We start from the raw sequence: 115343 nt of genomic DNA on the forward strand, positions 1-115343 counted from the left end.
GCCCGTGTTGGTGACGGTGATGTCGGCGGTGAGGCCGCCCTGCCACTCGTTCTTGGTGTACGTGACCTTGCAGGCGCCCGAGCCGGTCCCGCCGGTCGTCCCGCCGGTCGTGGTCCCGCCTGTCGTCGTACCGCCGGTCGTGGTGCCGCCTGTGGTCGTTCCGCCGGTGGTGGTTCCGCCGGTGGTGGTCCCGCCCGTGGTGGTGCCGCCGGTTGTGGTGCCACCCGTGGTCGTTCCGCCCGTGGTGGTCCCGCCGGTTGTCGTCCCGCTGCCCGCGTGCAGTTGCACGACCACGACGGAGTAGGCCGGCACGGTCTGGCTGGTCGAGCTGCCGGTCGTGGCCGAGGTGATCGAGGTGGCGTTCTTGGCGTAGGTGTAGACGGTCGGGGCGGCGGAGGACGGGGTGAAGTTGCTGTAGTTCAGCGAGACGGTGGCCGCGTTGTTGGGATCCTTGTTGATGAGCATGACGTCGACGTCGCCGTTGGCCTTCTTGACCGCGTGCGCGCTGAGCAGGGAGGTGGAGCTGCTCGCCTTGACCAGGCTGTCACCGGCGGCGCCGAGCTTGCTGACCATCTCGGTGCCGTAGTACGGGGCGAAGGGCGTGTTGAGCGCCGGTTCGCAGGAGGCCCCGCTGGACAGGACGCCGTAGTCGTTGTAGTCGCTGGCGCCGTCGACCGTGGTGACCTTGCTGCAGTCGGTGCCGTTGTGCAGGGCCCACCAGTTGATGGAGAACGCGCCGTTCTCCATCCAGGTCAGGTACTCGTCCGGCGCGAACAGGCCGCTGGGCGCGGTGTCGTAGTAGGAGTTGCCGTTGGCCTCGGTGACCGCGATGCCCACGTTCGCCGCGTTGCTGCCGGCGTACTGCTTGATCAGCGAGTGCAGCGTGTTCGCCATGCCGGGGATCTCGGCCTGCGGCTTGCCCAGCATGTCGGCTTCGCCGTTGTTGTTCGGGTAGTGGTGCACGATCACGAAGTCGATCTTCGAGCCGGCGATGGACAGCACGGTGTGGTTCCAGTCGGCCGTGTCACCGGACCCGGTGAGGCCGTCGGGCCAGTTGCCCGGGGTGGTCAGAACGGCGCCGACCTTGATGGTGGGGTCGACGGCCTTCATCGCCGAGATGTACTGCACCAGGTTGTTGGCGTAGGTCGTGGCGCTGTGGCTGGAGTGGTGGTCGGTCTCCCAGGAGGAGCCGTACTCGCCGTTGCCGTAGACCTCGTTGCCGACCTCCCAGTACTTGACGCCGTAGCCCTTGGTCACGTTGGCGTACTTGACCCAGTCCGCGGCTTCCTGCGCCGTGCCGGTGCCGTAGTTGGCGGTGATGATCGGCTGCGCGTGCGCGGCCTTCACCGTGGCCATGTAGGTGTCGAAGTCGGTGTTGGGCGCGACGTAGCCGCCCTCGGTGGTGTTGGTCTGCCAGTGGTAGATGTCGGAGTACGAACCCCCGGGGTAGCGGACCGAGCCGAACCCGGCGGTGCTGATCAGACCGGGCATGGCCGAGCCGTTCATGTTCCCGTCGTACACGGCGACGTTCGTGCCGACGCCTGTGGCCGGGATCGTCGCCAGCTTCTGGCCTGCGTCGACCGAGACGCTCGCGCTGGTCGCGGCCGAGGCGCCCGACATGGCGGCCGTGCTCGCGCCGACGACGGCGAGGAGCACCGCCGCGGCGCAGGCGAGCGGACGATGCCGAAGGAAGTGAGCTGATCTGCGCATGGGGCCCTTCCGGGAGCTGTCATGTGGGTGTGCGGGAGTCCGCCGTACGGCTGACTCCCGGGGAACTGGGTCGGGCGACGGGTCGCGGGTCGCGGGCGGCGGCGCGTCCGTACCGGCGCCCGCCGATCGGCGGGCGCGTGCGTACGGCAGCGGTGACGGACCCGAGCCGGGGCAGGGGTGCCGGGACCGGGACTGCGCGCGCTCGCACCCGGCGACGGACGCGTGGCAGGGGTGTTCGGGGCTGGGTGCCGCGAGCCGGGCCGCCGGGGCGCCGCCGTCCGGAAGCGGGCGTGGCGCCGCCCGGCTCACCGCGCCGGCGCGCGCCTCAACGGCGTACGCGGGCCACGGTCGGGGCCTGTTTTTCGAAGCGCTTCAACAGCTGCGAGATTGGGGCGTTCACGCAGTCTCCTTGCGGGTGTGGGGGGGTGACGAGCAAGGGTGGTGCGAGGGTGATGAGCGCAGGCAGCCCGAACGCGCAGATGCCGGTCTGCGGTTGCGGGCGGCTCGGTTCCGACTGCCGCAGGCTGCACCACCGTTCGGCCCCTGTCAACCCTCGGCGTCAATGGTGTCAGGTGAATCGCTTCCGTGCCCTCGCGGGCATGCTGTCGGTGATCGCCCGTCAACACGGTCGTTGACGCGGGTCGGGGCAGTCTGCTTGTCTCGATCCTCGCGCCGTTCAGCTTCCCGACTGCCGGATCGGGCGCCGCGCCGGAGCCCCGGCCGCACCGGCCGGACAGGGGCGGTGGCGCACCTCGTCACGGATCGCCTGTCGCGTACGGGACGACCGCCGCCGTCCCGCTCGCCCGCCTTCCCTCACCCGTTCCACCGGACGGCGACGGCGCCCCGGGGGCATGACGGCGATCCCCGGGGGCCGGGCGCTCGTCGTCCGTCGGTACGGACGACCGGGTCTCCCCGGGGACCCTGCGCCGCCGCTCTCGTGTTCCTCCGGCACGCGACCCCGCGGCGGCATGAGCCGCCGCCGCGGGGTCAGGGAAGTGGCGCCGGGTCGGTGAGGAGAGCGGCGGCGCGGGCCGGAGCCCGGGCCACGGAGGCCGCGTCGATGCCGAGGACGACGCACCCCAGCAGGATCACCCGCTCGTGTCGTGGGTGACCCGCTGGTGCACGCCGTCGCGGTGGTCGAGGAGCGACAGGACCCGCACGTCGTCGGCCAGGACGAGCCTGCCGGGATCCAGCCGCACGGACTCGTCCGCCCCCAGGGCGAGGAATTCCTCGCCTCCCTGGCTGGAGGTCAGCCGCACCTGCCCGGTCACCCGGTCCGCGTCGAACACGCCGAGCGCCGCCAGGTCGGCGACGGCGACGGCGTTGACCGCGTCCACCACCGGGTTGACGTGCGGCCAGGCGCCGGCTGGCTTGTTTGAGCAGCCCCCGGTCGATCAGCGCCTGGACCGACGGCGGGAAGCGGTCGGGGTCCACGCCGATCTCCTTGGAGAAGGCGCGGTACGCGGCCACCCGCGGATGGTCACGGATCTGTGCCCGGCTCCGGCCGTGCCACAGCTCGTGCTGAACGAGCCAGAGCCGGTCGGCGGCCTGCGCCGGCCGGCGCCGACCTCGACGGTGACGGTCGGCACCTCCACCCCCGGCAGGGCCGCCGACCCTGCCACGGGGACGGGCCGCGGCCGGGGCTCGGGCCTGTCCGTCATCTCACCGGCTCCCTGAACACGACGTGGTCCCCGATCCGCAGGTCCGCGGTCTCGGCCGTGACCAGCCGCTGCGTCTCGATGAGGATGTTGTAGTGGTTCGGGGCGTGGCACTCGTCGAATCCGGCCACCACGCCGAGCAGCTTGCCGCCGAACCACACCTCGTCGCCGCGCTCGACGACCGCGGCGGCCTGGAAGCTCACGAAGCCGAGGAAGCCGACGGCGTCGATCCGCTGCCCGGGCACGGACGGACGCTCGGTGGTGCTGACCAGTCCGTGCACCTCGCCCGCCCGCACACAGCGCGAGGACCACGGGGACAGTGTCATGCCCCGGTCGTCCGAGCCGTTCGGCCTCGCGGGTCAGCTCCGTCAGCCGGCGCAGCGACCCCGCGGCCCAGGCCCGCTCCGGCCGGCCGTCGCCCGGGTAGGACATCACCCGCAGCCCCCGCGCGCCCAGGGCGTGCGCGGCGGCGGCCGAGCCGGCCAGGACGGCGAGTTCGGCGTCGAAGTCCTCGGCGACCGTACGCGACCAGTCGCCGATCGGGGTGTCCACGACGGGTGCGGTGAGCCCCGCTTCGGCCAGCGGCCCGGGCCCGCCGCATTTCCCGCGCCCGCGGGAATTCGGCCGGACACGATTGTGTCGCCCGCGAAGTTGCCGCCGGAGTTCCTCTTCTGCCGCCGGAGCGGCGCACCGGTATTGCCGGTGCCGGGCGCGGTGACCCGGCCGGTGGCCGGGGAAATCGCCTGCCCCCGAAATGCCGGGCCGGCGCCGAGGTCAGTGCGCGCGGGCGGGGCCGGTACGCCCCTTGGCGCGGGCGACGAAGTCGGCGATCAGCCGGTGGTCCTTCACCCCGCGCTCCGCCTCGACGCCGCTGGAGACGTCCACTCCCCACGGCCGGGCCGCCGCGATCGCGTGGGCCACGTTGTGCGGCGTGAGCCCGCCGGCCAGCATCCAGCGGCCGGCCGGCGGCGCCTCCCGCAGCGCCGACCAGTCCCAGCTCGCGCCCGACCCCGGCTCGGGCGAGTCGAGGATCAGCAGGTCCTCGCCGTGGCTCCCGCAGGAGATGGAGCCGCCGGGCGCGGTGACGGACACGGCGGCGGCGGAGGCAGCGTCAGAAGCGGCAGCATCGGCAGCGGAGGCGGAGGCGGCGGAGAACGCGGAGGCGGAGGCGGAGGCGGCGGCGGACGCGGCGGAGGTGGCCCGTACCAGGACCAGCCCGCCGTCGCCGGCCGCTGCCTCCCGCAGTTCGGCGAACGCCCGCGGCGCGTGGTCGCCGTGCAACTGCACCGCCGCCACCCCCGCCGCCCGGACCTGCCGCAGCACGAGGTCCAGCGGCTCGTCACGGAAGACGGCAACGGTCAGCACGCCCTCGGGCACGAGCGCGACAAGGCCGCGCACCTGCTCCGGGGCGACCCGGCGGGGGCTGGCGGTGAGCACGAACCCCACCGCGTCGGCGCCCGCCTCCACCGCGGCCGCCACGTCGGCGGGCGTGCGCAGGCCGCAGATCTTCACGTACACGAGGGATACCTCCAAGGAACACGTCGCCCGTCGCGGGCAACGGTACGGGTGCGGGCGCCGTCCGTGCGGGCGGGGCGGCGCCCCGCCGGGTCACGCGCGGCCGTCGGCCGCCGCCGCGGGGACCGCCACGGCGGGCGGGCGCGGTCCGGCCGGCGGCGCGGGCGCGACCTCGGCCCGCCGTACCGCCCGGGAGAACAGGAACAGCGCGGCGCCGGTCGGCAGGCCGGCGGCGGTCACCGCCAGGGCCGCCCGCGGACCCAGCCCCCCGGCCGCGACCCCCGGCCGACCGGCGACCGTGTAAATCGCTGTCCGGTCACCGGAGCACGGTGATAGACACCCGGCGTGGAAAAGAATCTCGAGTTCCCCGACCTGCTACGACTGATCGATGAACGGTCGGCCGCGTTCCGTGCCGCGGTCGCCGCCGCGCCCAGTCTCGACGCACAGGTGCCGACCTGCCCCGACTGGACGCTGTTCGATCTGGTGAAGCACCTGGGTGGGGGAGACCGTTTCTGGGCCGCCATCGTCGCCGCGGGACCCGCCGACGCTCCTGCGGCCGAGGCCGGCGCCGCCCGCGCCGCTCTGGAAGTGCCGCGCGAGCGTGAGGCTTTGCTGCCCTGGCTGGCCGCGTCGACGCAGCTTCTGCTCAGCGCCTTGCGCGAGGCAGGACCGGAGAGCGGTTGCTGGACGTGGTGGCCCGCGTCGCAGTCACCGCGGACCTCCGGCGGTGTCGCCCGGCACCGGGCCCAGGAGAGCGCGGTGCACGCGTACGACGCCCAGCTCACGGGGGGTGCCCCGCAGCCGCTGCCGGTCGAGGTGGCACTCGACGGTGTGGAGGAGTTCCTGTTCACCGTCTGCGGAACGCCGAGTGCCTGGCCGCACAAGCCCACGGCCTTCGACTTCCACGCCGTCGAGGGCCGCTCCTGGCGCCTCACGGTCGACGGCGACGGCGCACGCTCCGCCCGCATCCCCGCGCCCACTGCCGCGACCGGACAGGACTCGGACGCGGCCGGCGCCTCCGTCCATGGCACGGCCGGTGAGTTGGTCCTCTACCTGTACGACCGTATTCCGGCCGACTCCCTGCGCGTTGACGGAGACGCGGGGCTGCTCGACCTGCTCCGCGCCTGGGAGCCGGAGGAGAAGTAGGACGCGACGGGGGCGGCCCGGCGGCCGCGCTTCGTGCACGGCTTCCACACCGTCGTCCTGGGCTCGGCCCCTGAGCCCGGACCGCTCGGTCGAAGGCCGGCCGCCGCAGCAGCGCCGGCGGCAGCATCGCCCGGTCCCCGCGCCGCCGCTCGACCGGAACCAGCGCGGCGAGCGCCGCCACGGCCACGACCGCGACCGCGACCGCGGCCGCGACGACCGGCGCCGACCCCGCGCCCGAACGCCCGCCCTGGATGAACGCGTACGTCAGCGCTGGCAGCACGCCGGGCAGGTCGCGGCCCGCGTCCCGGGGCGACCTGCTCTCCCGGACGACCGCCCCGGCCCAGGCCAGGGCGAGCAGCACGATCGGCACGTTGAGCAGGAAGACCGCCCGCCCGCCCGCCGAGGCCGTCGGCCGGCGCCCCGCCCCAGCAGCGGCCCCGCGGGCAGGGCCGGACCGCCGATCCCGGCCCACACGCCGATGGCCTTCGCCCGCGCGGCCGCGTCGGGGAAGGCGCGGCCGACGATCGCCGGCGGCCCGCGCAATCCCGCGGCCGGACGACGAGGGACGCGGGCTACCGCCGGACGCGGTTCCCGGTGCGGCGCGCGACCGCCGGGATGACGGTCACGATGTCGGGCGACGGCAGGATGCGCTGGCGGTGGTGCTCCTCGGTCAGGTCGTGCAGGCGCGCGTGGAGCAGGTCGGGCAGGGTGATCAGGCCGACCACGCGCCGCTCGTCGTCCAGGACCGGGGCACTGCTGAGCCGGTGTTCGGCGAACAGGTAGGCGACCTCGCGCAGCGTCTGGTGGGGACGCACGGCGGCCACGAGCGGGCGGGCGGCGTGCGCCGCGCGCAGCGGCCGTACGACCGAGGCGGTGTGCTCGCGCAGCCTGCGCAGCGAGGTGACGCCGACCGGTCCGCCGCGGCCGATCACCGGGTAGTGGGCCTGGCGGCGGCCGGCCGGGTCGCGTTCGAGCCGGGCCAGGAGTTCCTCGTCCACCTCGTCGTCCGCGGCCAGTGTCACCGGCGCGGGCCGCATGACCTCGTGCACGAAGAAGGTCTCCAGCGGGTCGGTGGAGTACTCGCGGGTCAGGTGCAGGCCGCGGCGGGCGATCTTCTCGGTGAGCACCGAGCGCCTGAGGACCAGCGCGGACAGCGCGTAGGCGGCCGTGGAGGAGATCAGCAGCGGCAGCAGCGCGCCCCAGGCGTGGGTGAGTTCCAGGGTGAACACCACTCCGGTGAGCGGGGAGCGCATCACCCCGCCGACGACGGCCGCCAGCCCGCACATCGCCCAGAAACCGGGGACGACCCGGGGGAAGAGCATGCCCTCCCAGGCGCCGAGCGCGCCGCCGATCATGAACACCGGGGCGAGGACGCCGCCGGAGGTGCCCGAGCCGAGCGACAGGGCCCAGATCAGCGTCTTCACCACGAGGATGCCGACGATCAGCGAGAGCGTGGCGCGGCCGGTGAGCAGTTGGCCGATCACGTCGTAGCCGACGCCCAGGGCGCGGGGCTCGGCCAGGCCGCCCAGACCGATCACGGCCCCGCCGATGGCCGGCCACCACATCCAGTGGACCGGGAGCTTCGAGAAGCCGTCCTCGGCGCGGTAGACCAGCCAGGTCGCACCGACGGCGAGGGCCCCGCCGGTCAGCCCGGTGACGGTGGCCAGCGCCTCGGCCGCCGCGCCCACGTGCAGACCGGTGACGGGGACGGGGAAGACGGGGGCCGTGCCCAGCAGGAACCCGCGGCACACGGTGGCCACCGCGACGGACGCGGCCACGGGCACGAAGCTGCGCGGCCGCCATTCGAACAGCAGGAGCTCGACCGCCAGCAGCACCGCCGCCAGCGGGGAGTCGAACGTCGCCGCCATGCCCGCGGCGGCGCCGGCCACCAGCAGCGTCTTGCGTTCGTCGGCGGTCAGGCGCAGGAACTGCGCGAGCATCGAACCTATCGCGCCGCCGGTCATGATGATCGGGCCCTCGGCGCCGAACGGGCCGCCGGTGCCTATGCTGACCGCGGCCGAGACCGGCTTGAGCAGCGCCACCTTCGGGGACACCTTGCTGCCGCCGGTCAGGATCGCCTCGATCGCCTCGGGCATGCCGTGCCCGCGGATCTTCTCCGAGCCGTACCGGGCCATCAGCCCGACCACCAGTCCGCCGGCGACGGGCGCGCCGAGCACCAGCCACCACGGGTGGTGGACCCCGCCGGGAGCGGTGAGCGAGGCGTTCCAGCGCTGGTAGAACACCAGGTTGGTGACCAGCCCGATCAGCCGCAGCAGCGCCAGCGCGGCCACGGCGCCCGCGCCGCCCACCGGCAGCGACCACAGGGTGACCTTGAGCATGCGCGGGCGGACGGTGAAGTCGCCCAGGTGAGCGGCCCCGTGCGCCGCCTTCCCGGTCACAGCGGCACCGGCCCGGGCAGTTCGGCCGCGTACGCCTCTCCGACCACCTCGTGGAACCGCGCGAGCGCCCGCACGCCCTGCGCGCGCAAGACGGGGTCGATGCGCGACAGGATGCGGCCGAACTCCTCGCGCCGCCAGGCCAGGACGCGTTCCACCAGCGCGGCTCCCCGCGCGCTCAGCTCCAGGGTGACCACGCTGCGGTGGTGCGGGTCGCCGCCGCGCGTCACATGTCCCGAGGCGGCCAGCCGGTCGGCCAGCCGGGTGACCGAGGAGGCGCCCATGCCGAGGGTGTGCGCGACCTTGGAGGACGGGCAGCGCCCCAGGTCGCGCAACGCCAGGAGCACCCGCATCTGCGGGAGCGAGACACCTTCGCCTGCCGCGTCCAAGCTGTGCAGCGCCACACCGACCAGGTCCCGTGCGGCGCGCTGGAACGCCTGGATCTCCTCGTCCGTGGGGGCCCGGCCCCCGCTCGCGTTATTCACCATGGCCGAAGTATTGCAGAAGGCAACACTTGTCGAAGGGTAGTGTTTGGGGCGCAAAGAAGCGCTGGGGGCTCGGCGCGCCGCGTGAGGGGCCCCGTCCGGTCCGGCGCTGTGGGATGGTGGTTGCGTGACTTTGGAGGACCTCGTCCGGCTGCGCCGGGCCCGTGACCTGATGGACCGCGACTACGCCCAGCCGCTGGACGTCCCCGCGCTGGCGCGCGTCGCCGTGATGTCGTCGGGCCACTTCTCCCGCAGCTTCCGCGCCGCCTTCGGGGAGACGCCCTACAGCTACCTCATGACCCGCCGGATCGAGCGGGCCAAGGCGCTGCTGCGGCGCGGCGACCTGACGGTCACCGAGGTGTGCTTCGCGGTCGGCTGCACCTCGCTGGGATCCTTCAGCTCCCGGTTCACCGAGCTGGTCGGTGAGAGCCCGAGCGCCTACCGGGCCCGCCGCCATGACGCGGGCGCCGCGATCCCGGCCTGCGTCGCCAAGATCCACACCCGTCCGTCGCGCAACGGCCGGGCGGAATCCGCTTCCCGCCCGTAGCGTGGCAGGCATGGAGATCAGGCTTCAGCAGTGCTTCATCGCCGTCGACGACCACGACAAGGCGCTCGCGTTCTACCGGGACGTGCTCGGCATGGAAGTGCGCAACGACGTGCAGTTCGAGGGGATGCGCTGGGTGACGGTGAGCTCGCCGTCCCAGCCCGACGTGGAGATCGTCCTCGAACCGCCCCTCGCGGACCCGAACGCCTCGCCCGCCGACCGGCAGGCCATGGCGGAGCTCCTCGCCAAGGGCATGCTGCGCGGTGTCATCTTCAGGACCGACGACTGCGACGCCACCTTCGAGCGCATCCGCGCCGCGGGCGGCGAGGTGCTCCAGGAGCCGATCGACCAGCCGTACGGCGTGCGCGACTGCGCCTTCCGCGACCCCGCCGGGAACCTCCTGCGCTTCAACCAGTCCCGCACCCGCTGACGCCGCCTCCCCTTTCCTGTTTCGGGTTTCCCGCCCGCCGGCGGTTCGCCGTCCGCCCGCCGATGCTCCGCCGTCCGCCCGCCGGCGGTCCGCCTCCCCGTTCCCGCCCGGGTCTGAAGGAAAACTGCGGCCCCGCTTAAGAAATGCTCGATGGACCGGGGGCGGCATCCTGCGGCAGATTGCTGGCGTCGGCAGCCGGGAACGTACCGGCCGCGGCCGGGTGACCGCCGCGAGGCGCGCTTCGGCCCGCCCTGCCGCGGTGGCGCGGACGACAGGAGCCGGGACGTTGCAGGCGTTGGTCAAGGACAAGGCGGAGCCGGGACTCGCGCTCGCCGAGGTGCCCGAGCCGGTCATCGGCCCCGGCGACGTACTCATCAAAGTGCTGCGCACCGGCATCTGCGGCACCGACCTGCACATACGCGCCTGGGACGGATGGGCGCGGCAGGCGGTGCGGACGCCCCTGGTGGTCGGGCACGAGTTCGTCGGCGAGGTCGTCGACACCGGCCGGGACGTCACCGACATCAAGCCCGGCGACCGGGTCAGCGGCGAAGGCCACCTGGTCTGCGGCAAGTGCCGCAACTGCCTGGCCGGGCGCCGCCACCTGTGCCGCGCGACGGTCGGCCTCGGCGTCGGCCGCGACGGTGCCTTCGCCGAGTACGTGGCCCTGCCCGCCTCGAACGTGTGGGTGCACCGGGTGCCGGTCGACCTGGACGTGGCCGCCATCTTCGACCCGTTCGGCAACGCCGTGCACACAGCCCTGGCCTTCCCCCTGGTCGGCGAGGACGTCCTGATCACCGGCGCCGGCCCGATCGGCCTGATGGCCGCCGCGGTGGCCCGCCACGCCGGCGCCCGCAACGTCGTGATCACCGACATCAGCGAGCAGCGGCTGGAACTGGCCCGCAAGGTCGGCGTCAGCCTGGCACTGAACGTGACCGGCGCGACGATCGCCGACGGCCAGCGCGAACTGGGCCTGCGCGAGGGCTTCGACATCGGCCTGGAGATGTCCGGCCACCCCGACGCACTGCGCGACATGGTCGCCAACATGACGCACGGCGGCCGGATCGCCATGCTCGGCCTGCCCACCCAGGAGTTCCCGGTCGACTGGGCACGGATCGTCACATCGATGATCACCATCAAGGGGATCTACGGCCGCGAGATGTTCGAGACCTGGTACGCCATGTCGGTGCTGCTGGAGGGCGGCCTCGACCTCGCGCCCGTGATCACGGGCCGCTACGGCTTCCGCGACTACGAGGCCGCCTTCGACGACGCCGCGAGCGGCCAGGGCGGCAAGATCGTCCTCGACTGGACCGCCTGACCGCCGCCCCGTCCGCAAGAACCCACGCAAGAACCCACGCAAGCACCCCACGCAAGCAACTGGCGCGAGCGACCCACGCCTCGAAAGGCAGGACCGACATGTTCGACTCCGTACGCGACGACCTGCGGGCCGGCCTGGAGGACATCCGCGCGGCCGGGCTGTACAAGCCCGAGCGCGTGATCGGCACCCCGCAGTCCGCGACGGTGGCCGTGACCGCCGGCGGCCGCCCCGGCGAGGTCCTCAACTTCTGTGCGAACAACTACCTGGGCCTGGCCGACCACCCCGAGGTGGTCGCCGCCGCCCACGCCGGCCTGGAGCGCTGGGGCTACGGCATGGCGTCGGTGCGCTTCATCTGCGGCACCCAGGAGGTCCACAAGGAACTGGAGTCCCGCCTGTCGGCGTTCCTCGGTCAGGAGGACACGATCCTGTACTCCTCCTGCTTCGACGCCAACGGCGGGGTCTTCGAGACACTGCTCGACGAGCGGGACGCGGTCGTCTCCGACGCGCTCAACCACGCGTCGATCATCGACGGCATCCGCCTGTCCAAGGCACGCCGCCTGCGCTACGCCAACCGCGACATGGCCGAGCTGGAGACCAGGCTCAAGGAGTGCCAGGACGCCCGGCGCCGCCTGATCGTAACCGACGGCGTGTTCTCCATGGACGGCTACGTGGCGCCGCTGCGCGAGATCTGCGACCTCGCCGACCGCTACGACGCCATGGTCATGGTCGACGACTCGCACGCGGTCGGCTTCGTCGGACCCACCGGCCGCGGCACCCCGGAGCTGCACGGCGTCATGGACCGCGTCGACATCGTCACCGGCACCCTGGGCAAGGCCCTCGGCGGCGCCTCCGGCGGCTACGTGGCCGCCCGCGCCGAGATCGTCGCCCTGCTGCGGCAGCGCTCGCGCCCGTACCTGTTCTCCAACACGCTCGCTCCCGTCATCGCCGCCGCCTCGCTGAAGGTCCTCGACCTGCTGGAGTCCGCGGGCGACCTGCGCGAGAAACTCGCCGCGAACACCGCGCTGTTCCGCCGAAGGATGGCCGCGGAGGGCTTCGACGTCCTGCCCGGCGACCACCCCATCGCGCCGGTCATGATCGGCGACGCCGCCGAGGCCGGCCGCATGGCGGAGCTGCTGCTCGACCAGGGGGTGTACGTGATCGGCTTCTCGTACCCGGTCGTGCCGCACGGCAAGGCCCGCATCCGCGTCCAGCTGTCGGCCGCCCACTCCACGGACGACGTCAACCGGGCGGTGGACGCCTTCGTCGCCGCACGGGCCCGCCTGGCGAACTGACGGCGGCGGGGGATCGGCGGGGGACCGGCGGCGGGGCGGGCGGCGGGGCGGGCGACCGGGCCGCCGTACCCGTCTGGGACAATCGTCCGCATGATCGACGCACGGCGGCTGCACATCCTGCGTGCGGTGGCCGACCACCGCACCGTGACGGCCGCGGCCGCGGCGCTCTACCTCACCCCCTCCGCGGTCTCCCAGCAGCTCACCGCGCTGGAACAGGAGACCGGCCACCGGCTGGTCGAGCGCGGCGCGCGCGGGGTGCGGCTCACGGCGGCCGGCGAGATCCTGCTCGACCACACGCACGCGGTGCTCGCCCAACTGGAACGCGCGGAGGCCGAACTCGCCGCCTACGGCACGGGCGAGGCCGGCACGGTCACGGTCGCGTCGTTCGCCACCGGCATCGGCCTGGTTCTCGCCCCCGCCCTCGCCCGCCTCGCGCGGACCGCGCCCGGCATCCGGCTGAAGGTCCGCGATGCCGAGGGCGACGCCAGCCTGCCGATGGTGCTGGGCCGCCAGGTCGACATCGCGGTCGCGGTCGAGTACCGCGGCGCGCCCGGCGCCGGCGACCCGCGCCTGACGCATGTCCCGCTGTACGCCGAGCCCTTCGACGCGGTGCTGCCGGTCGCGCACGGGCTCGCGGGCCAGTCACGGGTGGCCCTGTCGGGACTCGCCGAGGACGAGTGGATCGGCCCGTACCCCGGCAACCCGTGTCACGACGTCGTCGTGCTGGCCTGCGAGCACGCCGGGTTCCAGCCGCGTGTCGAGCACTCCTCCGACGACTTCCGTGCCGTCGTCGCCCTCGCCTCGGCGGGCGCGGGCGTGGCCCTGGTGCCGCGCTCGGCCCTGGCCGGCGTGGACCTGGCCGACGTGGTCGTCCGCCCCGTCGACGGCGTCGCCCCCACCCGCCGTGTCTTCGCGGCCGTCCGCCGCGGGGCCGAGGAACACCCGCTGATCCGCCCGGTGCTCGACGCTCTGCGAGAGGCGGCCCCGGTACGCACGGCCGTGTCCGGAACGGGCGTCCCGGGAGCCGGCGTCTCGGGAGCAAGCCTGCCGGAAGCGGGCGTGCCCGGTGATGTGCTGTCCGAAGCAGGCGTGCCCGGTGATGTCCTGTCCGGCGACGGCGGTCCCGCCGTGGTCGCTCCCGCCGGGGGCCCGCCCGCGGGCCGGCACTCCTGACCCGGGCCAGGAGCGACGGGACGGGGTGCCGCTCGGCCGGTGGCGCCTCGCCGCGCGGCCGGCGACCGAGCGTCCCCGCCGGCCGGGAGGCGGAGCGTCGGGCACGGCGGGGCGCGGTGCCCGACGGTAGGGTTCGTGGCATGCCGGAAGCCCCGCTCCGCCCCGTGCCGTTCGCCGCGCGGACCGGTCCCGCCGCCCTGGAGGACCTGCGGGCGCGGCTGCGCGCGACCCGCTGGCCGGACGCGCCCGAGGACGCCGGGTGGTCCCTCGGGACGGACCTCGCGTACCTGCGTGAGCTCGTCGCCTACTGGGCCGACGGGTTCGACTGGCCTGCGCAGGAGGAGACGCTCGGACGGCTCCCGCGCTTCCGGGTCCGGCTCGGCGGGCTGGGGATCCACTTCGCGCACGTCCGGGCGGCCGGTCCCGCCGGAGTCGCCATGCCGCTGGTCCTCAGCCACGGCTGGCCCGACTCGTTCTGGCGGTACGCGAAGGTCGTCCCGCTGCTCACCGACCCCGGCGCGCACGGCGCCGACCCCGCCGACGCGTTCGACGTGGTCGTTCCCGACATGCCGGGCTACGGGTACTCCGACCGCCCTACCGGGCGGCCGCTGGACTCCATCGCCGTCGCCGGGCTGTGGGCCGAACTCATGAGCGTCCTCGGCTACGAGCGGTTCGGCGCGGCGGGCGGCGACATCGGCAGCCACGTCAGCCGCTACCTCGCGCTCGACCACCCCGACCGGGTCGTGGCCGTCCACCGCACCGACGCGGGCGTACCCGTCTTCACCGGTGACCCGGCCGACCTCGCGCCCGAGGAGAGGGCCCTGCTGGACGACGTCGCGGCCTGGGGCGCCGCGGAGGGCGCGTACGCGGCCGTGCACCGCACCAAGCCGCAGACCGCCGCCGTCGGCCTCACCGACTCCCCGGCCGGGCTCGCCGCGTGGATCGTGGAGAAGCTCCGCGCGTGGAGCGACTGCGGCGGCGACATCGAACGCAGCTTCACCAAGGACGAGATCCTCACCAACGTCACGATCTACTGGCTCACCGGCACCATCGCCTCCTCCATGCGGATGTACGGCGCGAACGGCGCGATCGCACCCGCGCAGCTCGCCCGCAGGGTCGAGGTGCCGTCCGGGTTCTCGCTCTTCCCCGGCGACCTCGTCCGCCCGCCCCGGGCCTGGCTGGAACGCACCACGAACCTCGTGCGGCTGACCGAACCGCCGCGCGGCGGCCACTTCGCGCCCTTCGAGGAGCCCGAGCTCTACGCACAGGAGTTGCGCGACTTCTTCCGCCCCTTCCGCACCGCCTGGGCACAGGCGCGGGCAGAGGCACCGGCGTAGGCCCCGGCGGGCCGGCCGAACGCGGGCGGCGGACCGCCGCCGGTCAGGACGCGACCGGGGTCCTGCCGCGGAACGTCTCCGCCGCGGCCGTGTTGGCCACCACGACGACCGCCATGGCGACGGCGGCGGCGGGATGCCCCACCCCGTACAGCGCCGCCGCACCGCCGCCCAGCACCACCGCCTTGACGAGGAGCACCAGCGGCAGCCCCGGCCGCAGCCGGGCCCTGGGCGCGGCGAACAACGCCCACAGCACGATGGCCGCCAGCGGCGCTCCCAGGCCGAGCAGGACCCGCGCGAGCAGCCCGTGGCCGGTGGCGAATCCCCACCATCCCAAGGCCGCCAGCGCGGCCAGTTCGAGGAGGAACGCCAGGAACTCGTTGGCGGCGAACCACGGCCGGCCGTCGATCACGACCGGGGTTCGCGGGTCTGTCGGCATGGCGCTCGTCCCGGTCCTCTCCGCAGGATGGTGCGTGGGTACGGCGTGCGGCCGAGCCGCACGCGTCGCATGATCGCGACGGGCCCCTGTATACCGCATCCTTGCCCCGGGCGTCCGCCCGGCGGGAAAGACGTGAGAGGGCGGCCGCCGGGCCGCCCTCCTTGCCTGCGCGCAGGTCAGTGCGCGGCGAGCAGTTCCAGCGTGTCGACGACGCGGTTCGAGAAGCCCCACTCGTTGTCGTACCAGGCGACGACCTTGACGTGGCGCCCGTCGACGCGGGTCAGCGCCGAGTCGAAGATCGACGAGGCCGGGTTGCCGGTGATGTCGGACGACACCAGGGCGTCCTGCGAGTACTCCAGGATCCCGGCCAGCGGTCCCTGCGCGGCCGCGCGGTAGGCCTCCAGCACCTCGTCGCGCGTCACGTCCCGGGCGACGGTGGTGTTGAGCTCGACGATCGAGCCCACCGGCACCGGCACGCGGATCGAGTCGCCCGACAGCTTGCCGTCGAGGTTCGGCAGCACGAGGCCGATCGCCTTGGCGGCGCCCGTCGTGGTCGGCACGATGTTGACGGCGGCGGCGCGGGCGCGGCGGGCGTCGCGGTGCGGGCCGTCCTGCAGGTTCTGCTCCTGCGTGTAGGCGTGCACGGTCGTCATGAAGCCGTGCTCGATCCCGGCCAGTTCGTCGAGCACGAAGGCCAGCGGCGCGAGCGCGTTGGTCGTGCAGGACGCGTTGGACACGACGGTGTGCCGGGCCGGGTCGTACGCGTCGGTGTTGACGCCGAGGGCGAGCGTGACGTCGGCCCCGTCCGACGGCGCGCTGACCAGCACCTTCCGCGCACCCGCGGCCAGGTGGGCGCGGGCGGCCTTGGCCGAGGTGAAGCGGCCGGTCGACTCCAGCGCGATGTCCACGCCCAGGTCGGCCCACGGCAGCCGGCCCGGCTCGCGCTCGGCGAGCACCTTGATGCGCCGGCCGTCCACCACCAGGGTGTCCCCCTCGGCGCTCACCGGGCGGCCGAGCCGGCCGGCGGTGGTGTCGAAGGCGAGCAGCCGCGCGAGGGCGGCCGGCTCGGTGAGGTCGTTGACGGCCACGACCTCCAGGTCGCTGCCGCGTTCCAGCATGGCGCGCAGGACATTGCGTCCGATGCGGCCGAATCCGTTGATGGCGATGCGAGTCATGAGTTGTGTCCCTTCGTTCGCCACCAGGTTCGCCCGAGGCGGCGGCGCGCGGCCCCGGCGAGAGCGCCATGGTTCGCAAGGATCGCGCCACGCCCGGCGGGCCGCTACTCGCCCTTGGTGAAGGTCCGCCGGTACTCGCTGGGCGTGGTGCCCAGCAGGCGCTGGAAGTGCAGCCGCAGATTCGTGCCCGTGCCCAGACCGACGTCGGCGGCGATCCGCTCGACGCTGCGCCCGGAGCGCTCCAGCAGCTCACGCGCCAGGTCGACCCGGGCACGCATCACCCACTGCATCGGGGTGTACCCGGTGTCCTCCACGAAGCGCCGGGAGAACGTGCGCGGCGACACCGCCGCGTGCCTGGCCAGCAGTTGCAGCGTCAGGGGCTCCCCGAGCCGGTGCAGCGCCCACTCCCGGGTGGCGGCGAACCGCTCGCCGAGCGGTTCCGGCACGCTGCGCGGCACGTACTGGGCCTGGCCGCCGCTGCGGTACGGGGCCGCGACCAGGCGCCGGGCCGCGTGGTTCGACGCGGCCACCCCGAGGTCGGCGCGCAGGATGTGCAGGCACAGGTCGATTCCCGAGGCCGCCCCCGCCGACGAGAGCACACCGCCCTCGTCCACGAACAGGACGTTCTCGTCGACGCGTACCAGCGGGTGCTTCGCCGCGAGCGCCCGCGTGTAGTGCCAGTGCGTCGTCGCCCGCCTGCCGTCCAGCAGTCCGGTGGCGGCGAGCGCGAACGCCCCGGTGGAGATGGCCGCCAGCCGCGCGCCCCGCGCGTGCGCGGCGACCAGCGCGTCCACCACGGCGGGCGGCGGATCCTCGCGGTCGGGGAACCGGTAGCCGGGGATGAAGACGAGTTCGGCCCAGGCCAGCGCGTCCAGGCCGTGGGCGACGTGGTACGACAGCCCGTCGCCGCCGGTCACGAGCCCGGCGGCCGCACCGCACACCCGCACCTCGTACGGCATGCTCGCGCGCGTGCTGAAGACCTGCGCGGGGATGCCGACGTCGAGGGGCTTGGCTCCTTCGAGGACGAGGACGGCGACGCGATGCAGACGGGAGGCGGCCACGGGACCACGGTACGTGCGGTCGGGGGCGCGTTGCCGGGCCGGGCGGGCCGAAGCCGCACCCGAGGCCGACGGCGGTCCGCCGGCCCCGGCACACCGACGGGACGAGGAGCACCGACGGAGCGAGCAGCACCGGACGACCGGCGAACCCGGCCGGCCGGAGTGCCTCGCGTTCGGGCCGGAATGTCACTCGATCGCGCCGGGGAAACGGCGCTGCATGTGATCGGCCCGACACGGCGTGGTAGATGTCGGAATACCGACGCGCGCCTTTTTCCGGCGCCACGGTCCCGCATGTTCCTGCGCAAGGGAGAAACCGCATGCCCGAGACACAGCCAGCCGCGGACGGAACGGTTGTGGCCGGGCGGACCGGCGAACTCGGCCTTCCCCGCGACGAGCCTTCCGTGCCCGACCTCCGCCGTATCGGGATCGACCCGGATTTCTGGTATCCCGTCGCCCTGTCCGGGGACGTGAAGGCGAACAAGACGCGCGCCACCGCGTTCGCGGGCGAGCGGATCGTTCTGTACCGCGGCGCGAGCGGCAGCGTGCAGGCCCTGGAGGACCGGTGCGCCCACCGCCAGGTGCCGCTGAGCAAAGGCGTCGTGGAGGGCGACACGCTCCGCTGCTGCTACCACGCCTGGGCCTACCGCGGGAACGGCCGGATCTCGCAGATCCCCTATCTGCCCAAAGGCGTCGACCGGCCGCCGCGCGGGGTGCGCGCCTACCCCGTCCGCGAGGAATACGGCCTGGTCTTCGTCTTTCCCGGTGACCCGGGGAAGGCGGAAACGACTCCGCTGCCCGCGCTGCCGCTGTACGCCTCCCGCGCACACCGGACGATGACCTTCTCGCGGATCGTGCGGTGCCACTACTCGTTCATGCACGAAAATCTGCTCGACATGAACCACCAGTTCCTGCACCGCGGCATTCTCGGTACCATCCAGCCCGAACTGCTCGGGTACGACGCGGGTCCGAATTCCGTGGAGGCCCGCTACCTCTTCAGCCATGCCGGGGGGAAGAAGGACCGCGGCGCCGGCCTGCTCGCCGCCGAGAAAATGGGCGGTGGCGATTCCCCCGACGCCGTGACCATCCGCACCGAATACCCCTACCAGGTGCTCCAGTTGGTCCGTGAGGAGGGCGAAGCCCCCACCTTCTCCCTGTGGGCCGCCTACGTGCCGGCGGACGCCGAGCAGCGCACCTGCCACGTCTACGGCCTCCTGATGATCCGCAAGCCGCCGGTCCCGGGGGCGCTCGGCCTCGCCTGGCCGTTCATCCGCCGCTTCACCGAGCGGGTGTTCGCCGAGGACCGGATGGTGGTCGAGGCCGAGCAGCGCGCCTGGGACGAGCAGGGCGAGGACTGGAACAACGAGGTCTTCCCGCTCATCCTCGACGTCCGGAAAATGCTGCGCGCCAACGGCGTCCCCCTGGCGCCGCAATCCGTGCTGTGCCGGTTCGGGACGGCCGCCACCCACTGAGCGGCGCCGGGCGGCGGGCGCGCCGGGCGCGTGAAGCCGAACCGGACCCCCTCCCGGTGACTCCTTCTTTTCTTGCGCGACGAAAAGAAGTATGGGATGGTCTGTGGTGCGGCACCAACTCAGGTGCGGGCCAGGGGGTTTCGGGCCCATGCCCGGGCTCGAAGGGGGGAGGGGTCAATGGCGGTGAACCGGAGGTTCGTCCTGCCGGGAGAGGCGGGCGCCGGCGGACAGGGCGGCCGGGCCGGCACCGACAGCACCCGTACGAGCGTTTTCGCGGCCATCCTGGCCGAAGGGAGCCTGTCGCGGGGCGATGTCGCCGACCTGCTCGGGGTCGCCCCCTCCACGGTCACCAAGGCGGTCACGCCACTGCTGGCCGACGGCTACCTGGAGGAGACCGACGCCGCCCGGACACCGGCGCCGAGCCTGGGCCGGCCCAGCAAGCGCCTGCGGGTCAACAAGGCGCGGCACGCCGCCATCGGCGTCAAGATCTGCCAGGACCGGCTGATAGGTGTGCTGACCAACCTGCGCACCGAGATCATGGACCACCGTCTCGTGCGACTCCCCGAGCACTCGCCCGGCGCCGTGCTGGACGCCGTATGCGAACTGGCCGCGACGCTGGCCGCCTCCGCCCCGGCCGACCCCGATCACGTGCTGGGCATCGGCGTCGGCCTCAGCGGCCACGTCGACGCCGAACAGCGCACCAGCCGCCATTCGGCGCTGCTGGGCTGGAACGACGTCGACGTCGCAGGCGAGGTCGGCCGCCGCACCGGCCTGCCCACCGTCGTCGGCAACGACGTCAACGCGCTCGTGGTCGGACAGCGGTGGTTCGGCCCGGCGCGGGACTGCGCCTCGTTCGCCGTGGTCACGGTCGGCGCCGGCATCGGGTGCGGGCTGTTCCTCAACGGCGGCCTCTACACCGGCACGTCCGGCATGGCGGGCGAGATCGGCCACGTCCCCGTACAGCCCGACGGGCCGGTCTGCAACTGCGGCAGGCGCGGCTGCCTCGAAGCCGTCGCCTCCTACGACGCGGTGCTGCGCGCGATCGAGGCGCGCGGCGGACCCCGCTGCCACGACATCGACGAGGCCATCGACCTGGCGCGCCGCGGGACCGGTCCGGACGCGGCAGCCGCAGCGGCGGCGTTCGCCGAGGCCGGCGGCGCGCTCGGCCGGGCCCTGGCGTGGCTCTACAACATGCTCAACCCCGAGAAACTGATCATCGCGGGCGAAGGGGTCAAGGCCCAGGCGCTGTTCCGGCCGAGCATGACCGAGGCCGTGCGCGCCCACACCTTCTCCACCGCTGCCCGCGACTGCGACGAGACCACCATCCTCATCGACGACACCGACTGGGCCCGCGGCGCGGCCTGCCTGGTCATCGACGCCGCGATCGGCGCACTGGAACTGGGCCCCCGGACACCGGGGGCACCGGCGGCCCGGCCATGAGGCCGCACGACAGGACGAAGGAGCCAACGTTGACGGTCCACCGGTCCCACCGGTCCCACCGGTCCTACGACGCCACCACCGCCGGCCTCGTCCGGCACAGCCTCGCCGTACTCCGCGACGGCCGGCACCCCTCCGGCGCCTACGTCGCCTGCCCGAACTACCCGACGTACCAGTACGCGTGGCTGCGCGACGGCTCCTTCTGCGCCTATGCCGCGGACCTTTGGGGCGAGCGCGAGGAAGCGGCCGCCTTCCACCGGTTCGTCGCCCGTACGGTGCTGCGCCATCTCGGCCGGGAGGCGGACTCCGGGCGGGCGGAGGCGGACCTGCGGCTGCCCACCCGCTACACCCTGACCGGGGAGTTCGAGCCGGCCGGCGCGCAGGCGTGGCCCAACTTCCAGCTCGACGGCTACGGGACCTGGCTGTGGGCCCTGCGCGACCACCGGGCGCGCGGCGGGGTGCTGGACGACGAGATCCTGCGGGCCGCCGGCCGCACCGCCGACTACCTCGACGCCACCTGCGCCCTGCCCTGCTACGACTGCTGGGAGGAGTACGGCGACCGGCGGCACACCTCCACGCTCGCCACGCTCGTCGCCGGGCTGGAAGCCGCCGCCGAACTGCTCGGCCGGCCCGCCCTGTCCGACCGGGCCGCGGGGCTGCGCGCGGAACTCGACTCCGCCGCACACCTGGGCGACGCCGGCTACATCAAACACGACGCGAGCGGCGGGGTCGACGCCAGCCTCCTGTGGCTGGCCCTTCCCTTCGGCGTGGTCGCCCCCGACGACCCGCGCATGACGGCGACGGCCGAGCGCATCGGCGCCGAACTGACGGGCCCCGGCGGGGGAATCCGGCGCTACCTCGGTGACGAGTTCTACGGCGGCGGGGAGTGGATCCTGCTCACCGCCTGGTGGGGCTGGTACCGCGCCGCCCTCGGCGACCGGGAGGGCGCGCTGCGAGCCGCGCGGTGGATCGAGGCCGCCGCCACGGAATCCGGTGACCTGCCGGAACAGCTGACCGCCACCCCGCAGTTCGCCGACCGGGTGGAACCCTGGACCCGCAGATGGGGGCCCGTGGCGACGCCCCTGCTGTGGTCCCACGCGATGTACCTGGTCCTGGCCGACGCCCTCGCGCGGCTCTGACCGGCCGCGAGCGGCCTGCGACCGGTCACAGGCCACCGGTCGCCGACCGGACGTATCCGATATTCCACGACTGTCCGACGGGAAGCCACAAGTGGGCGGCAACGACTCACGGCGATCCCCGGGTCCGCTTCCGGGGGCGCGCACCTTACTGATACTGCTCCTCTCCGTCCTCACCGGGATCACCGCGGGGGTGCTGGCCTGTCTGGGCGGCCAGCCCTGGTCGCTGTCGGTCCTGGCCGGCGGCGGCGCCTCGGCGGCCGCCGTCACCTTCTTCGACCGGTTCATCCCGACCGGCCGCTGAGGCCGGGCGCCGAACCGGGGGCCCGCGAGCCGCGCCGTGACCACGGGCCGGCCGCCGCTGCGCACCCACGTACCGGCGCGGGCCGGCCGCCGCGGTCACCGTCCCCGCGCGCCCTGCGGCCCTCCGGCATACTGAAGGCGCGGACACAAGGGATGAATCGAGCGCTGGACGGTCGCCGATGCCGGGCCACACAGCCGGGGGAACAGCCACGACCGGGGCCCGGCGGGTGCTCGACGGACTACTGCTCGAAACCATGCGGGGACTCGGCGCGCACGGCGCGGCCCTGTACCGGATGAAGCGGGACGAACGGCTGCTCGTCCTCGACACGGGGGCCGGTGTGCCGCCCCGGCTGGCCGCGCCCCTGGCCCGCCTGAGGGTACCGCCCGGGACCGGCCCGGACTCCTGCGGCGACCCGGTGGTCGACGCGGTGCGGAAACGGCGGCTGGTGTGGGTCGGCCCCGACCCGGAACTCGCCCGGCGCTACCCGAAGGCCGCGCTGGTCCTCCCGCACCGCTTCGCCCTGGCCGTCCAGCCCCTCCTCGCCGACGACACCGCGTGGGGCGCCCTGCTGCTCGTGTGGCCCGCCCGGCGCCCCTCACGGCTGAGCCCGGACGAGCGGGCCCGGATCGAGGCCGCGGGCGAGAGCCTGCTGTGGGTACTGCGGCAGGCGGACGCGAGCGGGGAGCCGCTGCCCCTGCCGGAACGGGCACACCTGCTGCTCACGCCCCCGAGCCCCGACCGGCCCCCTTCCGGCGGGCCGACGGCCACGGACGTGTGCGACCGCCTACCCCAGGCCACCTTCGCGCTGGACCCCGACGGGCGGATCACCTTCCTCGACCGGTCGGCCGCCGACATCATGGCCGGGAGTCCCGCGACCCTGCTGGGCCGCCGCCCCTGGGAAGCCGTGCCCTGGCTCGACGACCCGCTCCACGAGAACCGCTACCGCGAAGCCGTCTTCAGCCAGCAGCCGACATCCTTCACCGCCGTACGCCCCCGGGCCGGCGGCGAGGACACCCTGGTCTTCGAGCTGTTCCCCGACCCCTCCGGCATCACCGTCCGCGTCACGCCCCGCGGCGACGGGCCCGCCCGCGCGGCCGCCGGACCGCCCCGGGAGGCCACCCGCCCCGCCCCGCTCCGCCTGGAGACGCTCCACCACCTGCTGTACCTGGCCGGCAGCCTCAGCGAGGCCGTGGGCGTGCGGGACGTGATCGACCTGGTGACGGACCGCCTCCTGCCGGCCTTCGGGGCACAGGCCCTCGCCCTGTACGTACCCGAGGCGGGCCGGGTACGGGTGCTGAGCAACCGCGGCTTCCGCCAGGAACTCGTCGACCGGATCAACGGCTCCCCCCTCGACTGGCCCGCGCCCGGCGTCCTGGGGCTGACCACCGGCGAACCGTCCTTCTTCTCCTCCCGCGAGGAACTGGCCCGCTCCTACCCCGCCCGCGCCGCCGTCCGCGACGGCATGGCGGCATGGGCCTTCCTGCCGCTGATCGTGGCCGGCCGCCCGGTCGGCACCTGCGTACTCGGGTACGACGGCCCCCGCCCGTTCAGCGGCGAGGAGCGCGTGGTGCTCACCTCCTTCAGCGGCCTCGTGGCCCAGGTCCTGGACCGGGCACGGCTGTACGACGCGCGGCACCAGCTCGCGCACGCCCTCCAGGAGGGCCTCCTGCCCCACCGACTCCCCGCCGTGCCGGGCCTCCGGGCCGCCGCCCGCTACCTGCCCGCCGGCCACGGCATGGACATCGGCGGCGACTTCTACGACCTCATCCGCATCGGGAGCACCGACGTCGCCGCCGTCATCGGCGACGTCCAGGGCCACAACGTGACGGCCGCCGCCCACATGGGGCGGGTCCGGACCACCGTCCAGGCATACGCGGCCGCCGGCGCGCCGCCCGGCGAGGTCCTCACCCGTACCAACCGCCTTGTCACCGGCCTCGACACGGACCTCCTCACCAGTTGCCTGTACGTGCACCTCGACCTGGCCGGGCAGCGCGCCCACCTGGCCAGCGCCGGTCATCTGCCGCCCCTGCTGTGCCGCCCCGGGCGGTCCGCCGAGGTCATGGACATCACCCCGGGTCTGCTGCTCGGGGTGGATCCCGCGGCCACCTATCCGACCACCACGATCGCCCTGCCTCCGGGGGCGGTGCTCACCCTGTACACCGACGGGCTCATCGAGACGCCGGGCGCCGACATCGACGCGGCGACCACGGCGCTCGCCGCGGTCCTCGCCCGGCACGTCGGCGGCCGGGCACCGGACCTGGACCGCCTCGCCGACGAACTGATCTCCCACGCCCGCTCCTCGGGCACCCGCACGGACGACACCGCGCTGCTCCTGGTGCGCGCGGACGGGACGCGCGGACAGTGACGGCGAACCGGCGCGGGCAAGGAGTGCCCGCCGGCCCGCCGGTCCGCTCAGCCGGACAGGAACGACGAAGCGTCTCCGCGACCGGCACGGATGCCGGAACGCCGGAAGTTACGCCCCGACGCGGGCCGTGTGCTCCGCGACACCTCGTGCGCACCGCGACGCCGCGGGGTACGGCTGCCGCGGTCGGCTCACCGGCGTGCGGGTGCCGCTCCGGGCGCGACCCCGCACGCCGCCCCGGCCAGGGCGAGTGCCACGGCGTCCTCGGCCAGCGCGGCGGGCCAGTCGGGGCGGCCGTCGCGGGCGGCCAGGGCGCGCCAGCGGGCGCCGGCGAACGCAGCGCCGAGGGCCGCCACGGCGCCGACCGCGGCCGTCGCGGCGAGTGTCAGGGCCGGCGTGTTCCGGTCCGGCCGCCGTCCGTCGTGCGCGGCGCCGCGCGAGGCGAGCACGGTGGCCGCGAAACCGCCGGCGGCCATCCGCAGCCCCAGAGGCCCGGCACCCAGCCGGCTGGGGACGACGGGCCATTTGTCCGCCGCCAGTTCGGCCGCGGACAGCACCGCCGTGCCGACGGTGACCCGTGTCCCGCCCAGTGCCGCGGCGGGCCGCGACGTCTCGGCCGGGCCGACGGTCAGTGCCGCCGCGGCCACGCCCAGTTGGCTGCGGAGCCCCGACACCGCGCCGATCAGCGCGGCCGCGCTCAGCGCACGGGCGGTCACAGGGCATCCCTCCCCGGGTTCGCGACGGCGCCCCGGGCGATCAGCTCGTAGACGAAACGCCGGACCCCGGCCCAGCGGCCGGACCATGCGGCGGCCCGGACACGCGCCCGGTCCCACTCGGGCGGCGCCGAGGCCGCGGCGCAGCCGGCCGACGGCGCGGGCCACGCCCCGGCCGGCTCCACGCCGCCGCAATCGCCGTCCCGGCCGCGAACGCCGACACCGCCGTCTCGCGCCACGGCGTCCGCCAAGTGCTCCAGGGTTGCGAACGGCCGCCCGTCCGCCACCACGTCCGCGTACCCCGTCGCCGTCGAGGCGGTCGTGCCGCCCGCTCCGGCCGGCTTCCCGCTGGTCATCGTTCGCCTCATGCCCGGCGCATGCCCACCGCGGCGGACCCGACACCTGGCACCGACGGCGGCCCGGCCACGGGCCCCGACGGCGCCGTACGGACGCCTCCCGCCGACGGTGGCGTGGCGCTGTACGGACGCCTCCAAGGAGGGCGGGACCGGCGACGGTGAGGCGCGGCGGGGCCTGAGCCGCGGCGCTCCACCGGGGTGGGGCGCTCTGCCGAGCAGCGGACCGCGGGCGTCGCGCTCCACGACCCCGACGGCCGGATCCGGGCCGGCGCCTCGCGAGGCGCCCCGGCCCCGCACGGTCCGCGCCCTACCCGGTCCGCGCCCCCGTACCCGCGGACGTCACGGGTGCCTCAGGCCGCGGTGGACAGCGTCGGCCAGGTGTCCCGGTCGAGCCGCCGGGTGGCGATGTGCACCCCGTCCACCAGCCGGCCGTCGCAGGTCGCGACGACGGCGAGGCAGAACCGCACCCACATGTTGAGCTGGATCTCCTTGGCCAGGCGCAGGCGCGAGTAGAGCAGGTCCACCAGGCGACTGCCCGCGCGCGCCCACAGCTCGATCTCGAACACGAGCAGGCCGCCGTCCCGGCGGGCACGGAAATGCACCTGACCGGCCTCCATGTGGCCGCGCAGGGTCGCCAGGTGCAGCGAGGTGGCGTCGCGGTGGACGACCCTGACCGGCCCGTTCCACGGTCCCGGCACCTCCACCAGGAATTCGTCCCCCACCTCCACGCCCGCGGCGCCGAGCTCGCCGGTACGGATGTCGACCACCTCCAGGGGCACGAAATGCCGGAAGTCACGGCAGACCCGGTCGATGAGCCGGACGGGGTCGAGGCCCGACGCGGCGACACGTACCCGGAAGCGGCGGTGGAACAAGGGCCCGTAGCCGTCGTCCGGCAGCTGCAGCCGCTCGTCCGCCGTGCCGGGGGGCAGCCGCGGCGGCAGGTCCGCCTCGTCACCCGGGCGCTCACCGCCGCGGTGCAGGGGAGTGGTCTCCCACAGGTACCGCCAGGAGACCAGCACGCTGCCCAGCAGCCACCGCGCCACCACCGCGAGCGCCCGCGGCCGATGCGATCGCGACACGTCCATATGCCTTCACATGAGTAGATCGACATAAAAGGGTATGAATCTGTGTATATCAGTTCATGATGCTGTTGACGCGGAACGACGATCAGGGAGGCACCGTGGTGGTCCGGCTGCTGCGGCTCGCGGGTGTGCGGGGCGCTTACCTGCACCTCGGCTCGCTCGGCGCGATCGCCCTGTGCCTGACGCTGTGGGTGCGCGCCAAGACCGTCGACCAGGAGCAGCGGGGCAACGCCGAGCGGCGCGCGCTGTTCGTCGGCCTGTGGCCCCCCACGATGTGGCTCATCGGCGACTCGATCGAGAAGCGCGGGTGAAGCGCGGGTGAGCCACGGGGCCTTCGGGCGGCTCGACGCCGTACGCCTCTGGAGGGACCTCGCCGACGCGCCCGTCAACTACAGCGTCGGCGAGGTGCGCCGCCCGGCCTGGACCATCGACACCCACCGCGCCGCACTGCCGGCCGAGCGCCCCGGCCCGCCGCAGCCGGGAGGATGCTGGGAACGCGCCTGCTCGCTCGTCCGCGACTACGAGTTCTCGCCACCGGAGATCGTCCGCGCGCTGTACGACCCGGCCGCCCCGCTCCTCGGCCGCGACATGCTGCTGCAGGGCCGCTTCCACGGCATGCACTTCTACTGCGGGGTGCGCGTCACCGAGGTCGTCGACGAGGTGCGGGACAACGGGGACCGCGTGTGGGGATGGGCCTACCAGACCCTGCAGGGCCATCTGGAGCGCGGCAAGGTCACCTACGAAGTGGTCAAACGCCAGAGCACCGGCGAGGTCGCGTTCGTCGTCTCCAGCCACGCGCAGGGCGCCCCCACCCTGGACCGCTTCACCTTCCTCGGCTGGCGCCTGTTCGGCCGCCGCACACAACTGCGGTTCTACCGCCGCTGCCGGCAGCGCCTGCGCGACTTCGTCGAGGCCGCGCTGCGCGGCGACCCCCGCCCGCCGGGCCCCGCCGAGCGGCTCGGCCCGCTGGTGTGGGCGCCCTCGGACGCCAGGACCCACCGCCGGGACGCCCTCGCGATCCGCCGGATCGCCCCCGGCTGATTCCCCGGCTGATCCCCCGTACGATCCGGCCCCCGCAGTGTGACGGGGCGTGAGTCGCCGGTGAAAACCTCGTGGCAGCGGTGTCGGTGGTACGGCATATCCTGCACCCGACGATCACGCGGTACCAGGGGAGGGGCGTCATGCTCGGCAGGCTGTTCGGCAGGGACGGCGGGAGGAGACCGGAGGCGGATCCGCACGCCCTTCCGGTCCCGCGCAGGCAGAAGAACGGGATGTACACGCTGCGCGCGCTGGGGGACACGCGGGTGCTCGCGCTGACCGACGCGGTGCGTGCGAACGACTGGGCGGCTTTCAAGGCGGCGCTGGCGCCCTTCGACCTCGGCCGCGACCACCACGTCCTCAGCGAACTGGCGGACCTGGGCGGCGTGCAGAACTGGATCGTCGACGCCGCCAAGGACGACGAGGAGCACCGGGCCACGGCCCTGCTGGTGTCCGGCGCGCGCTACATCGAGTGGGGATGGGAGGCGCGCACCGGCGCGTACGCCAAGAACGTCACGCGGGAGCAGTGGCGGCTCTTCCACGAGCGGCTGGACATCGCCGAGGAGCAGTTGCTCGAAGCCGCCGAGCTGCGGCCGCGGTGGGTCACACCATGGCGCCGCCTGCTCACCTCCGGCCGCGGCATGTCCCTGGGACCGGTCGTCAACGAGACGCGGCGCGACGCCGCCCTGCGCCGGGACCCACTGGACCTGGCGACCCACGTGGAGTGGGTGTCGTACCTCCAGCCGCGGTGGAGCGGAAAGCCCGGCCAGGCCCTGGCCTTCGCCCGCGACGCCTTCGCCCGCGCCCCGCAGGGCCACGGCCTCGGCTGCGTCATCGCCGCCGCCCACATCGAGGAGTGGGTCGAGTCCGACCGGGGGGACAGCCTGAAGAACCCGCGCGTACAGGCCGAGTTGCGGGAGGCGGCCGAACACAGCATCCTCCACCCGGACTACGTGCGCGCCCCGGGCTGGCAGCGCGACTTCAACCTGTTCGCCATGGCCCTGTCGCTCGCGGGAGAGCGCAGGACGGCCCGGCGCGTCTTCCAGGCACTGGACGGTGCCTTCACCAGAGGGCCCTGGCGCTACTTCGCCCAGCCGGAAGAACAGTTCCTCCGCTTCCAAGCCCGCGCCTGAGCGCGCGCCCGTCCCGGCCCGCCGGCTGTCGCCAGCCGCCCTTCCCAACCCCGGACTGCCCGATGACTTCGCACGACAACGCCGCCGACCTCCCCGGCGCCGCCGACCGCACCTTCCAGGTGGACCTGCGCGGCCTGGTCGACCTGCTGTCCCACCACCTCTACTCCAGCCCCCGCGTCTACCTGCGCGAACTCCTGCAGAACGCCGTGGACGCGCTCACTGCCCGGCACGCCCTCGAACCGGCCGCCGCCACCGCCGCCTTCGGCATCCGCCTGTACGCCGACGGCTCGGTCGTACGCGTCGAGGACGACGGCATCGGCCTGACCGAGGCCGACGTGCACACCTTCCTCGCCACCATCGGCCGCAGCAGCAAGCGCGCCGAGCGGATCGCCGAGCAACGCGCGGACTTCATCGGCCAGTTCGGCATCGGCCTGCTGTCCTGCTTCCTGGTCGCCGACGAGATCCACGTCCTCAGCCGCAGCGCCCGCACTCCCGACGCGCCCGCGGTGGAATGGCGCGGACGCGGCGACGGCAGCTACACCGTCCGCACCCTGCCCGCCTCCGCCCACCCCCGGGCCGGCACCACGGTCAGCCTGACACCGCGCGCCGACGCCGGCGAGTGGACCCGGCCGGCCCAGGTCCACGCGCTGGCCCGGCACTTCGGCTCCCTGCTGCGCCACCCGGTGACGTTCGACGACGGTACGCGCGGCCCGGCCGCCCGCGTCAACCCCGAGCCCGCGCCCTGGGCCGTCGGCCACCCCACGCCGGGCGCCCGCTCCCGCGCGCTGGCCGCCTACGGCGAGGAGGTCTTCGGCTTCACGCCTCTGGACACCATCGAGCTCGACCTGCCGGCCGTGGGCCTGCGAGGCATCGCCTGCGTCCTGCCCGACACGGTTCCCCCCGGACGCCGCCACGGCCACCGCGTGCACGTCAAAGGCATGCTGCTGTCCGAACAGGCCGAGGAGATCCTCCCGGACTGGGCGTTCTTCGTCCGCTGCGTCGTCGACGCCGAGAGCCTCCGTCCGACCGCCTCGCGCGAGGCGCTGTACGAGGACGACACCCTCGCCGCCGTCCGCGACGCCCTCGCCGAGCGTCTGCGCGGCTGGATGTCCCGCGCCGCCGCCAGCGACCCGGACCTGCTGGCCCGCTTCCTGCAGGCCCACCACCTGGCGGTGAAGTCGCTCGCGGTGCACGACGACGAGATCCTGCGGATGCTGCTGCCGTGGCTGCCCTTCGAGACCACCGACGGGCACACCACCCTTGACGAGTTCGCGCGCACCCACCGCACCGTGCTGGTGACGTCGAGCGTGGAGGAGTTCCGGCAGGTCGCCGCGATCGCCTCGGCCGCAGGACTCGGCGTCGTCAACGGCGGCTACACCTACGACCGGCAACTCGTCCACCGGCTGCCCGAGGTCAGGCCGCAGACCACCGTCGCCGACCTCGACCCCGCGACCCTCACCGCCCACCTCGACCCCGTCGACCGGGAGACGGAACTGGCCGCGGCCGCCTACCTGGCCATGGCCCGCGACGCCCTCGCCGTCTTCGACTGCGACGTCGCCCTGCGCACGTTCCAGCCCGCCTCCGCCCCGGCGCTGCTCGTCGACAGCCGGGAGGCCCGCCACGAGCGCACCCGCTCCCAGCTCGCCCGCGAGCAGGAGGGCGGCCTGTGGGGCGACATCCTCGGCGCGCTGCGCCAGGAGGCGCCACGCGCCCAGCTGATCCTCAACCAGCTCAACCCGCTGGTCCGCACCGCCGTCGCCATCGACGAGCCCGAGCTGGCCCGTACCAGCGCCGAAGCCCTCTACGGGCAGGCCGCGATGCTGTCCCGGCGCCCGCTGCGGCCCGCCGAGTCGAGCCTGATCAACCGCTCCTTCCTCGACCTTCTCGCCCACGCCCTGCGCAAGGACCGCTGACGATGCCGACCGCACTCCAGACCACAGACGAGCTGTACCAGGCGCTGAGCGACAACGACCAGCGCCCCTTCGGCCGTGCCCGCACCGTCGCCGCGGAGGAACTCCTGGAGGCCGCCGAGCAGTTCGACGAGCCGGCCGCGCTGGTCCGGGCCCTCCTCGAACTGCAGAAGGCCTATACCTACGGGTCCGAGCCCCGCAAATCGCCCGTCGTGTTCGCCCGCCTGCTGAGCCTCTTCGACGAGCGGCCCGACGTCTTCGACGAGAGCCTGCGGCACCAGGTGTTCTGGCGCTTCAAGTGGGTCGCCAACGCCCTGCGCCAGCTGCCCGAGATGCCGCTGGAGAACATCCAGCGGTGGCTGACGCAGATGCGCGAGCGCTACGAGGAGGCCGGCCTGGGCCTGCAGCCCTACTACGGGCAGGCCTACCAGCTCGCCGCCCACGTCGGCGACGACTGCGCCCTGGCCTACGAGTTGTGGGCGGCCCGCAGCCGCACCCCGCTCAGCGACTGCGAGGCCTGCGAGATCTGCGAGCGCGCCCTGTACCACCTCACCGCCGGCGACGACGAGCGGGCGCTGGAGAGCTGGGAGCCGGTCCTGGCGGGGAAGGCGTCGTGCCGGGAGGAGCCGGCCCGTTCCATCTCCCACGCCCTGCTGCCCCTCCTCCGCACCGGCAGCGCCGACCGGGCCCGCGAACTGCACCTGACCGGATACCGCGGCTGCCGCCGCGACCCCTCGATGTCCGGGGAGGTGGGCCGGCACCTGGAGTTCTGCGCGCTGACCGGCAACGAGGCCCGCGGGCTGGAACTGCTCGCCGAGAACCGCGGCCTTTTCGACGAGGTCGAGTCCCCGCTGGACATGTTCGACTTCCTGACCGGCGTCGAGGTCCTGCTCCAGCGCGTCGAGGCGCTCGGCCACGGCGACCTGCCCGCCGCCGGATACGCCGGCCGCGCCTGGTCGGTCGCCGGCCTGCGCGCCGAGGTGCGGCGCAACGCCGACGACCTGGCCGCCCGCTTCGACGCCCGCAACAAGACCACGGCCCACACCGACCGGCGCAGGGCCCGACTGGAGCGCGCCCCGCTGCTGGAGGCGCTGGAGCTCACCCTGCGCACCCGTACCCTGCAGGACGTGGTCCCCGCCGCCCCGGCGGTCCCGGCCGCCGGTTCCGCCCCGCGTGAGGCCGCCGCGGTCCCCGAGGCCCTGCCCGAACTCATCCTGCGGGCACGCGCCCTGGAAGAACAGGCGCACCCGGACGCCGACGCGTACTGGGCCCGGCTGCGCGCCCTGCTCGCCGCCCCGGACTACGCCCACCCCGACGACCCGGCCGTGGGCCCGCTCGCACGGCTGCGCGCGGACCTGCTGGCCGACGAGGCGAGCCGGGCGCACACGAAGGAGGAGTACGCCGCCGCGGCCGCCCTCTACACGCAGGCCGCGTACCTGTACGACGAGGCGGCAGAGCGGGGAGCAGCCGCGCTCGCCCGCGGCTGCGCGCTGCTGGCCGAGGCGGAGAAGCCCGCGGAGCGGGACGGCGGGGCCGAGGGAGAGCGACGGGCACCGGCCGCCGGGGCGGAAGCTCCCGAGGGCCGGGTCCCCGAGGCGCAGGTCCCCGCGGACCGGGCCCCGGAGGCGCAGTCCCCCGAAGCGCAGTCCCCCGAAGCGCAGGCCGCGGGAGCGGGGGCCGCCGACGCCCAGGCGGCACAAGCGCAGGCCGCGCAAGCCAGGGCCGCCGCGCTGACTGGCGCCCACGCCGCGGTGGTCCGCCTGCAGCAGGACACGCCGGACCTCGCCCCGTACCAGGAGGCCCGCCTGCTGCGGCTGCGGGCGACGGCGCTCGGCCTGCGGCTCCAGACGGTCCGCAGCGAGGAACACGCCGCCCCGGCGTTCGCCGAGGTGGACCTGCTGGAGGAGTTCGCCACCCGGCACGGCGTCGTCAGCCAGATCTCCGGCGCCCGGCTGCTGCGGGCCACGACGTACGCCGTCGTCGGCGACCTGCCCGCCGCGCGGACCGAGATCGACGGCCTCCTCGGCAGGCTCAAGGAACACGGCCCCGCCTGGCACCTGCCCCGCGCGCTCGGACTGCGCGGCCGGCTCCAGCTCGGCCTGGGCGACGCGCCGGCCGGGCACGCCGATCTGACCGAGGCCCTGCGGCTGGCCGCCGACTGGCCCTCCGAGACGTCGTATACCTCCCGCCTCCACGCCGACCTGGCGGAGGCGTGCATGCGTCTGGGCCGTCCCGAGGAGGCGCTGCGGCACCTGACGCGCTCGGCGGAGCTCGACTTCCGCGAGGGCAGCCGCGTCGAGGCGTTCTGCACCTACAGCAACGCCGCCCAGCTCAGCCTCGACCTGGGCCGCGTCGAGGACAGCATCGCCCTGCTGGACTCCCTGCTGGCCGAACCGGACGCGGCCGCAGGGGACGTGGACGACCGGCTTGTGGCCCAGCTGCGCCTGACCCGCGCCCGAGCGCTGCACGCGGGGGAGGACCTCAAGGCCGCCACGGCGGAGTTCGTCGCGCTCGCCGCCGAGTCGGCGGGCTGGGACGACGACCCGGGCAGCCACGCCATGATCGCCGCCGAGACGGCGGTGCTCCTGGGCGAGGCCGGCGAGTTCGGCCGGGCCCGCGAGGCCGTGGACCAGGCCCTGGCCGCGCACACGCGGGCTCCCCGCTACGAGCAGATCAGCAACTGCCTGCGCGAACTCGCCCGCCTCCAGGCCGAGCATGAGGGTTCCGACGGCCTCGCCGGGGCCCTCACCTTCCTCGACGACGCCGGCCGGGTCGCCGACGAGGCCCGCGCGGCCGGCGTCGAGGCGCGCGGCCGGTCCCTGGACACCGCTTTGGCGTACGAGCACGGCCGGGTCAACGCGTACGCCGGTGCCTACGAGGACGCCCTGGCCGCGCTGGACAAGGCCCTCGGCCTGCTCGGCGAGCCGGGGCCGCAGGACGAGCGCGTCACCGAGTGGGCCGAGTGCGTCCGCCTGGCCGGCGTCGTGGAGGGCCTCTACCTCAAGCGCGCCGCGCCCGCCCTTTCCCGGCTCGACGCGGCGGTCACCCGCCTGGCCGCCATGGGCCGCACCGAGGAGGCCAAGCCGCTCACCTCGGTGGCGAGCCGGCTGCGCGACCAGAAGTAGCGGCGCGCCCCACCGCTCCGGGGCGGCCCCCTACCCGGGGCCGCCCCTCGCGCGTCCGGCCCGCCTACTCGTCCACCGCCCGCGCGTCCGGCCCCGTAACCGGCCCGACCTGGTCCCGGCCGGCAGGGCCTTGGCCGTCAGCGCCAGGGTTCGCCGGAAGCGAGGCGGGTCAGCCATTCCATGAGAAGCAGGTGCTCGCCCGGGGTGAGGGCGAGCCTGTCCCCGGCCTCGTCCAGCAGTGCCTTCAAGGCCACGGCGTGCCGGGCACCGCGGGCGGCCCGGGAGTCCTCGGCCCGCCCGCCGGGCTCCGCCGGCGTGACCAGGGCGGCCAGCACGGCTTCTCGGGTGTTCCGCGACAGATCCTCGTATTCGGCGAGTCGGCCGGCCTCCTGGGCCCCGATCAGCGTGACGGTCACGCCGATGCCGGTGGCGTGGATCATCTCCGCCGCCGCGGCCACGCCCATGCGCAGCCGGCCTGCCTCGGCGACCCGGGTCACCAGCCGCAGCAGGACTTCGTAGGCCTCGCTCATCGCAGCGGCGTTCCCGCCGGGGCGATGCTCGGTGTACAGGAGCCGGTACACGGCCGGGTTGGCGAGGCCGAAGGCCACGTGCAGGTCCCAGCCCCGGCGCAGTTGCTCCAGCGGGTCATCGCCGGCCAGGTTGGCATGCTTCTCGGCGAGATAGGCGGTGAGGCCGTGCCGGGCCACCTCGTCGAGCAGGCCCTGCATGTCGCCGAACTGCCGGTAGATCGTCTGTGCCTGGACTCCTGCGGCAGCGCTGACGGAGCGGGTGGAGACCGCCTCCCGTCCACCCTCGGCCAGCAGGTCGGCCGCTGCCCGCAGGATGCGGTCGCGCGGCTGCGGGGTCGTGTCGGTCACTGTCATGCAATCAATGCTAACGCTTAGATGTGATCGGCATAGTGTTATCGATGATGCCTAAAATATGTGAGCGATGATCCGGTCTCGGCGGGGTGACGCGTCATCACGGTCAAGAGAAACGAGAGCTGGTCGTCGGCCGCCGGGAGGCCGCCTCAGGCGGCATCGAGCCAGCTCTGGGTGCCCGCCGCGGCGGGAACGCCACCCGGCGGGAACGCCCAGGATCGCGAGCCGTCGAGCCGGACGCGGTGGCCCCGGGTCGCCGCCGCCGCGGCGTGTGCCCTCGTCATCGCCGACCTGGCTCACGTCCCCACCGGTCGGTCACATGGCGTACGGGAAGCCCGTAAAGCGGCCGGTCGGGGTCAGGGCGGACCTCGAAAGCGGTGCGGGGCAGGAGCTCGTTGTGCGGAGGGTCACCGGCCCTCACTCCCCGCCCGCTCGACGTTGTTATCAACGCTCACGTCAATCTGTTGTCGACGATCGCATGCCGTGTTATCGTCGATAACGTCAAAGCGTCAACAGTGATGACGGCCCGCCGCTAGCGGGCGGCGCCGTCACATCGAATGAAGGACTGGTCACCATGACGGACACCAACACCCGCGTCGCGCTGGTCACCGGCGGCACCGGCGGCATCGGCCTCGCCGTCACCCACCGCCTGGCCAAGGACGGCTACGCCGTCGCCGTGCACTACGCGGGCAACAAGGCCAAGGCGGACGAAGCGGTGGCGGCCATCACGGCCCAGGGCGGCAAGGCCATCGCCGTTCGCGGCGACGTGGCCGACGAGGAGGCCATGGCCGCGGCCTTCGACGCCACCGAGTCGGAGTTCGGCGGCATCGACGTCGTGGTCAACACGGCGGGCATCATGCTCCTGTCGCCCATCGCCACGCTCGATCTGGACGACCTGGACCGCATGCACCGCACCAACATCCGCGGCACCTTCGTCGTCTCCCAGCAGGCGGCCCGGCGGCTGCGTCGCGGCGGCGCCCTGATCAACCTGTCCTCGTCGCTCACCCGGCTCCAGTTCCCCACCTACGGGGCCTACGCCGCGAGCAAGGGCGCCGTCGAGGCGATGACCCTGGTGCTCGCCCGCGAGATGCGCGGCAAAGACATCACCGTCAACGCGGTCGCGCCCGGCCCCACCGCCACCCCGCTGTTCCTCGAGGGCAAGGACCAGGCCGCGCTCGACAACCTCGCGAAGGCGGCCCCGCTGGAGCGCATCGGCACACCTGAGGACATCACCGAGACCATCGCCTTCCTGGCCGGCCCGGCGCGGTGGATCAACGGCCAGACCGTCTACGCCAACGGCGGCATCGTCTGACCTCCGTCCCACGCCCGACGGGCGGCATACGCGGCCGGCCCCCGGCCCCCGGCCCGAGCGGTCCCACCCCTCATCCGCAGTCATCCCCCCAGCAACCTGCCTTCGCGAACCAGGAGTTACCCCATGAGCAACATCGTCGTCATCACTGGCGCATCCAGCGGCTTCGGCGCCCTGACCGCCCGCGCCCTCGCGGACACCGGCAACACCGTCTACGCCGGCATGCGCGAGACCTCCGGCCGCAACGCGCCGCAGGTACAGGCCGCCGCCGACTACGCCAAGGAGCACGGAGTCGACCTGCGCTCCATCGAACTGGACGTCAACTCCGACGACTCCGTCGACTCGGCGATCAAGCAGGTGATCGAGGAGCACGGCCGTATCGACGTCGTGATCCACAACGCCGGTCACATGGTCACCGGGCCCGCCGAGGCCTTCACCCCCGAGCAGTTCGCCGAGCTCTACGACATCAACGTGCTCTCCACGCAGCGGGTCAACCGCGTCGTGCTTCCGCATCTGCGCGAGGCCGGCCGCGGCCTGGTCGTCTGGGTCTCCAGCTCCAGTGTCAAGGGCGGCACCCCGCCGTACCTGGCCCCGTACTTCGCGGCCAAGGCCGCGATGGACTCCCTCGCGGTCAGCTACGCCGGTGAGCTGGCCCGCTGGGGTGTGGAGACCTCGATCGTGGTGCCCGGCTCCTTCACCAGCGGCACCAACCACTTCGCCCACTCCGGTCACCCGGCCGACGGCGCCGTCGAGGCGGAGTACGAGACCAAGTACCCGGGCCTGCTCCAGCAGGTCTCCCAGAAGCTCGCCGCGCTCGCCCCGCAGGGCGCGGAGGCCTCGCTGGTCTCCGACGAGATCGCCCGCATCGTGGCTCTGCCCGAGGGCGAGCGCCCCTACCGCGTGCACATCGACCCGGCGAACGACGGCTCCGAGGAGGTCTCGAAGGTCGCCGACCGGATCCGCCGCGAGTTCCTCACCCGCATCGACCTGGCGGACCTACTGACCGCGCACCCGGCAGGCAAGTGACGGGGCGCGCCATCGGGCGAGGGGCCGACCCGCCGGTCGGCCCCTCGCCCGTTCGCCGGCACGGCCTGAGCCTCGCTGCCGATGTCACGTCCCGGCCGCGGTCCGCTCACCGGTGCCGGCGTGTCAGGTCCGCGGCTCCTGGGCCCCCGCGCCGGGCCCGGTGGCATGCGGCACGGGCCGGCAGGACCAGGGTGTCCCACGGGGGCGAGCCGGCCGCCCCGCGCGTGAAGGTGGTCCGGAAGGCGGTTCTGCGACACGGGCAGAGGCCGCGCACCGGACGGCAGGAGTGGTCGGACATGGCGAGGATCCTTTTCGTGGTGTCGGGAGCGACGTACTGGGTGCTCAAGGACGGCACCAGGTACGCGACGGGTTACTGGGCCGAGGAGTTCGCGGCCCCGTACAAGGCCCTGACGGAGGCGGGACACGAGGTCGTGGTCGCCACACCGGGCGGTGTGACGCCGAACGTGGACATGATGAGCCTGCGCCCCTCGATGGCCGGCGGTGAGCAGGGAGCGCTGGAGCTGGAGGCCATCATCCGCTCCGCCGAGGTCATGCGCAGACCGCTGCAGCTGTCGGACGTGCGGCTGGAGGACTACGACGCGGTGTACCTGCCCGGTGGGCACGGTCCCATGTCGGACCTGTGGCTGGACGCCGACGCGGGCCGCATCCTGACGGCGCAGCTGGCCTCGGGCAAGCCGCTGGCGATCGTGTGCCACGCTCCGGCGGCGATTCTGGCCACCCGGATCCACGGCCGGTCGCCCTTCCAGGGGTACCGGATCACCTGCTTCACCGACGAGGAGGAAGAGGCGGTGGGGCTGGCCTCCAAGGCGCCGTGGCTCCTGGAGACGGAGCTGAAGGAGAAGATCGGCGTCGAGTTCAGCCGCGGCGAGATCTGGAAGCCGTACATGGTGGAGGACCGCAACCTGATCACCGGGCAGAACCCGGCATCCGCCGCGATCGTCGCGGAGCGGCTGCTGAAGCTGCTGGCGTAGCACCGCCGCACCGCCGCACCGCCGCCACCGCCGCCACCGCGGCAAGCCTGCAGAACGGGTGGGGCCAGGCCTCGGCCTACGGACTGAACGTCACGAACAATCCGGCCACTCCGGGCATCACCACGACCGGTGGCGTGACCTGGAACAGCTGGTCCGACGTCGCCGCCAGAATCGCCCTCCTGCTGTACAGGACCGCGAGCGTCCCCAACGGTGGCAGCAGTTCGAACTGGTCCCACGACGAACTCTGAACCCCGGAACTCCGAACTCCGGAACTCCGAATCCCGGAACTCCGAACAACGCCCGGGGTTCACCGGCCTTCGCCCCGACGGACGCCCCCGCAGGGCGCTCCGCCGAGGCGAAGGCCGCGTTCGCGCAACGGCCGCACCTGCGAGTGCGCCGGCCGTGCTACCGGCCGTTCAGCCGCTCGTTCAGCGTGTCAAGTGTCGGCCACGGAGGACCATCGCGCAGCGCGAGCAGGAGTGCCTCTCCGAACCGCCTCCCGTTCGGGAACCGGTCGCCGCGGTCCCAGCGCCACGCGGCGACCATCGCGAGGACGAGTTCCCGGCACTCGTCCAGCAGCCCTTGGTCGAGGCCCGGGTAGCGCTCACGGACCGCCTCGGGGACATGGGCGAGATCGAACTCGACCGGTCCGCGGCAGCACGTCTCGAAGTCGATGAACAACGGCCCGTTGTCCGTGCTGAGCACATTGCCCGGATGCGGCTCGCCGTGCAGCAGTTGCTCCGCGGCGCCGCGGTCCTCGATCGCCCGTCGCAGGCCCGCCAGTCTGCCGCCGAGGAAGACGCGGTCCGCGTCGGCGAGTTCCGGCGAGCGTTCCGGGTCGGCGACGATGCCCTCCGCGTACGCGATCCGGTCGGTGAACCGCGGGCCCGCCACATCGACCTCGCGCATGCCGGCGTGCAGCCGCTCAAGCGCCTTGGCGTAATCGGCCGGTGGGACATGACGTGCCGCGGGCTCGTAGTAGGTCCACAGCGTCACGGCGAAGCCGTCGCGCACGTACACGCGTGGGTCCGCCCGCGGCTCCAAAGGACACACCGGCCACCCGCCCTCGGCGAGCCGCCCGGCGAGCTCGACCTCGAACCGCGCGACCTCTTGCCCCGCGTGGGCGATCCGGGCGAAGACGTCGCACGGCGTCAACCGCACGGCCAGCTTGTTGGAGTTGTGGAGCACGACCGCGTCGCCGACCGGCAGGCCGAGTGATGCGGCGACCGACATCGCGGCCGCCACCGCACGAGCGGCATCGGACATCTCCATTCCCCGCACCTTGCCACACCGGCCACCGTCGGTCGCCCCCCATGTGCGCGTCGGGCACGGGTCGCCGGGAGCTCGCACGGCACCGCCGCCGTACCGCCCCGCGGACGGAGGAGCGCGTTCGGCCCTGGGAGGCGGTGTCCGGGCCGCGGATGGACGGGGACCGGCCCGGGACAACGTGGCCGCGGGCGCGCTGTCGGTGCGCCGCGCCGCGGACCCGCCGCCCGCCCGCCCGGCCCCCCGTATCGAACCGTTGAGGAATCGGAGCCCGGCCCGGGTCATGGCGTACGGGCGTCCGCGGCGGGCTTGAGCACCTCCCTGCACCAGGTCCTGAAGTCCGTCGGTGTCGGGTCGGCGCTCGCCCAGTCCTCGTCGTAGATGCCGTGGTCCTGCGCGGCGAACGCCTCGGTCAGGTCCTGGATCGCCTGGTCGCCGGCGCCCTGGGAGCGCAGGAGCGACACGTAGCCGTCCATGCCCATGCGGCGGTAGGCGACCGGACGGCCGAGTTCCTGGCCGATCACCTCGGCCATGCCGTCGGGCGTCAGCCGGTCGGGGCCGAACACCGGTGTGTTCTCCTGCCCGGTCCAGGACAGGTCGGTGAGGAGGCCGGCGGCCACGCCGGCGATGTCCTTGGTCGCGATCGTCGCCAGCGGCAGGTCGCCCGCCCAGGTCAGGTAGAACGCGCCCTGCTCGCATATGGTGTCGAGCTGCCGCAGGAGGTTCTCCATGTAGTACGGCATGGACAAGGCCCGGTAGGCCGCACCCGACCGGCTCAGTACGGCGTCCATCGCGAAGGCCGCCGAGAGAACTCCTGCCGGGTCGGGCCAGCCGTGTCCGGCGCTGGAGACCCCGACGACGTGCCCGATGTCGTGGCGGGCGACGGCTGCTGCTGCTGCCCGGGCGAATCGCAGATAGTGCGCCTGCGCGCTCGGTGCCCGCGGGTTCGGCGGGACGAGCCAGAACAGCGCCTCGGCGCCGGGCAGCGCCTCGTCGAGCACGGCCGGGTCGTCGTGCGGGCCGACGACGGTCTCGACCCGCTCGCGGACCGAGTCGTCCAGGCGCGAGGCGTCCCGGGCGATGACCCGGACCTTCCGGCCCTGGTCGAGCAACCGGCGGATCAGCTGACCGCCGATCTGTCCCGTCGGCGTGGTTACCACGATCATCGAAGCCTCCATAACATGAACCTGAACTCCGGTTCCGAAAATGTAGACGTGGCCTCCCCGCGTCGTCAACTACAGTCAGTGGTCATGACCGCTCCCGAACGCCCGCTGCGCGCCGACGCCCGGCGCAACCGCGAAGCCGTCCTCGACGCCGCCGGCGAGCTTTTCGCCCAGCGGGGCGACGCCGTGCAGATGGACGAGATCGCCGAGCGCGCCGGTCTGGGCGTCGGCACCCTCTACCGCCACTTCGCCGACAAGCAGGCACTCCTGGCGGCGATCATCGGCCGCCGGTTCGAGGCGATGACGGCACTCGCCCGCGCCGCCGACGAGGCGGACGACCCCTGGACGGCCTTCGAGACACTGCTCTACGGCTACCTGGAATCCGCCGAGGCCGACGCCGCGTTCCGCTTCGCCCTCCTCGGCCCCGGGGAACCGCGCTGGACCGACATTGCCGCGGAGAAGACGGACCTCTCGGCGATCACCGAACGCGTCGTGCGCCGCGCCGTCGACGCCGGCCGCCTGCGTGCGGACTTCCACGGCGACGATTTCGTCCTCATCACCCGCGGCGCCATGGCGAACATGACCTGCACCGGCGACTGGCGCAGGCACGTCACGCTGCTGCTGGAGGGCATCCGCCGCGAACGCTGACCGGGCGAACGCGGCGCACGCCCTCGGCGTCCGCCGCCGCCGTCCCCGTTCCCCTGTCCCCGTCCCCCTCCACCGGTCAGGTGAGTTGTTCGGCCAGGGCGAGGACGATGCCGCCGGGGCCGCGCAGGTAGGCGAGCCGGTGGCTGTTCTCGTAACTCACGATGTCGCCGAGGAGTTCGGCGCCGTGCGGTTCGAGGCGGCCCACGACGTCCTGGATGTCGGTGACGGCGAACATGACGCGGTGGGCGCCGAGCGCGTAGACCGGGACGAGTTGGTCGCCGCTCGGGCTCGCCGGCCTGTGGTACTTGGTCAGTTCGATCCGCCCGGAGCCGTCCGGGGTGCGCATCATGGCGATGTCCGTCAGCACGGCGTCGAGCCCGATGAGGCGGTCCACCACGCTGCCCTCCAGCGTTGCCTCCCCCTCCAGCTCCATCCCGAGTTCGGTGAAGAACGCTTTGGCCGCGTCGAGGTCGTCGACGACGACGGCGACGTTGTCCATCCGCTGGAGCGTGCCGCGCTGCCCGGTGCCGGTCATGATGATCTCCTGTGAGCGACTCGTGGTCCTGGTCGTGTCCGCGTCGCGCCGCGGTGCGAGTGCTCCGCGACCGGGGCGGGTCCGTCATCCGGCCGCGGCGGGGTGGGTGCGCTGGTAGTGGCGTCTGGCCTTCATCCTGTTTCCGCACACCGCCATGGAGCACCAACGGGCCTTGTTGGTCTTGCTGCGGTCGAGGAGGAACAGCCGGCACTCCGGGTTGGCGCAGGGCCGCAGCCGCCCCGGCACGGTCGCCTGCAGCGCGCTCCACGCCATGACCGCCTCCACCGCCATCCGTCGCGGCGCGGGTGCCCGCAGTTCCCAGTCGACCCCGGCGGGGGAGACGCGGGGGCGGGAGACGACGTCGTCGAGCAGGGGCGTCAGGGACGTGGCCGGCTGACTGCCGCGTACGACGCCCTGCAGGATGTCGCGCGCCCGCAGCAGGTGGCGCCGCTCCTCCGCGCCGCCGGTGCCGCCGTGCGCCTTCTGCCAGGCCCTGGCCGCCTCGGGGTCCGCCAGCAGGTCCTGGACCAGCCCGTTGACCACCGGAGTGCTGTTCAGCAGCTCCAGCAGCGCGTCCTGCCGCTCTCGGTCGTCCACCCCGCGCGCCTCCTAACCAGGTCAATTCCTTTCACAGGTTACAGCAGCCTGGTTTTGCGCCACCGGGTAGTGGCCGGGCCCGTGCGGCGGCACGACTCCTCGCTGTCGGCGATCCACGTACCGGCGAACCGGACCGGCATGCGTCGGCGCAGCGGTTCGGCGAACGGCATCCGCTCGGGCAGCGGGCCGGAGGCAGGACCCCGGCCGGGGAGGGACAGGTGGGGTGAGGCCGGCTCAGGTCATGTCAGGTTTCGGGCCGGCCGCCGCCGATGTGCGGCCCTCGGGGCGGCCGGGTGCGCTCGGTCGGCCCACGGACCTTTCGAGGAAGCGGCGGATGACGGCGACGGCGTCGTCCAAGTGGCTTTCGAGCAGGAAGTGCCCGCCGTCGAGCAGGCAGATCTCGGCGCCCGGGGCGTCCTGGGCGAAGGCCAGCGCTCCCTCGGGACCGAAGATCTCGTCGTTGCGGCCCCAGACGGCCAGCAGCGGGACCCGGCTGTCGCGCAGATAGGCGTGCAGCTTCGGGTACAGGGGGAGATTGCCGGCGTAGTCGGCGAACAGCGCGAGCTGCACCAGGTCGTTGCCCGGGCGTGACAGCAGCGCGAAATCGTGGTGCCAGGTGTCGGGGCTGACCAGGCTCTCGTCCGGCACGCCGTGCAGGTACTGCCAGCGGGTGACCTCCAGGGTCAGCGCCTGGCGCACCCCCGCCTCGGTCCGGGCGTTCGGCTCCTGCCAGTAGGCGCGCACCGGCTTCCAGAACTCCTCGGTGAGACCCGCCTCGTAGCCGTTGCCGTTCTGGGTGATGATCGCCGTGATGGCGGCCGGGTCCGCCAGGGCCAGGCGCCAGCCGACGGGGGCCCCGTAGTCCTGCACGTACATCGCGTACCGGGTCACCCCGAGCTGATCCAGCAGCCCCGCGGTCAGGTCCGCCAGGGCGTCGAAGGTGTAGTCGAACTCGTCCGCCGGCGGTGCGTCGGACAGGCCGAAGCCCAGGTGATCGGGGGCGATCACGTGGTACCGGTCGGCCAGCGACGGGATGAGGTTCCGGAACATGAACGAGCTCGTGGGGAAGCCGTGCAGCAGCACGACGGTGGGTGCGTCCTTCGGCCCGGCCTCCCGGTAGAACAGCCGCTGCCCGCGGACGGTCGCGTAACGGTGGTGGATGGTCGTCATCTCGTTCTCCGCTCGGTGTCAGGTCGGCCGGCGCCGACATCTAACCGGTATGGCTTCGTTCAGTGGTTACGTGAAAAAGTCAACACGGATCTCTCTAACCTGTCAACCGGTCTATGGCGGTTAGATTGCCTGTGAGGGAAAACGCGAAGGCTTTCCGGCGCCGATGCGGTGTCCCGGCCGGTTGGCACGGCCGGTTCGCACGGCCGGTTCGCACGGCCGGTTCGCACGGCCGGTTCCGGTTCACGGCCGGTTTCGCGGCAGCACCGGCATCTGAGGGCCGAGGAGGTCGAACGGCCGACCGGGACACCGATCACGGATCACCGATCACGGATCATCCGGCGGGGCCTGCCCGGGGGCCGACTCCCGGCACCTGGGCGCCGGACGCGGCTGAGGTGCGCGCGGGGGCGGTCTCAGGCGGAGGGCGCGGTCAAGGCGGTGCTGAGCCAGGTGTGGGCGGCGCCGGGGGTGGCGGGGGATCCGGAGAGCTCAGCGGTCAGGGCCCAGTAGCGGTCGACGCGGGGCTCCGAGGTGAGCAGGACGGCGAGGCGTCGGCGGAAGGCGGGGGTGTCCCGGGGAGTGTCGGGGTGGGCGCGGGCGTGGGCGGCGACGAAGCAGTCGAGCGCGTCGCCGGGGCCGGGCGGGCGGCCGGTGCGTACATGGGGCGCGGCCAGGGCGAACGCCTCCATCAGGCCCGGATAGAGGACCTCGGGCCGCCAGCCGCTGCCGGGGCGGTGGGCGACGGGCTGGCTCTTGTCCGCCTCCGGGCGGATCTCGGCGACCAGCGCGTGCAGCCGCGCGAAGGCCAGCACGTGCGCCGGGGCAGGGTCGGCCGGAAGCTGCGGCACGGCCCGGTCGACGATCCGGTCGGTCAGCGCGGCCGGCAGCCGCGCCGGACGCAGCCACTGCCGCCAGAAGCGGGCCAGCGGGGCCGTGGTCGGCGCCGCCGCCACCGAGGCGACCAGCCCGAGCCGCTGGGCGAGTTCACCCGGCGTCGCGGGCTCGTGCAGCAGACGCAGGGCCGCCTCCTGCCAGCGCAGCACGGCCAGCCGGGAGCCGACCTCGCGCAGTCGGCGGGCGAGGGCGTCTTCCAGGACGGAGGTCTGTGCCCGCGCGGGTACGGCCGGGGGTACGCCGGTGTGTGCGGCCGCGCGGACGCTCCCGTCCGGGCCCCCGGCCGCGTCCCGCGCCGTTTCCTGCGCCTCGTCCTGCGCCGCCAGGACGCGCTCTATCTGCGGCAGTGGCAGGTCCAGGGCGCGCAGGGAGCGGATCAGGCGCAGACGGTCGAGCGCGCCGGGGCCGTAGAGGCGGTGGCCACCGTGGGTGCGGGCCGTCTCGGGCAGGAGGCCGCGGTCGGAGTAGAAGCGGACCGTCTTGACGGTGACACCGGCCAGGGCGGCGAGTTCGCCGATGCTGCACAACCCGTCGCGGGCCACGCTTGAACCTCCCTCCGGGGGAGTTCCTAGCGTACCGGTGAGCAGGTCCCAACGAGGTTCACCGCAGGGTGAGGAGGGGTGTTCATGACATCCACGACGGCGTTCGTACTGGTCCCGGGCGCGCATACGGGCGGCTGGGTGTGGGAGGCGGTGGCCGGGGCGCTGCGGGCGCAGGGCGCGCACGCGTACCCGGTGACGTTGACGGGGATGGGCGAGGGCCACGTGCCCGGCGGTCCGGGGCCCGCGGCCACCACGGGCCCGGGGCCGGACCTGGAGACGCACATCCAGGACATCGTGCGGCTGGTCGACTCGATCACGGCCTCCCGGGTCGTGCTCGTCGGTCACTGCTACGGCGTCCACCCCATGCTCGCCGCCGCCGGGCGGCGCCCGGGGCGGGTCGACCGCCTCGTCTTTGTCGACACCGCCGTACCGGCGGACGGCGCCTTGCCGCTGGAGCTGCTGCCCGACCGGGCGCTGCGGCAGCGGCCGGCCGCCGAGACGGCGGGCGGCGCGACGGTGGAGGCGGCGTCGGCGCAGGACGGTGCCGCGCTGCCCTCCAGGACCCCGGCCGGCGCCGCCGCGCCCCCCGCCGACTGGGCCCGCTGGGGCAGCACCGCCGGTGTCCCCGAGGAAGCCCTGGCCGAACTGGCCCACCGCGCCGTGCCCCAGCCCGCCCGTACTTTCACCCAGCCGCTGCGCACCGGCGAGGCCGCCCGCGGCGTGCCGACCACGGGCGTGCTGTGCACCGCCAACGGGTCGAGCATCGCCCTCGTGCAGTCCCTGGTCCGGCTCGGTGACCCGCGACTGCGGGAACTGGCCGACCCGCGGGTGGGCTTCTTCGAACTGGACACCGGGCACTGGCCGATGCTGTCCGCCCCCGCCGAACTGGCCCGGGTGCTGCGCCGGGCGGCCGCCGGCGAGGGACACCGCCTGACGCCCGCGGGCGAGGAACCGCCCGGGCACCTGCGGCCGTTCCTGCTCGACGTACCCCAAGCGGCCGGCGCCCCCGCCGTCACCCGGGAGCGCGTCGGCAACGTCGACCTGTACATGTCCGGGGACGGCGATCCGCGACCCGCGGTCGTGTTCGTGCACGGCGGCCCCGTTCCGGCGGGCGCCCGGCCGACTCCGCGGGACTGGCCGGTGTTCACGGGGTACGGCCGGCACGTCGCCGCGAGCGGGGGAATCGGGGTCACGTTCGACCACACGCTGCACGACCTGGGGGACTACGAACGGGCGGCCGGCGACGTGGCGGCGGCGGTGGACCTGGTGCGGGTCCACCCGCGGGTGGACCCGGAGCGGGTCGCGCTGTGGTTCATGTCCGCGGGGGGCCTGCTCGCGGCGGACTGGCTGGCCGGACCCCCGCCGTGGCTGCGCTGCGTGGCCGCCTCCTACCCCGTGCTCGCCCCCCTCCCGGGCTGGGGCCTGGCGGACACCCGCTTCCGGCCCGCGGTCGCCGTCCGGAAGGCGGGCCGACTGCCCGTCGTGCTCACCCGGGTCGAACTGGAGCGCCCCGAAATCGCCGCCACCGTAGCGGAGTTCCTCGCCGCGGCCACCGACTGCGGCGCCGATGTCGACGTCATCGACGTGCCGGGGGCCCGCCACGGCTTCGAGTCCTTGGACCACACGGAACCGGCCCGCCGGGCGGTCGAGCGGGGGGTGCGCACGGTCCTGGCGCATCTGCGGTCCTCGTAGGGCCCGACCCGGAGCGCACGACATCGACCCCGGCGGGGAACGGGGTCGTGCGACCGTGCCCGACCCCGGCGGGTGCGGTCAGCGCGCTCCGAGGCCGTTCAGGAAGGTGTCGACGACGAGGTCGGCGGCTTGCGCGGGGCTCAGGTGCGGCATCTGCCGCGCGACGAGGTGCATGAGCTGCGGCAGCAGCGCGGCGGCCCAGCCCTCCGGTGACGCGGGGCGCAGCACGCCCTCGTCGGTGGCCCGTTGGAGGAAGCGGTCGACCTCGCGCCGCGACACCTCACGCCGCTCCCGGACGGCGTCGTCGGCGAGCATGCGGGTGAGGTCGACGGGCCACATGCGGTTGACCGCGATGATGTTCTCCACGTAGCGGTGCAGGGCGACGGCGACGGGCGCCTCGCGCAGCCGCGCGTCCTCGATGGCCCGCTCGATGGCCTCCAGCCGCGACACGTAGATCGCGGCGAGCAGGTCCTCGCGGGAGGCGAACCGCCGGTACACCGTACGCCGGTCCACGCCGGCCTCGGCGGCGATGCTCGCGATGCTCGCGCCCGGATCGGAGGCGAGCATGCGCGCCCCGGTGGTCAGGACCGCTTCCAGGTTGCGCGCCGCGTCAGCTCTCACGCGGCTCAGTGTAGTCGGCGTGAAACATCAGGCGTCTACTGTCCCGCCGATGTGGCGCGGTGGACGGCACGCACCCGAAGGACCGCGCCCCCCAGGCACCGGCGGGCGTGTTCTTCTTGCGGGCGCGGTAGGCGGCGGCTTTGATCTTGTTTCCGCAGGATTCCATGCCGCACCATTGGCGGCGCATGCCGCGGGAGCGGTCGATGTAGACGCGGGTGCATTCGGGGTTGCTGCATTCCTTGAGGAGGGGTACGTCGGGTCCGCTGAGGAGTTCGACGGCCTGGCGGGCGACGGTGGCCAGTGCTTCTTCCGGTGTGGCCGAGGTGCGGCGGCCGTTCGGGGTGAGCTGCGGTACGGCGGCGGGTTTGCGGGCCGCGGCGTTGAGCACGTCCAGGGCCCGCGGCTGGTAGTCCTCGCCGAGTCGGCGGGCGGTGACCAGGCTGTAGATGGCTTCTCGTACGGTCACTGCCTGGTCGACGTCCGCCTGGCGGCTGGGGGCGAGTGCGTCGACGATTCCGGCTTCCAGGTACCAGGCGTCCAGCCGGTCCGGTGCCGCGAACATCTCGAAGCGCGTCGATCGCCTGGCCCGCAGGGTCGCGGCGAAGTCCAGCGCCGGGTGGTCGCAGACGAAGACATGGGTGAGATTCATGTCACCATTTTGACAGGTGATGGTAGGGGCGGCAACGGGCCGCTGCTGACGGGAAGCACGGAATCACCGGCGCGCGGCCCTGGGCTCGGGCCGGCCCGAGGCGCGGCCCTGGGCGGTCCCGCCCTCGTCGGGCCCTTCTGACCCGCCGGGCTCGCCTGGCTCGTCCGCAGCGTCGAGCGTGTCGTCGAGCTCGTCGAACTCGTCGAGCCACTGGGGGTGGTGGCGCCGCGCCCACGCGCGGCTGACGAAGCCGGTGCGCATGCCCGGCGCCGTCTCCGGGTCCGCGTAGGCCTTCCGGACGTGGCCGGCCAGGACGATCACGATCGCCCAGGCGAGGAAGTCGTGGATGAAGATCGCGCTGGTGCGGGAGACGGAAGGCAGCAGGCCCATGAACCACATGAGCAGGCCGGTGGCCATCATCACCAGCACCGCGCCGGCGATCCAGCCCGCGTAGAGCTTCTGGCCGGCGTTGAACTTGCCCGCCGGACGCACCCGCGGCGAGCGCGTACGCCTCAGGGCGGCTCGCAGCCACTGCCGGTCGTACGGCGCGAAGCGGTTCAGCCGCCGCAGGTCCGCCCGGAAGGCGGGGGAGAGCAGGCCGAGGAGGGCCGGCAGCGGCAGCGCGATGCCCGACCACTCGTGCACGGTGACCATCAGGGTCCGCCGCCCGACGAGCTGGGCGAGCGGCCCCAGGTACAGGCAGGCCGCGGTGACCAGGCACAGCAGCATCAGCAGGCCGGTGCTCCGGTGCACCATGCGCTCGGCCCGGCTGAACCGCCGGATCCGGCCCGCGTGTTCAGCCCTGGACGCCGCCGTCGTTCTTGTCCGCTCCGTCGAGCCAGCCGTCGATGTCATAACCACGCTCCTCCCAGTACCCGGGGACGACCGTGTCGGTGACCGAGATGCCGGACAGCCACTTGGCCGACTTGTAGAAGTACATCGGGGCCGCGTACAACCGCACCGGACCGCCGTGCGCATGGCTGATCGGCTTGTCCTGCATCTGCAGGGCCACCAGCATGTCCGGCCGGCGGGCCTGGTCCAGGGTGAGGTTCTCGGAGTAGGCCCCGTCGAAACAGGTGAAGCGCAGCGCCCTGCCCCGCGGGCGCACACCCACCGCGTCCAGCAGGTCCGACAGCCTCACCCCGGTGAAGGGCGTGTTCGGTACCCGCCACCCGTCCGTGCACTGCACGTCGTGCACCACCCGCGTCTGCGGCATCGCCCGCAGGTCGGCCAGCCGCAGCGTCATCGGCCTGTCGACCAGTCCGGAGATCCGCAGCGTGTAGTCCGTCTCGTCCTTGTGCGGTACGGACCCGACGACGCTGTAGTAGCGGAAGCCGCCCGGATTCGGCAGCAGGCCGCTGAGACCCGTCGGGTCGGCCTGCGAGGCCTTGGCCAAGAACGCGTCCCAGCCGCGCTGCAGGGGCGGCGCGGCGGCGAGCCCCGCCACCCCGAGCCCCAGCATGCCCAGCATCGCCCGCCGCCCTACCGGCGGCCCCTCGGCTCCTGCCTTCGGCCGGTCTGCCATCGTCCGCGCTCCTTCCCGGGCCCTGGTGAGCCACATGTGCTCAACGGGCGGACATTCCTCGTGAGCGCCCGTGCCGCACCGCGCGACACCATGACAGTCACTTATTGAACTGGTGACGAGTATTGGCTCTCGCGGGCCGGGCGTCAAGGCGGGTCCGCACCCGCTCCACCTCCCGAGCAGCCGAAACGCCCGTCGGCGGGCCGACGGGCGCCTGCCGGCGGCAGCCGCACGGCACCGCGGTCACCGAACGGGCACACCCGAGGGGGTCGGGCCGGGGGAGGACCGCGCGGACGCCGCGACGTGTCGTGCGCGATGCAGTCGAATGGCTTAGGCGTGCGACGCCGGGCGCGGGTCCGTGGCGCGCCCCACAGCGCCGAATCGGTTCCTGACCAGCCACTTCCCGCGGCAAAGGCCGCAATGCGCCCGGCCGTTCGCCCTCGGTCGCCGGGCTGCGCGGCAGACCGCCGGCGGACCGTCATGTGACGGATGCCACCGGCCCGGCCCGTGGGCGAGGGTGTGGCCATGGCCGCCCACGCGGCCCGTACGACACGTCAAGCACATGACGCATATGAAGCCGTGAAGCATGTGAACACATGTCTTCGGCAACGGCAGTTCCGTCCCAGGAAGGGGTTTTTCGTGGTCAGCATCAAGGGTGTCAAGCGCAAGCGGCTGGTGACGAGCGCGTTCGTGACCGCCGCGGCCGGGGCCGCCGCCTTCGGCACCTTCGCCGTGAGCGCGAACGCGAACGCCGCTGTCCCGGCGCACCCGGTCCACCGGCCGACCATCGTCCTCGAACACGGCGCCTTCGCCGACGCCTCCAGCTGGAACGGCGTGATCGAGAAGCTGCGGGCGGACGGCTACCCGGTCGTCGCCGCCGCCGACCCGCTGCGCGGCCCCGGCGCCGACGCCGCCTCCCTGCGCAGCCTCCTCCACCACATCCAGGGCCCCAAGATCCTCGTGGGGCACTCCTACGGCGGCTCGGTGATCAGCGAGGCCGGGGCGAACGACCCCGAGGTCAAGGCGCTGGTCTACGTCGCCGCCTTCCTCCCGGCCCCGGGCGAGACGGCACTGGGCCTGACGAACAAGTACCCCGGCTCCACCCTCCCCGACGCCCTGGACCCGGTCCCGTTCACGACCCCCGACGGCGCCACCGGCACCGACCTCTACATCCAGCAGGACAAGTTCCACCACCAGTTCGCCGCCGACGTGCCCGCCGACCAGGCGGCCCTCATGGCGGCCGAGCAGCGGCCCATCGCCCAGTCCGCACTGGAGGAGCCGGCCACGGCCGCCGCCTGGCAGAGCAAGCCCAGCTGGGACGTCATCACCACCGAGGACCTCAACATCCCGCCCGCCGTGCAGCGGTTCATGGCCGAACGCGCCCACGCCCACACCACCGAGGTGGCCGCCTCGCACTCCGTCGCGGTCTCCCACCCCGGTCTCGTCGCCCGCGTGATCGAGGAGGCCGCGCGCGCCACCCGGTGATCCGGACCCGGCCTGCCGCATGTCAGCCGCGGCACGCCGGGCCCCGCGACGGCTCGCCCCCCTCGCCGCCCACGAGGCCGAGGGGGGCGAGCCGTCCCCGTACGCTCGACGTCCCCGCCGCCGGCCCCGTCCCGGCCGCACCGGCAGCCCCCCGGCACACACCTACCGGTGGGTGAGCCCGCGTCATACGCCGGCGGGGCCCGCATACCGACGGCGGACGTGCGCCTGGACGGCTGCGGCGCACACACACGCGCGCCCCTGGCAAGCTGAACCCATGGCTGCTTCAACGACACACAGGTCCATGGCCGCTCGCGTCGAGGAACTCCTGGCGCCCGGAGGTGCGCTGCCCATCGTCGCCGCCGGCGATCCGGTGCTGCGGGGCGCCGCCGAGCCGTACGACGGCCAGTTCGACGACGCGCTGCTCGACCGGTTCGTGGCCGCGCTGCGCGAGACGATGCACGCGGCCCCCGGGGTGGGCCTGGCGGCGCCCCAGGTCGGCATCCCGCTGAGCATCGCGGTGATGGAGGACCCGGCCCCCGGATCCCCGGAGGTGCTCGCGGCGCGGGAACGCGCCCCCCTGCCGTTCCGGGTGCTGGTCAACCCCTCGTACCAGGCCGAGGGGGACGCCAAGGCGGCGTTCTTCGAGGGGTGCCTGAGCGTGCCCGGCTGGCAGGCGGTCGTCGCCCGGCACGCCCGGATACGGCTGCGGGGGCAGGACGAGCGCGGCCGCGCGATCGACGAGGTCCTCACCGGCTGGCCGGCGCGCATCGTCCAGCACGAGACCGACCACCTGCGCGGCACCCTCTACCTGGACCTGGCCCTCACCCGGTCGCTGTCCAGCAACGAGGCGGTGGCGGAGCACTGGTCGCAGCCCACCCCCGAGACGGCCGCCCGTGCCCTGGGCTTCGACCTGCCCTGACCGCTCCCGCCGTCCGCGTCGCGCCCGGCCCGGCGCCGCCTGGCAGCCGGCGCCGGGCGGGCGTCGTGTCCGGCGTCCCGGGAGCCGCCGCCGCACGGGGCTCGCCTGACGCCGCGGCAGGGCGCGGCGGGGCGGGGCGCGCACGCGGCAGGCGCGGCCCGCGCGTCATCCGGCCGCGCCGCCGGAGCGCGGGTCGGCCGGCGGCGCGGACTCGTGGAACCAGCCGCGCTGCGCGGCCAGCGCCGCCGCCTGGAAACGGGTGGCCGCGCCCAGGTCGGTCAGCAGCCGGTGGATGCGACGCTGCGTGGTGCGCTGACTCCAGCCCTGGGCACGGGCGATGGCCGTGTCCGTACAGCCGGAACCGAGCAGCGTCAGCAGCGCGCGCGTCTCGGCGTCGGGCCGGCCCGGGCGCTCGTCCGCCGGGCCCGCGCCGGTCAGCGGCGCCGCCCGCTCCCACTCGGCCTCGAACAGCGCCTCCAGCGCCGCCAGCATCGGCGAACGGTGGATCAGGTAGGCCGCCGCATGCCCGCCGGGCGCCAGACTGAACGGGATCACCGCGGCCTGGTCGTCCCCGATCACCAGCTTCAGCGGCAACTGCGCGCGCACCCTGGCCTGTTCGCCGGTCCGTACGCTGGGCAGGATGTCGGTCTCCAGCCGCCCCGGCCAGGCCACCGCCGCCCGGTCGTAGATCACCCGGTGGACGACGCCGACCCGCTGCCGCCGTACCTGCGTGTGCAGGTTGCTGCCGGGACGGTCGACGTACGGGGGCCGGTCGAACGCGCGGACCTGGCGGCGCGAACCGTCGGTGAGCCGGTGCACCGCCGCGCTGATGTCCTCGCGGTCGGTGAGCAGTTCCACCGCGATGTCGGGATCGCTGATGCGCAGCGCCTCGCGGTGGGACTCGGCGAGCCGCCGCACCAGGGAGCGTGCCGCGTCCAGCCGGTGCTCGCGCTCCTGGATGAGCGCGGTGAGCGCGACATCCGGCGCCGCCGCGCTGAAACGCGGCGGGCGGCCCGCGGCCCGCGTCGCGAGCCCGTCCCTGACCATCGCGGACAGCAGCCGCCCCGTCGCGTTCACGGACAGGCCGCACGCGGCGGCAAGTTGCGCGGCGGTGCCGCGCGGCAGACCCACCAAGGCGGTGTACACCCTTTGTGTTTCCGCGGTGAGTCCGACGACCTCGAATTCCATGCGTACTCCGGTCTTTCCTGGCCACCGGCCGCCACCTGGCGGAAGCCGGCCACGCCGCAATCTTGCGCCCCCTGCGCGCCGGTTGGCATCTTCCCCCTGAGACAAGGGGCGTTGTCCTGCGCGGATGCACGCGGGCCCACGTCCCTGTCGCATATGCGCACCTGTTCGCCACCGGAAGGCCTTCCATGCCGCGTGCCCTTGCCAGGGGACCCCGCCCGCCCGCCCGCCCGGCCCGTCTCGCCGCCGTGCTGCTGCTCACCGTGGCCTGCGCCGCGGCCGCCGTGCCCGCCACGGCGGCGCCGCCGCCCGTACGGACCCCGCTCGACACCGCCCCCGCCGGGCAGGCGCCCGCACCGCCCCGGCAGCGCCAAGGCGTGGTGCCCGGACAGGTGCTGGTCACCCTCGACGCGGACACCGCCGTCACCGGTGCGCCGCTGCCCGGCACACGCCTTTCCGCCCGCACCCCGCACACCAGCAGCCCCGCCCTGGACGCGGCGCTGCGCGCGGTCGGCGCCACCTCGCTGCGGCCGCTGGTCGCGCGCACCGACCCGGCGGTCTCCCGCAGCTACGTGGTGCAGACCCGCGAGCACGACTCGGCGTCCGCCGCGCTCGCCCTGCAGCGCGCGCCCGGTGTCGCGTACGCCGAGCCCGACCGCTACGTGAACACCATGAACACCGGGGCCCGGCCGCTGCCGCGCGCCGCGCTCGCGGCGTACCCGCGCACCGCCCCCCGTACGGCCGCCGCGGACGACGGCGCCGACAACGGCGCCGGCGACGGCGCGATACCCGGCAACGCCGCCCTCACCACCTCCTCGCAGGCGCTGCTCAACGCCGGCGGCGTGGACGCGGTCGGCGCCTTCTCCCTGCTGCAGGGCCGCTACGGCCAGCAGCCCGGCACCGGCGAGACCATCACCAACGTCTCCATCGGCGACCTCACCGACCAGTCGATGGCCGACGCGGGCGACGCCTACGTCCAATCGAACGGACCGACGACGGTCCTGAAGGACGGTCAGCGCTACCTCGACCTGCCGTCGATGCCGCTGATCCCGACGTACGTCGCCGAGGACACCGGCGGCCTGGACGGCGCCGCGGCCACCGAGAACCAGGACCCCGCGCTCGACGAGGTGCTGCTCGACTTCGGTGTCATGGCACCGCTGGCCCACGACCGGCAGCGCCCGCAGGCCACCGGCAGCGGCTGGACCGACCTGCTGGGCATCGCCCCCGGCGCCGACTACCGGCTGGTCGTGCCGCAGCAGCCCACCACCGACCGGATCGCCGGCGCCCTGCTGGCCGCCGCCCACCAGTCGCCGCGCCCGGACGTCATCACCGCCAGCCTCGGCTTCGGCACCGACGCGCAGGGCTTTCCCGGCCGCTACCTGGAGGACGACCCGGTGATCCGCGCGGTCGTCGCGTCCATCGTGCGCGAGGGCGTGGTCGTGTCCATCTCCTCCAACGACGGCACCCGGCTGTACACCCCGGCCCCGGTCGGCCCCGACGGCGGCAGCACGCCGACCGACCTGGCCACCGACCCGCGGCGCACCACCACCATCGACGACGACGCGCTGTCCACGACGCCGTCCCTGGTGCCCGACAGCGGCGCGATCGCCGCCGGCGGCAGCACCCTGGACGACACGCTGGCCGCGGGCCCGGGCGGCGACGCCACCACCGCCGAAACCAGGATCAGCGGCTTCGGCTCGTTCTCCTCCGGCTTCGGCAGTCGCGTGGACCTGTCCGCGCCCAGCGACAACGTCCTCGCGTTCTCGCACTCCGCCGGCGGCGGCCCGCAGGACGTGGACGTCTCCCTCAACGGCGGCACGTCCGCCTCCGCCCCGGAGATCGCCGCAGCGGCGGCCGTGGTGCTCCAGTCCGGCCGCCTCGGCGGACACCCGCTCACCCCGGCCCAGGTGCGGCAGATCCTCGTGCGCACCGGCCGCGCCGTCCCCACCCCGCCGCAGATCGACCGCGAACTGCACGTGGGCCCGCAGATCGACGTGGCCGCGGCCGCCCGGCGCGCCCTCGGCGACGCGCCCGGCACCGGCGGCGCGCCCGCGATCGTACGGCTCGCGGTCGCCCACCGCGTCACCATCGGCGGGCTCGGCGGCTCCTTCCTGGAGGCCGGCGACCCGAACCGGATCGACCTCGGCGACCGGGCCTCCGGCGGCACCGGCGAGGGACTGGTCGGGCCGGTCACCTTCGCCGCCGACGTCACCGGACTGACCGGCCCCGCCCGCTACACCCTCACCGTGGGCTCCACCGTCTTCCGCTCCGACTCGCCCGCGATCCGCGTCACCCCCACCCAGCTCCTGACCGCCGCCGGGCTGCCGGTCGCCGCGACCGCCGACCGCCAGGTCACCGTCACCTACCGGGTGCTGACCGACGGCCGCACCCGCGCGGCCACCACCCGTACCCTCACCGTCGGCCCCAGCGACGGCACGTACGCAGAGGCGACCGCGCCGCGCGCCCCGGCCACCGTCGCCGCCGGCCGGCCGGTCACCGTCTCCTACGACCTGACCGGCGTCGCCGGCACGTCCTCGCCGCAGCTCGTGGTGTCCACCGCCGGCCACTGGAACCCCACGCTGGCGCCGCTGTTCACCGCCGCCTGGCACCAGGAACTGACCGCCGCCAAGGGCACGGTGACCATCCCGGCCGACGCCTTCACCGGCGGCGGGCTCTACGGCATCGGCATCGCCCAGTCCGGCTTCGGCGGCAACCCCAAGAACGTCGTGTACGGCGAGTTCGCGCCGGTCCGCGTGGTCGGCGGCGCTGCCTCGGACCGGCCGGCCGCGCCGCTGCTCACCGGCGTGGACCCCGTACCCGGCCACACCGCGGAAGCCACCCGCGCCGCATCCGGGTTCACGCTGCGCTACGACGTACGGCAGGTGCCGGGGGCGCGCGGCGCGGAGGTGGAGTTCTCCTCCCCGGCGCCCACCCGGTTCGGCTCGCTGAACACCTTCACCAACGCCAACGGCACCCGCCTCGACGACGACGGCGTCGACAGCCCCTCGGTGCTCCACCGGGTGCTCGCCGGCACCTCCGGCTCGGTGCGCATGGACGCGGCCGCACTCGGCCTGACCGGCTCGGACCTGTACGGGGTGCGCCTGCTCGCCCTCGACCGGGACGGCCGGATCACCGGGCAGGCGTCCCCGGTCTCCTCGCTGGCCTTCGACGACGGCCTCGCCCCCGGCAACGCCACCGTGAGCGGCTTCGCCGCGGCCGGCGACCACTCGGTCGCGGCCCTGGCCCTGCCCTCGGGCGGCTCGCAGGTCCGGCACTACGCGACCGCGACCGGCGGCTACGGCGCCGTCATCACCTCCGACCCGGTCCCCGGCTCGGACTACGAGGTGGTGGGCGCCACCGCGGACCGGGTGCTGCTCGCCCACCGCACCGCGCCCGGCGGCGACGTGCGGTTCGAGACGTGGGACACCGCCACCGACACGCTCGTCGGCACCGCCGCGCCGGCCGCGGGGGACACCTACGTCACCGGCCGGGTGGACACCGTCCACCGCCGGGGCGACCTGCTCCTGCGGGACGCCGGCAAGGCCGACCAGGTGCTCACGGTCGACCTGGCCACCGGAACCGCGGGCGAGCCGATACCCGCCGATCCCGCACAGACGCCGGCCGGCACGTACGGCCTGCTGGCCGTCGACTCCTCCACCGGGCAGGTCTTCCTGGCCAAGCAGGCGGGACCGTTCAACTGCCTCGGCTCGGTCACCGTGGCCCGGGTCGACCCGGTCGCGCGGACCGTGGCGCCCGCCGGCACGGCCTCCGGCTGCGGCCACGGCCTCGCCTCGGACGGCTCGGGGTCGCTGTACGACCTGTCGGCCACCGAGATCAGCGTGAACATCGTCCCGACCGGGGTGCTCGGCGTGCTGGACGAACCGACGGGCACCGCCACCGGCTCGGTCACCGTCCGGCTGGGCAAGCCGTCCGGGCTCGCCGTGGACGGCCCGCACCACATCGCCGTCGTCTCGTACCCGACCCCGGTCGGCACCCCCTACTTCGGGGCTGGCATGTACGTCCCGGACAACAACGCCACCGGCCGGCTCGTGGTCGTGGACCTCACCACCGGCACCGTGATCCGCACCCTGCCCGGCTTCTCGGTGGGCACCCACGGCGGAGCGGAGAACGCGATCCAGCTCGACCCGGCGACGCGGACCGGCTGGACCTTCGGCCCGGACGACGCGCAGATCCAGCAGTTCTCCTATTAGTCCGGATACGGGGTCAGCCCGGATACGGGGTCAGCCCGGATACGGGGACGCGCGGGCCGGGACGGGAGACCGTCCCGGCCCGCGCACGGCTCGTGCGAGGGCGCGGCCGGCAGCGGGCCCTGACCGGTCTCGTGCACCTTCGCCCTCGGACTCCTCGCGCCTGCCCTCAAGGGGCGTCGTCGTCCGCGTCGAAGGCGGCGAGCGCGTCGCGCAGGGCCGCCAGCAGCAGGAGTTCCCGGCTCGCGGCCGGCAGACTGGTGACACGCGTGGCGAACAGCCCCTGCAGCCGGTCGGTGAGGGGCAGGACGGCGGGCATCGCCGCCGGCGTCGTGCGCTGTTCGCGGGTCAGCGCCGCGGGCAACTCCACCAGCGCGAGGGGGTTCCCGCGCGCCTCGGCAGCGATCCGGCGCCGCACGGACGGGGGGACATCCGGGTGCGCGCGGCTCAGCAACGTGGCGGACGCGGCCTCGTCCAGCGGTCGCAGGCGGTGCTCGGTGAGGCCGCCGGCCTCGAAGAAGCTGTCCGAGCCGCTGCGGCAGGCGGCGAGCAGGCCGATGTCGCTGCCGACCAGCCGCCGCGCCACGAAACCCAGTACCGAGGTGGTCGCCCGGTCCAGCCACGGCACGTCGTCGACCAGGAGCAGCAGCGGCGACCGCGCGGCGACCGCCCGCAGCAGGAGCAGGACGGCGGTGGAGGTCAGCAGGCGGTCGGGCGCCGGCCCGCTGCCGACGCCGACCGCGACGCGCAGCGCGTCACGGTGCAAGGGGTCGAGGACGTCGAAGGAGTCGAAGAGCGGGACGAGCAGCTGGTTGAGACCGGCGAAGGCGATGTCCGCCTCGAACTGGACGCCCGCCGCCCTCAGTACGCAGACCCCGCGCTCGGCCGCGTCCGCCGCCACCGCGTCGAGCAGCGCGGTCTTGCCCACCCCCGCCTCGCCCGTCAGCAGCAGGGCCGCGCCCCGGACCGCCGAGTCGTCGAAGAACGAGCGGACGAACTCCAGGTCCGCCTCCCTGCCGATCGGCGGCGTGGCGGCGGGACGCAGCGGGAGGTGCCTATAGTCCACCGGACTGCCTCCCACGGCGCAGGCGCGAGGAGAGCGCGATACCGCCTCCCGGCCCTCGGTGCACTGACGTTCGACTCCTCGTGTCATGCGACCACCCGCCCGCAAGGAATGTCCGGATTTCCGCGGTCACGCGGGCCGCGGGCGCGGTGTCCCGCGGCCGGACGGTCGACGCGGCCGCCGTTCCCCCGCTCCGCGCGGCGCTTCGTCCGGGCGCGGGCGCCCGCCGGGCACCGTCGAATGACCGATGCGGTACGCGGCCGCGCGCGGCAGCATGGTGGTGCCCACCCCGGGCAGTCAGGTGTGACCCCACCGGACACGTGCCGGACACGTGCCGGGCGGGAACGGCCGGGCAGGGTGTCCGCCACGTGTGTCCCCTGTGCGTCCTGTGCATGTGCATCGTGTGTGCTCCGTGTGTGCGCCGTGGGTGTCCTGGGTGCCGGGTCGGGCACGCCGGCCGCCACCCGGCGGTCGGCGGTGGCATGGGGTGGGCGGCGGGCGTCCGACGAGAGGAGATCCGACGTGATGGGTGTCGAGCAGCGTGCGCTGGGAAGCAGCAATCCGGTGCTGGCCCGGCACGGGCACAAGCGCGGGAGCGGGCGGAAGACCGCCGCGTGGGATCCGCCGGCCGAGGTCCGCGTGGGAGCCCGCCGGATCGGAGCGGACGAGGCCGCGCGCCATGGCGCGGACCATGGCGCGGACCAGGTCCACCGGCCTTCGGCCGGCCCGTCGCCGAACCGGGTCGGCGACCTGATGACCATGGACGCCGTCACCGTCCGCACGGCCCCGGCACTGGCCACGGCCCTGCTCGCTGCGGTCCTGACCTGGATCGTTCCGCCGGTCGACCCGCAACGCTCCGGTCTGTCGTACGCTGTCGCCTGCGTCGCCGGTCTGCCGGCCGCGCTCCTGGTGGTCCTCCAGTGCCGCGGGCTGCGGCCGTCGCCCGCGCTGGTGTTCCCCTTCGCCGCGTCCGAGGGCGCCTTCCTCGGCCTGCTCGCGAACACCGCCTCGGCGCAGGTCGCACCGGGTGTCTTCGACCACCTCGTCCTCGGCACCATGGCGGGCTGCGCGGGCGTGGTGGCCGCCTACCGCCTGCACCTGATCCGGGTGGCCCGCCGCCCCCGCGGCTACGTACTGGCCGGGCAGATGGGCATGGTGTTCCTGATGGCGGCCGACACGCTGTTCTCCGTCCTGACGCGGACGGACGGTCTCGGCTTCCGCGGCGGCGCCCTCGGCGTCCTCACCGGGCCGGCGGGCCTCGTCCTCGGCACGTCCTTCGCCGTACTCCACTTCCGGCAGGTCGAGGAAGGCATCAACCACGGCACGGCCCGCCGGAACACCTGGGGCGTGGTGTTCGGACTCGCCTTGACCCCGGCCTGGCTGTACGTGGAGACCTTGCGCCTGTTCACGCTCGTGGAACCGGAGGACCTGTACTGAACGGGAGCCCGGACGCGGCCACCGGGAAGCGGCCGCCGAATCCCTGCGTACGCGCGTGCGAGCACGCGGCCACCCGGCCGGGGCCGGTGTACCGTGTGGAAAGGCGCACGTCGCAGCAGGGAAGGAAGCCCGATGAACGCCGTGGACCGCCCGGTCCGCACCGTCCCGGAGCGGTTGATCGGCAGAGACGGGGACCTGGAGTTCATCAGATCCCACTTCAACGGCTCGCCGGTCCACGGTGCGGCGCTGCTGCTGTCGGGCGAGGCCGGCATCGGCAAGACCGCTCTGCTCAACGCTGTGGCCGCCGAGGCGGCGCAGGCAGGCGACCGGGTGCTGCGGGCGAGCGGTGTGGAGTTCGAGGCGGACATCGCGTACGCGGGCCTCAACCAGCTCCTCGTCCCGCTCTTCGACTCCTTCGACCGGCTCGAACCCGCCCACCGGGACGCGCTGCGCGTCGCGGTGGGCATCGGCGGCGGCCCGCCTCCCGGCCGTCTCCTGGTCTCCACCGCGACCCTGCTGCTGTTGCGTCTGATGGCCGAGGACAACGCGCTGCTCGTCGTGGTCGACGACCTGCCGTGGATGGACCGGGCCACCCTCTCGGTTCTCGGCTTCGTCGCCCGGCGGCTCGTCGGCAGCCGCGTCGGCTTCCTCGCGGCCTCCCGGCTCGCCTCGGACAGCTTCTTCGAGTCGAGCGGTCTGACCGAGTACCGCCTGGGTCCGCTGGACGACGCGTCGTCGGCCGAGCTGCTCGTCCGCACGTATCCCGGAATGTCGCCGGCGGTCCGCCGCCGCCTCGCGTCGGAGGCACGGGGCAATCCGCTCGCCCTCGCGGAGCTGCCCGCCGCTCTCGACGGCGACCAGCTCGCGGCCCGGGTGGGCCTGCCGTCCGTACTGCCGCTGGGCGAGCGCCTCCAGGCGCTGTTCGCGTCCCGGGTGGCGGAACTGCCCGAGGCGACCCGGGACATGCTGCTCGTCGCCGCGCTCGACGGGACCGGCGACCTCAGCACGATCGAGGCCGCCGTGGCGGGCCGGGCCGGCGTGCGGGACCTCGGTCCCGCCGAGCACGACCGGCTGGTCACCGTCTCCGGCGAGCCGCGGCGGCTGTCGTTCCAGCACCCGCTGATCGGCTCCGCGGTGGTGGCACAGGCGGGCGCGGCGGACCGCCGATGGGCGCACCAGGCGCTCGCCGACGTCACGCACGACCGGCCCGAACGCCGCGCCTGGCACCTCGGCGAAGCGACGTTCGCGCCGGACGAGAACGTCGCGGCCCAACTGGAACAGGCCGCGCGGCTGTGTCTGCGGCGCGGCGACGCGATCGGCGCGATGACGGCGCTCACCCGTGCCGCCGGGCTCAGTCCCGCCGCGGCCGACCAGGGGCGGCGGCTGGCGGAGGCCGCCTACATCGGCGTCGACGCGGGCGGTGAACTGGCGGGCGCGTCCCGGCTGCTGGCCGGCTCCCGACGGGCCGATCCCACCGGCCGCGGGTCCCTGTACGCGGCGGCGGCCGCTTCCTTCCTGCTCATCAACGAAGAGGGCGACATCGACACCGCCCACAGGCTGCTGGACGGCGCGATCGAGGCCGGCGACCACGGCTACGACGCCCGCGACCCGGCTCTCGTCGAGGCTCTGTTCACCCTGTCCATGCTCTGCTTCTACAGCGGTGAGCCGGGCAAGTGGCAGTCCGTGCTCCGGGTCCTGGACCGGCTCAGCCCCGCGCCGCCCGAGCTGCTGTGGGCGTGCATGCAGACCTACGGCGACCCGGCCCGCACCGGCGCCGCGGGAGTGCGGGTCCTCGACAGGCTGCTGACCGACCTCGGCAGCGACCCGAACCTCCTCCTGCGCATCGGCACCACCTCCGCCTTCGTGGACCGGCTGGCCGCGTTCCGGGAGGCGAACGAGCGCCTGGCCGAACGCGGCCGGTCCGGCGCCACCCCGGTCCGCTGGCATCTGGCGGCGCTGATGCACCTGTGCCTGGACTACTACGCGGCGGGCCGCTGGGCCGAGGCAACGAGCCTGGCGGACGAGGGCCTCGTCCTGGTGCAGGAGCACGGCTACCGCTTCTTCGCCTGCTGCTTGCAATGGGTACAGGCCCTCGTGGCGGCGGCCCGGGGCGACATCGCGGTGAACGCCGCGCTGGCCCAGGAGATCGTCACGTGGGCGTCCCCCCGCGGAGCCCACGGCGTGGCGCGCTTCGCCGACCACGCGAGGGCGCTGGCGGCGGTGGGCAGTGGCGACTTCGAGACGGCGTACCGGTACGGTGCGGCGCTGAGTGCGCCGGGGACGATCGCGCCGTACGTTCCGCACGCGCTGTGGGGCACGATGGATCTGGTGGAGGCGGCCGTGCGCACCGGCCGGGACGCGGAGGCCGCCGCGCACGTGGCGGCGATGCGGGAGTCCGCGATGGGCGCGCTCTCCCCCCGCCTGAACATTCTGCTGCTGGCGTCCGAGGCCCTCACCACCCCCGGCGACGAGGCGTTCGCGCTGTTCGACCAGGCGCTGGCCCAGCCCGGGCATTGGCCCTTCGAAACCGCGCGCGTCCACCTCTTCTACGGCGAACGCCTGCGCCGCCGGCGCGTGACGAGGCGGGCTCGTGAGCACCTGTCCGCGGCGCTGGAGGCGTTCGAACGCCTCGGTGCGGCCCCCTGGGCGTCCCGTGCGGCGGCCGAGCTGCGCGCCGCGGGCCACACCACGCCGACCGCCCCGGCACCCGGGCGCGTGTCGCTGACGGCTCAGGAACGGGAGATCGCGACACTGGCCGCCACCGGGCTGACCAACAAGCAGATCGCCGAGCGGCTGTTCCTGTCCCACCGGACCGTCGGCACCCACCTGTACCAGATCTATCCCAAACTCGGCATCACCTCCCGGGCCGCGCTGCGGGACGCGCTGACCGCCCTCGACCCGCCACAGGACGACGGCTGACACCCGGCGCCCGTGCGCTCGCCCGGTACGCACCGCAGGCGGCGGCCGGTCAGCGCAGCTTGCGGAAACTGGCACGCAGGTCATGGATCCACGCCTCGGGGTTCTCGTACGGACCGAAGTGACCGCCCTTCTCGTGGACGTTCACGTCGCGGACGTCCGCGTAGAAGCGGCCGCCGCCGTTCTCGAAGATCTCGATCCGCTCCTCGGGCGTCCGCGCGCCGGGGGAGGGGTCTCCCAGCAGGAAGGTGAAGCCGGCCGGCGCCCGCACGTACGGCGTCTTGTCGTCGACCGGCACCGCCGGGTACAGGCCGGCGTTCTTGTAGGCGCGGATCGAGGAGCCGATGGCCTCGTTGACCCGGAAGAGGGTGGCGAAGGTGAGGATGTCGTCGGCGGGCCGGCCGGCGTCGAAGTCGGCGTTGCGGTCGCTCCAGGTCCGGTAGCGCTTCAGGATCCAGGCGAGCATGCCGGCCGGGGAGTCGTTCAGGCCGTGGGTGAGCGTCTGGCCGTCGAGCAGGTGGGCCGCCACGTGCGAGACGTAGATGTTGTTGCGCCGGACGAGCCGGGCGCGCTCGGCGGGGGGAAGGTCCTCGGTTTGCTGACCGCCCGTCAGATCCCAGGCCCGGTCGCCCTGGAACATCGCGGGCGGCATCTCGTTGCCCAGGTGGACGCCGTAGAGGGAATCGGCGTACTTGTGGCCCATCCGCGCGCCCACCAGGGCCCCGTAGTCCGCCGCGCCGATCCCGTACCTCCCGTACCCGAGCACCTCGGTCATCAGGCTGTGGAACCGGTCCGCCATGGTCACGTAGTTCTCCCTCGGGTTCGTCAGCGGCGTGGAGAAGCCGAAGCCGGGCAGCGAGGGAACGACGACGTCGAAGGCGTCGGCGGGGTAGCCGCCGAAGGCCGCCGGGTCGGTGAGGGGCCCGATGACCTTGTGCCAGTGCTGGGGGCCCCAGGGCCATCCGTGTCCCAGCAGCAGGGGGATAGGGGCGGGCCCCTTGCCCCGTTCGTGGATGAAGTGCACCGGGGTGCCGCCGACGTCCACCCGGTGCCGGGCGAAGCCGTTCAGCGGCGTCTCGGCGGCGCGCCAGTCGAAGCCGTCGGCCTGTGGTGCGGGGTGGACGTGCGCCGGCTCAGGATTGGACGACATGGTCCAATTCTGACGCCTCAAAATCGGACCGTCAAGTCCAATCCTGCTCGGTGGGTTACGCGGCGCCCGTGGTGACGGGCCGCAGCGGGGCGATCGCCGCCGTGAGGGAGGCCTTCAGGTATTCCGTGCGTCCGGTGGTCTGGAGCAGGACGACGCCGCCCTGGACCGCGGCCAAAATGCTCCGGGCCCGCTCGCGCGACTCCTCCTCGTCCTCCTCGGCCTGGGACGCCATGGCCCGCACGCCTCGCAGCAGGGCCCGCTCCCACTCGTCGAACAGGGCCAGCACGACCGCGCCGGCCTGGGCCGACGACTTTCCCAGCTCGGTGGTGAGGCTGCCGAGGGGGCAGCGCCGTCCCAGTTCCGTGTAGTGGTCCAGCACCGCCTGCCGCCAGTCCTGCCAGGACTGCCACGTGGAGAGATCGTCCAGGTACGGCCGCTGAGCCTGGAGAACCTGTCCGGCCTCGTACTCCGCGACGGCCGCCAGGATGTCCGACCTGCCCTCGGGGAAGTAGTGGAAGAGCTGGCTCTTGCTCGTCGCCGTGGCCGCCCGCACGTCGTCGAGTGTCGTCTCGGCGGCCCCCTTCTCCCTCGCGAGGAGCGCCGTGGCCATGACGATGCGCTCGCGGGTCGCCCTGCCCTTGGCGGTCAGTCCCTTGTTCATCCCCTTATCATCCCACAGGTTTGGACTGGGTGGTCCACCAGCTCCCGCCGGCCCCCCGCCCGCTTCTGCCGGCCCCCTCGGCCCCCGTCCGGCCCGCTCAAGCGTGCCGGACGGGGGCCGGCTCCCCCGCGGGCTCGGCGGCCTCCGCCGGGCCGGGGCGGGGGAGGCTGCGCGGTCACGCCGGGTGGCCGCGGGTCACAGGAGGGTCTGGGCGTACTGGGGGTTGGTGTAGTCCCGCCACTCGACGATCTGACCCGCCGCGAGGCGGTAGACGGCCATGTTCTTGATCCTGGCGAGCGGGCGGCCCGGCAGGGCGAGGCCGTGGACCTGTTCGGCCAGGACGATCTCGCCGTCGACCGCCTGGTGGATGGTGAGGAACTCGACCTCGCCCATCTGCCGGAAGACACCGTTCCAGAGGGCCAGCACGTTGTCGCGCCCCTTGACCGGGGTGTCGCCGTAGGCCTCGAACTCGATGTCGGGATGCAGGTAGGGAGCGAGCTGCGCGGTGTCCTTCTTGGCGAACAGGGAGACGAACTCGTCGACGATGTCGCCGTTGTCCTTGGCCATAACGGATCTCACTTCTGTCTGGTCGGCTTGACGGGGTCGGCGTGTCGCCGGTGGGCGAACCGGCCGCGATCGCTCCGGCGGATCGAGCCGGATCCGGGCCGGGCGGGCACGCCCGCGGCGCTGCGCACGGGGTGCGGTCGCCTGGGGAAAACGCGCGGGCGAGTGGGGTCCGCTCTGCGACCGTAACACCTGCCCGAGTGGAACGTGTGAGTCGGGCGTGCACATGTGTGTGAGCATGTGTGTGAGACGGCCACGTCCCGGGCATGTGCTGCGGCGGCGAACCGGTCCAGGGTTTTCCTCCGGTCCGGTAAGGCTTTCGCACGCTGCGATGCCGCGTCCGTCCGGTCTGCCGCGGAACTCCCGCACCGGCCGGCGGTGCTCGACGGCCGCGCGGTCGGGCCGCGACCGACCCCCGCGGCCGGACCCGCAGTGGTTTCCGGCCCGGACGCCCCGGTGGGCCCCGGGTCGGTTCAGGTCAGGTCGGCGATGATGCCGGCCAGGCGGTCCGGCGCCGACAGGAACGGGGAGTGCGCGGCCTCCATGGTGACCACGTGCGTCCTGTTGTGCGGGAAGGCGCTGTCGGCCTGGGAGACGAACAGGCGCTGGAGGGCAAGGGGAATGGTGTTGTCCTGGGTGCACAGGACATAGGTGCGTTCGATCGATCCCCAGCCCTGCGGGGTCAGAGTCGTCGGTTGCGTGGCCATGGCGGTCGGGGCGTCGCTACCCAGCAGGGCGATCGCGGCGTCGGCGGTGGCCTGGTCGACATCGCCGTAGAACGCGCTGCGGATCGCGGGCCGCAGGTCGTCGGCCGCGGTGTCGACGCGCAGCGCGCCGATCTCCAGGGGATCCGCTGTGAGCAACGCCAGGGACTGCCCTCCCTCCGCCTGCGGCAGCGACGGGTAGGCGAGGCAGGGGACGCCCGAGGCAGGCATGTACGCGGTGACGTAGATCAGTCGCCGGAACAGTTCCGGGTGGTCCTCCGCGGCGCGGGTCAGGGCCGCACCGCCCATGCTGTGGGCGACCGCGACGACAGGTTCCCCGCGGCCCGCCCTGCGCGCCTGCTCGGCGAGCAGGGCCGCCGCCGCGTCGAGGTCCAGGTGTGCGATCGGGGATTTCTCGGAGGCGAAGTCGGAGGAAGCGTGGGGCCGCCGTGTGCTCGCCGCCGGGCGCGCGGCCCGCAGGCCGTGACCCGGCATGTCCACGGCCACCGAGGCCACCCCTCGCGCGGCGAGTTCCAGCGTCACGTCACCCCAGCACCATGCGCCGTGGAAGAACCCGTGCACCAGCAGGACAGGACCCCTCAGTGCGGCCATGGTGTCTCCTTCTCGAAGCGCGCGTGGCGCGCGGGGTGTGACAAGTGCGCATGGCGTGCGGGGTGTGTTCCGTGCGCATCGTGCGCGGGGTGTGATGCCCCCGACCTCGATCGTGGCCGGTGGGGCGGCGGCGTTCCGGTCGCGGGCCGTGAGCCAGGCTACTGGCGCCGTCCGCGTCGCGCCACCTCCCCGCCGAAGGTTCGTGATCCGCGGGAGGTGTTCCGGGCGTTCCATGTGTGTGCGACACATGGAACCCTGCTATGTGTCCACCTTGACAGGTGACGAGGACGGAGTGGATGATTCCATCACCTGTTCAACCAGTGATAGCAAGTGTGGGAGAGTCCCCGATGGCCGTTGTACGTTTCCACCTCGTCTCCTCGCTCGGGCCGGCGGAGGTACGGGAGGTGCTGACCGACTTCGGCCCTTCCCGTCCCGAGGTCTGGCCCTCGATCGACGCCGAGCATTTCGAGGTGCACGCTCTCGCCGACACCTGGGCCGAGGTCACCGAGGGCACCGCCGCCGCCTGGGAGCGGGCGCGCTACGACTGGGAGCCCGACGGCGACACGGTCACCGTCACGACCCTCGACTCCAAGCTCTTCGGGGCCGGCGGCGGCTGGGTCTTCACGATGACCCCGGAAGGCGACGGCACCCGGATCGACGTGGAGCTGACGCGGCAGCCGAGCACGCTCAAGGGCAAAATGCTCGCCTCCCTGCTGCCCCTGGCCGCCCCCTCGTCCCTGCGCAAGTCCTTCGCGGGGCCCCTGCGGGCCAAGTGACCCGCGCCCGGTGGCTGCGCGAGGAGCCCACCGGTAGCGTGGCCGAAGAGGCCGACGCCGACGCCGTGCGACTCACCCGTCGACGCGAGATCCGGCCGCCCGCTCCCCGCGGCAGGGGCGGGAGGGCGGGCAGGGAACACCACACAGGCGCGCGAGGTGCACCGAGTCGCGCCGAGGCGACACAGCCACACAGCGACACAGCGACACAGCGACACATCAGGGTGGCAGGAACGATCATCGTGGGCGGCAGCGAACCGGCCGCGGCCGGCGGCACCGGGAGTGATCCCGCCGCGGTTCTGGACGACGAACTGGCGACGGTGCTCCACTGTGCCGTGCACCAGGCCGCCCGCCGCCTGCGCGGCGTGGCGGCGGCCGTGTACCTGCTGACCGCCGACGGCCGCGAGCTGCGCCCGGCGATGATCGGCGGCAGCCCGCCGTCCGTGTTCACCCTGCCCGGCCGGATGTCCCTGGACTCCCCGTACGCCTCGGCCCGCGCCCTGGCCGAGGGAGGCGTGGCGCTGCTGGCGGATCCGGACCCCCTGACCGAGCCGGAGTACGGGGCCCTGGCCTACCCCTACACCGTCGCCTCGGTCCCGCTGGAGACCGGCGGCCGCCGCTTCGGCTCCCTCACGGTGCTGCGCGGCGAGGACCGCGGCGCGTACGACGAGGCGGACCGCCGGCGCCTGAGCCGGATCGGCGAACGGCTCGTCGTCCTCCTGTCCGACCTGCTCGCCCGCGGCGCCGTCATCGTCCCCGGGCCGCTGCCCGTGCTGGTCCCGGTCCTCGGCACCGAGCCGCCGGCCGGGCCCGAGGACGAGTTCACCCGGGGCGTCCCGGGCGTGGCCGGCTCGGCGGGCCTGACCCTGCTGTACGCCCTGCAGCGGCTGGCCGACATGCTCAACCGGGCCACCACCATGCAGGACGTCACCGGTGCGGCGGAGTTCTGCGTCCGCGCGCCGCTGGGGGCCCGCGCGCTGGCACTGGCCTGCGCGGACGCGGGCCGGCTGTGGGTCCTGGGCCACAGCGGGGACTCCGCGGGCCTGGTCGGGGAACTGCACGGCAGCGCCCTGCACACGCGCACCCCCGCGGCCCGGGCACTGCGCGGGCGCGCGCTGTTCGCCACCGCAGGACCCGGACCCGGACCCGGACCCGTACACGGAGCGCGGGGCGCCGAGGCCGGACCCGAGCCCGGATCCGGAACCGGGCATGAAGCCGACACCGAGGCCGTCGCGCGGGGCGGCGACGGCGACGGTCCGTGGGAGGCCGCCGCCTACGTGCCGCTCGTCGGCAGCAGGCATGTCGTCGACGTGCCGATGACCGGGCCCGACCCCGTCATCGGCGTCTGCTGTCTGTCGTTCGGCGGACCGCGGACGTTCCCGCCGGAAGAGCGGGCCGTACTGACCATGATGGCCGGGCTGCTGGGCTCGGCGGTCCAGCGCGTCGAGCTGAGCACCGGACGCCGGTCGCTCGCCGAGGGCATGCAGAAGCTGTTCCTGCCGGCCGCGCTGGCGGATGTCCCCCGGCTGACCCTCACGGCACGGTACCGGCCGGCCGAGGGCGAGGTGGGCGGCGACTGGTACGACGTGATCGCCGCGCCGGACCGGCGGGTCGTCCTGGTCGTCGGGGACGTCGAGGGGCACACCATGGAGAGCGCGGCCGTCATGGGCCAGCTCCGCAGCGCGGTGGCCGCGTACGCCGCCGAGGGGCACAATCCCGCCGCGCTGCTGGAGCGCACCGACCGGCTGTTGTCCCGCCTCGGCACCGAGCTTCTCGCCACCTGCTGCCTGGTGTCCCTGGACACCGAGACCGGCGCCGCCGAGGTCGCGCTCGCCGGGCACCCGCAGCCGCTGGTGCGGCTGCCCGACGGCGACGTGCGCCCGCTGACGGCCCCGGCCAATGTGCCCCTCGGGCTGCGCGACCGCGCCCACTACCGCTGCGGGGACCACACCCTGCCGCCCGGAGCGGTGCTCGCGCTGTATTCGGACGGGCTGCTGGAGCCGGACGCCGACGGTGTCGCGGCACGCCTGGCCGCGGTCGGACGGCGGGCCGGCGCCGATCCGGAGGAGCTGGCCGAGGGGCTGCTCAATTCCACTCCCGGCCGGCGCGACGACGCCGTGCTGCTCCTGGCGCGCTACGAGGAGGCCGGCGACGGTGCGGCACCGCGCACCGCGCAGTTGCACGTCCAGCGCCGTGACCTGCGCGGCGTCGGCGAGGCCCGCGGCTTCGTACGGGGGCGGCTGTGCGAGTGGGGGCTGGGCGACCCGACGGGCCTGGCGGACGACCTCGAACTGATCACCTCGGAGCTCGTGACCAACGCGCTGATCCACGCAGGCAGCGACGTCGACCTGCGGCTGCGGGTCCACGGCGACCGGGTCCGGCTGGAGGTGCGGGACTCCGACAGCGATCCGCCCGTTCCCACCGCGTACTCCCTCACCGAGGAGGGCAGCGCCCGGGCGGAGCACGGACGCGGCCTGTTCCTGGTCGACGCGCTGGCCCGCACCTGGAACACCTCCCCGAGCGGGCGGGGCAAGACCGTGTGGCTGGAGATGGACGTCCCCGAGGCCGACGGGGGCGGGTGAGCAGGCACCCCGGCGTACGGCCAGGCAGCGGCGGCCCGGCCGGGCGCGCGGCCCCCGGCGGTGCCACGGCGGCCGTCGGCTCGCTTCCCGGCGGTGCTACGGGGGCCGGGTCCGCGCGGGCGGGTGACGGCGCGGTCGGCGCCGCGGCGGGAGAGCGCCCGGGCCGCCGGTCGTCGATGTCCTCTCTCCTCGTCCGCGGCATACACGGCAAGCCGTCGTTGTTCCTCCCCCTGCACCCATGGACTGGACACGACGGACCGACCGCGGCCCTGGGGCACGCTCCCGGCGGTCGAGTGGCTTCACCTCCCCGTCCGCCCGAGGTGCCGCGGTTCTCCGATGCGTCACCGTCTTGACAGGTGACGAACGGGGGCGCAAGCTGAAGACGGTCCCGGAACCCGTGGGACCGTCCACGATCTGCGAAGTGGAGCAAGGCCATGAACAAAGACATCTCGGCGGACCCGGCCGCGGCGGCACGGCAGGCGCGGTTCGGCAAGCTCCCCGAGCGCATCCGCTTCGAGGACATGACGCAGGCGGTGACGACCGAGCCCGGCGGTGGCGCGCGGGCCGCGTACGACCCCGAGGGTTCGTGGAAGTACTACTCCTGCCTGGCCCTCGACCTGGGCCTGTAGCCGCCGCGCGGCACCCGGCCGTTTCCGGTCCGCCCCGCCGCTCCAGAAACGGTGGGGCGGACCGCGCAGCCATCGGCGACCCTGTCCTGCGCCGCCGTGGCGGCGCCACCCGCCCGCCGGCCACCGACCCGCGCAGGCCGGCGGGGGAAGCCCGCACCACCCCCACAGAACCCGCCCCGGCAGCGTCCGGCGCGGGTTCTGGCATTTCCGCACGGCGACCGGCCGGCTCACCTGGTGGGTCACCGCTCGGCGCGCCGAAGCCCACCCGCACCGGGCCGGACGCCCACGCGGCGCGACGAACCGCCGACCCCGTGGGTCGAAGTCAGTGGAGATCGAGCTCGGCCATGGTGAGGGTGCCCGCGATGAGGGTTGCCAGCATGTCCTTCAGCGTGGTGGTGAAGTCCATGCGCAGGGCGGCGAGTGACGGATCGGCTTCGTAGGCGGTGAGCATGGCGGCGGACGGCTGGGCATGGGTCCATACCGCGCCGCTGACCATGAATGCCTGCGCGCAGAGCTGGTCGCAGTGGCGGCCGAGTTCGGGGAGGTACTGGCGGGCGAGTGCCGCCAGAGCGGCGACGTTGGCGATGGCTGCTCGTTTGTAGCGGGCGGCCACGTCCGCGGAAACGTTGTGTTCCAGGACGCCTGCTTGGGCGCTCAGCAGGTCGCACAGCACGCGGTGCTGTGCGAGGGAGTGTGCCAGCACGGCGGCGAACTCCTGGCCGCGTTGGACCGGTGGGGCGTCGGGGGTGATCGATGCGGTGAGCTGTTCGGGGAGGCCGGCGGTCCACTGCCGCCAGCCGCGGTCCAGAAGTTCCAGCAGGATGGCTTCGCGTGACTCGAAGTAGCGCAGCACGTTGGACTTCGCCAGGCCCACGTGCCGGCTCAGCTCATTGAGGGTGAGCGCGGTCGCGGGCATCCGGTCGAGCATCGCCGCGGCGGTGTCGAGGATCGTCTGCCGCCGGATCTCGCGCTGCTCCTCGCTGCGTGCTCGTTGGAAGGTCGTCATGCCCTCATCTTATGGACCGACGGTCTTTTGACATCAGACCGCCGGTCCCTTAACGTGGAGACCGCAAGAGACCGCCGGTCTGATCGAGACCGTCCGTGGTTACCCGCATAGGAAAGAGGTCCATCGTCATGAGCGTTTCCAGCGTCGCCCTGGTCACCGGAGCCACCGCCGGCATCGGCAAGGAGACCAGCCTTGCTCTGGCCCGCGAGGGCTACGCCGTCGTCGTCTCCGGCCGCCGCAAGGAAGCGGGCGACGCAGTCGTCCGCGAGATCCGCGACAACGGCGGGGAAGCCGTATTCATCGCCGTCGACGTCGACTCCGAACAGTCCGTCGCCGACCTGGTCGCCCGCACCGTCGAGCGCTACGGCCGGCTCGATGTCGCGGTCAACAACGCCGGGGTCTCCCTCGACGCCGGCCGCATGGCCGACGAGCCCACCAGCCGCTTCCAGCAGATGATCACCACGAACGTCCTCGGCGTCTTCTGGAGCATGAAGTACCAGATCCAGCAGATGCTGGCCCAGGAGAACCCCGGCGGCTCCATCGTCAATCTCGCCTCGATCGCGGGCCTGGGCGGCATCCGCTACGCGGCCAACTACTCCGCCACCAAGCACGCCGTGGTCGGCCTGACCAAGTCCGCCGCACTGGAGTACGCCACCGACGGCATCCGCATCAACGCGGTCGCCCCCGCCGCGATCAAGACCGACATCCTCAACGCCGCCATCGAGGCCGGTACGTGGGACGAGGCCGGCATCGCCTCTCTCCAGCCGGTGAACCGGATGGGCCGCCCCACCGAGGTCGCCGAGGCCATCGCCTGGCTCGCCTCGCCGGCCGCGTCCTTCGTCACCGGAACCATCCTCAACGTCGACGGCGGCTACAAGGCCCAGTGAGGGTCCTGCGGCAACGCAGGCCCGAAGCCGTCCTGGCAAGTGCCTGAGCACGGGGCATGATCAATGGGAACGGCGCTCCAGGCCATTGTTCCGGGCACTGTTCCGCGGGCTGGACTCGGTTTGCCGACGGGGTGAGGCGGACGTCACTGGGCCGACGCCGGTACCGCGATTGCCAAGGCCGCCGTCCGTCGCATCGGACCTTCCTCGACCGCTCCTCCACGGTGCTCGTCGTAACCCGAAGGACATGTGTGCCCGTCCCGCCCCCGCAACACGACCGACGCAATCCCGCATACATGTGAGTCGACGAGTGGTCACACCGCCATCCGGCAGCGTCGGCCCATGCTCGGGCATCACCTGCTTGACTAGTGACGCTACCAATGGGAGAGTGTGATCACCGATCGAACCGGTGACGCAAGTGGTCGTCGGGTCATCGGTTCGAGTACGCAGCACGACGGTCCGTACAGCACGGACAGCACGGACACGCACCGAGATGGGGACACTCATGACCGTCACGTACACCGCCCGCGTCAGCGTCGCCGGCGAGGGCCGCAATGGCGGCAGGGTCCGCTCCGACGACGGACTGATCGACACGAGCCTGGCCATACCCAAGGAGCTGGGAGGAGCCGGCGGCGCCACCAACCCCGAGCAGCTCTTCGCGGCCGGCTGGGGCGCCTGTTTCCTCGGCGCGCTGCGCCGGGCCGCCGCGCAGCGGAAGATCAAGCTCACCAGCACCGCCATAACCGTCGACGTCACCCTCACCCACGGCGACGACGGCGAGTTCACCCTCTCCGCCACGCTCAGTCCCGTCCTCGGCGGGGTCGACCAGCACACTGCCGAGGAACTCGCCCGCGCCGCCGAGCAGATCTGCCCGTATTCCAAGGCAACGCGCAACAACGTCCCCGTGACGGTCAACGCCGGCGTGGCCTGACGTCCCGCCGAAGTCCGGCGCCGAACCCCCAGCCCGGACCCCCCCGCCGAAGTCCCCGCGGCCAGGCCACAACAAGCAGGCCGCGAGGGGCAGGTCGCCCACAGTGAAGAACGGAACGTTCCCATGACGAAAACCCTTGTCCGGGGCGGCGGGCGGCCCTCGCCCGGCACCCGGGGCCCGGCGGTCCCTCCCGGTGAGTGCGCCGGCGGCCGATGGCCCGCCCCGGAACTGGTGTGGGCTTGGGCCGAGACGGTGACGACACTGGGTTTCGGCCCCCCTGCCGCGAGCTTCCTGCGCGGACCGGGCTGCTGAAGACCTCCGCGGCCCGGGAACCGGGCCGCGGGGAAGGTGTCGTCCGGTACCCGAACTCCGTGCCGGGCGATGCCGGGGTCACGGCTCGTCGGCTCCTGCAAGCGGACGAGCCGGGACCCGATCGGGCCGGGGAGCACCCTTCCCGGCCCGAACGTCGGAAACGCCATGGCTGGAGCTTTCCGACAAGGCCCTGCCCCCTTCGCCGGGGGCAGGGCCCCAACCCGGTCCGCCCCAGCCACCCGGCCCGCGTCAGCCGGCCGACACGTCGGGATCGGCGAGGAGGCCGGCCCGAAGGCGTCCCAGTCCAGCCGCGCGGTCTCGCGGCCGGGCGGTACGAGGGCGTAGGTGTGTTCCAGCCATTCGGCCAGCGGTGGCGCGGGTAGTTCGAACAAGGCCGTCGACTCCCTGGAGGCGATCTTGAGCATGGCCGACTGCCATTCGTCGTCGTCGGACGGCCAGACCTGGACGTCGGCGATGCCGCTGAGCGAGTACAACCCCTCGTACAGCAGGTCCCGGCCGATGCACCAGGTGACGTGCGATCCGCCGTGGACGAGGAACGAGAGGGTCACGACCAAGGGGGCGTCCGCGGTGTAGCCGAACGTGGCCCGCACGGTCTGCCGGGCGTACGAGCCCAGCACGCGCTGGATGTCCAGGGACAGGGAAGGCAGATACGGAGTCCGGGCCGGGTGCCGCTCCTCGCCGTGTCGGTTGCCGCTCATATCAGGGACCCCCTTGTGGGACGGTGGCTGGTGACAGCCACTTTCGCCCACCCGGGGCCGGCACACCTACGTCACTTGACTGTGCCGGAACATTCCAGCATGTCTCACGCGGCCGGTGGGCCCGAGCGCACCCGCGGCGGACCGCGCGGCCCCGGCGGCAGGACGCCGCCAGGGCTTCGACGGGTGCCGGCGGCGAACCAGTAACCGGCCCCGGCGGCGGACCGTCAAGTGACTGATGCAGGGCACGGCGCCGGCCGACCACAGTGGGAACGCCGCCGGGGCGACCGCCGGCCGCCACCCGCACCCCCACCCGACAACGAAAGTGAGATCCCAACCGTGGACATGAAGCTCGAAGTCGTCATCCTTCCGGTGTCCGACGTGGACCGGGCCAAAGGCTTCTACGTGGAGAAGCTCGGCTGGCGCCTCGACGCCGACTTCCCGATCCACGAGGGTTACCGGATCGTGCAGGTGACGCCGCCCGGCTCCGAGTGCTCGGTCATCTTCGGGCAGGGCCTGACCGAGCAGGCCGCGGGCACCCTCCACGGCCTGCAGTTGACCGTCACCGACATCGTCAAGGCCCAGGAGGAGCTGACCTCTTGCGGGGTGACCGTCTCCGGTCCGTTCCGCGACGAGACCGGTGCCTTCCACCACGCCGGTGACGCGCGCCGGGTACCCGGACTGCACCCCGAGCGGGCCAGTTACGGCACGTTCGCCGCCTTCACGGACCCCGACGGCAACCAGTGGTTCCTGCAGGAAGTCACCGAGCGCGCCCCCGGCCGCTGAGACCGGGTCGCGCCGCGGCTGACCCCCCGTCGCGGCGCGACCCCCCAACCATCGGCGAGGTGTGTGGCCGCGCCTGCTGGAGACAAGGAGCACCCCATGAGCACCGCACGCGACCTGGCACTCGCCGCCCTCGGCCTGCCGCCCGACCGGTCGGTGGAGCAAGGCGACCTCTCCCTCGCGCTCGCGGGGGCCGAGGCGGTCGATCTCCTGGCGAGCGGGGCACTGACCCTGGACGGCGACCGCATGGTGCCCGGCCCGCCCGTGGCGACGGGCGACCGGCTACTGCGGGAGGCGGCCGCCGCGCTCGTCCGGGCGGAGCCGTACGAGACGGTCGAGGACTGGCTGTGGCGCCGCGGCACGGACCTCGCCGCGGTCTACGCCGACGACCTGGACAGGGACGGACTCCTCGGCCGCGCCCCGTGGCACGGGCTACGGGCGCGGTTCGCACGGAGCACGCCGGCCGACCCGCCGGTGCACCGCCGCGCGGAGGAACACCGGGCCCCGGCCGAGCCCGTCCTCGCCGCCCTGATGGCGGTCCTCAGGATCGAGGGCGCCCCGCAGGACCCGGACGCCGGCGACGCCACCGACACCGGGGGAAGTGACGCCGGAACAGATTCCGCCGGAGGTACGGGCGGGAACACGGACGGGAGTCCGGGCGGGGACGCGGTGACGACGGTGCTGGCCGCCGTCGGGGACGCGGTGGCGCGGTTGGACGCGATGCGGCTGCGGCGGGGCATCGAGATCGCCGCGTTCGACAACATGTGGCGGGGCTAGAACCACCGCTCCCGCACGGCCGGCCTTACCTCCGATCGGGGCGCGGCGGGCCGTGCGGGGCGTGTGCGGACACCGCGGACTCGCGCCCTGGTGTTTCCCCCGCCCGTCCCGTACGCGGGACCGCGCCGTGCGCGCCGTACGTGCCGTACCCGCCCTACGTGTCGTGGACGACGCACATGCCGTGCGGCCGTCGCACGGCGGACCGGTCGCGCCCGCGGGACGAGCGGGGGACAAACGGGACGAGCGGGGGAGGCGAGCGCCGACGTCAGTCGGCGGAGCCGCCCGTTCCCGTCTCCACCAGGGTGTACATGACGGAACGCTGCTGCTTGTGGCGCTGGATGCGTCCCTTGGCGACCAGGGCCTCCAGGGTGTTGCGCACCACCTGCGGTGTGGGGTGGCGGTCCGGGTGTTTCTCCATGAGTTCTTCGCGCAGTTCCTTCGCCAGGCGCGGCTCGTCGTAGCCGCGGAGCAGGTCGGTCAGGAGGTCACCGAGCAGGGGGCGGCGCGAGGTGCCCTTCGCGCCGGCCCCGGCCTTGCCGCCGGCCGCGGCGGCCTTGGCCGACGCCGGGCGCCGTGCGGCGGATCCGGCCCCGGCCCGCTTCGTCCTCGCGGTGGCGGGCTCGTCCTTCGACTGCTCCGGCAAACGCGACGCGTCCGCGAAACCCTCGTACCGCTCGGCGAGGTTCAGGATGTCCGCCAGGAGGGCCTCCTCCTGCTTCAACACCGCCATCCTCTGCGCCAGCTCCTGCTGCCGGCGGCGATTCTCCTCCAGGTCCGAGGCGGCCTGCTCTACGTACCGCGATCGGAGTGTGGCGGCTGATTGGCTGGTCACAACCGTTCACTTCCTCGTAATGGACATGACGTTGCGCATGGTACCCACGTGCAGGGCCCGTGCGGATAAGTGTCGATGCCGGACGGTGCGTCCGGCATGTCACCCTTCACCATAACCGCCGATGTGCCGCGCATGTCGCGGGTGCTGCTCATTCGTCGGCCTCCCGCGTCCGGCGTGTCCGCTCGGTGTTCCTGCGGGCATACTGCCCGGTAAGTGTGTTGTCGAACCGTCTCCGCCGCCCTCGGCGTGCGGACCGGCCTTTCCGTCCATGAGGGGGGCTTGGGCCGCGAGTCAAGGCGGGGCCGGCCCGGACGCGCCACGGCGCCGGCCAGTGATACATGTCTCGCCCACGCCCGCACACCCGGTCCGACGTGCGCCGGAAACGGTGACTCGAACCGGACGGCGGGAAATTCCCGGCGGTACCCACGTGACGAAAACCCCGAAAGCCATTTAGTCTTCTTCTGAGATGTGGGTGGAGGCGGCGGTCCGGCGCGGGCGGACCGCCGGGAACACGCCACAGCGAGGACTCGATGTGCGGGCCACCGATCGTGCCGCCGGCGCGCGACCACCCGCCGTGCGGCTCACGGCCCGGGCGACCCCCGAGGTCCGTCCGCCCGGCCGGACCGGCACACTCGCCGCTCACGGCGGAGGAACGACGACGTACCCTCGCCATTGCGCCCGACGCGATCCGTGCACGTGTGCACATGTGCCCCGTGCACCCGCGCACCCGCGCACACCCGGGTATGTGCACTCGTGCACACGACGGAAGTGTTCGGTCGGGCCGGTTCAGCAGTGAAGGGAAGTGAAGGGAGTGGGGGAGCGGTGGAGTCGATCGGCGCGGCCATGATCGGCCGCGAACACGAGCAGGAGCTGCTGTCGCGGTTCGTGACGGCCTCCGGAGGCCGGGCTCTCGTCCTGCGGGGAGACACAGGCGTGGGCAAGAGCGCCCTGCTCGCCCACACCGTCGAGCTCGCGGCGGGAGAGCACAGGGTGATCCGGGTGGCCGGGGTGGAGGCCGAGTCGGAACTGCCGTTCGCCGGCCTGCACCAGCTCCTGTATCCGCTGCTCTCCCACATCGAGCAGCTGGACGAGACGCACCGGGGTGTCTTCGACGCCGTCTTCGGCGCGGGCAAGGGCGCCGCGCCCTCGGTCATGACGCTCGGCATCGCCGTACTCGACATGCTCGCCCTCGCCGCCTCGGCGCAGCCCCTTCTGCTGGTGCTCGACGACGGCCAGTGGCTGGACGCCTCCAGCACCGCCGTGTGCGGCTTCGTCGGGCGCCGGCTGACCGGCAGCTCGGTCAAGCTCGTCGTCGCCCTGCGGTCGGCGGTGCCCTCCGGCTTCGACACGGCCGCGCTGCCCGAACTGCCGGTGACCACGCTGTCGGAGGAGGCCTCGGAGCAACTCCTGGACACGCGCCATCCGGAACTCGACCCCCGGACCCGCCGCACAGTCCTCGACGAGGCCCGGGGAAACCCGCTGGCCCTGCTGGAACTGCCCGCCTACCTGCGCGGCAAGCGGATCGGACGCGACACCGCGGAGCTGTTCGGGTACACCGGGATCCCGCTGCCCCAGCGCCTCCAGCATGTGTACGGCGCGCGCATCGTGGCCCTCGGCCCCGCCGTCCGCGCGGAGTTGCTGCGCGGCGCCCTGGACGGCGTCGGGGCCGGTACGGCGGCCGGCGCCGACCACGCCAGGCGGGCCCGCTACCGCATGAGGGACGCCGACGAGGCGGTGGACGCCGGTCTGCTGGAGGTCGACCCGCTCACCGGCGAGTTCGTCTTCCGTCATCCCCTGGTGCGTTCGACAGCCGTCCAGATGGCGACACCCAACGAGCGCCGCGCGGCCCACGCCGTCCTCGCGCACGAGCACCGCGAGGACCTCGAACGGCGCGCCATGCACCTGGGGGCCTCGACGGTCGATCCCGACGAAGAGGTCGCGGCCGCGCTGGAGGCGGCGGCCGACTCCGCCACCCGGCGCGGCGGCGCGCAGGCCGCCGTGGCCTGGCTGACCCGCGCCGCGGAACTCAGCGAAAGCCACGAGGAGCGGTCCCGCAGGCTCGGCAGCGCCGCGTTCATCGCCGGCCACGCGGGACTGCTGGACCGGGCCCGGCAGCTCGCCGGTTCCGACACGGCTTCCGGCCGGGGGGAGTCCCCCGCCTCGGTGGTCGCGTCGGGCTACGCCGCCTTCTACGAGGACGGGGACGTACGGTCCTCGCACCGCCAGGTCGTCGCGGCGATCGAGGACATCCGTGACCGCGGGGTCCGCGAACCGGACGAGGTGCTCACACGGCTGGTCAACCTGCTGCTGGCGATCAGCCAGTACGCGGGCGACGAGGCCGCGTGGCAGCGCACGCACGAACTCCTCGGCACCCTCGGCGACCTCGTGCCCGCGCATTCGCGCCTGTACGAGGACGCCTGGGGCGACGTGGTGCGTCGCGGCGCCGGCGTGCACCAGCGGGTGGAACGCGCCTTCGCCGGCCTCCACGGCCTGGAACCGTGGGACGTCACCAGGCTGTGCGTCGCCGCGTACCACGTCGACACACTCAGCGAGTACCGGGCACACCTGCAGCGCACGGTGGACCGCGAGGTGGAGACGGGGGCCATGACGGTCGGCATGACCATGCTGCACCTGATCATGCTCGACCAGATCGCGGTCGGCGAGTGGGACGAGGCCGAGCGGACCGGTCAGCGCTGCCTGGAACTGACCACGGCGCACCGGAACACCCTGTTCCTGTACCACACCAGCGCGTACCTGGGTCTGCTGGCCGCGCTGCGCGGGGACGTCGCACGCGCCCGGGAACTGCAGGCCGCGGTCGACACCTGGGCGCGCCCGCGCGGTGTCGGCCTGCTCACCCAGATCGCCGACGCCACCGGTACCGCCGCAGCCCTCGCCGAAGGCGACTACGAAGCCGCCTACCTCCACGCGATCGGCATCACATCCCCCGGCTCCTTCACCCCCTACGCCCACCAGGCCTCCCGCAGCCTGCTCGACCTGGTCGAGGCGGCCGTGCACACCGGCCGCTCCGCACAGGCCCGCGCCCACGCCCTCGCCGCGCGCGACGCCGACCTGCCCGATGTCTCCCCCCGGCTCGCCCTGATCACGTACGGCGCCCTCGCCATGACCGCCACCGACCCCGCCGAGGCCGACGCCATGTACACCCGCGCCGAGACCCACCCGGCCGCCGCCGTCTTCCCGTACGAACACGCCCGCATCCGCCTCGCCCACGGCATCCGCCTGCGGCACACCCAGGGACGCAAGGCCGCCCGCCACTCGCTGGCCCTGGCCGCGGAGACCTTCGAACGGCTGGGCGCACCCGGCTGGGCCGAACGGGCCCGGGCCGAGCTGCGCGCCACCGGTACGGTCACCACCCCCGCCTCCCCGGCGCACCTGTCCGCACTGACCTGGCAGGAACAGCGGATCGCGGACCTGGCCGCCGGCGGCCTGACCAACAAGGAGATCGGCGAGCGCATGCACCTGTCGCCGCGCACCGTCAGCTCGCACCTGTACCGGGTCTTCCCCAAACTGGGAATCACCTCCCGCGCCGCCCTCCGCGACGCGCTCGGCAAGCTCCCCCGCGACTGAGGCGTGCGGGCCGGGGCGGGCGCGAGGGCCGTCGTGGCCCGTCCGACGCCGAGCGCCGACGAGGGGCCGCGACATGAGCCCGCCGGCCCGTGGCCGACGATCACCGGCGAGTCGTCGAACGACCGCGTGTCGACCGGGGGCCGGCCGGCGAGCGACCCCCGGCCGGCGAACCGCGCCGCCCACGGCTCCCGGGAACGCGCGCACAGCCACGCCCCGTGGACGAAGACGACGGGAGTGCGGTTCACGGCTGAATCCTCCGGGCACGACGATCGCCCGGCACGGCCACTCGGGCGGCAGTTCCAGCATCGTTCAGGCGCAGTTGGACCGCGACAGTCGAATGACTGAATGGCCGCGGTCCCGCGGCGGTATGCGGCGGTACGTGGCGGCCCGCCGCCCCGCGGCGCCCTGCGGGGCCGCCCGCCGAAACCAGTCGCGCGGGACCGTCAGGTTACTTATGCACGGACCCTCCGCCGGGACGAGAGTAGGCCGGGCTGGTCGGGATGCTCCGCTTGCGTCCCAATCCACTCCGTATGTGCTACATTGAAGTGTCAGATCAGATCATTATTGCCATGATCTTGGGTCATTGATCGGCGGTCCGCACTCCTGGGCCCGCCGTGCATGCGCTCCGCTCGCAGGAAGGCACGTTCCGATGTCGAAGGCGCACGAATCGTCACGAGAGATACCGGCACCCCGAACGGCCCGGCGTGAGGGTGCGGTGCTCGTCCTGGACACCAGGCGCGTGCTGGGCCTCTCCGCCCGGCAGGCGGTCAGGACGGAGGTGCGTTACGACCCGGCGGCTCCCATGGACGTGAGCATGGAGTTCGCCGTCGAAGGCGGCCCGCGGACCGTGTGGCGCATCGGCCGCGACCTCCTGCGGCAGGGGCTGCGCACGGCGAGCGGCCTCGGTGACGTCCGGATCCGGCCGTCCTCCTCGGGGGACAGGGCCACCGCGTGGCTGCAGCTCACCTCCGGGGACATGGCGGCCCTGTTCGAGCTGCCGCTCCCGCCGCTCGCGCGGTGGCTGGAGCACACCTACGAGCTCGTACCCGCCGGCCAGGAGCTCGCCGGATTCGACTGGGACGCCGCCACCGCCGACCTGCTGCGCGGCCCGGGAGCCCACCGCGACTGACCACGGCGCCGCCGCACCCGCGGCGCCCGGAACCCGGCCGGGTCGCGGCACGGGACGGGGACCCGCCAGTCATATGACGTATGGGTGAGCCGCGAGCGGCCCGGCATCCTGGGAGAGGAACGGCCCGCCGCACCGCAGCGACCGGCGCCGCCGGCCGCCGTGCCCATGCCGCCTGAGGACGGGAGAGACTTCGGATGCACGACCCCCGCGAGAGCCACCCGGGCATCCATTGGCCATCGGGGTTCTCGCCCGCCGAAGCCCACGGCTTCCACCGCGCCGAGGCCGTCGTACCCGGCACACCCGAACGCGCCTTCTCGGTGCTCACCGATGTGCCGAACTGGCCCGTGTGGATACCGGACTGCGCGGAGGTCACCCCGGTCACCCCGGCACGGTCCTTCGAGGTGCTCTGGTACGGGCACTGGTTCGAGGTGTTCGTGGGCGAGCACGTGGAGTTCAGCAGGGTCGGCTGGATGGCGATCGGCGCGGGTGTGCGGCTTTACCAGACGTGGCTGATCACCGAGGCCGGGCGGGGCACGCACGCCCTGGTCGAGACGGCGGTCCGCGCGGCCGCCCCCAAGCCCCTCGACACGCTGTCCCGGAGCTGGACCCGGCGCCTGGGCGACCTGTGGCTCGCCCAGCACGCGAAGCTGTCGGAAGACCCTTCCCTCGACTGAACGGCGCCGGCGCCCCGCGCCCCAGGGGCGCGTGGGCCCTCCTCATCACTTGTTCGACAGGTGATGAGGAGGCAGGCATGTCATCGGCGAGCACCCGGCAGCGGTCATGCCGAAGGCGTTCCCGGGTCGGCGAGCAGGGCCGCGAGGAAGCCGTCCCAGTCCAGACCGTCCCACTCCGCCTCGGCCGGTACGACCCGGTACGTCGCGTCGAGCCACCGCGCCAGAGGCGCGACGGGCACTTCGAACAGCGCCTCCATCTCCTCGGATTCGAGCAGCAGCCAGGACGAGGGCTGCTCGTCCTCCCGGCGCAGAGCCGGCCACATGCGTACGTCGCCGCAGCCGCCCATCGACGTCAGCCCTTGGTGAAGGAGCTCACGGCCGATCCGCCAGGCGCAATCCGGACCTCGCTGCGCCGGGAACCCGACCGTGATCACCCCGGGCGTGCCCGGGTCGAAACGGAATTCCGCGCGTACCGGCAGCCGGGTGAACTCGTCGTGCATCAGGTCCAGATCCAGGAACAGGGGACTTACGGGCTCGGGCGCCGAGGGCGCCCGCCGGGGTGACTGATCGCGGTGCATGGCAGGAGTTCCCTCCGTGGGACGAATTCCGCTTCCCCCACTCTTCGCCCATGGCGCGGTTCGCACATCGGTCAGTTGACGGTGAACGGGGCGAGCCCGGCCGAGCCGGTCGCGGCGCACACACCGCCCGCCGCCGGCCACCGTCAGCCGTCCTCCCGTACGTCCGCGTCGAGCCCGGACAGGGCGTCCCGCAGTGCCGCCCGCGAGGCGATGCCCAGTTTCGGGTAGATCTGGTACAGGTGCGTGCTGATGGTGCGGTGCGACAGGAACAGCCGCTCGGCGATCTGCTTGTTGGTCAGCCCGGTGGCCGCGAGCTTGGCGATCTGCAGTTCCTGCGCGGTCAGCGCCGCGGTCGCGGCCCGCACGGCGCGCGGCCCGCCCTGACCGCTCGCCCGCAGCTCGGCCGCCGCGCGCTCCGCCCAGGGCTCGGCGCCCAGCCGCTGGAAGGCCTCCAGCGCACGTCCCAGGTGTTCGCGGGCGGGCGCGGTGGCGCGCGAGCGCCGGAGCCGTTCCCCGTACAACAGGCGCACCCGGGCGGCGTCGAGCGGCCAGCGCTCCGGGCCGGGCAGCGCCAGTGCCCGCTCGAACAGGGCGGTGCCCCCCGCGCCCGGCGTGGTCAGTGCCTCGCACGCCACGACCAGCAGTTCCAGCCGGGGCGAGAGCCCGGCCATCGCGCACGCCCGCATCGCCGCCGCGTGGGCGGCCGCCTCCTCTTCCCGGCCGGTGCGGACGGCCGCCTCCACCAGGTCCATCGTTCCCCACATGGCGATCGGGACGTAAGGCGCCACGGTACCCGGCGGGCTGAGCAGGCAGGAGTACCGGTAGGCGGTTTCGAGGTCACCGCTGCCGAGGGCGGCCAGCGCCCTGGCGTGGTAGGCGAAGAACCGCGCACCGTGCACGCCGCGGGGCGTCGCCCACCGCACGATCTCCTCCGTCAGCGCGGCACTGGTCCGCGCGTCGCCCCGCACCGCGCACACGGCCGCCTGGATGTACTGGAAGTACCAGGTGAAGAACCGGTAGCCGTGGTCCTCGCACAGTGTGTGGCCCTCCGCGGCCAGGTCCGCGGCGTCGTCCCACCGTCCCAGGTGGAAGTAGTCCAGGCCCAGGTGCATCAGCGCGCCCAGATGCCGGCGGACCGGCGAGGAACCGGCGCGGCCCTGCTCGATCAGGCGGCGCGTGGCCCACCGGAAGTCCCCGAGCCGGTCGGGGAAGACCGAGGCGGTGCCGACGCGTATCACCTGGGTGGGGTCGTCCCCCACGGTGGCGATCAGCTTCTCCAGGCGCGGCAGGGCCGCGCTGCCGGTGCGCGCCGGGTCGGCGAAAGTCCGGGTGATCACCTGGAGCAGCTCGGGCGCCTCCGGGACGAGTCGGTCCAAAAACGCGAACAGCGGCTTCCACAACTTCGGTTCACCGCCGTACCAGCACAGCAGCACCAGCAGGTGGAGTGCCTCGACGAGCCCGCTGTCCGAGGCGTCGAAACCGTGGTCCCCGGACTCGATCGCTCCGACGAGCAACTGGTACGCGGTGCCGATGTCGCCGTCCCTGTTGATCAGCAGGAACGCGAAGGCGGCCGCGGCGTGCAGCGATTCCCGCCCCGCGGGGTGGACCTGCCGGGCGCCCGTGAGCAGCCGCGAGGCGTCCTCCAGCTCACCGCCCGAATCGACGCCGACGTAGGCGGCCTCGGCCAGCCGCCGGCCCTGGTCGGCCGCCGCCGGGCTGAGCGCGGCGGCGCGGGTCAGCGCCGTCACGGCGCCGAGCGCGTCACCGCGCCGCAGCCGGAGGCGCGCGGCCTCCTCCAGCAGGGCCGCGACCGTCTCGTCCGGACCGACCGCGGCCTCACCCAGGTGCCACGCGCGCCGCTCCGGATGGCCGTCGAGCACGTCGGCGAGCGCCTCGTGGGCTCTTCTGCGCTCCGCCGCGCCCGCCAGCTCCACCACCGCGGATCCGATCAGCGGATGCCGGAAGGACAACCGCCGGTTGTCGGCCGAGATCGTCACCAGCCGGTTGCGCTCGGCGGGGGCGAGGTCGTCCACACAGGCCCGGCCGGCCGCGGCCGCCTCGATGGAGGCCAGCGAGCCGGTCGCGTCGAGCGCGGCGATCAGCAGCAGTTCCCGGCTGCGGGCGGGCAGTTCGGCCACCCGCGAGGCGAACAGGGCCTGCAGGCGCTGGCTCAGGGGCAGCACGGCGGGCACCGCCGTCAGGGCCGCGCGCTGCTCGGCGGACAGGGCGGTCGGCAACTCCACCAGCGCGAGGGGGTTGCCGCGCGCCTCGGTCGCGATGCGGCGGCGTACGGCGGGGGAGACCCCGGGGTGGGCCAGGGCGAGAAGTTCGGCCGACGACGCCTCGTCCAGCGGCCGCAGCCGGTACTCGGGCAGCCCGACGGCGTCGAAGAAGCCGTCGGAGTCCTCCCGGGAGGCGGCGAGGAAGCCGATGCGGCTGCCCACGAGCCGCCGCGCGACGAAGCCGAGGACGGCGTTGGTCGCCCGGTCCAGCCACGGCAGGTCGTCGACGACGAGCAGGAGCGGCGTCCGGTCGGACATGACGCGCAGCAGCAGCAGGACCGCGGTGGAGGTCAGCAGGCGGTCGGGGGCCGGCCCGCCGCCGATGCCGACGGCGACCCGCAGGGCGTCGCGGTGCACTTCGTCGAGGACCCCGAAGTCGTCGAAGAGCGGTACGAGGAGCTGGTTGAGACCGGCGTAGCCGATGTCGGCCTCGAACTGTACGCCGGCCGCGCGCAGCACCCGGACGCCGTTGCCCACCGCGTCGGCCGCCACCGCGTCGAGCACCGCGCTCTTGCCGACCCCGGCCTCGCCGTAGAGCAGCAGGGCCGCTCCCTCGACCTCGGGGTTGCCCAGGAAGGTCCGGACGAAGGCGAGATCCCGCTCGCGGCCGACCAGCCGTGTCAAGGCCGGGCGCGGAGCCCAATCCACGTCGTTCATCGGGCTGCCTCCCGCGGCCGGTGACCGGAGCCCCCTTCCGCGCCGATCCGACTGCCCCGAGCGGCGGCTCCCCTGGGTCATGCAATTACCGCAGTTTAGAGGACATCCGCGTATCGGCCCCCTTGCGATTCCCGCCCGGGCCCTGTCCCCGCTGCCGTACGCGAGGCCCGGGCGGAGGAGGCCCGGGCGCCCCGGAGGGGGAGTCCCGGCGAGAGGACCCGTGCCGCACCGGGCGGAGGGCCGTTCGCCCGGACCACCCCGGGTGATCCCCGTGACTGCTTCCGGGACGGCCATGCGGCCGCCCGCGGACCGCGTCGGCGGCAGCGTGCACGACCCCGTACGACCCGCGTACGACCCCGTACGACCCGCGTACGACCCCGTACGACCGCGGTTTCGGGCCGGTCGCGGGTCGTCACGGCACGCAGTCACATGACGGATCCGTCGCCCGTCCAGCCCTCGGCAGACTGGACGCCGCGAAGCCCACACCCGGTGGCCGCGCGAGGCCCGACCCGTCGGGTGCGGAGGGAGAGAGAGCATGACGAACCACGACGGACGCCGCCGACCGTGTCGTGACCGTTTTCCTGCTGTTCGGACGTCGCCCGGGCGGCGGCGCGGGCACGGCCGCGCGTACGGACGCCTCCCGGCCCCCGTACGGCGTTGCGACACCCCTCGCGGACCGGTCCCGCTGTCCACGCTGACGCGCCGTCCCATGCCGGCCGGCGTCCACGGCGCGGTCGTGAGCGTGGCGGACGGCACGCTCATGGCGGCCTGGATGCCGTCGGACGGCCCGTCCCGGATCCCGCAGGGCCGCGTCGTGCTGTCCTGGACGCCCGCGGGCCCCGGCCGGATGGACGTCACCGCCCACCTCGGCCTCGCCGGCGCCCAGGTCCTGCTGGCGACCTGGCCGGCGCTTCGCGGCGACTGGTCCGGCGTCGTCCGTCCCACCGTCGCCGAGGTGACGGAACTGCACGCCGCGCTGCGCCTGGCGACCGTGATCCTCGACGAACTCACCGACTGAACGAGCGCGACGGCCGGTGCCGCCGGACCCGCCGTGCAGGCGGTCCGGCGGCACCGGCCGTCGGGTCGAGCGCGTGGTCACGCCGCCCCTGTGATGCCCGGCGGCCCGGTCGGGGCCGACGGGCACGGGCGCGCGAGGCGGCGCGATCAGAGGTGGTCGGCGTCGACGACGGCCTGGGCGAACACGGTCGGCGCCTCCTGGGGGAGGTTGTGGCCGATGTTCTGGATCGTGCGGTGGTCGTACGCGCCGGTGAAGTGCGTCCGGTAGTTCATGCCGTCGCCGGGCGGGGTGAACGGGTCCAGCGCCGGGTCGAGGGTGATGGTGGGCACGCCGATCGAGGGAGCGGCGGCCAGCAGCTTCTCGTAGTGCGCGTAGCGCGGGTCGGTCCTGAGCAGGCCGATGCGCCAGCGGTAGTTGAACAGCACGATGGCGGCGTAGTCGGGGTTGGTGAACGCCTGGGCCGTGCGCTGGAAGGTCGCGTCGTCGAAGTTCCAGTTGGGCGAGACGATCTGCCACACCAGGCGGCACAGGGCGTCGCGGTCCTGCGGGGTCTCCATCGCCTGCTTGCCGCGCTCGGTGGCGAAGTACCACTGGTACCACCAGTTGTGCTCCACGGCCGCGGCGGCCGGGGACTTCTGCGCCTCGACGTTGGTGATGACGTAACCGCTGGTGGACACCAGCGCCTTGACCCGCTCGGGCCACAGCGCGGCGATGATGTCGGCGGTGCGCGACCCCCAGTCGAAGCCGGCGAGCACGGCCCGGTCGATGCGCAGGGCGTCCATGAAGGCGACGATGTCCAGCGCCACCGCCGACTGCTCGGCGGTGCGCGGGGTGCGGTGGGACAGGAACGTGGTGCTTCCGTGGCCGCGCAGGTAGGGGACGAGGACCCGGTAGCCGAGCCCGGCCAGCGCCGGGGCGACGTCGACGAAGCTGTGGATGTCGTAGGGCCAGCCGTGCAGGCAGATGACGACCGGGCCGTGCGACGGGCCGAGTTCGGCGTAGCCGACGTCCAGGACGCCGGCCTTGACCTGCTTGATGGCGGGGAAGGTGGTGTGCGTGCCGGCGGCGATCGGGGGCACGGTGGGGGCGGGGGTGCCGCCGTTCGGGGAGGCCGCGGTGGTGCCGGCGGCACTCGCGGTGCCCGGCAGGTTCAGCGCCATGGCCGCCGCACCGGTGCCCAGGCCGATCGCTTTGCCGAAGGTACGCCTGTTGATCATCTGAAACCCTCTGTGTCCCGTGGGTATCGGTGGCCGGCCCGCGTCGCGGGCGACCTCGTGCACAAAACCGCCCGCCCCCGGCCGCCCGGACAACCGGGGCTGTCCGACCGCCGTGCCATGAGGCCGGCCGCTCACCACTGTCGTCCGAAGGGGACCCGCGGTCATCAGTCAGTTGACGGTGCCGCGTGAGAGAAGTACGGCGCCTGTCACGGCCCCCGCGCCGGGCGGCGCGGGGGCGCCGGTCCCCGGCAGGCCACCCGCACCGGACCGGAACACCCGCCCCCGCACCCGGCGCCCCCACGTCCGCGGCGCCCGGCGCGGGACGCGGAACCGGCTACGTCATTTGACTGCCGCGCCACGGTCCGCCGGCCACTGGTGAGGTTCCGCGGACCGCCCGACCGTCCGCGCCCCCTCACCGGAAGGCGCCCGCGGACCGCCGGGAGAACGGCCCGCTCCCAAGCAGGCGCCGGGGCGGTGCCAAGGGTTTACGACCTGAAACGCGCTCCTCGGTAGGGGTGGTCGAAGCGGCAGCCTGTCAGCGGATCGCAGCCGCCGTGCTGAAGGCGTTCCAGCTCCGCGTAGCCGTATTCGAACTCGTGGTTGCCCGTGGTGGACGTGGCCATGCCCAGGTCGTTCATGAGGTCGACGACGCAGGCCCAGGCGGACCAGGCGGGCACGTCGTTCGCGGCCGAGCTCGGCTGCATGGACGCCGCGACGGCCGCGCGGTGCCTGCGCATCAAGCCGGTGCGCAAGATCGTCGAGCTGCAGGAGGGCGGATTCGGCAACTGGCTGCCTCCCTACCAGGGGACCGTCCGCGCACCCCGCGTTGGCGGCCCTTCACGGCGCGAGCCCCCTACCCGCAGGAACTCACTCCGGACGGCATCGGACCGAACAAGGCCTTCACCGCCCGTCATAAATGTTCCTTCTGGGAGCCGCTCGTCGAGACCGGCACCGTGGTGCTGTCGCTGTAGGCACCGCCGCGCGCACAATGCCGCCGGTCTGCGCGGCCGTCCGCCGGCCGCCGACCTTCTCCACCGCGGCGTCCTGGGCACTGCGCCGGCGGAACCTACCCGCGCAGATGGCGGCTGACGTCCCCGACGAGGCGGATGTGGACCCGGCGCTCGGTGAACCGCCAGTGCCCGTCGGCGACGCGGAAGCGGTCGCGGTAGCGTCCGGCGGCCACCGGCTGCAGCGGGAAGTCGGGCAGTGCCTGGAAGACGGTGACGTAGGACCTCGCGGTGGCCGTGCCCGTCCCGGCGTCGACCTCGACCGCGAGGTTGGAGACGGCGTGGTGGGTGCGCGGCGTGCCGTCCTCGTACACGATCACGCTGTCGCGCAGCATGCGTTCGACGGCCTCCCGGCCCCGGGCGGGCGCACCGCTGCCGACGAAGACGGCGTCGGAGAAGAGCGCGCCCACCCCTGCGAAGTCCCCGTCGTCCACCAGCGCGGCGTACTCGGCGACCAGCCGGGCGATGGCGGTGTGTGCCGCGGCGTTGTCCATGTCGCCGAGACTACATGCCCCGTACCGCCGCGGGTGTGCGCACGGATTCCCGCCAGCGCCCGTGGTGTGACGGCGGACGGGACGACCGGGGCGGTGCGCGGGGAGGTGCGGACACGTGTGTGTAGACTCAAGTGTGTTGCCTGGGGGCACACATGGCTCGACACGTGTCCGCTCGGACACGCGGCGGCCGGCGGCCGTGCGCATCGCATCGTGTTGCCGCGCAGGCGTGTGGCGGGGCCTGGTGTATCCGATCTCCCGGGTGTCCGAGCTGCCCTCCGGTTTCCGAGTTCCCAGGAGACGACGTGCCGCACCAACAGAAGCCGCAGGACCCCGCGTTGCTGGACGGAGCGTCCTCGCGCTTCGCCGACGCGTTCCTCCGCCGTACCACGCAGGGCCGTTCCGGCGGGGGCCCGGGGCCGCGACCGTGGATGTGGATCGCCGGCGCCGCCGCGGCCACCGGGGCCGTGGTCCTGATCGTCTTCGCGGTCGCGCGGATATCGTCCGACACCGGCGCGAAGAAGAACACCGCCGCGGTCGTCTCCACGTCACCGACCGCGTCCCACGGCACACGGACGACGACGGCCCCGAAGGGCGGTTCGCCCGCCCCCGGCCGTACCGGTGGCACCGGCAGGTCCGCCGGCGGGCCCGACAGGTCCGGCGGCGTCGCCGCGGTGCCCGGCACCGGCGGCGGAACCTCCGGCGGCAGCGGCGGAGCCGGCGGCGTGCCGGCCCCGGCCCAGGCGCCCGCCCCGGCGCCGACCACCGGCTCCGGTTCCTCCTCCGCCTCCGGCGGTTCGGGCGGCACTCAGGTCAAGAAGCCCGCCCAGGCGCCGCAGTCCGCCGTCTACCCGGGCGTCGCGGTCGTCGGCCACGCCAGCGGCCGCTGCGTCTCCGCCACGGGGCACCGGAACAGCAAGGCCACCGACGGCACCCCCCTGGAGATCTACGACTGCGTGGGCGGCTCGTGGCAGAAGATCGACTTCCGCTCCGACGGCACCGCGCGGATCTACGGCCTGTGCATGGACATCGCATGGGCCTCCCAGGACGACGGCGCCGCCATCCAGCTCGCGAACTGCAACGGCGGCTGGGCCCAGAAGTTCACACTCAACAGCTCCTTTGACCTGGTCAACACCGTGATCGGCAAGTGCGTGGACGTCACCGACAACGGCACCGCGAACGGCACCCGGCTCCAGCTGTGGACGTGTGCCGGCACCAGGAACCAGAAGTGGAGCAAGGGCTGACCGCGGCGGCACAGGACGGCACAGGACAGTACGGGACGGTACAGGACCGTATCGGAGGGGACGGAAGGCGGACATGGACCTCGACGACGCGGCGGTCCGGCGACTGCTGGACAGCACGCGGCAGTTCCAGCGGGACTTCACCCGGGCCCAGGCGGAGCTCGGTGCACTGACCGTGCAGGGCACGGCGGGCGGCGGTGCGGTGACGGCCACCGTCGACAGCGGCGGAGTGCTCACCGGCCTGACGATCGCGCCGTTCGCGGCCGACCCCGACAACGTCCGGGACCTGGCGGACATGATCCTCTCGGCCCTGCGCGACGCCCGGCAGGCCCTGACGGCCCGGCGGGAGGAACGGCTCCGCCCGCTGCTGGAGTCGCTCGACACCGACCTGGGGCGCGGCCTGTCCGGCTGACACCCCCACCACCTTCCCGCCGTGGACGAGATGTCCCGTCGCACACGGGGTCCGCCAACACCTCACCAACGTCCCCATGAATGATACGTGTTAGCATGTGTGAGTTACCAATCACGGTGTGAAGCGTCCGGCGGTCACCCGCCGTGCGGCCACCAGGCCACGACGCGCACATATCACTCGGGGTCAGCCGGGGCACCGACCGTCGGCGACCAGTCCCAAGGGAGGCGCGAGCCATGGCTGCGACCGGCGCGGTGACGGACTACAGGGGCGCGAACGGCGTGCTGTACCACGCGACGCCCGACGACCTGAAGAACCACGCCCACGACATCGCCACCACCCAGCAGACCATCATGGGCGAGATCTCGGCGCTGCGGAGCTACGTCGTACAGATGGAGGACATCTGGAAGGGCTACGCGTCGAACACCTTCCAGGACCTCATGACCGAGTGGGACCAGTACGCCAACAGGCTGAGCAACGTCCTGGGCGAGATTTCGACCGCCCTGGTGGGGAGCGCCGACAACTACGCGGGCGCCGAGCACACCAACAACACGCTTCTCACGAACGCGTCGGCGTCGATGCCGCCGGCCCGCCTTTCCTGACGGCGCCATTTCCGCGCACGCAGCACGTCGCATCCCCAGGCCGGAGGAGCCGAGATGACCGCGATCGACAACATGCCCATCAGCGTCCAGACGGAACTGGAAACCGCGCCGGCCACCATCGAGGCACGGGCGGAGACCATCATGGGCGAGCTGACCGCCCTGAAGAAACGGATCCTGGCGATGCCCGAGGCGTGGATCGCCCAGTCCTCGACCGAGTTCCAGGACCGCATGCGCGAGTGGGACGCCTCGGCCACCGGCCTGTTCGGCACGCAGGGCGACGGCGGCGTCCTCGGCGACATCGCGGGCCGGCTGCAGACGATCTGGGACAACTACGTCGACGCCGAGACCGCGAACACCAAGACGTGGGCCTCCAGGTAATGACACAGCGCGGCAGGCTCGACCGCCGGCCGAACACGTGACAAGGAAGAAACACCCTGTGGAGAATGAACGCTGCCATGTGACCGTGGTGGGTGCACGGCGGCGGGTGGATCTCGCGGTGCCCGCGGACGCGGCCATCGCCGAGTACGCCCCGACCCTGCTCACGCTGCTGGAGGAGGTGGAGTTCGACGACACCTTCCCCTCGGTCTGGTCGCTCGCCCTGCCCGGGGGAGCGCCCTTCGCTCCGGAGACCTCCCTGCGGGAGTGCGGCGTCGTGGACGGTACGACGCTGTACCTGCGGGACGCCGCCGCCGGGGAGTTCGACGAGCCGGTGGTCACCGACCTGGAGGAGAAGGTCGAGGAGGCCGGTGAGGACGTCGGCGTGTGGGGCCGGCGGACACGGGCGTACACCACCCTGGTCCTCGGTGTCCTCGGCCTCATCGCCGGTTTCGTCGCACTGGTGTGGACCGGCGGACGGGAAACGGTGCTTGCGGCAGCAGGGGCCGCCGCGGTCGTCATCGTGCTGCCGCTGCTGGTGCTGGTCCGGCAGGCGACCCGGCAGGGCTGGTCGCTGCCGCTGGGGCTGCGGCTGGTCCTGGCCCACTGCGCGGTCCCGCTGCTGGCTGTGGCGGCGGCCTCGCTCGCGGCGGCCGGCTCCGGCGCCGGCTCGGCAGTGGTGGCGCCGATCGCGGGAGCCGTACTCGGGTCGCTCGCCGCGCTGCTGGCGATCCGTCACGCGACGACGCTGATGGCGGCCGTGCTCGCCGGTTTCGCCCTCGTACTGGCCGTGTGCCTGACCGCGGGTCACGCGACGCCGCTGGAGGCCGCCGCGGTCGTGGGCGTCGCCATGCCGGCCGCTCTGGGTGTCGCTCCCAGGCTCTCCGGGCACTTCGCCGTCCTTGCGGGCCGGCCCGGCGGCGCGACCGGCCAGGGGGACGAGGACGTCCTCCTCCTGGTCAGGCGCGGCCGGCGGCTGCTGATCGGGACGAACCTCGTGGTGTCCGCGGTCGCCGCCGCGTGCCTGCTGGTCCTGGGCTCGGCGCACCAGCGCTACGCGGTGGCCCTGGCCGGCTGCCTGGGACTGGCGCTCGTCCTGCGCGCCGGCCGGCTGACGCCGGCGCCGGCCGTGGTGCCGGTGGTGCTCGCGGGGACGATCGGCCTGAGCGCCACGCTGATCAAGGCCCCGGGCACCTTCGGCGCGCCGCGGTGGGCGGGCGCCGCGGTGCTCGTCGTGGCGGCCGTACTGGCCCTGTCGGTGGGCCTGTTCCGGGTGTTCCGCACGGACGCCCCCGACACGCGCCCTTCCTGGATCGACCCGTTCGCCGGGTTCCTCCTGGTGGTCTGCGTGCCGCTCGCGGTGGGCGTCTTCGGCGTCTACGGCGCGATGATGAACTCGGGGCACACGCCGTGACGCGCCAGGGGATCGGAGCACGCCGCCCGTGAAGCGCAACGTGCTCCGTGTCGCGGACCGGGGCTGGGGCACCTACCGCACCCTCATGGCAGCCGTCCGGGCGGCCGGCGAGGGCGCGGTGGTGCAGGTCCAGCCGGGGGTCTACCGGGAGACCCTGGTCCTGGACGGCGAGGTCGTCGTGGCGGCGGAGAAGGGCCCGGGCACCGTACGCATCGTGGCCGGCCACGGTCCCGCCGTGCGGGTGAACGGCGGCGCCCCCGTGCTGCGCGAGCTGAGCGTCGAGGGCGGCGCCGACCGCGGACCCGCGGTGATCGTCGGCGGTGGCGCCGCGCACCTGGAGCACTGCGAGGTCAGCGGCGGGGTCGAGGTCCTCCGGGACGCCCGCGCCGAACTGCGCTCGTCCACCCTGCGGGACGCCGGCGTCCACGTCACGGGGACGGCCCGGGCGGTCCTCGACGACTGCGTGATCCGGGCGGCGACCGGCCACGGCCTGACGCTGGGCGATGCAGCCCGGGCCGACGTGCGCGGTGCCACGATCGAGCGCGTCACCGGCTGCGGCATCGTGATGCTCGGCGAGTCCGCGGGGACCTTCGACGACTGCACGGTCCGGCTCACCGGTGACGCGGCGCTCCTGGTGCAGGCCCCCGCCCACGCCCTGCTGCGCGGCTGCCGGCTGCACGACACCAGGACACAAGGGATACGGGTCGCCGCGCCCTCCGGCGCCCCGGCCCCCGCCTCGCCCGCCCCCGGCGCGAGCGGTGAGAGCGGGGATGCCACCGGCGCCGGGCAGGAGGAGCGGCGGATCCGGCTGGAGAAGTGCGAGATCTTCCGCACCGCGCAGGAAGGCGTGCTGGCAGCCGCGGCGGCCGACCTGGGCCTGTCGCAGTGCCATGTCCATCTCACGGGCGGAGCCGGGGTGGTCGCCGCGAAGGACGCCCGGGTGGAGCTCGACGGGACCCGGGTGGTCGACGTGCCCGGCACCGGGCTGGCCGTCGTGGACAACGCGGAACTGCTGGTGCGCGGCGGCACGGTGGCCCGTACCGGCGCCAACGGCGTGCACGCGACGGACCGGTGCACCGTCCGGATCACCGACTGCGAGATCTCGGCGACCGCGTACACGGCCCTGAACATCGGCAACGGCGCCCGGGCCGAGCTGCGCGGCTGCACCGTGCGCGACAGCGCGCAGCACGGGGTGCGGGTGGAGGACGGGGCGACCCTGACCGCCAGCGACACCCGGGTGGAGCGGGCGGCCATGTCCGGAGTGGACGTCAAGGACGCCGACGCGGTGCTGCGCGGCTGCGTGATCGGCGAGGCGGAGACCGGCATCCGGCTGGAGACCGGGCACCGCCCGCTGCTGGACGGCTGCGAGGTGCTCCGGTCCGGCAGGACCGGCATCGAGGTGGCGGCCGCCACCGGCGCGGTGGTGCTCGGCGGCCGCGTCGAGGACTGCGGTTCCGCCGGCGTCTTCCTCGACGAGGGCAGCCGGTCCTGGATCGAGGACCTGGAGATCCGCGACGCCAGGGGCAGCGGCCTGGTGATCCGGGCCGGGGCGCGGCCGCGGGTGCGGTCGGTGACCGTCACGGGCACCGGGAAGAACGGTGTGTACGCGGGCGACGGCGCCGAGGGCCTGCTGGAGGACTGCACCTTCTCCGCGACCGGCTACTCAGCGGTGTACGTCGGTGCCAAGGCCGCTCCCGTGCTGCGCCGCTGCCTGGTACGCGACACCGACGAGGATCTGTCGCAGGCCGACGGCGCGGCGGCCCGGTTCGAGGACTGCCGCAGCAGCAACGTGAAGGTCACCACCCTGCCGACCGCCGCGGAGGGCGGCGCGCCCGTGCCGGCGGTGGCCGGAGCGGCGCTGCCCGCGGGAACCGGCTCGCCCGTCGCGGCCGTCGCCGGGAGGACCGGCGACGAAGAGGCCGGCGAGGACCGGTTGCCGCAATTGCTGGCCGAACTGGGGGAACTGGTCGGCCTGGACGGCGTCAAACGTGAAGTGGCCTCCATGGCCAAGCTGATGCAGATGGTGAAACGGCGCCAGGAGGCGGGGCTGCAGCCGCCCCCGCTGAGCCGGCACCTGATCTTCGCCGGCAACCCGGGCACCGGCAAGACCACGGTGGCCCGGCTGTACGGGCGTCTGCTCGCGGCGCTCGGGCTGCTGGCCCGCGGGCACCTGGTGGAGGCCGACCGCAGCGCGCTGGTGGGTGAGTACGTGGGGCACACCGCGCCCAGGACGACCGCCGTCTTCCGCCAGGCGCTGGGCGGTGTGCTGTTCATCGACGAGGCCTACGCCCTGGTGCCGGTCGGGCAGAGCAACGACTTCGGCCACGAGGCCATCTCCACGCTGGTCAAGCTGATGGAGGACCACCGCGACGACGTGGTGGTGATCGCGGCCGGATACCCCGACGACATGGAGCGCCTCATCGACTCCAACCCGGGCCTGGCCTCACGCTTCACCCGCACCCTCCGCTTCGACGACTACCACTCGGCCGACCTGGTCCGTATCGTCCGGCACCAGGCGTCCCGGCACGACTACCGCATCCCCGACGACACCGCCGAGGCGCTGCTGACCCACTTCGACGCCATCGAGCGGACCGAGCGCTTCGGCAACGGCCGCACCGCCCGCCAGGCGTTCCAGCAGATGACCGAGCAGCACGCCATGCGGGTCGCCGACCTGGCCGACCCCGATGACGAGGACCTGACCGTGCTCCGGCCGGCCGACGTGCCCGCGGTGGTGGCCCGATGACCCGGCCCCGCCCCGGGCACGCCGGCCGGCGTGCGGCACCCGGTTCAGTGCGTGACCGGGCCCGGCGGTTCGGGGAAGCCCGCCGCCTTGTCGACGTGCGCGTAGGACTGGCCGGCCGCGTTGATCATCGCGATGTAGTCACCGAGCAGTTCCAGGGCGTTGCTCTGCATGGCCAGGGCCTTTTGCATCGCGGGGTTGATGTGCCGGGCGAACTCGTCGCCGATGTCGGCCAGGGTGTTCTGGTCGTCCTTGTCCTGCGAGTCAGGGGCCGGCGCGGGGGAACCGCCCCCCGGGTTCGGTGTGATGGACGCGCTGTCCTGCCCCGAGGAGATCGTCGAGGCGGTGTGCGGCGGGCCCCAGAACTGCCCGTGCGCGGCGTGGTCGACCTGGCCGCGCAGCCACTCGTAGTCGGAGACCGCGTTGCGGCTCTGGGCCAGCAGGGTGTTCTCGGTCGCCCGTACGGTGGCCGCCTCGAAGTGGATCGGGCCGCTGTCGGCCACGTCGGACGACGTCTGGCCGACCGCCGGGCTGCTCGGGTCGAGGTTGAAGCTGGGCGGGGTGTTCCAGGTGACACCCATGGCCGGGACGAGGTCGTAGAAATCCTTCCCGGCGTCCGGGTCGCCGTCGTTCCCGTGGGAATCGGACAACGTTTTCTCCCCTCTGTGCGCCCCGCGGCGGGGCCGGACGGTAACGAGCGCCATGCGATGGCTGATTGGCACCAGAATGTCATGGATACGTATGACATGCGACAGGAGAGGGCGGCCTCATGACATCACCGCCGGGCAGCGGTTACGGTGTGGCCGACGACGTGGCCACACCTGTCCAGGACCGTGTGGCATTCGTGGACACGCGGACGGTGCCCGCCCAGGACCGCGTGGCTCCCACCGGCACGCGTCCGGCGCCCGTCCAGGACCGCGCGGCTCCCACCGGCAGGCATCCGGCGCCCGTCCAGGACCGCGCGGCACCGAACGGATCCTCCCCGGGCGGCACACATGTGCTGACCTCGTCCGGCCAGGGGAACGCGCACAGTTCGGGATCGCTGCACGAACTCCAGGTCGCGCTCGACGAGTTGCACAACGCCATCACCATCGTGAACGGGCATCGGGCCCAGATCTCGGATCTGCTCGTCCGGATCCGCACGGAGTTCGACGCGGCCCACGACGCCTGGCAGAGCCCGTCGGGCGCGACGTTCGAGACGACGACGACCTGGTTCGACCACAGCTCCCGGGCACTGAAGGACCTGCTGGACGAGATGGCCCGCCGCATGCGGAGCACCTATGACACGTACCACGCGGCAGAGACCGCCAACACGCACAACTCGGGAGGCTGACCGTGCCAGTGAACGCCGACTACGACGTCAGCACGCTGCGGGTCCGTCCGCAGGATCTCAGCGCCGCCAGTGACCGGCTGATGGCGCTCGCCGACCAGATGGCCGGCCAGATCGAGGGCATCACCGACGCGGTCCGCGACCTGATGCTGTCGTGGGTGGGCAGGAGCGCCGGCGAGGCGCAGGAGTTCAACGACTCCTGGAAGAAGGTCATGATCCAGATGTTCGGCAAGAAGGACGGCCCCGTCGGTGTCCTCCCCGCCATGGCCGGAGGCCTGTTGGGCACCGCCGTGGCCTACAGCCACACGGAGGTCGAACTCGAAGCGGCCTTCCTGAAGTTCTCCGGCGGGCTCGCCGACACCGGCGGCGGCAACGACACGCCGACGGACCACACCGGCTCCGACTACCCCATCTCCCAGGACTACCCGAACTAGATGACCAGGGTCGATTTCCACCGCCCGGCCAGGACTTTCCCGCTCTCCGTCCCGGAGCAGCAGGTGGCGCTGGCCGCCCCGCCCCAGAAGACCGCGCAGAACCAGGCGCAGACCTGGCTGACCATGCTGCTGCCACTGCTGAGCAGCGTCAGCATGGCCGCCTACATGTTCACGTTCGGCCGGCCGTGGCTGATGATGCTCGGCGTCGGTTTCGTCACGCTCTCCGTCGGCGTCATGATCTTGATCAGGACACAGATGAAGAACGCGAACCGGCGCACGCAGTACCGCCGGCGCGACCTGTACGTGGAATACCTCGGTGACGTACGGCGCCAGGCCAGGCAGTCGGCGGCGGCGCAGCGCGCGGCCGGCGCCTTCATGCACCCCAGCCCGCGGCGGCTGTGGGCGATCGCCACGACCGGCCCCCGCCGGGTGTGGGAGCGCCGCCCCGCCGACGCCGACTTCCTCAAGCTCCGGCTGGGCATCGGCCACGGCGCCCCGGCCATGCGCATCACCCTGAGCAAGCACAACGACCCCACCGCGGAACGCGACCCCGAGGCGCACCAGCGCGCCGAGCGGCTCGCCCGCGACTTCGCGACCGTCGGCCTGCAGCCGGCCTGGATCGACGTGGCCAACAGCGGCGTCGTCAGCCTGCTCGGCCCGCGCGAGCGCACCGCCGAGCTCGTCGGGTCGCTGCTGATGCAGCTTGCCGTGCTGCACGCCCCCGACGACGTCCAGGTCGCCGCCCTCACCGAGGCCGAGGACCACCCCTGGGCGTGGGTGAAGTGGCTTCCGCACACCCGCCGCGGCGGCCGGGCCGACTTCGTCCCGATGGTCGCGCGGAGCATGGACGGCCTGGCCGACCTGCTCCAGGCCCACGTGGACCGGATCCGCGAGGAGCGAACCGAGCGCGCCGGCGCGCTCGGCATGCGCCGGGAGACCAGGGCGCCCCGCCACCTGGTGGTGGTGCTCGACGGCTACCGGCCCGGAGCCGACTGGGCGCGGCTGCCGCTGGTGGCCGACCTGCTGGCCGAGGCGGGCCCCGAGAGCGGGCTGCACGTGGTGTGCGTGGTCGACCGGGAGAGCGAGGAGCCCGGCCGGGTCGACGCGCGGGCCCGGGTCGACGCCGCCGGGGGACTCAGCCTGGAGACCCGTTACCCCGCGCTGGTCCAGGCCGTCGAGGACGCGGTCGCCGACGTGTGCCCGCCGCGGCTCGGCGAGCAGGCGGCCAGGGCGCTGGCGCCGCTGCGGCTGTCGGGCGAGCAGGAGCAGGTCCTGGCCCGTACGGTCGCGCTGCCCGAGATGCTCGGCGTGGCCGACCTCGGCTCGTTCGACCCCACCCGGCTGTGGCGCGATCCGGCCGACGAGGCGCTGCTGCGGCTGCCGATCGGCTTCACCGGCGACGGCGCCCCCCTGGTGCTGGACCTGAAGGAGTCGGCGCAAGGCGGCATCGGCCCGCACGGCCTGGTCGTCGGCGCGACCGGCTCGGGCAAGAGCGAGCTGCTGCGGACGCTGGTGACGGGCCTGAGCATGACCCACGCCCCGGAGCACCTCGGCTTCGTCCTGGTCGACTTCAAGGGCGGCGCCACCTTCGCAGGCGTGACCGAACTGCCCCACGTGGCCGGCCTGATCACCAACCTCGCGGACGACCTGGCGATGGTGGACCGGGTCCGCACCGCCCTGCAGGGCGAGCAGCAGCGCCGGCAGCGGATGCTGCGCGCGGCGGGCAACGTCGACTCGGTACGCGAGTACCAGATCCTGCAGGCGGCCGGCGGCACGGACGCGGACGGCCGGCCCCTGGAGCCGATGCCGTACCTGATGGTCGTGGTCGACGAGTTCGGCGAACTCCTCGCCCGGCGCCCCGACTTCATCGAGCTGTTCGTGCAGATCGGACGGGTCGGCCGAAGTCTGGGCATGCACCTGCTGCTGGCCACCCAGCGGCTGGACGAGGGCCGGCTGCGCGGCCTGGAGTCGCACCTGTCGTACCGCATCTGCCTGCGCACCTTCAGCGCCCAGGAGAGCCGGGCCGTGATCGGGACCACCGACGCCTACCGGCTCCCCGCGATCCCCGGCTCGGCCTATCTGAAGGTCGACGAGTCGGTCTACGAACGCTTCCGCGTCGCCCACATCTCCGGCGCCTACCGGGCGGAGGCCGAACAGGAGCCGGTGACCGGACCGCCCGCGGTGCCGGTGCCGTTCGGCCTGCGTACCGCGCAGGACGCCACCCACGAGGAGGCCGGGGAGCCCGAGCCGTCCGTGACGCTCGCCCGGCCGCTGCCCGGCCGGCGCACCGAGATGCAGGTGGCCGTGGAGCAGCTGCGGGCGTACGGCACCCCCGTGCACCAGGTGTGGCTGCCGCCGCTGCCCCCGCTGATCGAGCTCGACTCGCTGCTCGGCCCGGTCGACACCGACGACGAGCGCGGTTACCGTTCCTGGCTGTCGCCGCAGGGCGGCGGCCTGTCCTTCCCCGTCGGCGTGGTCGACCTGCCGAGCCTGCAGGAGCAGCGCGCGCTGGCGCTCGGCCTGGCCGGCCAGCAGGGCCACCTGATCGTGGTGGGCGCGCCGCAGTCCGGCAAGAGCACCCTGCTGCGCACGCTGATGGCGAGCGCGATGCTCACCCACACCCCCGACGAACTGCAGTTCCTCGGAATCGACTTCGGCGGCGGCAGCCTCACCGGCCTGGAACGCGCCCCACACGTGTCCGGCATCACCACCCGGCACGACGAGGCACGTACCCGGCGGGCCCTGTCCGTGGTCCGGCAGATGATCGACGACCGCGAACGGCTCTTCCAGCGGCTGCGTATCGACTCCGCGGCGGACTTCCGCCGGCTCCGCGACGAAAAGGCCCTGCCCGACGGCGTCCACGCCGCCGACGTCGTCCTGGTCATCGACAACTGGGCGGGTCTGCGGTCGGCCATGGAGGAGGCCGAGGCGATCGTGCCCGAGATCGCGGTACGCGGCCTCAACGTGGGCGTCCACCTGGTGCTCACCGCGAACCGCTGGGCAGAGCTGCGGGCCAACCTGCGCGACACCATCGGGGGCCGGCTGGAGCTGCGGCTGGCCGACCCCACCGAGTCGGAGATCTCCCGGCCGATGGCCCGGCAGTTGCGGGCGTTCGTGCCCGGCCGCGGCCTGGTGGCGCCCGGACACGTGTTCCAGGCGGCGCTGCCGCGGCTGGACGGCACGCTGTCCACCGACAACCTCACCAAAGCCCAGGAGGCCGTGGTCGACGAGCTGGCGGCGGGCTGGAAGGGAGCGGCCGCCCCGCCGCTGCGCGTGCTCGCCGAGCTGATCACACCGCGGGAACTGGACCAGGTGTACGCGGCCTTTCCCGAGGAGAAGGACGCGCTGCCCGCGAGCGCGGTACCGATCGGCGTCCGGGAGTTCGACCTGCGCCCCGCGGCCCTCGACCTGGAGGCCGACGGACCGCACTTCCTGGTCCACGGCGACTCCGGGTCGGGCAAGACCTCGTTCCTGCGCTCCTGGATGCGCGCCATGACCCGGCGCCGGTCGGCCTGGGACGTGCGCTTCATCGTGGTCGACTACCGGCGCGGGCTGCTGGGCGCCGTACCCGAGGACTACCTCGGTGCGACGGCCGGGGACCCGGACACCGCCGCCACCTACCTGGAGCAGGTCGTGGACAAGCTCAGGGAACGTATGCCGCCCCCCGGCGTCACCCCGCGCCAGCTCAAGGAGCGCACCTGGTGGACCGGCCCCGAGCTGTACCTGGTCGTGGACGACTACGACCTGGTGGCCACGGGCGGGTCGACCGGACGCGGACCGCTGGGCATCGTCGCCGACTACCTCACCCAGGCAGCCGACATCGGCTTCCACGTGGTGCTCGCCCGGCGTGGCGGCGGCGCGGGCCGTTCCTTCGGCGACTCGGTGGCCGGCCGCATCCGCGATCTGGGCACCGGGGGACTGCTGCTGTCCGGCGACCCCCGCGAGGGGGTCGTGCTGGGCGACCAGCGCGCACGCCCCCTGCCGCCGGGCCGGGGCATCCTCGTCTCCCGCCGCAGCGGCGCCTGTGTCGTCCAGACCGTCCACGACACCGACGACGACACCGGCGATGACACCGACGGCGACACCGACGGCATCGACGAGGACAACGCCGGCTGACCGCCGCCCCGATCCCACCCGTCCGGACCCAGCCGGCGATCGACCGGGGCGGCCCCCACCGGGGCCGCCCCTTGTGAGGACGTCTCCCATGGCCCAGTTCGACACTTCGCAGATTCGCGCCCTCGGCAACGCGTGGCTGAACGACAGTCACAATCTGCGCGGGTACCTGCAGACGATGCACGAGAGCGTGTGGAGCATGTCCGGGGCCTGGACGGGGAAGGCCGGCCAGGCGGCCCAGGTGGTGTGGAACGGGTCGCAGACCGGTGAGTACAACATCTGGAACGAGATCTTCCAGGCCGCGTGGGTGGCGGAGCAGATCGGCAACTCGATCCTCGACTACGCGGACCAGGTCGACAAGACGGTCAAGGAGATCAACAAGTCGCATCTCATCGAGGCGCTGGCCAGCATCTTCGGCCTGATCCTCAATGGCGCGACGCTCGGCCTGGCAGGGGTGATCGAGGAACTCGCGGCGAAGGTCGGCACGTTGGCGTCGCAGCTCGCCGCGGACTCCGCGAAGTTCGCGAGCATCGCCGCCGGGCTGGGGGAGGCGGCCGCTTTCGTCACGTCCGCGGGGATCTGGGGATTCCTCACCCTCAAGAACGACATCTTCTCCCAGATCCTGGCCTCGGAGACAGCCCACGGCCCGATCACCATCGACTGGAAGGGCGAGGTCATGAACCTCGGCCTGGGCCTGGAGGCGGGCTTCGGCGAGCACTTCGGACCGAAAATCGCCAGGGGTGACAAGAACGAGAAGGTGCCGGAGGTCACGCACGGCGGCCTGGGCGCGGACGTGCCGAACGGCGTGCCGCATGTCGATGTCCCGAAGTTCTCGGAAACGGGCCCGGTCAAGAGCGCGTGGTCGTCCACGGACACGCTGGTGAACCCGGGCACGGGCAAGTTCACGGAGACCGGGCCGGCCACGTACGGTTCGGACAAGTTCGGCGCATCGGGGAACTTCGTTCCGGACCCGGCGGTGAAGACCGACGCCGCCCCTGGAGGGAAGGGGGACGCCGGAGCCCCCGCCCCGGGCGATGTGCGCTCCGCCGGCGGCGATCCCGGTGGAGCCGCGCCGCTGCCGGGCGGTGCCCGGCCCGCGCCCGAGCGCCCCGCGCCGACGCCGGGTTCGGCACATGGCTCGACACCCGATTCACCCCGCCCGTCGGACCCGGCACCCGGTCCCGGCGGGCCGCGATCGGAAACCGGCCCGCAGGCCGCCGCAGGTCGCGGTGAGATGCCCGCGACCTCGGGCAGCGCGGACACCGCGCCCGCGTCCGGCACCGGGCCCGGCAAGCCCCGCGCCAACCTGGACCCGGCGCCCCGCGGCACGCGGCCTTACGCCCATTCCGCCTCCCCGGCCGCGACGGCGCCGCCGCAGCGGGGGGACACCGCCGCGGGCGGTGCCGACGCTCACGGGTCCCAGCCGCACGACGACGTATCACTGTCACCCACGGGGCGGCCTACCGGCGCCGACGCCCCGGTCCTGGCTTCCTCGGCCGCCTCCCACGCCGACAGCGGCACGCACACGCCGGCCACGCACGACGAGGGCACCGGCACCGCACGGCCCGCCGACGCCGGCGCAGGTGCGCCTGCGGGTACGTCGCGTGGCGGCCAAGGGGGTGCGGGCGCGGGCGCCGTGCGGGCGTTCCATGAGGGAACGGGCACGGGTCCGGTACGGGCCGCCGGCCCCGACACCGGCGCGGTCGCGGGCGCGGTGCGGGCCGCTGACGCCGGAGCGGGCTCAGGCGCGGGCTTCGGCGGCGCCCGGGGGGCCGGGGAATCCGCACACGGTACGGGTGCGGTGCATGAGACGGCCGGCGGGGCCGGTGCTTCCGCTCCCCGCCCTGCCGGGCGGTTCACCGGGCCGGAGCCTGCCGGCGGTACTCGTCCGGGTCGCGGCGCGTCGCCGGACGGCGCGGGTGAGGTCGCCGCGGGCGGCGGTGCGGGCCGGCGCCCGGAGCCCGCTCCTTCCGCCGGCGCCTCCGGTGCGGAACGGCCCGCCGCCGGCGGGCACGGGGCGCCAAGGGACGCCGCGCGCCTGGAGACATCGGCGTCCGGGACCCATGAAGGTGCCGGCCGCGGGAAGGACGTGGCCACCTCCGCCTTCGAGTCGTCCGCGTCCGCGCCACACGCCGCCGCCGGACACGACGCCGGCACGCCCGGTAGGGGGCACGACCACAGCATGGCCGGCGCCGCCGCCGACTCCCGCCCGGGCACGGGCGCCGAACCCGTACGCCACGACACCGCCTCCAAGAGCGCGGACGCTCCGGATCACGGGCCGGGGCATCACGCCGAGGGAAGCGGGCCGGTCGGGCCCGAGCAGAAGGCCGCGCAATGGCGTGAGTTCAAGGACGAGCGGAGCCGGCACAACGCCCTGCTGCTGCACGCCGAACGTCACCTGGAGACGATTCACTCGCAGGTCGACGCGGCGTGGGCGCGGGGAGCCGACAGGTTCGCCCGGACCAAGCAGGGCAAGGCACACGGGGATCTTGGGCCGTCCGGTGACGGCTCCATGGACGAGTACCGCGAGCGGCTGTTCCGGGAGAACCGCTGGGAGCAGGCGGTGAAGGACGCCCAGCGGAACTGGCGTGCCGATTTCACCCGGCAGTTCCGGGCCGAACTGGAGACGAACGGGCACATATCCACGGAAGTCCACGACCGGATCCTCCATCACGCCGACGAGAACGCGTACCGGCATCTGCAGCGGGCCGACCAGCTCCTCACGTTCGAGGACAAGTTCAAGGAGGTGCTCGCGGCCTACAAGGCGAACCGGTACGGTCACGGCGACGACCTGCCGACGTTCGGCAAGGCTCCGTCGGGGCCCGGCGTGGACCCGAAGTTCCATCAGGCTCCGTCTGACTACGTCTACGACAAGGACCTCAACACCTATGTCAGGGACGACTCCAAGGTCTACGGCCACCGCCACGAGGACGGATCCACCGGCCTCCCCGCCGATCACCCGCTGAACGGGAAGGCGGACGAGCCGGTCGATTTCTTCCGCGACAAGTCACACGATTACAACGCCCTGGAGAAGTACTACATCGACACGAGGGAGCACCTGGGCGACATCCTCGACGCTTCCCTCGACGACGCCGGGGGTGTTCCCCGGAACATGCCCGCCCGCATCAACAAGCTTCTGGGTGACTCCGCCACCGACTTCCATATCGACCGGGTCCTGCGCGATGCCTCCCACGACCTCGATTGGATCGCGAGGCGGGAGCGCGACGTCCGGGCCGTCACGGAGGACGTGACCGAGGACTGGTTCGAGAATCTCGGGTGGGAGCGCTCGCGCTCGCGGGATGTCGTGGACCACGTACGACTGGACCTCGCCCGCGAGCTGCGCGACCTGCACGACGAGGTGTTCATCCATCAGGCCGGGCACGACACCGTGCTGGCCGCCCTGCACGACAAGTTCTCCCGTCGGGTCGTGGACGCCGCGGTGGATGCCGCCCTGCACCACGAGGTGCACGTTCCCGGGCCCGGGGAGCACACCGAGTTCAACAGCCGCGACGGGCAGAGCGCCCGCAGGCAGTGGGTGCTGCGGACCAAGCACCTGGTCGCGCAGTTCCCGGAGCGCATCGCCAAGGCGGAGTTCGTGCACTCCCAGCTTGCGGCGGAGAAGGAACATGTCGAGTTCCTGCTGTGGGAGCACCACGGTGAGGACTCACTCGGCCACCTCGGCGAGGACGGGGAGCAGCGCCTGATCGGCGGCTATCTGAAGCAGGTGCGGACCGAAGCCGAACGCCACGCCGACGCCCAGCAGTACGCCGGGCTGAAGGCCGAGGGGTCCTCGCGAGAGTGGAGCGGCATACGCGACCGGCTGCGCTCGACACTGCCCGACCGCATCAGCCACGAGCGCGACCTGCAGGAAGTGGTCAGCCGGTCCGCGGAAACGTTCGGCAGGCTCCTCGGCCGTCCCACGGACATCACCGACGTCCCGCTGCACGAGGACACCATCAGCCGGCTGGGCGACGACTTCCGTACGGAACACGTGACCCGGTTCGACAAGCTGTTCGCCCCCGAAGGGCACAGGACCGACGACTGGCTCGCGCACGAATCGCACCACGAGGACACCTTCCAGAACCACCTCGACGAGCTGCACCGTCTCGACGAGGCGTCCCGCAAGCCCGGCCACCTCGCGGAGAAGCCGGGCACCGGGCCCGCCGCGTCCGACGGGAAGGACACCCCCGCCGGCCCGGCCGCGCCCGGCGACTCGGCGGACCCCGCCGTCCCGCGGCGCGAGGACCCCGCCGCCCCGGAGCGTCCCGGCGCCCCGGCGGAACCTCACGCCCCGCGGCGCGAGGCGCCCACCGCCACCGACGGCGCCCACGCGGCTCCGCCGCGCGAACACACCGCGGAGCAGCAGCAGCTGACGGAGAACGCGCCTGCCCCGACGCACCAGCGCCCCGGCCGCTCCCCCCTGAGGACCGCGGCCGGGACCGCTGCCGAGACGACCGCCGGGACCACGGCCGACCACGCTCTCCAGGGCCATGAGCAGGAGCACGCACAGGCGCAGGCCACGTACGGTCCTTCGGACCTGCACCGCGAGGTGCACAGCCGGCTCCCGCGGGGCGGGTACACGTTCTCCCACGCACAGGTCCACATGGCCTACGAGGAGTTGCTGCAGCAGCACCCGGCTGTCGCCGGCATGTCGATGCAGGTGAAGAGCTTCCGCGTCGCCGACGCCCTCGTGGCCTCCGCGAAGGAGGTGGTGGCTGTCGCGACGGGGCCGTTGCAGCAGCTCACGGGCCGGTACTTCGACAGCGGCGAGATCCACCAGGTCCATCAGCGGCTGGTTCGGCAGCACGGCGAGGAGTTCCTGCGGCTGCCGCCGCAGAGGCGGGCCGAGCACGTCGTCGTGGAGATCACGGACAGCCGCAGGCTCCTGCAGGACGCCGGCCGGCGGCCGGACCAGTGGGATGCCGCGCCGGCGCACGTGGCCCACGTGCGCGACCAGCTCGTCCGGACGCATGGAACGGCGTTCCCCCAGTGGCGTCCGCAGACGCGCGCCGACGCCGCCGCCGAGACGGTGGAACGCGGGCGGCTGCTGGACGGTGTCCGGGAGCGGCTGGGGCGGGCGGACGTCACGGCGGACCACGTGTCGTACGCGTACGCACTGGTCGTGCGGGAACACGGGCCCGAGTTCACCCGCTTGGACATCGGACATCGTGCCGAGTTCCTCGCCCAGGTCGTGCGGGCGCAACTGGACTTCACCGGCGACGTGCACCCGGCCGCCGACGCGCGGATCCACCAGGAGCCGCGGACCGCCGGCGCCGCGCACGAGCCGGACGCGCCGCGGTCCGCCACGCGGGGCCACGACCAGTCCGAGTCGTCGAAGCCGGCCAAGGGGAAAGCGGTCGCGGTGCCGCCGGAGCCGGTCAGGCGTCCGGTGGACACGGAATCGGGATTCGCCGGCATCGTCGTTCGCTGGGACAGCGAAACGGATCCCCATTTCCTGGCGACGGTCCAGGAACAGCTGCGGCTGCTGGCGAGCAAACCGGCAGGCAAGGCGCTGCTGGAGCGGATCGGCGCCGCCGCGACGACATCGAAGCTGGCCGCTTGGCAGCACGCCAAGGTCAAGATCGAGCGGATCGGCGGCGGGACGGCGGTCGGCCGGAAGCAGGGGCCGGGGTACGAGGCGCACGCGGGCAACGTCACCAAGGCGATCAACTCGGAGTGGGCGACGATGCCCGGCAAGGGCACGCTCAGCCTGGTGAGGTACAACCCGAACGCGTGGGAGACCCCCGACGGGCTGCGTCCTCCGTTCATCGGTCTGGTGCACGAGCTCATCCACGCCTACCGCAATCTCCAGGGCCTGTCGCATCGGACGGCGGCCGTGGACGAGGCCCAGGTGGTCGGCTTCGGGGAGCACGCCGACCTGGAGTTCACCGAGAACAGGATCCGTGCGGAGCACGGCCTGCCGCCGCGCCGGACGTACGCCGGTACGGTCGGCCCCGACCTCGACGACGCCCACCTGCCCCGGACGACGGGCCGGACGGGGCCGCGGCGTGCGGGCCGGGACATCGCCAGGGGCACCGGAGGGCGTGGCGCCGCCGGGCTGTTCTGGAACGCCGGCGCGGACCGGCGCGAGCTGGAGCTCAGCGAGAAGCACGGCATACGTATCGGCCCGTCGAAACGCCTGTCGGGCGGCCACTTCAGCCACTCCGTGCTCGACCGGATCGACGCCGTCCTCAGCGACCTGCCGGCCGAACACATCCGGGACAATCCGGACCTGCGGTACATCGAGCCGGACGTCGGCAGCGGGGACGGCGCCAGCTCCTACCACCGGGAGACCAGGGGCATCGGCATGGTCCGGCCCACGGCCGTCCCGGCCTGGCTCTACTCCCGGCTCGATCGCGGGTCGGGCGCGCAGCGGTTCGTGATGGACAGGGCGGCGCTCTCCGGCTACGACGGTGTGCCCGTGGCGGAGGTCCTCGGCATCGGAGGACGCCGGCGCAATGTCATGGGCGGAGTGTCGAACGTCCTCGCGCACGGCAACCTGCTGGAGTGGACGATCCGGCACGAGATCGGTCATTCCGTCACGGAGCACAGGGCGTGGTTCTGGGCCGTGCAGCAGCAGACCGCCTTCGGCGGATGGCGGGTCCACGCGCCGGTGGGCGGGCGTGTGGAGGACGTGGCCGACGACGTCCTGCGCAAGGCGGAGATCGAGGACAAGGCCGACGTCCTGGACGAGGCGGGCCGGACGCTGTTCGACGTGCTGGCCCAGGAACTGGTCCCCTCGCGGCTGCGCGAGGAGCCGGAGCGGCTGGCCGGCCTGGCGAAGACCTTCCCGGGCGCCGACGAGCGGCTCACGGGCGGGCTGGAACGCGTCGTCGACTTCGTCCGGCTGGCCCTCGCGCAACCGTGGACGCTCGACGACGGCGGCGCGGCCACCCTGGCCATCGGCCTGCGTGTGTACCACATCGACCAGGAGGACAGGTGGGTCAGCTACCTGTGGGCGGAGCGGGAGCGCCACGCTGTGTCCAACTACCAGTTCTCCACGCCCCACGAGTGGTTCGCCGAAGCGTACGCGGCCTACTACGACCCGCTGCCCGGCCCGCGTGAGCGGCTGAACCCCGTCGTGCGCGAATGGTTCGAGACGGGGCTTCCGCAGCTGCTCGCCCAGGAGCGGGCTCCGGATGCCGACGCGGTGCCCACGTCGCCCGTGACGCCCGCACCGCCCTCCGCCGGGCCGGCTTCGGCCGGTGTCGTCGGCGAGCCCTTGCTGTGGGCCCCCATGATCGTCGGGCAGCGGCTGTACTCGGCCCCGGAAGGGCTCTCGATCAGGGTGCGCGGGCCCCGCAAGAGCGGCAGGGACGACCGTACTCCCAACCGGCTGACGGACGCGGCATGGCGGAAACTGCCGGAGAGCACCCGCCAGGGGCTGCGCAAGGAGCGGCTGGACGTCCCGGTGGACCCGCAGACGCTGGCGGAGACCGACCCGGCTCTCCACAAGGGCCTCAGCAACGCCGGACGGAGCCTTGAGGGCGGCTCGATCAGCTCGACGGCCGCACGGAACGCGGTACTGGAGGCTCTCGGCAGGAAGGACCCGCTGACGCGCGACTACTGGAAGGGCCAGAGCGAGCGGGACGAGATCCTGGGCATGGTCGCGCGGGAGGAGCTGAGGGTCTTCGCGAGCAGGCCCCACACACGCGGTACCCGCGACCGGCTGGTGGAACGGGCGGTCGACGGCACGTCCGGAGTGGAGGCGCTGCGAACCCTGCTGGGCGAGTACGAGGGCGTCGTGATCGGCGAGGAGCACGAGGGGACCGCCGTGCGGCGGCTCCTGGCCGACACCATGGCGCGGCTCAAGGCCGCAGGCGTTCGTACGGTGTACCTGGGCGGTGTCCGGGGAGACGCCTACCAGCCGCACCTCGACCGGTTTTTGGCATCGGGCACGATGTCGCCCGAACTCCACGCGCTCGCACGCAACTACGACGAGGGCGCCGAACCCGCGGACAAGGGGCTGCTAGATCTGCTGGAGGCGGCCCGGCGGCACGACGTGCGGGTGGTGGGCGTCGACGGTTATCCGGCCCGCGAGACCGGAGGCGGTGGCGTCGCCGAGGTCCGCTTCCGCAGGGCCGCGGCCCTCAACACCTACGCGGCGGGCCTGGTGCGTCGCGACCGGCGGCGATTGCCGGACGGCACGCCCGGTGGCTACGTGGTCGTGGTCGGCGCGCAGCACACGGGGGCGCATCCCGGTCCGGAACACCAGGTGGTGGTGCACGGGCAGAAGTTCCGGCCGGGCGAGGAGTTCCCCGGCGTCGACGACCTGCTGGACATCCCGCGTGTCCTCCAGGCCCGGGACGGAAGTCTCCACTCGCGTCCGCGGAGCAGCCGGTCCGGCACGCACCCCGGTGTGGCGCGCGGCTCCCACCCGGACACCGGCATGGCGCAGCAGGACATGGCGCCGGCCGCCGAGGTCCCGGACGAGCGCGTCGACTCCGGGCGGGATCCGGTGGACGCAGCCGCCCCGGCCCTCGAACTGCCCGAGAAGTACGTGTGGATCAAGGAGGTCAACCGGCTCCGCGATCAGGGCGGTGGGTTCCGGACCAACTGCGTGCTGGCGGCCATCGCCACCGACATGTCGTTGGCGGACCCCAAGCGCGCGGTGTTCCAGGCGCCTCCTTCGGGCCCGGGCGAGCAAGGGCAGGGGCCGGCGGACGACGGCACCGGGCTGACGATCTACCTGGGCCGCTACCACGGCATGGAGCCGTATCCGGTGGACGGGCCGGCCGAGGTGATCGAGGCGATGTCGCAGGCCCCCGTGGGCGAGCGCGGCATGGTCGTCCTGGAGGGACCCGGCAGCCCGATCGCCCACGTGATCAACGTGGTGCGCGACGACGACGGCGTGGTCTTCCTCGACGGCCAGGCCGGAACCCTCGCCCCACCCCCGGCCGCCGCGGTCTCCTTCCTGCCGACCACGGGCGGCATCCCCGGATTCCCCCTGGACCAGGCAGCCCGGGCCGCCGCTCCCGCGGCGCGATCGATACCGGTCGGGGCGATCGGCACCGAGACCGAGCTCCAGTTCCCCCTCACGCTCGACAGGGCCGGACAGGAACGGCACGGGCCCCTCACCTACAACCGCACCCTCGCCTACTACACGTCCCTGACGCCCGAGCAGATCGACGCCCTCGACGAGAGCCGGAGGATCGGCATCCCGCAGATCAAGGTCGACACCACAACGGTGTTCCAGGGGGTGGGCGGCGTGGCCGCCATGTCGGAACCCCAGATCCGCCACATGACCGGAAAACCGTCCATCGGGCGCATGGACATAAAAATCCCCGAGCTCGTTCTTCCCCCCATGCAAACCCTGCGGGAAGAACGGAACAGATACCCGTCCGAGCACGGCATGGCATTGCACGCGTCCGTGCGCGAAGGGTTCTCCCGCACGCACTCGGCAACCCGTCCGATGCCCCTGAGGGAAGTCCTCGGCCGCGGCTGGGTGCTCACGGACACGGGCAAGAGCGTCCTCGTGGAGAAAGCTCCCACAGGACCGCAGCACCCCGCGTACACGCAGTACACCGTCGGCGTACCGGTGACGGGACTGAACGCGGTGCTCCACCTGGTCGAGGAACGCCTACCGGCCGAGTTCTCCGACTTCGCACCCATCCTTTCCGCCGGGCGCCGCTTCGCCGACTCCGTGACCCTCTCCTACGCCGGCGACGTGCTCGAATCGGTTGACCCCGCTCAGCTCCCGTTCCTGGGAAGCGTGGCGGGTCTGGAGGAACTGCGCGGATACGCCTGGCTGATGTTCAACCATGTCGCCGCGGTACCGGTGGCGGTGGTATACCTCGACACCATCTCCAAGGCCGTGGTTCCCGCGCTCTCCAGGGTGCCCTTCGACGAGATCCGCGATGAACTCCCCGAGGGTGTCAGGACGTTCCTCCGGTCCAGACCCGACTGGATAGAGGACAAGTTCGTCGAACACCTCGACGAGATCCTGAAGGGGTACCGGCCTCGCGCCGATCATCAGGGCGTGGGCATGAGTGCCAGACAACTGCTCATGCCGGAATTCACGCGCGACGGAACGACCTTGCACGACTTCATCCGGTTCGCTCTCACGGGAATGACACCGGACGGCCTGACGGTCAAGCAGTCCGAGATGTTCGGCATCACGGACTTCTCCATGGACGACAATTCCGGACGTCTCCGTACCCCGCTGGTCCTGCTGGAGCTGCGGACCTTCGGCAAGGGCCTCACAACCCAGGCGGAGATGGAGGAGTACGTCCGCGAGATCAGCGCGCTGTCCCAGGTCGCACATGCCCGAGCCGAGCGGCCGTGGGGCGTGTCGCCGTCCGCGGCCGCGGGCCTCGTGATCGAAGACCCGCTGGTCAAGTCGCTGATGGGCGTCTTCGAAACGACCGCCGAGCTGGAGCGGCAAGGGGTGGCGACGTTCTCGCCGATGGCCCGGGAGTTCCTGGCGCGTGAAGCAGGGGCCGCCGCCCGGCCGGGCGGCGCCCTCTCCCCGCAGGTCACGAACATGCTGGCCAGTTGGGAGAAGTTCTTCGCGGACCAGTTCCCGCGATGGCCCGGGTCCACGCGCGTCCCGGCCGGACTGCGCCCGACGTACAAGGCCGTGCACGAGGCCCTGCGCGGTGCCCGGAAGGCCGCGCAGCAAAAGCTCTCCCAGCCGGCCGGCCGGAATCGGCAGCTGGGCGCGCCCCTCGGGAACGTTTCCGTGCACCCGCCGCTCGTCCCGCCGGACGAGTCCGGTACGGCTCCCTTCGACGTGCCGGTCGTCTCCGCCGGGGCCGCTCAGGAGGTGCGGGACCAGTACGCGTGGCTCACCGGGGTCAACCCCCACAGGGACCAGGGCGGTGAGTTCCGGACCAACTGCGTGCTGGCGGCCATCGCCACCGACATGTCGTTGGCGGACCCCAAGCGCGCGGTGTTCCAGGCGCCCCCTTCGGGCCCCGGTGAGGAGGGACAGGGGCCGGCGGACGACGGCACCGGGCTGACGATCTACCTGGGCCGCTACCACGGCATGGAGCCGTATCCGGTGGACGGGCCGGCCGAGGTGATCGAGGCGATGCACCGGGCGCCCGTGGGCGAGCGCGGCATGGTCGTCGTCGAGGACACCGGCGGCGGGATCGACCACGTCATCAACGTCGTACGTGACGGCAACGGCGTGGTCTTCCTCGACGGCCAGGCCGGCGCCCTCGCGCCACTGCCCACCGGCGCGGTCTCGTTCCTGCCGACCACCGACCGCGTCCCCGGATTCCCCCTGCGGCCGGAAGCCGCGGACTCCGCCGCGACGGACGACCTACCGGCCGGGCGGCCGCTCAGGTACCGCGAACGGGTCGCGCTCGCCAAGCGGGTGTGGCGGCGGCCGGTGGCCGAGGAGGTCGCGGAGCTGGAGCGGACACTGCTGGCGGCCGGTCCCGCCTCCCGGTCGCTCGTGATGGGCGTGCGGCCCGGTCAGCACCTGTGGGTGATCAACGTCGAGGGCACGATCCGCTGGCTGGACAGAACGGGGCAGGCCGCCCAGGCGCCGACGTCGGCGGAGGGCGAGGTGGTGTCGATCGACCTCGACGGGTCCGCCACGCTGATCAACGCGGCCCCGCAGCTCCTTCGGGCGGGCGGCGGGGCGGCGCGGTTCTGCGAGATCGGTCTCGGCGCCGACCTGAAGCACATCGTCTGACGTGACCGGTCTCCCGCCGCGGGCGCCCGCGCCGACCGCCGGGTGCCGCGGGCTACCCGCCGGCCGGCGTGCCGGTTCGTACGCGCCGCACGTGTTCCTCGTGGCGGCGGGCGCCGGCGGCCCGCCCCGGAGTGGCGTCGATCGGGCCGGGCCGGCGGCGTTCCCGCGGCGCGTAGGCGAGTGCCGCGGGCCGATTGCCGCGGGGGCTCGCCGAAGGCGAGGGCGAGGCCCGGATCGGGGCCGCGGGGAATCGATCGGGTCCGGGCCCTGCCGGAATTCATCCCTTGCGGCGTGTCGGGCCGTCGTCGGGCCGCGGGCTTGCCGACGATGTCAAAAGGAACGTCTTGGGCAAAAAGTCAGAACTCGCTCCACGGCGGCTGCGTGGCCCGTCCGCCGCGGTTCACCGCGTGCGGAGCGCGGTGACGGATCGCGACGCGGAACCGGACACGGCGGGCGCGGGCGCCGGCGCCCGCCACGCGCCCAACGATCACCGAACCATCACCGCACCGGGAAGGAACCACCGCCGTGACCGACACCCCCGTGACCGGCACGCCCGCTCTCGCGCGCATCGTCGTGGGGGTCGACGGATCCGAACCGTCCAAGCGAGCACTGGCCTGGAGCCGGTTCATGGCCCTCGCCACGGGCGCCGTCATCGAGGCGATCTCCGTCTGGCACGTTCCCGTGGCGCCGGTGATCGTGGGCACCGGCCTGCCCGCCGACCCCGAACTGCGGGCCGCCACAGGACGCCTCCTCCACGACACGGTCACCGGCGTCCTCGGCGACACCCCCGACGTCCCGGTACGGGAACGGGTGGCCCACGGCACTCCCGCCCGGATTCTCATCGATGCCGGCGAGAACGCCCAACTGCTGGTCGTCGGCAGCCGGGGGCACGGCGGCTTCACCGGCCTCCTCCTCGGCTCCGTCAGTTCCGCTTGCGCCGAACACGCCCAGTGCCCCGTCCTCGTCATCCACGGCGACACGCCACCCCCGCCCGCCGCGGCCACCCCACGACCATGAAACGTCCACGACATCTCATCCCGCCGAACGCGTCTTTCCGCGGGGCCCCCGCCGCGGTCCTTACGGCGGCCCGGCCCGTACGGCCGCCCGCCCCGCGCGGGGCCGCGGTCCATCGCCGCCGCGCCCGCCCGGGCGGCCCGGAACGGCCCTCAGCCACCTGTTCCGGTGCGGTCCGGGAGAGCGGGGCCGGGGTGCGTGCGCATCAGGGCGAACGCGGCGTCCCGGGCCTGGCGGGCGGATTCCGGTGTGCCGAGGATCGCCGCGGTGGTCATCGCCCCCTCGGCGAGGAGCGCCAGCTGACCGGCCAGTGCCGCTGGGCGTCCGGACGCGGTCACGAGCCGGGCGAGGTACTCGTGGAAGGCCCGCTTGTGCCGCCGGGCCTGCGCGGCGACATCGGGCGAGACCGCGCCCATCTCGCCGAAGGAGTTGACGAAGGCGCACCCGCGGTAGTCCGGCCGGGAGAACCACCCGTGCAGCCAGTCGAACACCGCGGTGATCCGCTCCTCGGGCGTCGGCCGCGCCTCGACGTACTCGGCCAGAGCCTGCTGCCAGCGTCCGTCCCGCTGCCGCAGGAATGCCAGCACCAGCGCTTCCTTGGAGGGAAAGAGCTGGTAGAGGCGCTTGAGCGGCACCCCGGAGGCGTCGCGTACCGCGTCCATTCCGACGGCCTGGACGCCCCGGCCGTAGAACAGCTCCCCGGCCGCGTCGAGGACCCGTTCGCGTGCCGCTTCCCGGTCCGGCAACTGCGCCCCCTTGCGTGGAGAACCAACGTTCTCTACGGTAGCAGGCAGATAGGAGAACGATCGTTCTCAAGGGATCCGGGGGAACTGCCGGACCCGCACTGCCCGCACCGCAGCCGAAGGAGCCGAGTCGAGTGGACATGGCAGACGCGACCCGCCCACCGGTGCCGCCGTTCACCGGGGAGAGCGCCGTCCGCAAGGTGCGGCTGGCCGAGGACGCGTGGAACACCCGGGACCCGCGGAAGGTGGCGCAGGCGTACACGGTGGACTCCCGCTGG

At 73.5% G+C, this 115343-nt stretch carries 84 protein-coding genes and 5 pseudogenes (1 of these 89 running past the window's edge); 49 read left to right on the plus strand and 40 right to left on the minus strand.

All coding sequences use genetic code 11. From position 1 onward, the window contains the following. From K7G61_RS15615 to K7G61_RS15635, 5 genes and pseudogenes are all read right to left on the minus strand, one after another. Nucleotides 1–1710 (minus strand): alpha-L-arabinofuranosidase (locus K7G61_RS15615; RefSeq protein WP_225847436.1); only part of this gene is annotated, 1710 nt, incomplete at its 3' end. A gap of 1088 nt (nucleotides 1711–2798) precedes the next feature. Then, nucleotides 2799–3062: pseudogene (locus K7G61_RS15620) on the minus strand (B3/4 domain-containing protein); the annotation flags it as partial. Nucleotides 3063–3367: 305 nt separating this feature from the next. Next, nucleotides 3368–3697 (minus strand): annotated as a pseudogene (locus K7G61_RS15625) (hypothetical protein); the annotation flags it as partial. 445 nt (nucleotides 3698–4142) lie between these two features. After that, nucleotides 4143–4886 (minus strand): phosphoribosylanthranilate isomerase, encoded by a 744-nt coding sequence (locus tag K7G61_RS15630; protein ID WP_225847439.1) that lies wholly within the window; start codon nucleotides 4884–4886, stop codon nucleotides 4143–4145. A 90-nt stretch (nucleotides 4887–4976) separates the two neighbouring features. Next, nucleotides 4977–5123 carry a hypothetical protein gene (locus tag K7G61_RS15635; protein ID WP_225847440.1) on the minus strand — a complete coding sequence of 49 codons (147 nt, stop codon included), beginning with the start codon at nucleotides 5121–5123 and terminating at the stop codon, nucleotides 4977–4979. 105 nt (nucleotides 5124–5228) lie between these two features. On the opposite strand from K7G61_RS15635, the gene K7G61_RS15640 reads away from it, so the two are divergent. Further along, a complete protein-coding gene (locus K7G61_RS15640) occupies nucleotides 5229–6029 on the plus strand; it encodes a maleylpyruvate isomerase family mycothiol-dependent enzyme (RefSeq protein ID WP_225847441.1) in 801 nt (266 codons plus the stop codon). Nucleotides 6030–6601: 572 nt separating this feature from the next. On the opposite strand, the gene K7G61_RS15645 is transcribed toward K7G61_RS15640, so the two are convergent. Both K7G61_RS15645 and K7G61_RS15650 read right to left on the minus strand, forming a co-directional pair. Then, nucleotides 6602–8428 (minus strand): chloride channel protein, encoded by a 1827-nt coding sequence (locus K7G61_RS15645; protein WP_374204141.1) that lies wholly within the window; start codon nucleotides 8426–8428, stop codon nucleotides 6602–6604. Next, nucleotides 8425–8913, minus strand: a complete 489-nt coding sequence (locus K7G61_RS15650; RefSeq protein WP_225847442.1) for a MarR family winged helix-turn-helix transcriptional regulator — start codon at nucleotides 8911–8913, stop codon at nucleotides 8425–8427. Before K7G61_RS15650 ends, K7G61_RS15645 begins: the two co-directional genes overlap by 4 nt. 124 nt (nucleotides 8914–9037) lie before the next feature. Between K7G61_RS15650 and K7G61_RS15655 the strand changes: the two genes are divergently transcribed. From K7G61_RS15655 to K7G61_RS15680, 6 genes and pseudogenes are all read left to right on the plus strand, one after another. Then, a complete protein-coding gene (locus K7G61_RS15655) occupies nucleotides 9038–9457 on the plus strand; it encodes a helix-turn-helix domain-containing protein (RefSeq protein WP_225847443.1) in 420 nt (139 codons plus the stop codon). A 10-nt stretch (nucleotides 9458–9467) separates the two neighbouring features. Beyond that, a complete protein-coding gene (locus K7G61_RS15660) occupies nucleotides 9468–9884 on the plus strand; it encodes a VOC family protein (protein WP_225847444.1) in 417 nt (138 codons plus the stop codon). 286 nt (nucleotides 9885–10170) lie between these two features. Next, nucleotides 10171–11199 carry an L-threonine 3-dehydrogenase gene (gene tdh / locus K7G61_RS15665; protein ID WP_225847445.1) on the plus strand — a complete coding sequence of 343 codons (1029 nt, stop codon included), beginning with the start codon at nucleotides 10171–10173 and terminating at the stop codon, nucleotides 11197–11199. Between the two features lie 98 nt (nucleotides 11200–11297). Beyond that, on the plus strand, nucleotides 11298–12491 hold the full coding sequence (locus tag K7G61_RS15670; RefSeq protein WP_225847446.1) for a glycine C-acetyltransferase: 1194 nt from the start codon (nucleotides 11298–11300) through the stop codon (nucleotides 12489–12491). Nucleotides 12492–12581: 90 nt separating this feature from the next. Beyond that, nucleotides 12582–13475, plus strand: a pseudogene (locus tag K7G61_RS15675) (LysR family transcriptional regulator); the annotation flags it as partial. Nucleotides 13476–13804: 329 nt separating this feature from the next. After that, nucleotides 13805–15001 carry an epoxide hydrolase family protein gene (locus K7G61_RS15680; RefSeq protein WP_225847447.1) on the plus strand — a complete coding sequence of 399 codons (1197 nt, stop codon included), beginning with the start codon at nucleotides 13805–13807 and terminating at the stop codon, nucleotides 14999–15001. Nucleotides 15002–15044: 43 nt separating this feature from the next. Here K7G61_RS15680 and K7G61_RS15685 read toward each other — a convergent pair whose 3' ends face one another. From K7G61_RS15685 to K7G61_RS15695, 3 genes are all read right to left on the minus strand, one after another. Next, nucleotides 15045–15437 carry a YrdB family protein gene (locus K7G61_RS15685; protein WP_225847448.1) on the minus strand — a complete coding sequence of 131 codons (393 nt, stop codon included), beginning with the start codon at nucleotides 15435–15437 and terminating at the stop codon, nucleotides 15045–15047. Nucleotides 15438–15613: 176 nt separating this feature from the next. Then, the gene (gene gap, locus K7G61_RS15690) at nucleotides 15614–16612 is read right to left on the minus strand and encodes a type I glyceraldehyde-3-phosphate dehydrogenase (RefSeq protein WP_225847449.1); all 999 of its coding nucleotides are present in this window, start codon (nucleotides 16610–16612) and stop codon (nucleotides 15614–15616) included. 104 nt (nucleotides 16613–16716) lie between these two features. Then, the gene (locus K7G61_RS15695; protein WP_225847450.1) at nucleotides 16717–17673 is read right to left on the minus strand and encodes a GlxA family transcriptional regulator; all 957 of its coding nucleotides are present in this window, start codon (nucleotides 17671–17673) and stop codon (nucleotides 16717–16719) included. Between the two features lie 314 nt (nucleotides 17674–17987). Between K7G61_RS15695 and K7G61_RS15700 the strand changes: the two genes are divergently transcribed. From K7G61_RS15700 to K7G61_RS15715, 4 genes are all read left to right on the plus strand, one after another. Continuing rightward, complete coding sequence (locus tag K7G61_RS15700; RefSeq protein WP_225847451.1) at nucleotides 17988–19139, plus strand: aromatic ring-hydroxylating dioxygenase subunit alpha; 1152 nt, start codon at nucleotides 17988–17990, stop codon at nucleotides 19137–19139. Nucleotides 19140–19316: 177 nt separating this feature from the next. Then, complete coding sequence (locus tag K7G61_RS15705; protein ID WP_225847452.1) at nucleotides 19317–20579, plus strand: ROK family transcriptional regulator; 1263 nt, start codon at nucleotides 19317–19319, stop codon at nucleotides 20577–20579. Between the two features lie 29 nt (nucleotides 20580–20608). After that, a complete protein-coding gene (locus K7G61_RS15710) occupies nucleotides 20609–21715 on the plus strand; it encodes a glycoside hydrolase family 15 protein (RefSeq protein ID WP_225847453.1) in 1107 nt (368 codons plus the stop codon). A 479-nt stretch (nucleotides 21716–22194) separates the two neighbouring features. Then, a complete protein-coding gene (locus K7G61_RS15715; RefSeq protein ID WP_225847454.1) occupies nucleotides 22195–24381 on the plus strand; it encodes a SpoIIE family protein phosphatase in 2187 nt (728 codons plus the stop codon). A 188-nt stretch (nucleotides 24382–24569) separates the two neighbouring features. Here the strand turns inward: K7G61_RS15715 and K7G61_RS15720 are convergent, their stop codons facing one another. The 3 genes from K7G61_RS15720 to K7G61_RS15730 all read right to left on the minus strand — a co-directional run bounded on the left by K7G61_RS15720 (nucleotide 24570) and on the right by K7G61_RS15730 (nucleotide 26526). Continuing rightward, nucleotides 24570–25094 (minus strand): hypothetical protein, encoded by a 525-nt coding sequence (locus K7G61_RS15720; protein WP_225847455.1) that lies wholly within the window; start codon nucleotides 25092–25094, stop codon nucleotides 24570–24572. Then, the gene (locus tag K7G61_RS15725; RefSeq protein WP_225847456.1) at nucleotides 25091–25447 is read right to left on the minus strand and encodes a hypothetical protein; all 357 of its coding nucleotides are present in this window, start codon (nucleotides 25445–25447) and stop codon (nucleotides 25091–25093) included. Before K7G61_RS15725 ends, K7G61_RS15720 begins: the two co-directional genes overlap by 4 nt. Before the next feature lie 350 nt (nucleotides 25448–25797). After that, the gene (locus tag K7G61_RS15730) at nucleotides 25798–26526 is read right to left on the minus strand and encodes a DUF1990 family protein (RefSeq protein ID WP_225847457.1); all 729 of its coding nucleotides are present in this window, start codon (nucleotides 26524–26526) and stop codon (nucleotides 25798–25800) included. A 65-nt stretch (nucleotides 26527–26591) separates the two neighbouring features. Here K7G61_RS15730 and K7G61_RS15735 point away from each other — a divergent pair, with 65 nt between their 5' ends. From K7G61_RS15735 to K7G61_RS15755, 5 genes are all read left to right on the plus strand, one after another. Then, nucleotides 26592–26840, plus strand: a complete 249-nt coding sequence (locus tag K7G61_RS15735) for a hypothetical protein (RefSeq protein WP_225847458.1) — start codon at nucleotides 26592–26594, stop codon at nucleotides 26838–26840. A gap of 7 nt (nucleotides 26841–26847) precedes the next feature. Further along, a complete protein-coding gene (locus tag K7G61_RS15740; protein WP_225847459.1) occupies nucleotides 26848–27570 on the plus strand; it encodes a DUF1990 family protein in 723 nt (240 codons plus the stop codon). Between the two features lie 140 nt (nucleotides 27571–27710). Continuing rightward, complete coding sequence (locus K7G61_RS15745) at nucleotides 27711–28700, plus strand: hypothetical protein (protein WP_225847460.1); 990 nt, start codon at nucleotides 27711–27713, stop codon at nucleotides 28698–28700. Between the two features lie 62 nt (nucleotides 28701–28762). Beyond that, the gene (locus K7G61_RS15750) at nucleotides 28763–30613 is read left to right on the plus strand and encodes an HSP90 family protein (RefSeq protein ID WP_225847461.1); all 1851 of its coding nucleotides are present in this window, start codon (nucleotides 28763–28765) and stop codon (nucleotides 30611–30613) included. Between the two features lie 2 nt (nucleotides 30614–30615). Next, nucleotides 30616–33735, plus strand: a complete 3120-nt coding sequence (locus K7G61_RS15755; protein ID WP_225847462.1) for a hypothetical protein — start codon at nucleotides 30616–30618, stop codon at nucleotides 33733–33735. Between the two features lie 137 nt (nucleotides 33736–33872). On the opposite strand, the gene K7G61_RS15760 is transcribed toward K7G61_RS15755, so the two are convergent. Next, nucleotides 33873–34619 carry a TetR/AcrR family transcriptional regulator gene (locus K7G61_RS15760; protein WP_225847463.1) on the minus strand — a complete coding sequence of 249 codons (747 nt, stop codon included), beginning with the start codon at nucleotides 34617–34619 and terminating at the stop codon, nucleotides 33873–33875. Nucleotides 34620–35190: 571 nt separating this feature from the next. Between K7G61_RS15760 and K7G61_RS15765 the strand changes: the two genes are divergently transcribed. The 3 genes from K7G61_RS15765 (at nucleotide 35191) to K7G61_RS15775 (ending at nucleotide 37943) form a co-directional block, all read left to right on the plus strand. Further along, nucleotides 35191–35928: an SDR family oxidoreductase gene (locus K7G61_RS15765; protein WP_225847464.1), complete on the plus strand. Its 738-nt coding sequence runs from the start codon at nucleotides 35191–35193 to the stop codon at nucleotides 35926–35928. Between the two features lie 123 nt (nucleotides 35929–36051). Continuing rightward, nucleotides 36052–36951, plus strand: coding sequence for an SDR family oxidoreductase (locus K7G61_RS15770; RefSeq protein WP_225847465.1), 900 nt, complete (start codon nucleotides 36052–36054; stop codon nucleotides 36949–36951). A gap of 296 nt (nucleotides 36952–37247) precedes the next feature. Beyond that, nucleotides 37248–37943: a type 1 glutamine amidotransferase domain-containing protein gene (locus K7G61_RS15775; protein ID WP_225847466.1), complete on the plus strand. Its 696-nt coding sequence runs from the start codon at nucleotides 37248–37250 to the stop codon at nucleotides 37941–37943. A 405-nt stretch (nucleotides 37944–38348) separates the two neighbouring features. On the opposite strand, the gene K7G61_RS15780 is transcribed toward K7G61_RS15775, so the two are convergent. Continuing rightward, on the minus strand, nucleotides 38349–39215 hold the full coding sequence (locus K7G61_RS15780; RefSeq protein ID WP_225847467.1) for a phosphotransferase: 867 nt from the start codon (nucleotides 39213–39215) through the stop codon (nucleotides 38349–38351). A 275-nt stretch (nucleotides 39216–39490) separates the two neighbouring features. Then, nucleotides 39491–40375: an NAD(P)H-binding protein gene (locus K7G61_RS15785; protein WP_225847468.1), complete on the minus strand. Its 885-nt coding sequence runs from the start codon at nucleotides 40373–40375 to the stop codon at nucleotides 39491–39493. A gap of 84 nt (nucleotides 40376–40459) precedes the next feature. Here K7G61_RS15785 and K7G61_RS15790 point away from each other — a divergent pair, with 84 nt between their 5' ends. After that, on the plus strand, nucleotides 40460–41020 hold the full coding sequence (locus K7G61_RS15790) for a TetR/AcrR family transcriptional regulator (protein ID WP_225847469.1): 561 nt from the start codon (nucleotides 40460–40462) through the stop codon (nucleotides 41018–41020). A gap of 76 nt (nucleotides 41021–41096) precedes the next feature. Here K7G61_RS15790 and K7G61_RS15795 read toward each other — a convergent pair whose 3' ends face one another. The 4 genes from K7G61_RS15795 to K7G61_RS15810 all read right to left on the minus strand — a co-directional run bounded on the left by K7G61_RS15795 (nucleotide 41097) and on the right by K7G61_RS15810 (nucleotide 44755). Beyond that, the gene (locus K7G61_RS15795; RefSeq protein ID WP_225847470.1) at nucleotides 41097–41555 is read right to left on the minus strand and encodes a VOC family protein; all 459 of its coding nucleotides are present in this window, start codon (nucleotides 41553–41555) and stop codon (nucleotides 41097–41099) included. Nucleotides 41556–41639: 84 nt separating this feature from the next. Next, on the minus strand, nucleotides 41640–42152 hold the full coding sequence (locus K7G61_RS15800; protein WP_225847471.1) for a CGNR zinc finger domain-containing protein: 513 nt from the start codon (nucleotides 42150–42152) through the stop codon (nucleotides 41640–41642). A gap of 234 nt (nucleotides 42153–42386) precedes the next feature. Beyond that, on the minus strand, nucleotides 42387–43322 hold the full coding sequence (locus tag K7G61_RS15805) for an alpha/beta fold hydrolase (RefSeq protein WP_225847472.1): 936 nt from the start codon (nucleotides 43320–43322) through the stop codon (nucleotides 42387–42389). 410 nt (nucleotides 43323–43732) lie between these two features. After that, nucleotides 43733–44755 carry a MerR family transcriptional regulator gene (locus K7G61_RS15810; RefSeq protein ID WP_225847473.1) on the minus strand — a complete coding sequence of 341 codons (1023 nt, stop codon included), beginning with the start codon at nucleotides 44753–44755 and terminating at the stop codon, nucleotides 43733–43735. 84 nt (nucleotides 44756–44839) lie between these two features. On the opposite strand from K7G61_RS15810, the gene K7G61_RS15815 reads away from it, so the two are divergent. Then, on the plus strand, nucleotides 44840–46447 hold the full coding sequence (locus K7G61_RS15815) for an alpha/beta fold hydrolase (RefSeq protein ID WP_225847474.1): 1608 nt from the start codon (nucleotides 44840–44842) through the stop codon (nucleotides 46445–46447). Nucleotides 46448–46525: 78 nt separating this feature from the next. Here K7G61_RS15815 and K7G61_RS15820 read toward each other — a convergent pair whose 3' ends face one another. From K7G61_RS15820 to K7G61_RS15835, 4 genes and pseudogenes are all read right to left on the minus strand, one after another. After that, entirely contained in the window at nucleotides 46526–47014 is a 489-nt protein-coding gene (locus K7G61_RS15820) for a TetR/AcrR family transcriptional regulator (RefSeq protein WP_225847601.1), read from the minus strand. A 148-nt stretch (nucleotides 47015–47162) separates the two neighbouring features. Continuing rightward, nucleotides 47163–47717, minus strand: a pseudogene (locus tag K7G61_RS15825) (ABATE domain-containing protein); the annotation flags it as partial. A gap of 63 nt (nucleotides 47718–47780) precedes the next feature. Continuing rightward, nucleotides 47781–48572, minus strand: a complete 792-nt coding sequence (locus K7G61_RS15830) for a cytochrome b/b6 domain-containing protein (protein ID WP_225847475.1) — start codon at nucleotides 48570–48572, stop codon at nucleotides 47781–47783. Then, on the minus strand, nucleotides 48514–49242 hold the full coding sequence (locus tag K7G61_RS15835) for a molybdopterin-dependent oxidoreductase (protein ID WP_225847476.1): 729 nt from the start codon (nucleotides 49240–49242) through the stop codon (nucleotides 48514–48516). The genes K7G61_RS15830 and K7G61_RS15835 overlap by 59 nt, the downstream gene beginning before the upstream one ends. A 636-nt stretch (nucleotides 49243–49878) precedes the next feature. Here K7G61_RS15835 and K7G61_RS15840 point away from each other — a divergent pair. Together K7G61_RS15840 and K7G61_RS15845 are read left to right on the plus strand one after the other, a co-directional pair. Next, nucleotides 49879–50724, plus strand: coding sequence for an alpha/beta fold hydrolase (locus K7G61_RS15840; protein WP_225847477.1), 846 nt, complete (start codon nucleotides 49879–49881; stop codon nucleotides 50722–50724). A 301-nt stretch (nucleotides 50725–51025) separates the two neighbouring features. Beyond that, nucleotides 51026–51643 carry a peptide deformylase gene (locus tag K7G61_RS15845; RefSeq protein ID WP_225847478.1) on the plus strand — a complete coding sequence of 206 codons (618 nt, stop codon included), beginning with the start codon at nucleotides 51026–51028 and terminating at the stop codon, nucleotides 51641–51643. A gap of 165 nt (nucleotides 51644–51808) precedes the next feature. On the opposite strand, the gene K7G61_RS15850 is transcribed toward K7G61_RS15845, so the two are convergent. Beyond that, a complete protein-coding gene (locus K7G61_RS15850; protein WP_225847479.1) occupies nucleotides 51809–52831 on the minus strand; it encodes a transcriptional regulator in 1023 nt (340 codons plus the stop codon). Nucleotides 52832–53016: 185 nt separating this feature from the next. Here K7G61_RS15850 and K7G61_RS15855 point away from each other — a divergent pair, with 185 nt between their 5' ends. Continuing rightward, entirely contained in the window at nucleotides 53017–57039 is a 4023-nt protein-coding gene (locus K7G61_RS15855) for a S8 family serine peptidase (RefSeq protein WP_225847480.1), read from the plus strand. Nucleotides 57040–57205: 166 nt separating this feature from the next. On the opposite strand, the gene K7G61_RS15860 is transcribed toward K7G61_RS15855, so the two are convergent. Further along, complete coding sequence (locus K7G61_RS15860; protein ID WP_225847481.1) at nucleotides 57206–58102, minus strand: AAA family ATPase; 897 nt, start codon at nucleotides 58100–58102, stop codon at nucleotides 57206–57208. A gap of 522 nt (nucleotides 58103–58624) precedes the next feature. Between K7G61_RS15860 and K7G61_RS15865 the strand changes: the two genes are divergently transcribed. Further along, a complete protein-coding gene (locus tag K7G61_RS15865; protein WP_225847482.1) occupies nucleotides 58625–59536 on the plus strand; it encodes a Bax inhibitor-1/YccA family protein in 912 nt (303 codons plus the stop codon). 132 nt (nucleotides 59537–59668) lie between these two features. Then, entirely contained in the window at nucleotides 59669–62455 is a 2787-nt protein-coding gene (locus K7G61_RS15870) for an AAA family ATPase (RefSeq protein WP_225847483.1), read from the plus strand. Nucleotides 62456–62504: 49 nt separating this feature from the next. Here K7G61_RS15870 and K7G61_RS15875 read toward each other — a convergent pair whose 3' ends face one another. From K7G61_RS15875 to K7G61_RS15890, 4 genes are all read right to left on the minus strand, one after another. Then, a complete protein-coding gene (locus K7G61_RS15875) occupies nucleotides 62505–63602 on the minus strand; it encodes an epoxide hydrolase family protein (RefSeq protein WP_225847484.1) in 1098 nt (365 codons plus the stop codon). Nucleotides 63603–63657: 55 nt separating this feature from the next. Next, on the minus strand, nucleotides 63658–64263 hold the full coding sequence (locus K7G61_RS15880) for a TetR/AcrR family transcriptional regulator (RefSeq protein WP_225847485.1): 606 nt from the start codon (nucleotides 64261–64263) through the stop codon (nucleotides 63658–63660). A 195-nt stretch (nucleotides 64264–64458) separates the two neighbouring features. Continuing rightward, entirely contained in the window at nucleotides 64459–64830 is a 372-nt protein-coding gene (locus tag K7G61_RS15885; RefSeq protein ID WP_225847486.1) for a nuclear transport factor 2 family protein, read from the minus strand. A 470-nt stretch (nucleotides 64831–65300) separates the two neighbouring features. Continuing rightward, nucleotides 65301–66143 carry an alpha/beta fold hydrolase gene (locus K7G61_RS15890; RefSeq protein WP_225847487.1) on the minus strand — a complete coding sequence of 281 codons (843 nt, stop codon included), beginning with the start codon at nucleotides 66141–66143 and terminating at the stop codon, nucleotides 65301–65303. Nucleotides 66144–66490: 347 nt separating this feature from the next. Here K7G61_RS15890 and K7G61_RS15895 point away from each other — a divergent pair, with 347 nt between their 5' ends. The 3 genes from K7G61_RS15895 to K7G61_RS15905 all read left to right on the plus strand — a co-directional run bounded on the left by K7G61_RS15895 (nucleotide 66491) and on the right by K7G61_RS15905 (nucleotide 70127). After that, nucleotides 66491–66919, plus strand: a complete 429-nt coding sequence (locus tag K7G61_RS15895; RefSeq protein WP_225847488.1) for a hypothetical protein — start codon at nucleotides 66491–66493, stop codon at nucleotides 66917–66919. A gap of 239 nt (nucleotides 66920–67158) precedes the next feature. Continuing rightward, a complete protein-coding gene (locus K7G61_RS15900) occupies nucleotides 67159–69498 on the plus strand; it encodes a SpoIIE family protein phosphatase (RefSeq protein ID WP_225847489.1) in 2340 nt (779 codons plus the stop codon). A gap of 434 nt (nucleotides 69499–69932) precedes the next feature. Beyond that, the gene (locus tag K7G61_RS15905) at nucleotides 69933–70127 is read left to right on the plus strand and encodes a hypothetical protein (protein WP_225847490.1); all 195 of its coding nucleotides are present in this window, start codon (nucleotides 69933–69935) and stop codon (nucleotides 70125–70127) included. A 322-nt stretch (nucleotides 70128–70449) separates the two neighbouring features. Here the strand turns inward: K7G61_RS15905 and K7G61_RS15910 are convergent, their stop codons facing one another. Then, nucleotides 70450–71133, minus strand: a complete 684-nt coding sequence (locus K7G61_RS15910) for a TetR/AcrR family transcriptional regulator (RefSeq protein ID WP_225847491.1) — start codon at nucleotides 71131–71133, stop codon at nucleotides 70450–70452. Nucleotides 71134–71261: 128 nt separating this feature from the next. Between K7G61_RS15910 and K7G61_RS15915 the strand changes: the two genes are divergently transcribed. Both K7G61_RS15915 and K7G61_RS15920 read left to right on the plus strand, forming a co-directional pair. After that, a complete protein-coding gene (locus K7G61_RS15915; RefSeq protein ID WP_225847492.1) occupies nucleotides 71262–72020 on the plus strand; it encodes a glucose 1-dehydrogenase in 759 nt (252 codons plus the stop codon). Nucleotides 72021–72522: 502 nt separating this feature from the next. Next, a complete protein-coding gene (locus K7G61_RS15920) occupies nucleotides 72523–72948 on the plus strand; it encodes an organic hydroperoxide resistance protein (protein ID WP_225847493.1) in 426 nt (141 codons plus the stop codon). A 689-nt stretch (nucleotides 72949–73637) separates the two neighbouring features. On the opposite strand, the pseudogene K7G61_RS15925 reads toward K7G61_RS15920, so the two are convergent. Continuing rightward, nucleotides 73638–73979: pseudogene (locus tag K7G61_RS15925) on the minus strand (SsgA family sporulation/cell division regulator); the annotation flags it as partial. Between the two features lie 336 nt (nucleotides 73980–74315). Here K7G61_RS15925 and K7G61_RS15930 point away from each other — a divergent pair. After that, nucleotides 74316–74762 carry a VOC family protein gene (locus K7G61_RS15930; protein WP_225847494.1) on the plus strand — a complete coding sequence of 149 codons (447 nt, stop codon included), beginning with the start codon at nucleotides 74316–74318 and terminating at the stop codon, nucleotides 74760–74762. A 96-nt stretch (nucleotides 74763–74858) separates the two neighbouring features. After that, entirely contained in the window at nucleotides 74859–75536 is a 678-nt protein-coding gene (locus K7G61_RS15935; protein WP_225847495.1) for a GPP34 family phosphoprotein, read from the plus strand. A 265-nt stretch (nucleotides 75537–75801) separates the two neighbouring features. On the opposite strand, the gene K7G61_RS15940 is transcribed toward K7G61_RS15935, so the two are convergent. Further along, nucleotides 75802–76368: a hypothetical protein gene (locus K7G61_RS15940; RefSeq protein ID WP_225847496.1), complete on the minus strand. Its 567-nt coding sequence runs from the start codon at nucleotides 76366–76368 to the stop codon at nucleotides 75802–75804. A gap of 843 nt (nucleotides 76369–77211) precedes the next feature. Here K7G61_RS15940 and K7G61_RS15945 point away from each other — a divergent pair. The 3 genes from K7G61_RS15945 to K7G61_RS15955 all read left to right on the plus strand — a co-directional run bounded on the left by K7G61_RS15945 (nucleotide 77212) and on the right by K7G61_RS15955 (nucleotide 81756). Continuing rightward, on the plus strand, nucleotides 77212–79953 hold the full coding sequence (locus tag K7G61_RS15945) for a LuxR family transcriptional regulator (protein WP_263984465.1): 2742 nt from the start codon (nucleotides 77212–77214) through the stop codon (nucleotides 79951–79953). Between the two features lie 715 nt (nucleotides 79954–80668). Further along, on the plus strand, nucleotides 80669–81082 hold the full coding sequence (locus K7G61_RS15950) for an SsgA family sporulation/cell division regulator (RefSeq protein WP_225847498.1): 414 nt from the start codon (nucleotides 80669–80671) through the stop codon (nucleotides 81080–81082). 194 nt (nucleotides 81083–81276) lie between these two features. Further along, on the plus strand, nucleotides 81277–81756 hold the full coding sequence (locus tag K7G61_RS15955) for an SRPBCC family protein (protein WP_225847499.1): 480 nt from the start codon (nucleotides 81277–81279) through the stop codon (nucleotides 81754–81756). Between the two features lie 104 nt (nucleotides 81757–81860). Here the strand turns inward: K7G61_RS15955 and K7G61_RS15960 are convergent, their stop codons facing one another. Continuing rightward, nucleotides 81861–82334, minus strand: a complete 474-nt coding sequence (locus K7G61_RS15960) for an SsgA family sporulation/cell division regulator (protein ID WP_225847500.1) — start codon at nucleotides 82332–82334, stop codon at nucleotides 81861–81863. A 143-nt stretch (nucleotides 82335–82477) separates the two neighbouring features. Further along, entirely contained in the window at nucleotides 82478–85273 is a 2796-nt protein-coding gene (locus K7G61_RS15965; protein WP_225847501.1) for an AAA family ATPase, read from the minus strand. Nucleotides 85274–85982: 709 nt separating this feature from the next. On the opposite strand from K7G61_RS15965, the gene K7G61_RS15970 reads away from it, so the two are divergent. Then, nucleotides 85983–86291 carry a hypothetical protein gene (locus tag K7G61_RS15970; RefSeq protein ID WP_225847502.1) on the plus strand — a complete coding sequence of 103 codons (309 nt, stop codon included), beginning with the start codon at nucleotides 85983–85985 and terminating at the stop codon, nucleotides 86289–86291. A gap of 146 nt (nucleotides 86292–86437) precedes the next feature. On the opposite strand, the gene K7G61_RS15975 is transcribed toward K7G61_RS15970, so the two are convergent. From K7G61_RS15975 to K7G61_RS15985, 3 genes are all read right to left on the minus strand, one after another. Continuing rightward, nucleotides 86438–87508 (minus strand): alpha/beta fold hydrolase, encoded by a 1071-nt coding sequence (locus K7G61_RS15975; protein ID WP_225847503.1) that lies wholly within the window; start codon nucleotides 87506–87508, stop codon nucleotides 86438–86440. A gap of 485 nt (nucleotides 87509–87993) precedes the next feature. Then, nucleotides 87994–88293, minus strand: a complete 300-nt coding sequence (locus tag K7G61_RS15980) for a hypothetical protein (protein WP_225847504.1) — start codon at nucleotides 88291–88293, stop codon at nucleotides 87994–87996. Between the two features lie 281 nt (nucleotides 88294–88574). After that, nucleotides 88575–89009: a nuclear transport factor 2 family protein gene (locus K7G61_RS15985; RefSeq protein ID WP_225847505.1), complete on the minus strand. Its 435-nt coding sequence runs from the start codon at nucleotides 89007–89009 to the stop codon at nucleotides 88575–88577. A 302-nt stretch (nucleotides 89010–89311) separates the two neighbouring features. Here K7G61_RS15985 and K7G61_RS15990 point away from each other — a divergent pair, with 302 nt between their 5' ends. From K7G61_RS15990 to K7G61_RS16015, 6 genes are all read left to right on the plus strand, one after another. Further along, on the plus strand, nucleotides 89312–90250 hold the full coding sequence (locus K7G61_RS15990) for an RICIN domain-containing protein (protein ID WP_225847506.1): 939 nt from the start codon (nucleotides 89312–89314) through the stop codon (nucleotides 90248–90250). A gap of 73 nt (nucleotides 90251–90323) precedes the next feature. After that, nucleotides 90324–90659, plus strand: a complete 336-nt coding sequence (locus K7G61_RS15995) for a YbaB/EbfC family nucleoid-associated protein (RefSeq protein ID WP_225847507.1) — start codon at nucleotides 90324–90326, stop codon at nucleotides 90657–90659. Nucleotides 90660–90892: 233 nt separating this feature from the next. Beyond that, nucleotides 90893–91258: a WXG100 family type VII secretion target gene (locus K7G61_RS16000; RefSeq protein ID WP_225847508.1), complete on the plus strand. Its 366-nt coding sequence runs from the start codon at nucleotides 90893–90895 to the stop codon at nucleotides 91256–91258. Between the two features lie 54 nt (nucleotides 91259–91312). Continuing rightward, the gene (locus K7G61_RS16005; RefSeq protein WP_225847509.1) at nucleotides 91313–91636 is read left to right on the plus strand and encodes a WXG100 family type VII secretion target; all 324 of its coding nucleotides are present in this window, start codon (nucleotides 91313–91315) and stop codon (nucleotides 91634–91636) included. A 58-nt stretch (nucleotides 91637–91694) separates the two neighbouring features. Further along, the gene (eccD, locus tag K7G61_RS16010) at nucleotides 91695–93047 is read left to right on the plus strand and encodes a type VII secretion integral membrane protein EccD (protein ID WP_225847510.1); all 1353 of its coding nucleotides are present in this window, start codon (nucleotides 91695–91697) and stop codon (nucleotides 93045–93047) included. 28 nt (nucleotides 93048–93075) lie between these two features. After that, nucleotides 93076–95790, plus strand: coding sequence for a right-handed parallel beta-helix repeat-containing protein (locus K7G61_RS16015; RefSeq protein WP_225847511.1), 2715 nt, complete (start codon nucleotides 93076–93078; stop codon nucleotides 95788–95790). A 44-nt stretch (nucleotides 95791–95834) separates the two neighbouring features. On the opposite strand, the gene K7G61_RS16020 is transcribed toward K7G61_RS16015, so the two are convergent. Further along, entirely contained in the window at nucleotides 95835–96437 is a 603-nt protein-coding gene (locus tag K7G61_RS16020) for a hypothetical protein (RefSeq protein WP_225847512.1), read from the minus strand. A gap of 119 nt (nucleotides 96438–96556) precedes the next feature. On the opposite strand from K7G61_RS16020, the gene K7G61_RS16025 reads away from it, so the two are divergent. From K7G61_RS16025 to K7G61_RS16045, 5 genes are all read left to right on the plus strand, one after another. Next, nucleotides 96557–97120 carry a WXG100 family type VII secretion target gene (locus K7G61_RS16025; RefSeq protein ID WP_225847513.1) on the plus strand — a complete coding sequence of 188 codons (564 nt, stop codon included), beginning with the start codon at nucleotides 96557–96559 and terminating at the stop codon, nucleotides 97118–97120. Between the two features lie 2 nt (nucleotides 97121–97122). After that, on the plus strand, nucleotides 97123–97551 hold the full coding sequence (locus K7G61_RS16030; RefSeq protein ID WP_225847514.1) for a WXG100 family type VII secretion target: 429 nt from the start codon (nucleotides 97123–97125) through the stop codon (nucleotides 97549–97551). Further along, the gene (eccCa, locus tag K7G61_RS16035) at nucleotides 97552–101667 is read left to right on the plus strand and encodes a type VII secretion protein EccCa (RefSeq protein WP_225847515.1); all 4116 of its coding nucleotides are present in this window, start codon (nucleotides 97552–97554) and stop codon (nucleotides 101665–101667) included. An 88-nt stretch (nucleotides 101668–101755) separates the two neighbouring features. Then, nucleotides 101756–113308, plus strand: coding sequence for a M91 family zinc metallopeptidase (locus K7G61_RS16040; RefSeq protein WP_225847516.1), 11553 nt, complete (start codon nucleotides 101756–101758; stop codon nucleotides 113306–113308). A gap of 525 nt (nucleotides 113309–113833) precedes the next feature. Then, nucleotides 113834–114325: a universal stress protein gene (locus tag K7G61_RS16045; RefSeq protein ID WP_225847517.1), complete on the plus strand. Its 492-nt coding sequence runs from the start codon at nucleotides 113834–113836 to the stop codon at nucleotides 114323–114325. 149 nt (nucleotides 114326–114474) lie between these two features. Here K7G61_RS16045 and K7G61_RS16050 read toward each other — a convergent pair whose 3' ends face one another. Next, the gene (locus tag K7G61_RS16050) at nucleotides 114475–115068 is read right to left on the minus strand and encodes a TetR/AcrR family transcriptional regulator (RefSeq protein WP_225847518.1); all 594 of its coding nucleotides are present in this window, start codon (nucleotides 115066–115068) and stop codon (nucleotides 114475–114477) included. 137 nt (nucleotides 115069–115205) lie between these two features. Between K7G61_RS16050 and K7G61_RS16055 the strand changes: the two genes are divergently transcribed. Beyond that, nucleotides 115206–115343: the 5' end (the start) of a nuclear transport factor 2 family protein gene (locus K7G61_RS16055; RefSeq protein ID WP_225847602.1), read on the plus strand. Its footprint extends 336 nt past the window's final position; the window shows 138 of its 474 coding nt (coding positions 1–138); it begins with the start codon at nucleotides 115206–115208; the stop codon falls past the right edge of the window.

Origin of the sequence: Streptomyces sp. HPF1205, assembly GCF_020400825.1 — a bacterium.
Classification (GTDB): Bacteria; Actinomycetota; Actinomycetes; order Streptomycetales; family Streptomycetaceae; genus Actinacidiphila.

Bases quoted from the DNA above. Each gene is read 5' to 3' on its own strand.
- K7G61_RS15650 (WP_225847442.1), bottom strand. From the start codon at position 8,913: ATGGTGAATAACGCGAGCGGGGGCCGGGCCCCCACGGACGAGGAGATC.
- K7G61_RS15660 (WP_225847444.1), top strand. From the start codon at position 9,468: ATGGAGATCAGGCTTCAGCAGTGCTTCATCGCCGTCGACGACCACGAC.
- K7G61_RS15670 (WP_225847446.1), top strand. From the start codon at position 11,298: ATGTTCGACTCCGTACGCGACGACCTGCGGGCCGGCCTGGAGGACATC.
- K7G61_RS15680 (WP_225847447.1), top strand. From the start codon at position 13,805: ATGCCGGAAGCCCCGCTCCGCCCCGTGCCGTTCGCCGCGCGGACCGGT.
- K7G61_RS15685 (WP_225847448.1), bottom strand. From the start codon at position 15,437: ATGCCGACAGACCCGCGAACCCCGGTCGTGATCGACGGCCGGCCGTGG.
- gap (WP_225847449.1), bottom strand. From the start codon at position 16,612: ATGACTCGCATCGCCATCAACGGATTCGGCCGCATCGGACGCAATGTC.
- K7G61_RS15700 (WP_225847451.1), top strand. From the start codon at position 17,988: ATGCCCGAGACACAGCCAGCCGCGGACGGAACGGTTGTGGCCGGGCGG.
- K7G61_RS15705 (WP_225847452.1), top strand. From the start codon at position 19,317: ATGGCGGTGAACCGGAGGTTCGTCCTGCCGGGAGAGGCGGGCGCCGGC.
- K7G61_RS15715 (WP_225847454.1), top strand. From the start codon at position 22,195: ATGCCGGGCCACACAGCCGGGGGAACAGCCACGACCGGGGCCCGGCGG.
- K7G61_RS15725 (WP_225847456.1), bottom strand. From the start codon at position 25,447: ATGACCAGCGGGAAGCCGGCCGGAGCGGGCGGCACGACCGCCTCGACG.
- K7G61_RS15735 (WP_225847458.1), top strand. From the start codon at position 26,592: ATGCTGTTGACGCGGAACGACGATCAGGGAGGCACCGTGGTGGTCCGG.
- K7G61_RS15745 (WP_225847460.1), top strand. From the start codon at position 27,711: ATGCTCGGCAGGCTGTTCGGCAGGGACGGCGGGAGGAGACCGGAGGCG.
- K7G61_RS15750 (WP_225847461.1), top strand. From the start codon at position 28,763: ATGACTTCGCACGACAACGCCGCCGACCTCCCCGGCGCCGCCGACCGC.
- K7G61_RS15755 (WP_225847462.1), top strand. From the start codon at position 30,616: ATGCCGACCGCACTCCAGACCACAGACGAGCTGTACCAGGCGCTGAGC.
- K7G61_RS15760 (WP_225847463.1), bottom strand. From the start codon at position 34,619: ATGACAGTGACCGACACGACCCCGCAGCCGCGCGACCGCATCCTGCGG.
- K7G61_RS15765 (WP_225847464.1), top strand. From the start codon at position 35,191: ATGACGGACACCAACACCCGCGTCGCGCTGGTCACCGGCGGCACCGGC.
- K7G61_RS15770 (WP_225847465.1), top strand. From the start codon at position 36,052: ATGAGCAACATCGTCGTCATCACTGGCGCATCCAGCGGCTTCGGCGCC.
- K7G61_RS15775 (WP_225847466.1), top strand. From the start codon at position 37,248: ATGGCGAGGATCCTTTTCGTGGTGTCGGGAGCGACGTACTGGGTGCTC.
- K7G61_RS15780 (WP_225847467.1), bottom strand. From the start codon at position 39,215: ATGGAGATGTCCGATGCCGCTCGTGCGGTGGCGGCCGCGATGTCGGTC.
- K7G61_RS15785 (WP_225847468.1), bottom strand. From the start codon at position 40,375: ATGATCGTGGTAACCACGCCGACGGGACAGATCGGCGGTCAGCTGATC.
- K7G61_RS15790 (WP_225847469.1), top strand. From the start codon at position 40,460: ATGACCGCTCCCGAACGCCCGCTGCGCGCCGACGCCCGGCGCAACCGC.
- K7G61_RS15795 (WP_225847470.1), bottom strand. From the start codon at position 41,555: ATGACCGGCACCGGGCAGCGCGGCACGCTCCAGCGGATGGACAACGTC.
- K7G61_RS15805 (WP_225847472.1), bottom strand. From the start codon at position 43,322: ATGACGACCATCCACCACCGTTACGCGACCGTCCGCGGGCAGCGGCTG.
- K7G61_RS15815 (WP_225847474.1), top strand. From the start codon at position 44,840: ATGACATCCACGACGGCGTTCGTACTGGTCCCGGGCGCGCATACGGGC.
- K7G61_RS15820 (WP_225847601.1), bottom strand. From the start codon at position 47,014: ATGCTCGCCTCCGATCCGGGCGCGAGCATCGCGAGCATCGCCGCCGAG.
- K7G61_RS15830 (WP_225847475.1), bottom strand. From the start codon at position 48,572: ATGACATCGACGGCTGGCTCGACGGAGCGGACAAGAACGACGGCGGCG.
- K7G61_RS15835 (WP_225847476.1), bottom strand. From the start codon at position 49,242: ATGGCAGACCGGCCGAAGGCAGGAGCCGAGGGGCCGCCGGTAGGGCGG.
- K7G61_RS15845 (WP_225847478.1), top strand. From the start codon at position 51,026: ATGGCCGCTCGCGTCGAGGAACTCCTGGCGCCCGGAGGTGCGCTGCCC.
- K7G61_RS15850 (WP_225847479.1), bottom strand. From the start codon at position 52,831: ATGGAATTCGAGGTCGTCGGACTCACCGCGGAAACACAAAGGGTGTAC.
- K7G61_RS15855 (WP_225847480.1), top strand. From the start codon at position 53,017: ATGCCGCGTGCCCTTGCCAGGGGACCCCGCCCGCCCGCCCGCCCGGCC.
- K7G61_RS15865 (WP_225847482.1), top strand. From the start codon at position 58,625: ATGGGTGTCGAGCAGCGTGCGCTGGGAAGCAGCAATCCGGTGCTGGCC.
- K7G61_RS15870 (WP_225847483.1), top strand. From the start codon at position 59,669: ATGAACGCCGTGGACCGCCCGGTCCGCACCGTCCCGGAGCGGTTGATC.
- K7G61_RS15875 (WP_225847484.1), bottom strand. From the start codon at position 63,602: ATGTCGTCCAATCCTGAGCCGGCGCACGTCCACCCCGCACCACAGGCC.
- K7G61_RS15880 (WP_225847485.1), bottom strand. From the start codon at position 64,263: ATGAACAAGGGACTGACCGCCAAGGGCAGGGCGACCCGCGAGCGCATC.
- K7G61_RS15885 (WP_225847486.1), bottom strand. From the start codon at position 64,830: ATGGCCAAGGACAACGGCGACATCGTCGACGAGTTCGTCTCCCTGTTC.
- K7G61_RS15890 (WP_225847487.1), bottom strand. From the start codon at position 66,143: ATGGCCGCACTGAGGGGTCCTGTCCTGCTGGTGCACGGGTTCTTCCAC.
- K7G61_RS15895 (WP_225847488.1), top strand. From the start codon at position 66,491: ATGGCCGTTGTACGTTTCCACCTCGTCTCCTCGCTCGGGCCGGCGGAG.
- K7G61_RS15905 (WP_225847490.1), top strand. From the start codon at position 69,933: ATGAACAAAGACATCTCGGCGGACCCGGCCGCGGCGGCACGGCAGGCG.
- K7G61_RS15910 (WP_225847491.1), bottom strand. From the start codon at position 71,133: ATGACGACCTTCCAACGAGCACGCAGCGAGGAGCAGCGCGAGATCCGG.
- K7G61_RS15915 (WP_225847492.1), top strand. From the start codon at position 71,262: ATGAGCGTTTCCAGCGTCGCCCTGGTCACCGGAGCCACCGCCGGCATC.
- K7G61_RS15920 (WP_225847493.1), top strand. From the start codon at position 72,523: ATGACCGTCACGTACACCGCCCGCGTCAGCGTCGCCGGCGAGGGCCGC.
- K7G61_RS15935 (WP_225847495.1), top strand. From the start codon at position 74,859: ATGAGCACCGCACGCGACCTGGCACTCGCCGCCCTCGGCCTGCCGCCC.
- K7G61_RS15945 (WP_263984465.1), top strand. From the start codon at position 77,212: ATGATCGGCCGCGAACACGAGCAGGAGCTGCTGTCGCGGTTCGTGACG.
- K7G61_RS15955 (WP_225847499.1), top strand. From the start codon at position 81,277: ATGCACGACCCCCGCGAGAGCCACCCGGGCATCCATTGGCCATCGGGG.
- K7G61_RS15960 (WP_225847500.1), bottom strand. From the start codon at position 82,334: ATGCACCGCGATCAGTCACCCCGGCGGGCGCCCTCGGCGCCCGAGCCC.
- K7G61_RS15965 (WP_225847501.1), bottom strand. From the start codon at position 85,273: ATGAACGACGTGGATTGGGCTCCGCGCCCGGCCTTGACACGGCTGGTC.
- K7G61_RS15970 (WP_225847502.1), top strand. From the start codon at position 85,983: ATGCCGGCCGGCGTCCACGGCGCGGTCGTGAGCGTGGCGGACGGCACG.
- K7G61_RS15975 (WP_225847503.1), bottom strand. From the start codon at position 87,508: ATGATCAACAGGCGTACCTTCGGCAAAGCGATCGGCCTGGGCACCGGT.
- K7G61_RS15985 (WP_225847505.1), bottom strand. From the start codon at position 89,009: ATGGACAACGCCGCGGCACACACCGCCATCGCCCGGCTGGTCGCCGAG.
- K7G61_RS15995 (WP_225847507.1), top strand. From the start codon at position 90,324: ATGGACCTCGACGACGCGGCGGTCCGGCGACTGCTGGACAGCACGCGG.
- K7G61_RS16000 (WP_225847508.1), top strand. From the start codon at position 90,893: ATGGCTGCGACCGGCGCGGTGACGGACTACAGGGGCGCGAACGGCGTG.
- K7G61_RS16005 (WP_225847509.1), top strand. From the start codon at position 91,313: ATGACCGCGATCGACAACATGCCCATCAGCGTCCAGACGGAACTGGAA.
- K7G61_RS16025 (WP_225847513.1), top strand. From the start codon at position 96,557: ATGACATCACCGCCGGGCAGCGGTTACGGTGTGGCCGACGACGTGGCC.
- eccCa (WP_225847515.1), top strand. From the start codon at position 97,552: ATGACCAGGGTCGATTTCCACCGCCCGGCCAGGACTTTCCCGCTCTCC.
- K7G61_RS16040 (WP_225847516.1), top strand. From the start codon at position 101,756: ATGGCCCAGTTCGACACTTCGCAGATTCGCGCCCTCGGCAACGCGTGG.